This is a genomic window from Pseudomonas kitaguniensis, from assembly GCF_049199985.1.
Taxonomy (GTDB): Bacteria; Pseudomonadota; Gammaproteobacteria; order Pseudomonadales; family Pseudomonadaceae; genus Aquipseudomonas; species Aquipseudomonas kitaguniensis.
The window spans coordinates 1-111,203 of record NZ_JBLZPT010000019.1 but is presented as its reverse complement, the minus strand read 5'-3'; the positions used below and the strand labels follow the sequence as shown (position 1 = coordinate 111,203).

At 56.8% G+C, this 111,203-nt stretch carries 98 protein-coding genes and 8 pseudogenes; 52 read left to right on the top strand and 54 right to left on the bottom strand.

The window, feature by feature from the left end; all coding sequences use genetic code 11:
• Positions 1-54: 54 nt before the first annotated feature.
• The 6 genes and pseudogenes from ACOZK9_RS21035 to ACOZK9_RS21015 all read right to left on the bottom strand — a co-directional run.
• Positions 55-135: pseudogene (locus tag ACOZK9_RS21035) on the bottom strand (tetratricopeptide repeat protein); the annotation flags it as partial.
• Between the two features lie 235 nt (positions 136-370).
• A pseudogene (locus tag ACOZK9_RS27485) lies at positions 371-451 on the bottom strand (tetratricopeptide repeat protein); the annotation flags it as partial.
• Between the two features lie 76 nt (positions 452-527).
• The gene (locus ACOZK9_RS21030; RefSeq protein WP_152747951.1) at positions 528-1,082 is read right to left on the bottom strand and encodes a tetratricopeptide repeat protein; all 555 of its coding nucleotides are present in this window, start codon (positions 1,080-1,082) and stop codon (positions 528-530) included.
• A gap of 225 nt (positions 1,083-1,307) precedes the next feature.
• On the bottom strand, positions 1,308-2,591 hold the full coding sequence (gene hemL / locus ACOZK9_RS21025; RefSeq protein WP_058413845.1) for a glutamate-1-semialdehyde 2,1-aminomutase: 1,284 nt from the start codon (positions 2,589-2,591) through the stop codon (positions 1,308-1,310).
• A gap of 11 nt (positions 2,592-2,602) precedes the next feature.
• Complete coding sequence (gene thiE / locus ACOZK9_RS21020) at positions 2,603-3,232, bottom strand: thiamine phosphate synthase (protein WP_152750066.1); 630 nt, start codon at positions 3,230-3,232, stop codon at positions 2,603-2,605.
• Positions 3,233-3,250: 18 nt separating this feature from the next.
• Positions 3,251-4,048 carry a hydroxymethylpyrimidine/phosphomethylpyrimidine kinase gene (locus ACOZK9_RS21015; protein WP_058413847.1) on the bottom strand — a complete coding sequence of 266 codons (798 nt, stop codon included), beginning with the start codon at positions 4,046-4,048 and terminating at the stop codon, positions 3,251-3,253.
• A 285-nt stretch (positions 4,049-4,333) separates the two neighbouring features.
• On the opposite strand from ACOZK9_RS21015, the gene ACOZK9_RS21010 reads away from it, so the two are divergent.
• The 4 genes from ACOZK9_RS21010 to ACOZK9_RS20995 all read left to right on the top strand — a co-directional run bounded on the left by ACOZK9_RS21010 (position 4,334) and on the right by ACOZK9_RS20995 (position 10,826).
• Positions 4,334-6,733 carry a hybrid sensor histidine kinase/response regulator gene (locus ACOZK9_RS21010; protein ID WP_152750064.1) on the top strand — a complete coding sequence of 800 codons (2,400 nt, stop codon included), beginning with the start codon at positions 4,334-4,336 and terminating at the stop codon, positions 6,731-6,733.
• 65 nt (positions 6,734-6,798) lie between these two features.
• The gene (locus tag ACOZK9_RS21005; protein WP_421556475.1) at positions 6,799-8,448 is read left to right on the top strand and encodes an acyl-CoA dehydrogenase family protein; all 1,650 of its coding nucleotides are present in this window, start codon (positions 6,799-6,801) and stop codon (positions 8,446-8,448) included.
• Between the two features lie 198 nt (positions 8,449-8,646).
• Positions 8,647-10,119 (top strand): AMP nucleosidase, encoded by a 1,473-nt coding sequence (gene amn, locus ACOZK9_RS21000; protein WP_152747946.1) that lies wholly within the window; start codon positions 8,647-8,649, stop codon positions 10,117-10,119.
• Positions 10,120-10,190: 71 nt separating this feature from the next.
• Positions 10,191-10,826: a pseudouridine synthase gene (locus ACOZK9_RS20995; RefSeq protein ID WP_152750062.1), complete on the top strand. Its 636-nt coding sequence runs from the start codon at positions 10,191-10,193 to the stop codon at positions 10,824-10,826.
• Here ACOZK9_RS20995 and ACOZK9_RS20990 read toward each other — a convergent pair.
• Positions 10,821-11,030: a DUF2788 domain-containing protein gene (locus tag ACOZK9_RS20990; protein ID WP_421556476.1), complete on the bottom strand. Its 210-nt coding sequence runs from the start codon at positions 11,028-11,030 to the stop codon at positions 10,821-10,823. The two genes, ACOZK9_RS20995 and ACOZK9_RS20990, sit on opposite strands and share 6 nt — an antisense overlap.
• Before the next feature lie 146 nt (positions 11,031-11,176).
• A complete protein-coding gene (locus ACOZK9_RS20985; protein WP_003194418.1) occupies positions 11,177-11,656 on the bottom strand; it encodes an Lrp/AsnC family transcriptional regulator in 480 nt (159 codons plus the stop codon).
• A 431-nt stretch (positions 11,657-12,087) separates the two neighbouring features.
• Here ACOZK9_RS20985 and ACOZK9_RS20980 point away from each other — a divergent pair, with 431 nt between their 5' ends.
• Entirely contained in the window at positions 12,088-13,119 is a 1,032-nt protein-coding gene (locus ACOZK9_RS20980) for a DUF6515 family protein (protein WP_421556474.1), read from the top strand.
• Positions 13,120-13,255: 136 nt separating this feature from the next.
• Here the strand turns inward: ACOZK9_RS20980 and ACOZK9_RS20975 are convergent, their stop codons facing one another.
• Positions 13,256-14,128, bottom strand: a complete 873-nt coding sequence (locus ACOZK9_RS20975) for a cation diffusion facilitator family transporter (protein ID WP_058413853.1) — start codon at positions 14,126-14,128, stop codon at positions 13,256-13,258.
• Positions 14,129-14,137: 9 nt separating this feature from the next.
• Positions 14,138-14,557, bottom strand: coding sequence for a hypothetical protein (locus ACOZK9_RS20970; protein ID WP_058413854.1), 420 nt, complete (start codon positions 14,555-14,557; stop codon positions 14,138-14,140).
• Positions 14,558-14,837: 280 nt separating this feature from the next.
• Here ACOZK9_RS20970 and ACOZK9_RS20965 point away from each other — a divergent pair.
• Positions 14,838-15,218, top strand: a pseudogene (locus tag ACOZK9_RS20965) (DEAD/DEAH box helicase); the annotation flags it as partial.
• Positions 15,219-15,422: 204 nt separating this feature from the next.
• Here the strand turns inward: ACOZK9_RS20965 and ACOZK9_RS20960 are convergent.
• From ACOZK9_RS20960 to ACOZK9_RS20950, 3 genes are read right to left on the bottom strand one after another with little or no spacing between them, the layout of a single operon-like run.
• The gene (locus ACOZK9_RS20960; protein ID WP_421556473.1) at positions 15,423-17,552 is read right to left on the bottom strand and encodes an ATP-binding protein; all 2,130 of its coding nucleotides are present in this window, start codon (positions 17,550-17,552) and stop codon (positions 15,423-15,425) included.
• A gap of 2 nt (positions 17,553-17,554) precedes the next feature.
• Positions 17,555-17,998, bottom strand: a complete 444-nt coding sequence (locus tag ACOZK9_RS20955) for a hypothetical protein (protein WP_421556472.1) — start codon at positions 17,996-17,998, stop codon at positions 17,555-17,557.
• A 3-nt stretch (positions 17,999-18,001) separates the two neighbouring features.
• Entirely contained in the window at positions 18,002-18,916 is a 915-nt protein-coding gene (locus tag ACOZK9_RS20950) for a hypothetical protein (RefSeq protein ID WP_421556471.1), read from the bottom strand.
• Between the two features lie 426 nt (positions 18,917-19,342).
• On the opposite strand from ACOZK9_RS20950, the gene hrpB (ACOZK9_RS20945) reads away from it, so the two are divergent.
• The gene (gene hrpB / locus ACOZK9_RS20945; RefSeq protein ID WP_421556470.1) at positions 19,343-21,865 is read left to right on the top strand and encodes an ATP-dependent helicase HrpB; all 2,523 of its coding nucleotides are present in this window, start codon (positions 19,343-19,345) and stop codon (positions 21,863-21,865) included.
• Positions 21,866-21,981: 116 nt separating this feature from the next.
• Here hrpB (ACOZK9_RS20945) and ACOZK9_RS20940 read toward each other — a convergent pair whose 3' ends face one another.
• Positions 21,982-22,452 carry a helix-turn-helix domain-containing protein gene (locus tag ACOZK9_RS20940; protein ID WP_421556469.1) on the bottom strand — a complete coding sequence of 157 codons (471 nt, stop codon included), beginning with the start codon at positions 22,450-22,452 and terminating at the stop codon, positions 21,982-21,984.
• A gap of 306 nt (positions 22,453-22,758) precedes the next feature.
• On the opposite strand from ACOZK9_RS20940, the gene ACOZK9_RS20935 reads away from it, so the two are divergent.
• The 5 genes from ACOZK9_RS20935 (at position 22,759) to ACOZK9_RS20915 (ending at position 25,529) form a co-directional block, all read left to right on the top strand.
• Positions 22,759-23,307, top strand: coding sequence for a hypothetical protein (locus ACOZK9_RS20935; RefSeq protein WP_421556468.1), 549 nt, complete (start codon positions 22,759-22,761; stop codon positions 23,305-23,307).
• Positions 23,308-23,444: 137 nt separating this feature from the next.
• Complete coding sequence (locus ACOZK9_RS20930) at positions 23,445-23,909, top strand: hypothetical protein (protein ID WP_421556467.1); 465 nt, start codon at positions 23,445-23,447, stop codon at positions 23,907-23,909.
• A gap of 16 nt (positions 23,910-23,925) precedes the next feature.
• Positions 23,926-24,654, top strand: coding sequence for a metallophosphoesterase family protein (locus ACOZK9_RS20925; RefSeq protein WP_421556466.1), 729 nt, complete (start codon positions 23,926-23,928; stop codon positions 24,652-24,654).
• A 65-nt stretch (positions 24,655-24,719) separates the two neighbouring features.
• Complete coding sequence (locus ACOZK9_RS20920) at positions 24,720-25,124, top strand: DUF6957 family protein (protein ID WP_421556465.1); 405 nt, start codon at positions 24,720-24,722, stop codon at positions 25,122-25,124.
• Between the two features lie 48 nt (positions 25,125-25,172).
• Positions 25,173-25,529, top strand: coding sequence for a hypothetical protein (locus ACOZK9_RS20915; RefSeq protein WP_421556464.1), 357 nt, complete (start codon positions 25,173-25,175; stop codon positions 25,527-25,529).
• A 56-nt stretch (positions 25,530-25,585) separates the two neighbouring features.
• On the opposite strand, the gene ACOZK9_RS20910 is transcribed toward ACOZK9_RS20915, so the two are convergent.
• Positions 25,586-25,885 (bottom strand): hypothetical protein, encoded by a 300-nt coding sequence (locus tag ACOZK9_RS20910; protein ID WP_421556463.1) that lies wholly within the window; start codon positions 25,883-25,885, stop codon positions 25,586-25,588.
• Between the two features lie 195 nt (positions 25,886-26,080).
• Between ACOZK9_RS20910 and ACOZK9_RS20905 the strand changes: the two genes are divergently transcribed.
• The 4 genes from ACOZK9_RS20905 (at position 26,081) to ACOZK9_RS20890 (ending at position 30,246) form a co-directional block, all read left to right on the top strand.
• Positions 26,081-26,380: a hypothetical protein gene (locus ACOZK9_RS20905; RefSeq protein ID WP_421556462.1), complete on the top strand. Its 300-nt coding sequence runs from the start codon at positions 26,081-26,083 to the stop codon at positions 26,378-26,380.
• A gap of 372 nt (positions 26,381-26,752) precedes the next feature.
• Positions 26,753-27,895: a hypothetical protein gene (locus ACOZK9_RS20900; protein ID WP_421556461.1), complete on the top strand. Its 1,143-nt coding sequence runs from the start codon at positions 26,753-26,755 to the stop codon at positions 27,893-27,895.
• 440 nt (positions 27,896-28,335) lie between these two features.
• Positions 28,336-29,820: a hypothetical protein gene (locus ACOZK9_RS20895; RefSeq protein ID WP_421556460.1), complete on the top strand. Its 1,485-nt coding sequence runs from the start codon at positions 28,336-28,338 to the stop codon at positions 29,818-29,820.
• A gap of 186 nt (positions 29,821-30,006) precedes the next feature.
• Entirely contained in the window at positions 30,007-30,246 is a 240-nt protein-coding gene (locus ACOZK9_RS20890) for a DUF7660 family protein (protein ID WP_421556459.1), read from the top strand.
• A 191-nt stretch (positions 30,247-30,437) separates the two neighbouring features.
• On the opposite strand, the gene ACOZK9_RS20885 is transcribed toward ACOZK9_RS20890, so the two are convergent.
• On the bottom strand, positions 30,438-30,728 hold the full coding sequence (locus tag ACOZK9_RS20885; protein ID WP_421556458.1) for a hypothetical protein: 291 nt from the start codon (positions 30,726-30,728) through the stop codon (positions 30,438-30,440).
• 195 nt (positions 30,729-30,923) lie between these two features.
• Positions 30,924-31,826, bottom strand: coding sequence for a DUF6685 family protein (locus tag ACOZK9_RS20880; protein WP_421556457.1), 903 nt, complete (start codon positions 31,824-31,826; stop codon positions 30,924-30,926).
• Positions 31,827-32,895: 1,069 nt separating this feature from the next.
• On the opposite strand from ACOZK9_RS20880, the gene ACOZK9_RS20875 reads away from it, so the two are divergent.
• Positions 32,896-33,132 carry a hypothetical protein gene (locus tag ACOZK9_RS20875; protein ID WP_421556456.1) on the top strand — a complete coding sequence of 79 codons (237 nt, stop codon included), beginning with the start codon at positions 32,896-32,898 and terminating at the stop codon, positions 33,130-33,132.
• Positions 33,133-33,947: 815 nt separating this feature from the next.
• Here the strand turns inward: ACOZK9_RS20875 and ACOZK9_RS20870 are convergent.
• Positions 33,948-34,820 carry a hypothetical protein gene (locus tag ACOZK9_RS20870; RefSeq protein WP_421556455.1) on the bottom strand — a complete coding sequence of 291 codons (873 nt, stop codon included), beginning with the start codon at positions 34,818-34,820 and terminating at the stop codon, positions 33,948-33,950.
• A 640-nt stretch (positions 34,821-35,460) separates the two neighbouring features.
• On the opposite strand from ACOZK9_RS20870, the gene ACOZK9_RS20865 reads away from it, so the two are divergent.
• The 4 genes from ACOZK9_RS20865 (at position 35,461) to ACOZK9_RS20850 (ending at position 39,515) form a co-directional block, all read left to right on the top strand.
• On the top strand, positions 35,461-35,631 hold the full coding sequence (locus tag ACOZK9_RS20865) for a hypothetical protein (RefSeq protein WP_160309965.1): 171 nt from the start codon (positions 35,461-35,463) through the stop codon (positions 35,629-35,631).
• A 56-nt stretch (positions 35,632-35,687) separates the two neighbouring features.
• Entirely contained in the window at positions 35,688-37,961 is a 2,274-nt protein-coding gene (locus tag ACOZK9_RS20860) for a hypothetical protein (RefSeq protein ID WP_421556454.1), read from the top strand.
• A gap of 61 nt (positions 37,962-38,022) precedes the next feature.
• Positions 38,023-38,745 carry a DNA adenine methylase gene (locus tag ACOZK9_RS20855; RefSeq protein ID WP_421556453.1) on the top strand — a complete coding sequence of 241 codons (723 nt, stop codon included), beginning with the start codon at positions 38,023-38,025 and terminating at the stop codon, positions 38,743-38,745.
• Complete coding sequence (locus tag ACOZK9_RS20850; protein WP_221539743.1) at positions 38,745-39,515, top strand: 8-oxoguanine DNA glycosylase; 771 nt, start codon at positions 38,745-38,747, stop codon at positions 39,513-39,515. Before ACOZK9_RS20855 ends, ACOZK9_RS20850 begins: the two co-directional genes overlap by 1 nt.
• Here the strand turns inward: ACOZK9_RS20850 and ACOZK9_RS20845 are convergent.
• From ACOZK9_RS20845 to ACOZK9_RS20830, 4 genes are read right to left on the bottom strand one after another with little or no spacing between them, the layout of a single operon-like run.
• Positions 39,512-40,195, bottom strand: coding sequence for a nitroreductase family protein (locus ACOZK9_RS20845; RefSeq protein WP_421556452.1), 684 nt, complete (start codon positions 40,193-40,195; stop codon positions 39,512-39,514). The genes ACOZK9_RS20850 and ACOZK9_RS20845 overlap by 4 nt on opposite strands.
• The gene (locus tag ACOZK9_RS20840; RefSeq protein ID WP_421556451.1) at positions 40,173-40,778 is read right to left on the bottom strand and encodes a 7-cyano-7-deazaguanine synthase; all 606 of its coding nucleotides are present in this window, start codon (positions 40,776-40,778) and stop codon (positions 40,173-40,175) included. Before ACOZK9_RS20840 ends, ACOZK9_RS20845 begins: the two co-directional genes overlap by 23 nt.
• Positions 40,775-41,992: a PfkB family carbohydrate kinase gene (locus ACOZK9_RS20835; protein WP_421556450.1), complete on the bottom strand. Its 1,218-nt coding sequence runs from the start codon at positions 41,990-41,992 to the stop codon at positions 40,775-40,777. The genes ACOZK9_RS20840 and ACOZK9_RS20835 overlap by 4 nt, the downstream gene beginning before the upstream one ends.
• Positions 41,989-42,330: a hypothetical protein gene (locus ACOZK9_RS20830; protein ID WP_421556449.1), complete on the bottom strand. Its 342-nt coding sequence runs from the start codon at positions 42,328-42,330 to the stop codon at positions 41,989-41,991. The genes ACOZK9_RS20835 and ACOZK9_RS20830 overlap by 4 nt, the downstream gene beginning before the upstream one ends.
• A 227-nt stretch (positions 42,331-42,557) precedes the next feature.
• Between ACOZK9_RS20830 and ACOZK9_RS20825 the strand changes: the two genes are divergently transcribed.
• Positions 42,558-44,435 carry an ATP-dependent nuclease gene (locus ACOZK9_RS20825; protein ID WP_421556448.1) on the top strand — a complete coding sequence of 626 codons (1,878 nt, stop codon included), beginning with the start codon at positions 42,558-42,560 and terminating at the stop codon, positions 44,433-44,435.
• Between the two features lie 399 nt (positions 44,436-44,834).
• Here ACOZK9_RS20825 and ACOZK9_RS20820 read toward each other — a convergent pair whose 3' ends face one another.
• The 9 genes and pseudogenes from ACOZK9_RS20820 to ACOZK9_RS20780 all read right to left on the bottom strand — a co-directional run bounded on the left by ACOZK9_RS20820 (position 44,835) and on the right by ACOZK9_RS20780 (position 54,339).
• Positions 44,835-45,464, bottom strand: a complete 630-nt coding sequence (locus tag ACOZK9_RS20820; protein ID WP_421556447.1) for a hypothetical protein — start codon at positions 45,462-45,464, stop codon at positions 44,835-44,837.
• Between the two features lie 67 nt (positions 45,465-45,531).
• Positions 45,532-46,440: a hypothetical protein gene (locus ACOZK9_RS20815; protein ID WP_421556446.1), complete on the bottom strand. Its 909-nt coding sequence runs from the start codon at positions 46,438-46,440 to the stop codon at positions 45,532-45,534.
• Between the two features lie 84 nt (positions 46,441-46,524).
• Positions 46,525-46,761, bottom strand: a pseudogene (locus tag ACOZK9_RS20810) (AbrB/MazE/SpoVT family DNA-binding domain-containing protein).
• A 9-nt stretch (positions 46,762-46,770) separates the two neighbouring features.
• Positions 46,771-47,010: pseudogene (locus tag ACOZK9_RS20805) on the bottom strand (DUF7693 family protein).
• Positions 47,011-47,237: 227 nt separating this feature from the next.
• Positions 47,238-47,855 (bottom strand): 3'-5' exonuclease, encoded by a 618-nt coding sequence (locus ACOZK9_RS20800; RefSeq protein WP_421556445.1) that lies wholly within the window; start codon positions 47,853-47,855, stop codon positions 47,238-47,240.
• A gap of 66 nt (positions 47,856-47,921) precedes the next feature.
• Positions 47,922-49,391 (bottom strand): tyrosine-type recombinase/integrase, encoded by a 1,470-nt coding sequence (locus ACOZK9_RS20795; RefSeq protein ID WP_421556444.1) that lies wholly within the window; start codon positions 49,389-49,391, stop codon positions 47,922-47,924.
• The gene (locus ACOZK9_RS20790; protein WP_421556443.1) at positions 49,372-49,989 is read right to left on the bottom strand and encodes a hypothetical protein; all 618 of its coding nucleotides are present in this window, start codon (positions 49,987-49,989) and stop codon (positions 49,372-49,374) included. Before ACOZK9_RS20790 ends, ACOZK9_RS20795 begins: the two co-directional genes overlap by 20 nt.
• Positions 49,989-52,064, bottom strand: coding sequence for an integrase (locus tag ACOZK9_RS20785; RefSeq protein WP_421556442.1), 2,076 nt, complete (start codon positions 52,062-52,064; stop codon positions 49,989-49,991). The genes ACOZK9_RS20790 and ACOZK9_RS20785 overlap by 1 nt, the downstream gene beginning before the upstream one ends.
• Positions 52,048-54,339, bottom strand: a complete 2,292-nt coding sequence (locus ACOZK9_RS20780; RefSeq protein ID WP_421556441.1) for a hypothetical protein — start codon at positions 54,337-54,339, stop codon at positions 52,048-52,050. The genes ACOZK9_RS20785 and ACOZK9_RS20780 overlap by 17 nt, the downstream gene beginning before the upstream one ends.
• An 88-nt stretch (positions 54,340-54,427) precedes the next feature.
• On the opposite strand from ACOZK9_RS20780, the pseudogene hrpB (ACOZK9_RS20775) reads away from it, so the two are divergent.
• Positions 54,428-56,557: pseudogene (hrpB, locus tag ACOZK9_RS20775) on the top strand (ATP-dependent helicase HrpB); the annotation flags it as partial.
• A gap of 31 nt (positions 56,558-56,588) precedes the next feature.
• Here hrpB (ACOZK9_RS20775) and ACOZK9_RS20770 read toward each other — a convergent pair.
• Positions 56,589-57,677, bottom strand: a complete 1,089-nt coding sequence (locus ACOZK9_RS20770; RefSeq protein WP_122251553.1) for an endonuclease/exonuclease/phosphatase family protein — start codon at positions 57,675-57,677, stop codon at positions 56,589-56,591.
• 40 nt (positions 57,678-57,717) lie between these two features.
• Positions 57,718-58,377, bottom strand: coding sequence for a YciC family protein (locus tag ACOZK9_RS20765; RefSeq protein ID WP_152747939.1), 660 nt, complete (start codon positions 58,375-58,377; stop codon positions 57,718-57,720).
• Positions 58,378-58,557: 180 nt separating this feature from the next.
• On the opposite strand from ACOZK9_RS20765, the gene ACOZK9_RS20760 reads away from it, so the two are divergent.
• The 3 genes from ACOZK9_RS20760 (at position 58,558) to ACOZK9_RS20750 (ending at position 60,570) form a co-directional block, all read left to right on the top strand.
• Positions 58,558-59,310: a DUF2076 domain-containing protein gene (locus ACOZK9_RS20760; RefSeq protein WP_421556440.1), complete on the top strand. Its 753-nt coding sequence runs from the start codon at positions 58,558-58,560 to the stop codon at positions 59,308-59,310.
• Between the two features lie 129 nt (positions 59,311-59,439).
• Entirely contained in the window at positions 59,440-59,916 is a 477-nt protein-coding gene (locus ACOZK9_RS20755; RefSeq protein ID WP_058413860.1) for a LabA-like NYN domain-containing protein, read from the top strand.
• A 42-nt stretch (positions 59,917-59,958) separates the two neighbouring features.
• On the top strand, positions 59,959-60,570 hold the full coding sequence (locus ACOZK9_RS20750; protein ID WP_421556439.1) for a 3'-5' exonuclease: 612 nt from the start codon (positions 59,959-59,961) through the stop codon (positions 60,568-60,570).
• A 239-nt stretch (positions 60,571-60,809) separates the two neighbouring features.
• Here ACOZK9_RS20750 and ACOZK9_RS20745 read toward each other — a convergent pair whose 3' ends face one another.
• Both ACOZK9_RS20745 and ACOZK9_RS20740 read right to left on the bottom strand, forming a co-directional pair.
• On the bottom strand, positions 60,810-61,106 hold the full coding sequence (locus ACOZK9_RS20745) for a DUF3077 domain-containing protein (protein WP_122251555.1): 297 nt from the start codon (positions 61,104-61,106) through the stop codon (positions 60,810-60,812).
• A gap of 500 nt (positions 61,107-61,606) precedes the next feature.
• Positions 61,607-62,068 carry an Lrp/AsnC family transcriptional regulator gene (locus ACOZK9_RS20740; RefSeq protein WP_152746821.1) on the bottom strand — a complete coding sequence of 154 codons (462 nt, stop codon included), beginning with the start codon at positions 62,066-62,068 and terminating at the stop codon, positions 61,607-61,609.
• A gap of 160 nt (positions 62,069-62,228) precedes the next feature.
• Between ACOZK9_RS20740 and yedA the strand changes: the two genes are divergently transcribed.
• The 3 genes from yedA (at position 62,229) to ACOZK9_RS20725 (ending at position 65,228) form a co-directional block, all read left to right on the top strand.
• Positions 62,229-63,125: a drug/metabolite exporter YedA gene (yedA, locus tag ACOZK9_RS20735; protein WP_058413864.1), complete on the top strand. Its 897-nt coding sequence runs from the start codon at positions 62,229-62,231 to the stop codon at positions 63,123-63,125.
• Positions 63,126-63,173: 48 nt separating this feature from the next.
• Positions 63,174-64,508 carry an RNA helicase RhlE1 gene (locus ACOZK9_RS20730; protein WP_058413865.1) on the top strand — a complete coding sequence of 445 codons (1,335 nt, stop codon included), beginning with the start codon at positions 63,174-63,176 and terminating at the stop codon, positions 64,506-64,508.
• Between the two features lie 234 nt (positions 64,509-64,742).
• A complete protein-coding gene (locus ACOZK9_RS20725) occupies positions 64,743-65,228 on the top strand; it encodes a hypothetical protein (protein ID WP_058413866.1) in 486 nt (161 codons plus the stop codon).
• 198 nt (positions 65,229-65,426) lie between these two features.
• On the opposite strand, the gene ACOZK9_RS20720 is transcribed toward ACOZK9_RS20725, so the two are convergent.
• Both ACOZK9_RS20720 and ACOZK9_RS20715 read right to left on the bottom strand, forming a co-directional pair.
• A complete protein-coding gene (locus ACOZK9_RS20720) occupies positions 65,427-66,728 on the bottom strand; it encodes a TIGR03862 family flavoprotein (protein ID WP_421556438.1) in 1,302 nt (433 codons plus the stop codon).
• A gap of 170 nt (positions 66,729-66,898) precedes the next feature.
• Positions 66,899-67,819, bottom strand: coding sequence for a histone deacetylase family protein (locus ACOZK9_RS20715; RefSeq protein ID WP_421556437.1), 921 nt, complete (start codon positions 67,817-67,819; stop codon positions 66,899-66,901).
• 75 nt (positions 67,820-67,894) lie between these two features.
• Between ACOZK9_RS20715 and ACOZK9_RS20710 the strand changes: the two genes are divergently transcribed.
• From ACOZK9_RS20710 to ACOZK9_RS20700, 3 genes are read left to right on the top strand one after another with little or no spacing between them, the layout of a single operon-like run.
• Positions 67,895-68,464: a GNAT family N-acetyltransferase gene (locus tag ACOZK9_RS20710; RefSeq protein ID WP_058413868.1), complete on the top strand. Its 570-nt coding sequence runs from the start codon at positions 67,895-67,897 to the stop codon at positions 68,462-68,464.
• Between the two features lie 41 nt (positions 68,465-68,505).
• Positions 68,506-69,375 (top strand): acyl-CoA thioesterase II, encoded by an 870-nt coding sequence (tesB, locus tag ACOZK9_RS20705; protein WP_058413869.1) that lies wholly within the window; start codon positions 68,506-68,508, stop codon positions 69,373-69,375.
• The gene (locus tag ACOZK9_RS20700; RefSeq protein WP_421556436.1) at positions 69,372-69,965 is read left to right on the top strand and encodes an HAD family hydrolase; all 594 of its coding nucleotides are present in this window, start codon (positions 69,372-69,374) and stop codon (positions 69,963-69,965) included. The genes tesB and ACOZK9_RS20700 overlap by 4 nt, the downstream gene beginning before the upstream one ends.
• Positions 69,966-70,163: 198 nt before the next feature.
• On the opposite strand, the gene ACOZK9_RS20695 is transcribed toward ACOZK9_RS20700, so the two are convergent.
• The 3 genes from ACOZK9_RS20695 to ACOZK9_RS20685 form a co-directional block, all read right to left on the bottom strand.
• Positions 70,164-71,150, bottom strand: a complete 987-nt coding sequence (locus tag ACOZK9_RS20695; protein WP_421556435.1) for an alpha/beta hydrolase — start codon at positions 71,148-71,150, stop codon at positions 70,164-70,166.
• Positions 71,151-72,038: a KPN_02809 family neutral zinc metallopeptidase gene (gene ypfJ, locus ACOZK9_RS20690; RefSeq protein WP_421556434.1), complete on the bottom strand. Its 888-nt coding sequence runs from the start codon at positions 72,036-72,038 to the stop codon at positions 71,151-71,153.
• 86 nt (positions 72,039-72,124) lie between these two features.
• On the bottom strand, positions 72,125-72,541 hold the full coding sequence (locus ACOZK9_RS20685; RefSeq protein WP_152746815.1) for a membrane lipoprotein lipid attachment site-containing protein: 417 nt from the start codon (positions 72,539-72,541) through the stop codon (positions 72,125-72,127).
• Positions 72,542-72,726: 185 nt separating this feature from the next.
• Here ACOZK9_RS20685 and ACOZK9_RS20680 point away from each other — a divergent pair, with 185 nt between their 5' ends.
• Positions 72,727-73,605, top strand: coding sequence for a DMT family transporter (locus ACOZK9_RS20680; protein ID WP_421556433.1), 879 nt, complete (start codon positions 72,727-72,729; stop codon positions 73,603-73,605).
• Position 73,606: 1 nt separating this feature from the next.
• Here the strand turns inward: ACOZK9_RS20680 and ACOZK9_RS20675 are convergent, their stop codons facing one another.
• Positions 73,607-74,941, bottom strand: a complete 1,335-nt coding sequence (locus ACOZK9_RS20675; RefSeq protein WP_122251691.1) for an MFS transporter — start codon at positions 74,939-74,941, stop codon at positions 73,607-73,609.
• Positions 74,942-75,174: 233 nt separating this feature from the next.
• Between ACOZK9_RS20675 and quiC the strand changes: the two genes are divergently transcribed.
• Together quiC and ACOZK9_RS20665 are read left to right on the top strand one after the other, a co-directional pair.
• Entirely contained in the window at positions 75,175-77,076 is a 1,902-nt protein-coding gene (gene quiC, locus ACOZK9_RS20670) for a 3-dehydroshikimate dehydratase QuiC (RefSeq protein WP_421556432.1), read from the top strand.
• A gap of 77 nt (positions 77,077-77,153) precedes the next feature.
• Complete coding sequence (locus ACOZK9_RS20665) at positions 77,154-77,819, top strand: TetR/AcrR family transcriptional regulator (protein ID WP_058413877.1); 666 nt, start codon at positions 77,154-77,156, stop codon at positions 77,817-77,819.
• A gap of 36 nt (positions 77,820-77,855) precedes the next feature.
• On the opposite strand, the gene ACOZK9_RS20660 is transcribed toward ACOZK9_RS20665, so the two are convergent.
• Positions 77,856-78,704: a shikimate dehydrogenase gene (locus ACOZK9_RS20660; protein ID WP_152750713.1), complete on the bottom strand. Its 849-nt coding sequence runs from the start codon at positions 78,702-78,704 to the stop codon at positions 77,856-77,858.
• Positions 78,701-79,150 (bottom strand): type II 3-dehydroquinate dehydratase, encoded by a 450-nt coding sequence (gene aroQ, locus ACOZK9_RS20655; protein WP_058413879.1) that lies wholly within the window; start codon positions 79,148-79,150, stop codon positions 78,701-78,703. Before aroQ ends, ACOZK9_RS20660 begins: the two co-directional genes overlap by 4 nt.
• 283 nt (positions 79,151-79,433) lie before the next feature.
• On the opposite strand from aroQ, the gene ACOZK9_RS20650 reads away from it, so the two are divergent.
• Both ACOZK9_RS20650 and ACOZK9_RS20645 read left to right on the top strand, forming a co-directional pair.
• A complete protein-coding gene (locus ACOZK9_RS20650) occupies positions 79,434-79,862 on the top strand; it encodes a hypothetical protein (RefSeq protein WP_058413880.1) in 429 nt (142 codons plus the stop codon).
• Positions 79,859-80,299: a DUF2442 domain-containing protein gene (locus ACOZK9_RS20645; RefSeq protein WP_058413881.1), complete on the top strand. Its 441-nt coding sequence runs from the start codon at positions 79,859-79,861 to the stop codon at positions 80,297-80,299. Before ACOZK9_RS20650 ends, ACOZK9_RS20645 begins: the two co-directional genes overlap by 4 nt.
• A 6-nt stretch (positions 80,300-80,305) precedes the next feature.
• Here ACOZK9_RS20645 and trmA read toward each other — a convergent pair whose 3' ends face one another.
• Positions 80,306-81,385: a tRNA (uridine(54)-C5)-methyltransferase TrmA gene (trmA, locus tag ACOZK9_RS20640; RefSeq protein WP_152750710.1), complete on the bottom strand. Its 1,080-nt coding sequence runs from the start codon at positions 81,383-81,385 to the stop codon at positions 80,306-80,308.
• Positions 81,382-82,677, bottom strand: coding sequence for an NCS2 family permease (locus tag ACOZK9_RS20635; protein ID WP_058413883.1), 1,296 nt, complete (start codon positions 82,675-82,677; stop codon positions 81,382-81,384). Before ACOZK9_RS20635 ends, trmA begins: the two co-directional genes overlap by 4 nt.
• A gap of 210 nt (positions 82,678-82,887) precedes the next feature.
• Here ACOZK9_RS20635 and ACOZK9_RS20630 point away from each other — a divergent pair, with 210 nt between their 5' ends.
• The 4 genes from ACOZK9_RS20630 (at position 82,888) to ACOZK9_RS20615 (ending at position 87,118) form a co-directional block, all read left to right on the top strand.
• On the top strand, positions 82,888-83,331 hold the full coding sequence (locus tag ACOZK9_RS20630) for a DUF4879 domain-containing protein (RefSeq protein WP_058413889.1): 444 nt from the start codon (positions 82,888-82,890) through the stop codon (positions 83,329-83,331).
• A 96-nt stretch (positions 83,332-83,427) separates the two neighbouring features.
• Complete coding sequence (locus ACOZK9_RS20625; protein WP_152750708.1) at positions 83,428-83,952, top strand: (2Fe-2S)-binding protein; 525 nt, start codon at positions 83,428-83,430, stop codon at positions 83,950-83,952.
• On the top strand, positions 83,949-84,938 hold the full coding sequence (locus ACOZK9_RS20620) for an FAD binding domain-containing protein (protein ID WP_122251695.1): 990 nt from the start codon (positions 83,949-83,951) through the stop codon (positions 84,936-84,938). Before ACOZK9_RS20625 ends, ACOZK9_RS20620 begins: the two co-directional genes overlap by 4 nt.
• Positions 84,935-87,118: a xanthine dehydrogenase family protein molybdopterin-binding subunit gene (locus ACOZK9_RS20615; RefSeq protein ID WP_152750706.1), complete on the top strand. Its 2,184-nt coding sequence runs from the start codon at positions 84,935-84,937 to the stop codon at positions 87,116-87,118. The genes ACOZK9_RS20620 and ACOZK9_RS20615 overlap by 4 nt, the downstream gene beginning before the upstream one ends.
• Positions 87,119-87,324: 206 nt before the next feature.
• On the opposite strand, the gene ACOZK9_RS20610 is transcribed toward ACOZK9_RS20615, so the two are convergent.
• Positions 87,325-88,572, bottom strand: a complete 1,248-nt coding sequence (locus ACOZK9_RS20610; RefSeq protein WP_421556431.1) for an MFS transporter — start codon at positions 88,570-88,572, stop codon at positions 87,325-87,327.
• Between the two features lie 328 nt (positions 88,573-88,900).
• Between ACOZK9_RS20610 and ACOZK9_RS20605 the strand changes: the two genes are divergently transcribed.
• From ACOZK9_RS20605 to ACOZK9_RS20595, 3 genes are read left to right on the top strand one after another with little or no spacing between them, the layout of a single operon-like run.
• The gene (locus ACOZK9_RS20605) at positions 88,901-90,340 is read left to right on the top strand and encodes a cytochrome ubiquinol oxidase subunit I (protein WP_058415050.1); all 1,440 of its coding nucleotides are present in this window, start codon (positions 88,901-88,903) and stop codon (positions 90,338-90,340) included.
• A 1-nt stretch (position 90,341) separates the two neighbouring features.
• Positions 90,342-91,349 carry a cytochrome d ubiquinol oxidase subunit II gene (cydB, locus tag ACOZK9_RS20600; protein WP_058415051.1) on the top strand — a complete coding sequence of 336 codons (1,008 nt, stop codon included), beginning with the start codon at positions 90,342-90,344 and terminating at the stop codon, positions 91,347-91,349.
• A gap of 12 nt (positions 91,350-91,361) precedes the next feature.
• Positions 91,362-91,529: a DUF2474 domain-containing protein gene (locus ACOZK9_RS20595; RefSeq protein WP_082649093.1), complete on the top strand. Its 168-nt coding sequence runs from the start codon at positions 91,362-91,364 to the stop codon at positions 91,527-91,529.
• A 67-nt stretch (positions 91,530-91,596) separates the two neighbouring features.
• Here the strand turns inward: ACOZK9_RS20595 and ACOZK9_RS20590 are convergent, their stop codons facing one another.
• Together ACOZK9_RS20590 and ACOZK9_RS20585 are read right to left on the bottom strand one after the other, a co-directional pair.
• A complete protein-coding gene (locus ACOZK9_RS20590; RefSeq protein WP_421556430.1) occupies positions 91,597-92,721 on the bottom strand; it encodes a methyltransferase in 1,125 nt (374 codons plus the stop codon).
• 169 nt (positions 92,722-92,890) lie between these two features.
• On the bottom strand, positions 92,891-93,601 hold the full coding sequence (locus ACOZK9_RS20585) for a helix-turn-helix transcriptional regulator (protein ID WP_421556429.1): 711 nt from the start codon (positions 93,599-93,601) through the stop codon (positions 92,891-92,893).
• 426 nt (positions 93,602-94,027) lie between these two features.
• Between ACOZK9_RS20585 and ACOZK9_RS20580 the strand changes: the two genes are divergently transcribed.
• Positions 94,028-94,804, top strand: coding sequence for a ferredoxin--NADP reductase (locus ACOZK9_RS20580; RefSeq protein WP_152750700.1), 777 nt, complete (start codon positions 94,028-94,030; stop codon positions 94,802-94,804).
• 48 nt (positions 94,805-94,852) lie between these two features.
• Here ACOZK9_RS20580 and mscL read toward each other — a convergent pair whose 3' ends face one another.
• Positions 94,853-95,269: a large-conductance mechanosensitive channel protein MscL gene (mscL, locus tag ACOZK9_RS20575; RefSeq protein WP_058415055.1), complete on the bottom strand. Its 417-nt coding sequence runs from the start codon at positions 95,267-95,269 to the stop codon at positions 94,853-94,855.
• 287 nt (positions 95,270-95,556) lie between these two features.
• Between mscL and katB the strand changes: the two genes are divergently transcribed.
• Genes katB through radA form a run of 3 tightly spaced genes read left to right on the top strand, consistent with a single transcriptional unit; the run spans position 95,557 to position 99,098 of the window.
• Positions 95,557-97,098, top strand: a complete 1,542-nt coding sequence (gene katB / locus ACOZK9_RS20570; protein ID WP_058415056.1) for a catalase KatB — start codon at positions 95,557-95,559, stop codon at positions 97,096-97,098.
• Positions 97,099-97,155: 57 nt separating this feature from the next.
• Positions 97,156-97,695: an ankyrin repeat domain-containing protein gene (locus ACOZK9_RS20565; protein ID WP_421556428.1), complete on the top strand. Its 540-nt coding sequence runs from the start codon at positions 97,156-97,158 to the stop codon at positions 97,693-97,695.
• Positions 97,696-97,730: 35 nt separating this feature from the next.
• Positions 97,731-99,098 (top strand): DNA repair protein RadA, encoded by a 1,368-nt coding sequence (gene radA, locus ACOZK9_RS20560; protein ID WP_058415058.1) that lies wholly within the window; start codon positions 97,731-97,733, stop codon positions 99,096-99,098.
• A 133-nt stretch (positions 99,099-99,231) separates the two neighbouring features.
• On the opposite strand, the gene ACOZK9_RS20555 is transcribed toward radA, so the two are convergent.
• The gene (locus ACOZK9_RS20555; protein ID WP_058415059.1) at positions 99,232-99,600 is read right to left on the bottom strand and encodes a PilZ domain-containing protein; all 369 of its coding nucleotides are present in this window, start codon (positions 99,598-99,600) and stop codon (positions 99,232-99,234) included.
• 172 nt (positions 99,601-99,772) lie between these two features.
• Here ACOZK9_RS20555 and ACOZK9_RS20550 point away from each other — a divergent pair, with 172 nt between their 5' ends.
• The 3 genes from ACOZK9_RS20550 (at position 99,773) to yjiA (ending at position 103,177) form a co-directional block, all read left to right on the top strand.
• Positions 99,773-101,839 (top strand): carbon starvation CstA family protein, encoded by a 2,067-nt coding sequence (locus tag ACOZK9_RS20550; protein ID WP_421556427.1) that lies wholly within the window; start codon positions 99,773-99,775, stop codon positions 101,837-101,839.
• A gap of 15 nt (positions 101,840-101,854) precedes the next feature.
• Positions 101,855-102,052, top strand: coding sequence for a YbdD/YjiX family protein (locus tag ACOZK9_RS20545; RefSeq protein ID WP_058415061.1), 198 nt, complete (start codon positions 101,855-101,857; stop codon positions 102,050-102,052).
• A 165-nt stretch (positions 102,053-102,217) separates the two neighbouring features.
• On the top strand, positions 102,218-103,177 hold the full coding sequence (gene yjiA, locus ACOZK9_RS20540; RefSeq protein ID WP_152746804.1) for a GTPase: 960 nt from the start codon (positions 102,218-102,220) through the stop codon (positions 103,175-103,177).
• Positions 103,178-103,390: 213 nt separating this feature from the next.
• Here the strand turns inward: yjiA and glyA are convergent, their stop codons facing one another.
• Both glyA and ACOZK9_RS20530 read right to left on the bottom strand, forming a co-directional pair.
• Complete coding sequence (glyA, locus tag ACOZK9_RS20535) at positions 103,391-104,644, bottom strand: serine hydroxymethyltransferase (protein ID WP_058415063.1); 1,254 nt, start codon at positions 104,642-104,644, stop codon at positions 103,391-103,393.
• 229 nt (positions 104,645-104,873) lie between these two features.
• Entirely contained in the window at positions 104,874-108,725 is a 3,852-nt protein-coding gene (locus ACOZK9_RS20530) for a sensor domain-containing protein (protein ID WP_421556426.1), read from the bottom strand.
• Between the two features lie 285 nt (positions 108,726-109,010).
• Here ACOZK9_RS20530 and ettA point away from each other — a divergent pair, with 285 nt between their 5' ends.
• A complete protein-coding gene (gene ettA / locus ACOZK9_RS20525) occupies positions 109,011-110,675 on the top strand; it encodes an energy-dependent translational throttle protein EttA (RefSeq protein WP_058415065.1) in 1,665 nt (554 codons plus the stop codon).
• 162 nt (positions 110,676-110,837) lie between these two features.
• On the opposite strand, the pseudogene ACOZK9_RS20520 reads toward ettA, so the two are convergent.
• Both ACOZK9_RS20520 and ACOZK9_RS20515 read right to left on the bottom strand, forming a co-directional pair.
• Positions 110,838-110,918 (bottom strand): annotated as a pseudogene (locus ACOZK9_RS20520) (transcription elongation factor GreAB); the annotation flags it as partial.
• 105 nt (positions 110,919-111,023) lie between these two features.
• A pseudogene (locus ACOZK9_RS20515) lies at positions 111,024-111,104 on the bottom strand (transcription elongation factor GreAB); the annotation flags it as partial.
• Between the last annotated feature and the right edge of the window lie 99 nt (positions 111,105-111,203).

Below are 111,203 nucleotides of genomic sequence, written 5' to 3'. Positions count from 1 at the left end.
AGTCAAATGTGGGAGCGGGCTTGCTCGCGATAAGGCCTTAAAGCCACTAAAAATCTAAGGCAACGGCGAAAAGGGTGAACGCCCATCGGCACTCTGCAATTCCTGCAGGTAATTGCGGAAAATCTCCCACAGTAGACCGAGTTCCCATGCTGGAATGCAGTCAAATGTGGGAGCGGGCTTGCTCGCGATAAGGCCTTCAAAGCCACTAAAAATCCAAGGCAACGGCGAAAAGGGCGAACGCCCATCGGCACTCTGCAATTCCTGCAGGTAATTGCGGAAAATCTCCCACAGTAGACCGAGTTCCCATGCTGGAATGAGTCAAATGTGGGAGCGGGCTTGCTCGCGATAAGGCCTTAAAGCCACTAAAAATCTAAGGCAACGGCGAAAAGGGTGAACGCCCATCGGCACTCTGCAATTCCTGCAGGTAATTGCGGAAAATCTCCCACAGTAGACCGAGTTCCCATGCTGGAATGCAGTCAAATGTGGGAGCGGGCTTGCTCGCGATAAGGCCTTAAGCCACTAAAAATCTAAGGCAACGGCGAAAAGGGTGAACGCCCATCGGCACTCTGCAATTCCTGCAGGTAATTGCGGAAAATCTGCCCCAGCACCTGAGTCGCCACTTCCAGCTCATCGCGCTGCATGTGCTCGGCGACTTCGTCGGCGGTGTCCAGCGCGTCTTCGGCGCCGTTGACCGCGGCCATTTTCAGCACGATGTACGCCTGAACGTTATTGGCCGGCACGCCTTCGCCTTTGAAGAACATGTTGCCCAGCTGAAATTGCGCCTGTGCGTGGCCCTGCAACGAAGCCTGCTCGAAGTAGCTCAAGGCTTTGTTGAGGTCGCGGGCAGGGTTTTTGTCGTCGTGGTAGTACGCGCCCAACTCGTATTGCGCCTGCGCATCCCCGCCTTCGGCCTGCTTCTGGCACGCGCTCAGGGCTTCTGCCTGGCTGTCTGGCTGGGTATTGAGGGTGCAACGACCCATCGCTGGGATTAACAACGAGTTGCCGCCTGCTTGTGCATGTGCCAGCAGCGGCTGAAGGAGCAACAGGCAGCCCAGAACCAGGGTGCGGCCGGTGCGTTTCATGGGAATCGACTTACCTCTGACGGGGCGCGCGGACCCTCGGGGAGTCCAATAAGCGCGCATTATGAAATAAGCAGGCCCCTGCTTACAAAGTCTTTACTCGTTTTTCTGCTGCTTGGGCAAGTTATCTGCCGGATTGCAGGTGATTTCTCAAGAAATGCAGGAAATCACCGTCAGCAAAATAGCAAATTCTGACGTCGCCACGCGTAACGTCAGCTTACGTGCCGCTTATTTCAGTGCCGCGAAGGCGCGCTCGGCAGCATCCAGGGTCAGTTTCAGCTCTGCATCGCCATGCGCGATCGACGTGAAGCCGGCTTCGAAGGCGCTCGGTGCCAGGTAAACGCCGCCATCCAGCATCAAATGGAAGAAGCGTTTGAACAGGTCGGCATCGCTGCCCATCACGTCATCGAAGGTGACGATGGCGTCGGCGCCGCTGAAGTACAGGCCAAACATACCGCCAGCCTGGGTGGTGACAAACGGAATGCCGGCGGCATCGGCGCGTTGTTGCAGGCCATCGAGCAGGCGGGTGGTGTAGTCGCTCAGCTCGGCGTGGAAGCCCGGGCGGCTGATCAGGCGCAGGGTGGTCAGGCCAGCGGCCATGGCCAACGGGTTACCCGACAACGTGCCCGCCTGGTACACCGGGCCGAGCGGCGCGATGTGTTGCATGATGTCGCGCTTGCCGCCGAAGCAGCCTACCGGCATGCCGCCGCCGATGATCTTGCCGAAGGTGCTCAGGTCCGGCGTGACGCCGTAGTAAGCCTGGGCGCCGCCGAGGGCGACACGGAAACCGGTCATCACTTCGTCAAAAATCAGCACCACGCCGTGCTTGTCGCACTGCTCGCGCAGGCCTTCGAGGAAGCCCGGCGCCGGTGGCACGCAGTTCATGTTGCCGGCCACTGGCTCGACGATGATGCACGCGACTTCCTCGCCGACTTCGCTGAGCATCTGCTCAACCGCTGCGATGTCGTTGAACGGCAAGGTCAGCGTGTGTTTGGCGAACGCCGCAGGTACACCGGCCGAGCTTGGCACGCCTTGGGTCAGGGCGCCGGAGCCGGCTTTCACCAGCAGGCTGTCGGAGTGGCCGTGGTAGCAGCCTTCGAATTTGATGATGCTGTCGCGGCCGGTGAAACCACGCGCCAGGCGAATCGCGCTCATGGTGGCTTCGGTGCCGGAGCTGACCATGCGCACCATTTCCATCGACGGCACAATCGAGCACACCAGGTCGGCCATCTCGGTTTCCATGGCGGTCGGCGCGCCATAGGACAAACCGTGTTGCAGTTGCTGGCGCACCGCGTCCAGCACGTCCGGGTGGCTGTGGCCGAGGATCATCGGCCCCCAGGAACCCACGTAATCCACATAACGCTTGTCATCTTCGTCGGTGACGTAAGCGCCTTCGGCATGCTTGAAGAACAACGGCGTGCCGCCCACGCTTTTGAACGCGCGCACCGGGGAGTTAACACCGCCGGGGATATGTTTCTGGGCATCGGCAAACAAGGTTTCAGAACGGGACATGATCGGGCTCTCTAAACTGAATATTTAAGAAGGTCGTTGAAGGCGCGGGCGCGGCGCGTGACTTCCTGGGTGCTGTCGGCACCGAACAGGCCGTGCACCACCGCGAGCAGGTCGGCGCCGTGGGCCACTAGCGGCTCGGCGTTCTGCAGGGTGATGCCGCCGATCACGCAGATCGGCAACTGCACGCGCGCGCGGGCCTGGGCGAGCATTTCAACGGTGGCGGCGGGTGCGCCGGGCTTGGTAGTGGAATTGAAGAAGCGGCCGAAGGCGACGTAACTGGCGCCTTCTTTGGCGGCTTGCTCGGCGAGTTCGATCTGGCTGTGGCAGGTGGCGCCGATGATCGCTTTGGAGCCGAGCAACGCCCGCGCCGCGGTCAGCGGGCCGTCGGTCTGGCCCAGGTGTACGCCGACGCCCAGGCGCGCGGCCAATTCAGCGTCATCGTTGATGATCAGCTGGGTCTTGTAGCGTGAGCACAGTTCTCGCAGCTTCTCGGCTTCACGCAGGCGGCGCGCTTCGTCGCAGCTTTTGTCGCGGTACTGCAATAAGGTCACGCCGCCGTCCAACGCCGCTTCGACGTAAGCGAGGAATTTGCCGGCCAACAATTGGCTGTCGGTAATGGCGTAAAGGCCACGTAGTTTCATCGGGCAAGTCCCTTGGTATTACGAGCAGAAATCCAGCGGCAGCCGACGCGGCACGAACTGGCCCTGGCCGAGTTGCTCCGCGTCACGCAAGGTGCGCCACGTGTAGTTAAGCGCCGATTGCACCGCGCTGACCAGGCCTTCGCCCTGCGCGAGCCGGCCGGCCAGCGCGCTGGCGAGCGTACAGCCTGAACCGTGATAGCTGCCGGGCAGGCGCTGGCAGGTAAAGGTCTGGCGCGTGCCGTCGCGGCTATACAGACGGTTGTGCACTTCGTGCTCGTCGCCGTGGCCGCCGGTGATCAGCAGATGCTTGATAAACGGCAATAGTGTGTCGGCGCATTGGTCTGCCGTGCCTTCAGGCAGCTCGGCGAGGATGCGCGCTTCAGGCAGGTTCGGCGTGGCGATCAGCGACAACGGCAACAGCCGCTCGCGCATCGCGTAACCGACTTCGTCCTTGCCCAGGCTACCGCCGCCGCCAGCGCGCAGCACCGGGTCGCACACCACCGGCAGGTGCGGGTGCGCCTGCAGTAGCTCGACCACGGTGTCGACCATCGCCGTGGAACCGAGCATGCCGAGCTTGACCGCCGCCACTTCGGAGTCGCTGAGCACGGCATTGGCTTGCGCCAATACCCACTCGCGGTCGAGCACGCGAAAATCGCTGACATTAACCGTGTTTTGCACGGTCAAGGCGGTGACGGCCGGCGCCGCGTGGCAGCCTTGGGCCAGCAGGGCTTCAATATCTGCCTGCAAGCCGGCGCCGCCACTGGGATCATGGCCGGAGAGACAGAGGACAACGGGGCGAGAACTGTAGATATTCATGGTGCGCGAGCTTACCACCAAACGCATTTTGCGTGGCCGTGTGGCGAGGGTAGAATTTCGTCCAGGCCTGCGTGCGAGCATAGCCATTTGCTAGCACGTTAAGATCGCCCTAAAACCCCTGAAAGCCTTGTGCTAGAGCCTTTCAAAAAATCATTTCAATGGTGTCTAATGGCCTTTACGGGCTATGCTAAAGTGGAATTAAACAACTTACTGTATCGCCGGTATACGTCTACTCAAAAGGAAGAGGGGCTTTTGACATAACCGGGCAGGCCACGCTGGGGCTCTATGCGCTATCTAATGATTTTACTATTGTGCGGGCTGCCGATGCTCGCCAGCGCCGTCGAGTTCAACCCAGGCACGCGAAGCCTGCCGTTGGGCCGGGTTATGCAAGTGCTCGAAGACCCGACCGACGCCCTTACCATCGCTGACGTCAGCTCCCCCGCGTACGCCGCTCAATTCAAGCCCCACGACAAAGCCACCCTGAACGCCGGCTATTCGCGTTCGGTGTTCTGGCTCAAGGTCGACCTGCATTACACCGCCACTGACCCGCGCGCCCCGCGTACCTGGTTTCTGGAACTGGCTTACCCGCCGCTGAATCACTTGGACCTGTACCAGAACGACGGCACCGGCACCTACCGGCTGACCACCCGCACCGGCAGCGCCTTGCCGTTTTCCAGCCGCGATGTGCGCCAGAGCAATTACCTGTTCAAGCTCAACTTTGTGCCCGACCAGCGCCAGACCGTTTACCTTCGGCTGCAAAGCCAAGGCTCGATCCAGGCCCCGCTGACGCTGTGGGCCGGCACCGCGTACCTGGAAGAACAACCGCTGCGCCTGTATGTGCTGGGCGCCATTTATGGCGTGCTGCTGGGGATGCTGGTCTACAACCTGTTCATCTACCTCAGCGTGCGCGACACCAGCTACCTCTATTACATCCTGTATATCGCCTCGTTCGGCCTTTACCAGTTGTCGGTGAACGGCGTGGCCGTGGAGCATTTGTGGCCGAACAACCCGTGGTGGGCGAATGCGGCGGTACCGTTTTTGATCGGCTCGGCGGCGCTGTTCGGCAGCCTGTTCGCGCGCAGCTTTTTGCACACCGCGCAGCACAGCCGCTGGCTCAACCGAATATTGCTCGCGCTGGCGGCCTGTGGCGGGGTGGTGATGGTGTTGGCGCTGCTGACCAGCTACGCCGTGGCCTTGCGCCTGGCGACTGGTTTGGCGCTGGTGTTTACCGTGACCATATTTATTGCCGCGATCAAGGCCTGGTATTGCGGCCAGCGCATGGCGCGTTATTTCATCATCGCCTGGTCGGCGTTCCTGCTCGGCGGGCTGGTCAATACGATGATGGTGTTGGGCTATTTGCCGAACATGTTCCTCACCATGTACGCCAGTCAGATCGGCTCGGCGATTGAAGTGGCGCTGCTCTCGCTGGCCCTGGCGGATCGCATCAACGGTATGCGCGAGCAGCAAGCGCAGATCTTGTTGGACGCCAGCCAGAAGCTCGAAGTGCTCAACCTGCAATTGGCCCGCAGCAACCGGCTCAAGGATGAATTCCTTGCGACCTTGACCCACGAACTGCGCACCCCGATGAACGGCGTGATCGGCTCGTTGGAATTGATGCAAACCGTGCCGCTGGATGAAGACCTCGCGCAGTACCAGCAAACCGCCGCCGGTTCTGCGCGGGACATGATGCGCATGGTCAACGGCATTCTTACCCTGACCGAACTGCAAGCCGGCCGCCTGACGGCCCAGCCGCAAGTGTTCAGCCTGCGCGGCGCACTCGACACGTTGCGCCAGCAATTCAGCGCCAGCGCCCAGAGCAAGGGGCTGGAGTTCTCCATCGACGTGGCGGATGAGTTGCCGGACCGCGTGATCGGCGATGCTGGCAAACTGATCCAGTGCCTCGACTGCCTGTTGGACAACGCCTTCAAATTTACCCACGAAGGCGCCGTGCGCGTGCGCGTGGTCGGTGTTGGGCAACGTGATGGCGAGTTGCGCCTGAGCTTTATTGTGACCGACAGCGGCATCGGCTTCGCTTACCTCGACGAGGCCACGCTGTATCAACGCTTCTTTCAGGTCGACGGCTCGATGACCCGCGAATACGGCGGCTTGGGTATCGGCCTGGCGATTTGCAGGCAACTGATCGAGCTGTTGGGCGGGCGCCTGACCCATCACTCCGAGCCGCGCAAGGGCAGCCGTTTCCAGTTGGAAATGAACGTCAGCCCGGTGCAGCCCGAGCCAACAACGCCAGCAACGGAGCCGCGCCTGCAGCGTGCACCGCAAGCCTGCACGGTGCTGTTGGTCGACGATAACAGCGTCGGCCAACTGGTGGTGCGCGGCATGTTGCTCAAGCTCGGTTACAGGGTGAAAACCGTGGACGGCGGGCCGGCCGCGTTGACGGCCTTGCAGGAGCAACACGTCGACGCGGTTTTACTCGATGTGCCTGAAGGTGGTTTCTCGTTGTGTTGTCAGATTCGTGCGCTGCCTGGCGGCGGTGAGTTGCCGGTGATTGCCTTGAGTTCGTCGCTCAATTCCTCCGAGCGTGAGCGCTGTCATGGCATCGGCATCACCGACCACTTGGCCAAACCGGTGCGTTTCGAAGCGCTACAGGCCGTGATGGAGCGCCGCGTACTGTGCCTGCCAGAGGGTGAAAGCGCCGAGTATTCGGCGCGTCTGCCACTTTTTTAAGCGCGGTGACGGTGCTTAACTGGAATTGGGCCTCATTCGGCGTGGCCCTTTTCAGGAGGCCTGTCATGAACCTGCATCAGTTTGCTGAAACCCACGACGTCACCAATCAGCCGCCGTCGCTGGACGGCATCAACCTGTACCGCATCGACGTACCGCTGCAAGCGTGGGCGCGCCGCTTTGGCGCCGGCTGGGCCGAGGCGCGCATCGACGCGTATGGCGCGTTGGCGGGCGGGCCATTGATGGCGGCCGGGTTTCTGGCAAACCAGCACAAGCCGGTGTTCAACAGCCATGACCGGTATGGCCATCGCATCGACCTGGTGGAATTTCACCCGGCGTACCACGAGCTGATGCGCACTGCGGTCGAACACGGCTTGCCTTCGCTGCCGTGGGCGCATCCGCAGCCCGGCGCGCACGTGGCCCGTGCCGCCATGACCTACCTGCACAGCCAGGCCGAAGCCGGCACCGGCTGCCCGCTGACCATGACCTTTGCCTGTGTGCCGGCGCTGCGCCTGCAACCGGACCTGGCACAGACCTGGCTGCCGAAAATTCTCAACACCGAATACGACCCGCGCAACGTCGGCATCGCGCACAAGGCTGGCGCCACCATTGGCATGGCCATGACCGAGAAACAGGGCGGCACCGATGTGCGCGCCAACACCACCCGCGCCTATCCCGTGGGCGCGGGCGGCCCCGGCCAGGCGTATGAATTGGTGGGGCACAAATGGTTTTGCTCGGCGCCGATGTGCGATGCGTTTCTCACCCTGGCGCAGACCGACAAAGGCCTGACGTGTTTCCTGCTGCCCCGGCAGCGCCCGGATGACACGCGCAACCAGTTCTACATCCAGCGCCTGAAAAACAAACTCGGCAACTGCTCCAACGCCTCCAGCGAAGTCGAGTTTCGTGGCGCCCTGGCCTGGATGATCGGCGAGGAGGGGCGTGGCGTACCGACCATTATCGAAATGGTCGCCATGACCCGCTTCGACTGCATGGTCGGCTCCAGCGCCCTGATGCGCCAGGCACTGACCCAGGCCAGCCATCATTGCGCGCATCGCTCGGTCGGCGGGCGCGTCCTCAGTCAGCATCCGCTGATGCAAAACGTATTGGCCGACCTGGCGCTGGAAAGCGAGGCGGCGCTGGCCTTGAGCCTACGCATGGGCCGCGCGCTGGACCACCTGGAGAATGAGCAGGAAGCCAAATTCGCCCGGCTGGTCACGGCGGTGGGCAAGTATTGGATCTGCAAGCGCGCACCGGCGATGATCAATGAAGCTGCCGAGTGCATGGGCGGCGCGGGGTATGTCGAAGACAGCATCCTGCCGCGCCTTTACCGTGAGGCGCCGGTGAACTCCACGTGGGAAGGGTCCGGCAATGTGCAGTGCCTCGACGTGCTGCGGGCGTTGTCGAAAGAGCCGGGTGTGCTGGAGGCGTTATTTGTTGAACTGGGTGACGGGCATGGCGACAAGCCGTTGGCGCGGCACATCGAGCAACTCAAGTCGGCGTTTATGGACACTCAGGCTATCCAGTACCGCGCGCGGCAGTTGACCGAGGACATTGCCGTGGCGTTGCAGGCCAAGCTGTTGCTGGAGGCGGGTAACGCGGCGATCAGCGACGGGTTTATCGCCAGCCGCTTGGGCGACTCATCCGGTCGGGCCTACGGCACCTTGCCGCGCGGGGTGGACGTGGAGGCAATCGTCGCCCGCTCCACACCCACCGTCTGACCCCACGCGATCAAAATGTGCGAGGGGCTTGCTCCCGATAGCGGTGAATCAGTTGATACATGATTTGACTGACCCACCGCCATCGGGAGCAAGCCCCTCCCACAATGACCTTCTCACATTATTAAGTGCATTCCACTTCCGCTGTTTCAGTGAGGCCGCGATACAGGCAAGATAAAGGCCTGCACGTCAGAACACAGGATGCTTACCGTGACCGAAGCTTTTGTTGTCGTTCAAACCGCTGAAGAAGCCGTGGACCGGCTGGCGGCTCTGCATGAGCAGGCCACCGGCGCGCTCAATCAAGCCCTCAAGCAATACCTCAAGGACCGCGTCGAACCCGACGCCGCACAACGCGCACTGTTTCGCTACCCGGAACTGCGCCTGACCTACCACTGCCACGGCGAAGTCCCACAGACCACCCGCGCGTATGCCAAGGTTCAGTTGCCAGGCACCTACAGCGTCACCGTCACCCATCCTGCAGCGTTCCGTAAGTACCTGCTGGAGCAACTGGTGCCGTTGATGCACGACTTCACCGTGACGGTAGAAGTGGGCGTCAGCCAACAGAACATTCCATACCCGTATGTGGTGGAGCAGGGCGACGAACTCGCAGGCTCCGGCGTGACTGCTGCGACGCTGGCGCGGGTGTTCCCCAGCACAGACCTGTCGGCGGCCACCGATGGCATTGCCGATGGCCTGTATGACTGGGAAAACACCGACCCGCTGCCGCTCGCGCTGTTCGACGCCGCCCGTGTGGACTTTTCCCTGCGTCGCCTGGTGCACTACACCGGCAGCGACTGGCGGCATGTGCAGCCGTGGATTTTGCTGACCAACTACCACCGTTATGTTGACCAGTTCATCGTGCATGGCCTGGAGCAACTGCGCAGCGACCCGCGTTTTATTCGCATGGTGTTGCCGGGCAACGTGATCATCGACAAGAGCATGGACCACGGCGAAGCCTCGGCGATTGCCGCAGGCGTGGTGTGGCACCGTTATCAGATGCCGGCTTATCACCTGCAGGCCTCTGACGGCCACGGCGTGACCCTGGTGAACATTGGCGTCGGCCCGTCCAACGCGAAGAACATCACCGACCACTTGGCCGTGCTGCGCCCGCATTGCTGGCTGATGATTGGCCACTGCGGCGGCTTGCGCCAATCGCAAACCATTGGCGACTACGTATTGGCCCACGCCTACATGCGCCGCGACGGGATTCTCGACCGCGTGGTGCCGCCGAACATCCCGATACCCGCGCTGGCCGAAGTGCAGATGGCCTTGCAACAGGCGGCTGCCAACGTGACCGGCGAAAAAGGCGAGGAGCTGAAAAAACGCCTGCGCACCGGTACGGTATTGACCTACGACGACCGTAACTGGGAACTGCGTTGGGCGCAGGAACGGCCGTTGATCAACCTGTCCCGCGCGGTGGCGGTGGACATGGAAAGCGGCACCATCGCGGCGCAAGGCTACCGTTTGCGCGTGCCGTACGGCACCTTGTTGTGCGTGTCGGACAAACCGCTGCACAGCGAGATCAAGCTGCCGGGTTCGGCCAACGCGTTCTATGAGCGTGCGGTCAGCCAGCACTTGAAAATCGGCATCGAGGCGGTGGACCTGTTGCGCACCGAACTCAACTCGCTGCACTCGCGCAAACTGCGCAGCTTCGACGAACCGCCGTTCCGCTAAGCGGTTGGGATGGTCATTTAGCGGTCAGGCCACTAGCATTGTCGGTCCTGACCGTTAGATGTTCCTTTGCCATGTCCCGTCCCACCCGTCCCGATTCGCGCCGCCCTGGCGTGAAACCTGCGAATGCTGCACCGCGCCGTGTCGCCAAGGCGCCTCCGGCCGAGCCGAAATTGGTGCTGTTCAATAAACCGTTCGACGTGCTGACCCAGTTCAGCGACGAAGGCGGGCGCGCGACCCTCAAAGATTTTATCGACATGCCCGGTATCTACCCGGCAGGCCGCCTGGACCGCGACAGCGAAGGTTTGCTGCTGCTGACCAACGATGGCCAGTTGCAGGCGCGGATTGCCGACCCCAAGCACAAACTGGCGAAAACCTACTGGGTGCAAGTCGAAGGCGAACCCAGCGAAGCGCAGTTGCAACGCTTGCGTGACGGTGTAGAGCTGAATGACGGCATGACCTTGCCCGCCGAAGCGCGGCAGTTGGACGAGCCCGAACTGTGGCCACGCAACCCACCCGTGCGCTTTCGCAAAAGCGTGCCGACGCACTGGCTGGAACTGGTGATTCGTGAAGGGCGTAACCGCCAGGTACGGCGTATGACGGCGGCGGTGGGCTTGCCGACGTTGCGCTTGGTGCGCGTGCGAATTGGCGAGTGGTCTATCGATGGCCTGGACCAGGGCCAGTGGAAGGAAGTGCCGGCGCGGCTATAGGGCGCCGGACTCGATCAGGCCGATCACCACGCTCTTGATCACGAACGCCGCCACGCCCAGCCCCAGCACAAAAAACAGGATGAACGAGCCAAAGCGCCCGGCCCTGGATTTTTTTGCCAGGTCCCACACGATAAAGCCCATGAAGATGATCAGGATGGAGACCAGAATGGTCATCATCCATTCTTCAAACACGGCGGGATCGATGGCGTCCATGGGCTGTTTTTTTCCGACAGGGCAAGCGGCAAGTATAAAGCAGCGTCAAAGGCACACTATTGATCTGGATTGAAGTGCAATCCAAATGTGGGAGCTGGCTTGCCTGCTCCCACAAGGGATCGCCAGTGTGGTTGAGGTCAGGTGCGCAGGTGTGTCAACGGCAGTTCGGTGCTGTTGAGCACTTGGTTGAGCACAAAGCTCGACCTTACGCTGGTCACACCTTCAATCCGCGTCAAATGCCCCAGCAGCAATTTCTGGTAATGGTCCATGTCCGGCACCACCACTTTCAATTGATAGTCCGCGTCCATCCCAGTGACCAAACTGCATTCCAGCACTTGCGGCAGGGTGCGGATCGCCGCTTCGAAATTCTCGAAACGCTCAGGCGTATGACGGTCCATGCCGATCAGCACATAGGCTGTAAGGCTCAGGCCCAGCATCTTGCGGTCGAGCAGGGCGACCTGACGCGCAATATAACCGTCGTCTTCCAACTGCTTGACCCGGCGCGAGCAGGGCGAAGGCGACAAGCCGATGCGTTCGGCCAACTCCTGGTTGGAGATCCTCGCATCACGCTGCAATTCCGCCAAAATACTCAGGTCGTATCGGTCAAGCTTGCTCATTGGGTTGGCCTTTGTCGTAACTATTGCGGCGAATTATCCATGAAGGGTTAAAAATTGCGCAAGCACTGTTTATTAACGCAATCTTCGCAATCATCTGTCGGGCGCTCGCGGGTATCTTTATTAACAGAATCACCGCCTGGACAAACAGTCCACTGCAGCTCGCCCAATCAGGCCCGCTGCGGCCGCCGCCCAAGCAGGGTTGGCCGGCCTCCAGGCTGCACACTGTTCACAAGACGGCGTGAGGTGAGCCAACGTCAAAAGCGTTGAGCAAGGACGAAATTCTCAAGGGGTGGCCGACGGGTCGCCCCTTTTTCTTTGGCTTAAGAAAAACTTCTCGCGACTGATAACCTGTCAAAGAACCTGATCAGGCTTTTCCAGTCTCATATTCTGAGGCCGGACACGCTGGGCCCTAATCCGCAGTGAGGAATAGCATGAAGCGCATCTGGCGTTTGGCAGGTGTAGGTGTGCTGATGGTCGCCATCAGCACGCAAGTGATGGCCGACGACCCGCGCTCCGAAGGCGGTGGTCAGCATGAAAGAGGGCCGGAAGGCCCGCGGCAAGGTAACGAGCAGCCGCGCCCGCAAAATAACCAGCCGCGCCCGCAGAACAATCAAGCGCGCCCGGAAAACACTGCGCCGCGCCCGCAGAACGAGCATTTTGAGCGTGCCGAGCAACAGCAACACGGTGGCGGGCAGTGGCAAGTTCGCCCGCAAGTTGCCGAGCAGCCTCGGCCTGCGCCGCAACCGGCGAATAACCTACCGATACAGGGCCGCCCAGACACGGTTCGGCAAACTCAGGAACCGCGCCAGGGTTATTATCAAGACATCCCGCGCCGTAATGATGGCAACCCACATTGGCAGGCCGGTAATGGCCCCGGCCCGCACCCGAATGACAACCGTTGGCCAGGCCGCCCTGATGGGCATGGCAATGGTTGGGGCGCAGGCCCGCAATATCGCCCTGGCTACACCGTCGACCGCTTCCCCGACCGCCATTACCGCGTGCCCTACCGTGGCCAGGATTACTTCTTCTCGGGCGGTTACTGGTATCGCCCGCAAGGCCCGCGGTATGTGGTGGTAACGCCGCCGTACGGCATCCGCGTGCAATACCTGCCGGACTACGCCCGTGAAGTGTGGGTGGGCAGTTCGCTGTTCTTCCTCGCGGCCGGTTCCTACTACACCTACGAAAGCAGCTCGCAGCAGTACGTGGTGGTGCAGCCGCCGACGCAAGTGCCGGCGCCGCAACCCGCGCCGCAAGGCAACGGCTATAACGTGACGGCCTACCCTGCCAACGGCCAGTCACCGGCCCAAGTGCAGCAGGATGGCTATGATTGCTATCGCTGGGCGGTGCAGCAAAGCGGCTTCGATCCGCAGGCCGTGACCTATGCACCGGACCCAGCGGTGGTGCAAACCTACCGTCAGGCCCAGGGCAACTGCCTGACCAGTCGCGGGTACCAAGTGCAGTAAGCAGGGGCAAGCTTCAAGCTGCAAGCTGCAAGCTGCAAGCTGCAAGCTTCAAGCTTCAAGCTCACCGCGCACGGCTTGAGCTTGTGGCTTGTGGCTTGTAGCTTGCCGCTTGCCGCTTGCCGCTCAAAGGCTGCCGCTAATCGGCAGGGTCGGCGTGCACCAGCACTTCGGCGCGCGGGTAGGCTTGGTGAATCGCATCGGCGGCTTGGTCGCTGATGCCGTGGGCGACTGACAGCGTCAACTCCCCCGGCAGTTCCAGGTGCAACTGCACAAACCAATGGCTGCCGGAGATACGTGTGCGCAAATCATGCGCACCCAATACACCCGGCACCCCACGCGCCAACTCCAGCATATGCTGGCTGACATCCGGCGGCAGTTCCTCATCCATCAGCACCGCGAAGCTTTCGCGGGCGATCTGCACCGCGCTCCACAAGATGTAGGCGGCAATCCCCAAGCCGAACCACGCATCCACCTGATTGAAGCCAAAACCCGCCAACACCAACGCCACCAGAATGCTGCCGTTAAGCATCAAGTCCGAGCGGTAGTGCAGCGAGTCCGCGCGCACCGCGTTAGAGCCGGTTTCGCGGATCACCCGGTGTTGCAGCATCAGCAACGCAACCGTCAGCACCAGTGAAAACACGATCACGCCGATGCTCAGCCATGGCGCGCCCACCGGCTCCGGGTGCTGCAAGCGCTGATACGCCTGGAACGCGATCAGCACCGCACTGCCGCCGATAAACAGCGCCTGCGCCATGCCCGACAGCGATTCCGCCTTGCCATGCCCATACCGATGATCGTCATCGGCTGGGCGCAGCGCGTAATGCACCGCGAGCAAATTCAGCAGCGACGTTACGCCGTCGAGCAGTGAATCGGTCAAGCCTGCGAGCATGCTCACCGAGCCGCTGAGCCACCACGCGATAGCCTTGGTGATGATCAACGCACAGGCCACGCCGACCGACGCGCGGGTGGCCAGGCGTAAAAGCCTGGCGTGTTCGGGACTGGTGGTCATGGGCGGTCCTTAGGCAGCAGGTTGCAGGCCCAGGGAAGCAAGTTGTTGCACGCTGCCCTTGAACTGAATCATACGAGGGTCGTCCAGCGGCAGGGTGCGGCCGGTTTCCTTCTGGATGATGCTTTGCAGCTTGGCGTTATCGACCTTGCCGTCGGCGCCGATGGCTTCGTGGAGTTTTTCAGGGGCGACTTGGGCGGTTTTGCCCGGCTCGAAATAGATAGCGCCGGTGGCGAAGTCGACGCCGAACGCGATCAGCCCCGGGATCACATAGAACAGCAGGCCCACGGCATCGAGCACGGCAATCGCCGGGTCGATCTTGCCGTCGATTTGGCCACGGCGGTCCGGGTAGAAAATCGAACCGCAGGCCGTCAGTTGGCTCAGCAGGGTAACGGCGAGAACACCGCCGATGACACGGGAAGCGATACGCATGGAAGTTCTCCTGAAAGGGTGACTATAAGCTGCGAGTCTACAAGACGCCGATGTTCAAATGTGCAAGCAAACCTGTATGGGAGATGGGCTTGTGTGGGAGCGGGCTTGCTCGCGATAGCGGTGTATCAGCCAACACGTGTAGTGAATGACACGCCGCCATCGCGAGCAAGCCCACACACACAGTTGACGAGGTTCACAGTTCAAGCCTGTCGTGTTTTTGAGACCACCACCGGCGTCCGGCAGTTCGCCGTTATACTCGCGGCTCTGCTTTGGAGCCAGTATGAATTTGTTGCCCATCGATGATGTTTTACCCGCCCTGCGTGACGCCTTGGCGAATCGCCATGAAGCCGTGCTCGAAGCGCCGCCCGGCGCCGGTAAAACCACCCGCGTGCCGTTGGCATTGTTGAACGAGCCCTGGCTGGCCGGGCAAACCATCCTGATGCTCGAACCCCGGCGCCTCGCCGCGCGTGCCGCTGCCGAACGCCTGGCCAGTGAGCTGGGTGAAAAGGTTGGCGAAACCGTGGGCTATCGCATCCGCCTCGACAGCAAAGTCGGCCCCAACACGCGCATTGAAGTGGTCACTGAAGGCATCCTCACTCGCCGCCTGCAGGATGACCCGGCGCTGGAGGGCGTGGGCTTGCTGATTTTTGACGAGTTCCACGTTTTGCCATTTACACCAAAATAACCTCAAATCTTGTCAAAATTTGAGGCTTGTTCATCCCCTCTATCATCCAAATGCCTACCTAAGTCCCAGAGCCCGCTTCTCTTTTTTGTGAATCCGTCTCCAGAAATAGCAGCGCCTTCCATGGGGAGTGGAGAGACGCGATCAACAATTCGCACCTCCTACCAAGCCCGTGCCCCCACCTCAGATACCCAGACCACCGGTAACAGGTGAAATAGACTTATCTCCGAGCTGTATAAGCTTGAACTCGACGTTCGAAGTTGCCTCTTTGTAGGTCGCTTCGCTGTCATCAAAAGAGGCCGCTACGATGCTCTGCAGCCCCGTTTCCGATGAAAGCAATTGGAACAGCGCCCGCTGGCTTTTGGTGGCCATAGAATGCTGCCCTGGCTCGTCGAGCAGGAGTATCCCTAAGTGATTGCCGTTGACCGTTGGATGAGCGGACGTCTGATAGATGGATAGCAAATAGCTCCAGATGAGTCGCACAAAATCACTAGCGCTGGACTCCCGAGCGATATTGCCTTTCCCTTTGGGGCTGTCATCACTTCGGGCGACTGTCGAGGTAGTTGATGCTGCAGATGCAGGCGACTCCACACTCCTTTCATTGATCTCTCTGAGCTCAATCTTGGCCAAGTACGGTAGTAGATTCTCTTTATTGAATTCGATGTCCTCAATCGCCGCGCTGTGGTAATCGAAGGCACTGATATTGGCGCGAAACATCTTTTCGAACAGCCGATACTTGGCGAAGTCGGCGTCCGAGTAATGGGTGCGAGGCATCTGTGCCCGGCTTTTCTGGTTGTTGTGGAAACGGTTTGCTAGCTGTGCGAAGGCGTCCAGAGTCTGATCGGAGTACGCTTCGAATTTAGAAAGCTCTTCGAGTTCCATCTCAATCTGCAATTGCAGTCTGATGCCTGATTTAGATACGGAAGAGTTGGAGGTCAGATCTGACCGCAAAGCTCTCAGTGCAGACTTGTTGGCAGCAATGTTTTTAGCCAACTGATCTCTAAGTGCTTCCGCTTCCTTAATCGACTGATCGATACCGCCTCGCTCGCGCTCGAGCATTCTGAGTTGGGCGCTCAGATAGTCAATATTGGTGCCGATGTCCATGTGAGGTGTGCTCTCATGCAGATCCACAAGAGAGTGTCCGATGGCTTGATGGCATGCAGGGCAAGAGTTTTCTGCGGTGGACAAATTGAGCGAAGCGCCGAATTTTATGAGCTTCTGCGCGGCCTGGTTTTTAGTCAGTTCGTCTCGAGCTTGCTTAGTATTTAGCCTATTACTGGTAGTGTTCACACGCAGCAATGCAAGGTTGCCTAAGCATGTCTCGTAAGCGACTGTGAGGCGTTCGAGTTCGCCGGTGTGTTTTTCTATCGATTGTGTTAACTCCTGGGTTGGAGCTTCACCCTGTTGAGTCAACCTCAGGCCGATGATTTCATGTTCGCTGATCTTGCGTGCTCGATACTCCGATATGCTTTCAGTCACGCCTTCCGTAGTTTTGTAGAAGTCAACAAGTTCGGCCTTAAAGTCGGGAGTCGGGTTCTTTGAAATGTTGGAGAATTGCAAGCCTTGCTTTAGTGCTTCAGTAACAAGTGTGCGATAAGAAATTTGCCACTCTTCGTGAATTGACTTCGCTTCCTGATCTAGGACGTCACGCTTTGCATCAGTTTCAAAAACATCAGTGCCAACGAGGAAATCGACTATCTTAATCCGTGCATCCCTTATCCCGAAATAAGGTAGGTTGGCAATGTAATCAGTCCACCCACGTTTTTGCTCAACCATCATTGCAGCAAAAACGTATTGCAAATAAAGTTTTTCAGGTTTGCCATTGGTTTTTGGTACCAATGGCAGCGTCAAACCTAGAAACTTTTCAAAGTAGGTGTAGAAACCTTCTTCAATTTTTGCGCTGCCACCGTCGTGAAGAAACTTATAGAGTGTGGGAGCGGTCTCAATTTCGGTTAAGCCTGAGCATTCCTGTATTTGTATAAGTTTTGTACTGAGCCCTTCCTCTTTGACGCTTCTAGTGGCGGTAATTGTTTTGCCCTTGTTCTCAATTTCGATTGTTACTTTGGATGAGCGAATAGCGTGCTTAATGTTTTCATGTTCAAGGTGGTCTTTGAGAGCGTAAGTCAGGGCATTTTCATTCTGGGCGCCTAGTAACTCTTCCATGCCGATAGCATACATGATGGCATGTACAATTGTACTTTTGCCGGCAGAATTACGACCTCTGATAATGTTTAGGTTGCGATTAAAAATAGTGAAGAATCCAAACGGGCCACTGCTTGTTTGAATGTCAATCTTGATAGCCTTGATGTACATGATTATTCCCATCCCTTGGATACGGAATCTACCATGTCTTCCGTAATTTTTTTTCCGATTGAATTTAGGGCAGCTCTCTCCTCGCTGAGTACACTTTCGTCAGCAAGTATCAAGTTTACGTAGGCTTTTCCTTTGGGGCTAAGCTCAAAGCCGTTCGTTGTCGGTGTTATCAGGTGCTCTTTGAACGCGAGGTTTAAAGCAATCGCCATGGCTGGATCAAAACCCCAAATGGGGAGATGTAGTTGGCGTTGTTCGGCACCTATTACAAGACCTTTTATTCGCTCAGGAGTTTTCAGGGCCCAGTTTAAAAGGTGGATTTTAGGAAGGCTGCCTTTTGCACCACGGCACGATAGATGAAGAATAAGAAGTGCCTGCGAAATTTTGTATAGTGGGCGGAGTTCCGAAAGAACTGGGATAGGCCGCCTTGTGAATTTAAGCTGAGCCATAGTTTACTCATTGAAGTCCAGTTCACAGATCGCAAGCCAACGAGCAATGGTTCTTCGCACCACCTCGCTTGCTGTAGACTTGTCAATGTTGAGGTTGCGGTCGGTAACCAAGAAATCCATCAGTCTGTTTTTTACCAGTTCTGTTAGCTGCTCAGGTGTTGCATCTGACGTGAGTCCCCATTCTTGAACCTCCAACTCGAAGGCATTTACGATACGAGCGACGTTTACATAAGTCTGAGGAGATCGGTCGTATAATGACTGAAAGTAAGTATCATGATCTAGAAAGGATTTTGTCGTGAGTGCTACTAGGCTTTCCACCTGCCTGGCAGGTTTTCCAGGCATTCTTAAACTACATTTTCTGAACAGGTTTTCATCAAATGGCTCAAGGGATGTGTTCACTTTAGGCAATGATTCTGTAGGCGAGCCCAGACATGGGGGTAAGCCTGCTGATATTCTCAGTGTGTTAAATTCCTGCACGTAAAATTCATGATCGTGCAGTAGGATGGTGAAGTTTTTATCTAAGTGCGGTAGATCCCACGCCCTTACTTCTAATTGTTTGGTCTGAGCATAAGATAGCAGCTTGTTTCTGTTAATTTCAGGTGTAACGAAACACCAAGTTGAAATTTTGGTCTCACCGAGAATTTTCTGTAGTTCTACTGTGTTTTTCTTTAACTTGCCAAGGTCTTTATTGATTTTATCTCTCTGGTTTTCATATAGCTCATCCTGATGGTACTGCTTTTCAGGGCAGTAACATTGAAAGGCATAACCAGTGCGCTTCGTAAAGCCTTCGATGCCATAATCACCTGGGGACGCGGGAACTTGCTGATACCCATCTGCTCCATGCTTGAATTTGAACACGAGCTGACATTCTGCTTCCCAAGTTATCCCTGTATACTTACCGAGTGGTGTAGTAATCAATGCATGCCTGCCTTTATAAAACTCATCAGGAGGCGATGCGTATCGTTATCCTCCGAAGTATCCTGATACGAGAGCATCAGTCGCCTGCTTTCAGTCAGTAGTCTGGATCCAATTTGAAGTTAGCAAAAGGCCATTAGCAGGTCTAGCTGGAACTCGCATATTTTCCAAACTGATATTCTATGCCTGTGTTTATGTACAGCTTTTCGCGGGACGAAGTCATAACAATTGCCGTTTCGCGAATTTTTTGGCTTTGGGCGGATTGGCACCGCAGGTCAGGTAAGGGAGGGAGAGTTAGAGGTTTATCCACCCATCATGTCAGCACACCTACCTGATGCATTCACCGGCGAAAGTTATGATGATCACTGGCACCCCATGCTTCGCACTCACTGACCACCTTATACTGGCATCCTACAGTCCGGAGTAAGCATGAGTACGTTGCCAATCGAAGCCGCCTTGCCGGCCCTTCTCAACGCGTTGAGTGATCGAGATGAGGTGGTTCTTCAAGCGCCCCCTGGCGCGGGTAAAACTACCAAAGTGCCGCTTGCTCTTCTTGGCGAGTCATGGCTGGAAGGTCAGACCATTGTCATGCTTGAACCTCGACGACTCGCGGCACGAGCTGCTGCTGAGCGAATGGCGGCTGAGCTTGGTGAGCGGGTGGGCGAAACTGTGGGTTACCGTATTCGGCTTGAGAGCAAGGTAGGGCCGAAAACTCGTATTGAGGTCGTGACCGAAGGGATTCTTGCCCGCAGGCTGCAGCAGGATCCGTCACTTGAAGGCGTGGGCCTAGTCATCTTCGACGAATTCCATCTTCGTAATCTTGATGCAGATTTGGCCTTGGCGCTGACGCTTAATGGGCGAGAGATGCTACGAGACGATGTCTCTCTCAAAGTGTTGCTGATGTCCGCAACGCTCGAAGGTGAGCGGCTCTCTCGATTGCTCTACGATGCCCCCATTGTCACCAGTGAAGGCCGTATGTTCCCGGTCACGACGATCTGGGGAGCTCCGTATCAAGCGAGTGATTATCTTGATCAGCGTGTGGTTCAGACGTGCTTGGATGCCCTAGAAGACCAAGGTGGAAGTCTCTTGGTATTTCTACCTGGGCAGGCCGAAATACGACGAGTACATCAGTCTCTGAAAGATCGCTTGGGAGATCGAGAAGACGTACTGATTTGCCCTTTGCATGGAGAGCTCGAGCTAGGCGCGCAACGAGCTGCGATTGACCCGCCTCCTGCAGGGAAGCGAAAGGTTGTGCTGGCCACCAACATTGCTGAAACCAGCGTAACTATCGAAGGTGTCCGAGTAGTAATCGACTCGGGACTCGAGCGCGTACCTAGGTTCGATCCCCGTAGCGGCATGACCAGATTGGACACGCAACGGATATCGAAAGCGAGCGCGACTCAACGAGCGGGACGTGCGGGTCGTCTCGAGCCTGGTGTTTGTTATCGACTGTGGTCAGAGACCCAGCATGATCAACTTCCAGGCTACGGTACTCCTGAGGTACAGCAGGCCGACCTTGCTGGATTAGCTCTGCAACTGTTCAGATGGGGGGTAAAGCCCACTGATCTGAAATGGTTGGATGTTCCACCTGCGGCTGCCTATTCCCAAGCCTGCGACCTTCTAGTTCGATTGGGGGCTCTGGGTCATGATTGGAAGCTCAGGAAGCATGGGCAAGATATGGCGGAACTGCCTGCGCATCCGCGCATAGCCCACCTGCTTCTGCGAGGTCATGCTCTCGGCCTTGGACATCTTGCATGTGATATCGCCGCTTTGCTGGGGGAGCGTGATATCCAGCGTGGCGCCGGAGCGGATATCCACAGTCGCCTTGCAATCGTCTCTGGAGAGCAGCGTGCCGAGCGTTCCGAGCAAGGCGGTGCGCAACGTGCTAGAAAGCTTGCCAAGCAATACCGTTCTTATCTGCGCGGCCCCATTGCCGACCCGGTGGCTGATCCTGAGCACCCACGGTGGGTGGGAGCTCTATTAGCCCTGGCATACCCCGACCGTGTCGCTCAACAACGTCGCGCTGGTGGCGCTGAGTACCGTCTGGCCAATGGCCGTGCAGCCATGTTTACCGAAAGTGATGTGCTGATGAAGCATTCATGGTTGGTGATCGCTGATCTAGGTAGTCGCCAAGGCCAACGTGAAGAGCGTATTTATTTGGCGGCGGACTTCGATGAGGAGCTGTTCAACTCCGTTCTGAAAGAACAAGTCCGTCAGGTGGATGAGCTGGACTGGGATGAGCGCGAAGGAGTGCTTCGAGCGGAGCGGCAGTTGAAGGTCGGAGAGTTGATACTTTCCTCTGCGCCTCTGGCAAATCTTAGTGAAGAGGCTCGCGTCCAAGCGTTGATCAGTTACATCCGTCGCAAGGGAATTGAACTCTTACCTTGGACTCCAGAGTTACGCCAGTGGCAAGCGCGTGTAGCGCTTCTGCGGGATCTGGATTTGGAGAAGGGGAGCACAAGTGATTGGCCAGATCTTCGTGACCAGGTGCTTCTGGATTCTCTAGGGGAGTGGCTCGCCCCCTACATCGCGAAGGTAACTAGGCTAAGCCACTTTGGGCAGATCGACCTGCCATCAATTCTGCGCACCCTTTTGCCGTGGCCGTTGCCGCAGCAACTCGAGGCACAGGCACCTCAGACGATTGGTGTGCCTTCTGGATCTAACATTCGAATCGACTACAGCGAACGGCCTCCCATATTGGCTGTGAGACTCCAGGAGTTGTTTGGCCTTGCAGACACACCGCGAATTGCCAACGGGCGACAGGTACTCAAGCTCCATTTGTTATCGCCAGCGCGACGTCCTGTGCAAGTCACCCAGGACTTAGCAAACTTCTGGAAGTCGACGTATGACGAAGTTAAGAAAGACCTCAAAGGTAGATACCCCAAGCATTTTTGGCCTGATGACCCCTTGATTGCGGAAGCCACCGCTAGGGCTAAGCCGCGAGGTACCTAGATAGCCGATGGGTGCGCCGAGCCTGATGGCTCAAGCCTAGGTGGAGGTTGATTAATCGTGACAACCTCAGCATCACGGCCTCGCTCATGCAGCGTTCAATTTCTTGGGATAGATCATTACGTGGTCAGCTTCCACAAACGATTTACGGTCGACTGTGGAATTCCGAGTTTCTCCGATGCTTGCTTCCGGCTCATACCCTCTGTCTTGCATTCGAGCACAGCGTCGATCTTCGCTTTTGAGCTGCGCTTACCTGCGGGGTGGGTGATCAGTTGCCCATCTTGAAACTCCGCATGCATACCATCAGCGATACCCGGTTCCAGTCGTGTGAGCTCGCTATCCAAATCTGCAAGTAAAGCGGATTTTGACTGGCCATTTTGGAATTTGGTGGCAAGCCCGATCAACGCTATGGGAGTAGTGCCGAGTGCGAGCGTAAGGCTCTCGAGCATCTCAAGGGAAATGCCGGTCTTGCCGTGCTCAAGATTATGAATGTGCTTAGCATCGGCGACGTTGTGAAGGTCTTCCTGTGAAAGACCCTGAGAAACTCTGAGTAGGCGAAGGGCGGCTGCCAGAGGCTCTCGTAGCGACATTGACTAATCCCCAAAGACGAGGATATAGCCACATCGAGAAAAACCATTCCATGGACTATAGTGCGTATAATGGTTTATGCTCGTCATCCGTTGTCTTGTAGTTGCTCAACAGCAGTGAGACGGAGATTACGTGCCCGTCCAACCCGAATCGTGCTCGACAGCAACATATACGGTTTATTGCTATGTAGGTTGACTCAGGATCGAGCCAAGCACACGCCGATGATAGCGATGGCCCCGGTGCGCTGGGGGCCAAGCCGGTGTCATGGCTGACAACTGAACTGATAGTGGCTTGATTAAGGAATTCTTGTGCCTAGGTTTTTTTATTCAGATTGCGTGATTACTAACATTGCCAAAATCACCTCTGCTAAGACTGTGTACTCAGCAACGATTAACGATCGCCAAGCCAGTCGATTGGTGATGGACGAAAAAACCTATGAATTCCTAGCAGGTGTAGGTACGGGATCTACAAATCGCGTTTGGTTCCTGGCCGTAGGTTTGCGGAAAGCGTTGGTAATTGTTTGTATTGAAAACTCTGCCGGTGAGCGGCACTCAATGCGTAATACGCTATTTCAAAAAATCTATAGCTTAACTATCCGTCCACTCTGCTTTGGGTTTTTGGCCTGGTTCGCATCGTGGATTTTACTTTTTATCCCGCTGCTCATCATGCATAACGGAAACGTGCGCGAAGCAGGGCCTGCCATGGAGACACTATCTATCCAAGTAGGAGTCGCCGCAGCGGTAGCTTTTTGTGCGCTTTCACTCACGGTTTTCTTGAGACTAGGAAATTTTGATAGCTGGAGTCGAGGAGATTTACAGTGTTATACCTCAGCAAAGCAGCGTGCCTTTGGCTCCTGATTACCCGATGAAAAACGGCGTCTGCGAACGTATAACCTTTGGCGAAAGTTCATTGCGGATGCACGGCAAGTTTAAGCGCATCGAAGTGCATCTTAATAAGGTCTTGCGAATGCGCGTACGAAGAGCGAGTAACTAAAATGTTTATCTCTGACGAGTCCTGCTCGCTGGGCTTCCCCGGGCTATTTGGGAGTGGCCAAGCCGCATGGCGAATGGTCGAACGTGAATCGCTCGACCCCTGGTATCACGTCACCATTCGCTTAATTGCAGGTAAAGAGTCCCGCACTAAAAAGCTGATGCCAACCGATGCCTCCTCACTGTCCGACCTGCTTGCTCTGCAGAGTCCCACCTGGTTGGTTGGAGAGGTTCAGGTGGTAACGGCACCGAGCCTTAATGGGAGCCCGTCAGAGCGTATGGACAAGCTTGTGCGCCTGATCATCGGTTACGACATGAGAGGTGAGTGCGTCATGCTTCATCAAGTCGAGGGCGGAAAGATCTACAGTTCGTTTGATGGCCTGACTGATGCCGCATTGCTCAGAGACTCTCGGATAATCTATGAGGCGACTGATACCCAGTCACATGATCAGGAATGCGTGGGTCACTGAGGAAAAGGTCGTTCCGATGAAGCTTCAAATCTATTCAGATCTGCACCTCGAATTCGCTCGGTTCGAGCCCGCCCCGCGCGATGCGGACGTGGTCATTCTCGCCGGCGACATTGGTATCAAATCACGTGGAGTGAAATGGGCTAACGAAGTCTTCGACTGCCCGGTGATCTATGTCTGCGGAAATCATGAGTACTACGGCGGCCACATTGATAACACGCTTAGAAAAATGAAGGACGCGGCAGCGCCAAATGTCCACGTCCTTGAAAACGAAGTCTTGATCCTGAATCAAACTAGGTTTCTGGTCACTACAGCGTGGACAGATTACGCCTCGACTGGAGACGTTACTGCCGCGAAACGAGTCGCCTGGGATTGTATGAACGACTTCACCGTCATCAGAACAGATGAGAGATACCGGCGCCTCCGTCCCGATGACGTGATCGCTAAATCCAAAGCAGCATATGCCTGGCTCACACAGGAGCTGGACAAGCTGTTCGATGGCAAAACCGTCGTAGTTACGCACCATGCGCCGATGTTGGATCACGTCGGTGATGATCTTCCCGCGCACTTGATCGCTGCTTATGCCAATGACTGGCCGGAGCTCGTGGGCAAGTCCGATCTGTGGGTCTACGGGCACACCCACATAGCAGCCAGATTTACCCAAAGTGGGTGCCGCGTGGTCTCCAACCCAAGAGGTTATCCAGGGCAGAGCACTGGCTTTGATCCTGATTTGTTGATTGATCTTTGATTGCTTTGATAGGTCAGTGGCCACGCTCGCTTTACTGCCCGCGCTCAACGAGAAGGAGTTTTTCGATGGTGACTTTAGATGAAATCTCGCAACTTTTTTACGGCGGCGGGGAAGAGGTTGCTGGTTGGGAAGGCTCACAAGAAGACCTAATCTCTTTGGCAGCAAAGACGTTCCCCGGCAAAGCGTTCTGTGTAGTTAAACAGTGGATTTTTATCGACCTAACGGTTAATCCCGTTGAGAGAGAAAAGGTCATTGGGCTAGGTCTACTGCCCGCGACTTTGTTCGCGCATGAAGTCGTTTTTGATAGTCGAAATCGGTTTCAGCCCGGCATGTGGGTACGCAGCAATTTCGGAAAATCCTTCGCTGAAGGCTGCATGTTTGAAACCAAAGGTACGGTCTATCTCCTCCTCGGGCCAGGACTGAGGAAAGAGGCCAGCATTGGTACTGCTTTTTCGATGAAAGCAGGGTGAGCGAAGCTCGCAGACAATTTAGACAGAATCGTTTTGGAGCTTGGGTTGATGCCTGAAGTAACTGAGTTGGAGTTCCACAGTAAAGATTTAAGCGACTTTCAGATGAGTCGTTTGGTGCGAGCAAGCCTTCGAAAATACACGGTGCCAGTCACTGCTTTCATTAGCGACGCTCTCATCGCGGATGACACATGCCTGGGCGTTTCCTTCGACCACTCTGAGCGTGACGATACGCACCATAGGGCGGATGGTTCTATTCTACGGACAGGTAAAATTCAGGCAGCGAGGAAAGAAGGGCGGTTTTGGCTGCTCGAAACCCAAGACGGTAACTACGTCATTGTTAGCTTCAGGCGAGACCTCGGCAGAGCAAGCTTTCTCAAGCTACTCGATTCCGCCGACCGCCTTTGAAGCGATGGTGAGAAAATACCTTTTTACTAGAGGTACGGTTCGGCATAAACCTCGGTTCAGTAGCCGTACTCGTTCAGCAGTTTTTGCAAAAACTCACGCCGGCGTTGGACGATGCTCAAAATGAGAAAGTCGCGGTCGGTGTCTCTCGTCGACAAATGCCCAGCGTCTACAAGACCGTGGATGTAGCCCTCGGCTTTGCCCCTTGCTCCGAGCAACGTATCGATGGAAGTGCTTTTGTAGATGTCTTCAGCGATGAGCTGCCACCGCTGTTTCTGCCGGTGACCAAAAGGGTCGTCGGAAAATTTCGGTGCGTTGATCAAGGTATTGAAATCGGCACGTGCGTTTGGTGTGTTCAAAGCGAATTCTCACAACAGTTACGTCTCTGTCTAACCTACCATGCGTACGCCTAACCGCCTGCTGTTGGCTGGCTTTTGTAGGCGCTGGCGCGAAGGGACGATTTCAATGATGGTGCGCTCTAACGGTGGCTTAGAACATTGCGGAGCCTACAGGCAGTGCTATTCAGCGAGTACATTCTTAGCCTGGAGTTCGATATGGGATACCTCAGCCTAGAGGACATCTACGCCGATGACGTAGAAAAATATGGCCATATGCGGGTGGGAATGACCGACCTCTATGTAAAAGACAATCACGCCATTTATGGTGTGGTTACGCGTGGCGAATACCGCGAGCTGACCAGTAGGTTACTGCGTGACGAGGCGGTGCAAATAATCATCAGCGCTAGGCTTGCCGCGTTGCCTGAGGAGTTTGATCCGTGGACCAGGCGCATCGAACGTAATCGCGACTTACGGGCTAGGTATGGGGACAAATTCGATCCCTGGAAAGACGACTGACAGCTCCCTGCGTTCAGTTGCGAACGCAGCGCCTCATCATAACCGCGCCTAATCGACCTATCGACACTGTAAACAGTGGAAGCAAACGCTGGGCGCTTAGGCTTACTGGCGACTACGTCCGCGTTGCCAAATCGCACTGCACTTGATCACCCTTTTTATCTGTTCTGAACTGCCATTTGCATTGGACTTGAACAACGAGTTTGGTATCCATGAGCGGGGCGTAGCGATTCATTGCAGCGCATCGACACCGGCAGAGATCGGCCAATAGCAGCCGGTCAGCGATCAGGCTCTAAATATTTTTTTCGCCTATGAGGTAAGATCTGCGTCCCTACAGAAAACACGTAACCGTCGCGTCTTAGAGAGTTAATTTAAATGGATTTATTCAAGCTTGAAATTGAAGAGAGAAATTTACACCCAGATGTCAAAAATATAATCGATCAGGCCTGTTACGCACAGGCCAGAGATAATATAAATGAATGGTCTGCCGGTCTCAGTCAGCGCAGGAAAGAGTGGAAAAAATTTGTTAAAGAATTTCAGTTGTCATTCAACTCCAGCTTTTGGGAATTATATCTAAACAAAGCTTTCGCTGATCTTGGGTTCAAGGTTGACTACTCAAAGGAAAGCCCGGACTTTTGTTTAATTCATTCGTCGGGTAGAATTTTAAATATTGAGGCGGTCACCTCTAATCATAGATCTAATGGATCGATCGAATATCACAGTGCAAAAGGGCGAGCTGCTGAAAGTAAATTGGATGACGAACGATTCTATGATCTAAGTGCAATAAAGCTGGTGGGCAAAATAAGGGATAAGCGCGAATTATTCTTGGCAGGAAAAAAGAAGCATCCTTATTCGTCACTAGATCACGTCAAGGGCAATCCATTTGTGTTAGCGATAGCTCCTTTTGATACTCACCTGTCATTTTCTCAAAATAATATCGCAATTAATCGTGCTTTATACGGTGTCGACAGCAAAACAGGTAGTGGCAGACCGGTCATTCACCGAGCACTAAATGAAAATAGTAAGCCAGTCGAGTTCGGAATATTCACAAACGATAGCTACAAGGAAATTAGCGCGATAATTTTCTCAACCGTAGGAATGTTTAGCAAAGCTCTAATAGGCACGAATGTTGATGGCTTTGTGAAGTCCACAAGATACCGAGAAATGGGTGTCGTAGAGTTTATGGTAAAAGAGGGTTTGGACAGGATAGGTAAGCATCATTTTGAAATTGAATCCGGTCACGATATATTTTGTCATAGATACTTTAACGGCCATTTAGTCTGTGGTTCAGACGTTACGCTATGCAAGCCTTCGAATTACCGAGAAACTCATCTAGATGGTCTACACCTATACTACAATCCGTTTGCAGAGACACCATTACCTAAAGACTTATTTTTAGCAAAAGAGATAACTCAGAATGATTTCGACCCTTTAAGTATGTCAATGACATCAAAACATAATGATAAGTCATTGGTGTCTCGGCAATTTATTACTTCAATCGATACAAACACCGTCTGATTTAAACTGGCACAATTTTCTTCAGAGTTTTAGCCGCGAGGGAGAAGGTCATATCGATTAGCAAGACGTAGAAGGTGGATTAATAACTCAGTTCCCCTTGTGGCTTCCGGCTAAAAGCGGACAGTTTGCATAATCAATATTTCCCCTTTTTTCTTAAGCAAATGCCCCGATCTGTCGCGAATCAAGCGCGGTTGGCGACTGGGGGGCTACTGAAGCTATTGCTTACCAATGAAGTGCAACGTGCCCAATTCGGCCAGTCAACGATCCTTGCTGATCTCAGTGAGAAGGCAGGAGAAAATAGACAAGGTTATGAGCGCGGCTGTCATGCCAAAATGATGGCGTTGATATAGTATGTAGACATCCTACAACTTCTGATTAAAAATTTATTGGTTTAAATTAATGTACGAGCGTGTCTTCTTCGATCCACAAGGAAAGATAATATGTTGGCAAGTAGTAAGCAGTACACAAAAAATATTGAGCTTGCGCCAAGTGACTGGTTGTTCTGGAAGGATGAAGACTTTAATAATTGGAGGCGACAGCATGACTTCCCTAGGATTGTCGCATTCTTGTTTGATAGTTTACCTTATTTTTCCTTATGGCTTTCTGAACAGGTTGGATTGACTGAAGCAGATTTGTTGTTTCACGGCCCATCCAGATTCATAAAATCCTACGGAGCAAATGCAACGTATATCGAACACGACGTGGGAATCTCAATTTTTAAAGAATCCCCCGCCAATGAAGTTGTCAGATATGAGTTTTTTGGAAAAAACGATTCTGGAAAAACAGCTCGCTTTAAGATTTTGAGACAAGTTTTTTTTGTAAGTTATATTGATTGGGCCTATTCCAGGATGGAATGGGCTTTTCCTAACAAGCTAAAAGACATCAGGGGTATCGCTCTGTTCTTTACGCCTTCAGGAAGAACATCAAAATCCTCAGGCTATTTGAACAGCAATTCAAACATACAACTCAACATACCATTATTCATGCCAAGCTTTACCTCGGATTCATTAAAATCAATGCCTTTTGAAAAAGCTCCACCGAGGCTCGAACTGCTCAAGCTTGGTGGAGGGGGAGTAGAAATAGCAGACGGTCTAGTGGGAGAAAAGAATCTCGAATTTACAAACATTGACAACCTGACGCTTATCTCTCCAATCGTCACCAGCTTTCAAATCATCGCATTTTCCACATTGAGAAACTTCAAGGTTGTTGGTTCGATTCACGCGATAACGTTTCATCAATGTTCAGTTGAAATTACCGTAAAAAACGGCGGTTTATCTTCCTGTCAGTTTGAGTATGGCGATCACAAAATTGAGCTGAGCAACTCAAAGCTTGACAGGTCTTCGATAAGGTCGCGGCGACTTGATCTGAAGCTGTCTGCTACCGAGCTTTTAGATTGTCGCTTAGAATATTCTGATATATTCAATTCCTCACCCAATGAGAAGAAAAACTTCCACAAGTCTGCAAAAATGATTTTTTCACACTTAGGGTATCCTGATTTGGCTGGAAAGCATTTTTTTACAGAGAAGAAATCAGACCGAAAACACAGGTGGGAAACTTTCTCAAGTGCTAAGTCTGCCACAGGAGTAGGGGGCAGATTATATGCGCTGATTGGTTACTTATGGATGTCTCTACAAGAATTATATTGGGGGTATGGGGAGAGACCTTTCAATATAATACTATTTTCAATAGCTATTATTTCTATAACGTCTTCACTCTGTTATTTCAAGCAAGACTCTAGCACCTATAACGATGCGTTAAGGTCGATTACATTTTCCTTTCAGTCTTACACGAATGTCTCGATACTGGAAATAAATCAGGCCAGTGAAGCACTTAATATGATTGGGGCAGCCATGTCATTCTTTGGTTTGATATCAGTAGGCCTGCTGGTGGCTTCGTTGGCATCTAAGTCAAAAAACTATAACTAATGGAATATGCAGAAAGAGGACAGATTTAGTGGGCACTTTCCGCTCTTGGCCGACTCCCGCCTGTCGTGACAAACAGAAATCGGCCAAAAGCAGTCGCTCAGGTGAGACCGTTTTCGACCCGTAGCGGACGTTAGTCGCTCGATGGATAATCCGACGAGCTACTTATGACTTTGAGCGGAGAAACCCATGGAGCTTCATGAGCAATTGGATCAGGTCAAGGACGCCAATACCTTTCTGGCTTTTGCCCACGCCCTGGCGGAAGACAAATCGAATGGTGACTGGGAAAATGGGACGATAGAAGCCTTCCTGGACGGAGCTATTGCATGGGCCGAGGCCAGTAATTTTGGCGTCGATCAAGGGCTTCAAGCCTGCAATCCTTGGCGGCAATTCGCTAATTTTTTGTACTGCGGAAAAATCTACGAGTAAACATGTGAAGTGTTTATTCGCTTTAAGCGTTGCGTCTACCGGGTAGCGGAACGGGCTCGGCTCCACCTCACGATCGACCGATTCTGGTCGGTCACTGCCAATTGTCACTGGCTGCGTTGGGTCGTTTTCAGCCGGTCGCGACAGGCAGTAATCGGCCAAGAGGAGCCATTCGTGAGAATCCGCTCTCGACCCTAAGCGGGTATGTTCGAATCGATTCGCTGAATTTCCGCCTCGCTCATTACTCGCCAATCATTTGGCAAAATACCGTACTCGAACTCAGCGCTTTCCAGGGCCTCATCCAATCCAAGTATCAAGTGGTCGCCTTCAATCTGGAGTTTTCCGTAGTCCTCAAAACGTATTAGCAGATACACCGGGTCACCGTCTTTTACCTCCAGGCCGAAAAGCACGATAGCGGTAACGTCAGGCCGGAAATCACTGACTGTCCTTACATGCGCTAACAAATGGCTTGTGGGCTGATGCATGGCGTCGGCTGCATTTAATTGATGATGGGGTACGGCACTCTATATTACCGCTTCTGGCCGATTCTCACCTGTGATGGTGGGCAGAATCTGAGGCGTTGCCAACATGGTTAGATGCGTTGAAGTAAAAAGTCTCAGGACGGCTGTGATTTCCCGAACAGGACTCCCCTAAAATAGCTGGAGTCCCATACGGATCAGTCAGCGCGTGCTGATATCTTTCAGATAGCGGCCGAGATCTTGGAAAGCCGATGCGTTTAAAATCTCGGCGACTTTGGCTGACCTTCTCTCTGCTTTTGGTAGGAAAACCGCACATTGTTCAGTGTACGGACGCGGCAGATCCTTCCAGTAGTAGGTTGCCTTGAAGCTCTGCATGGTTCTGTGAAAGCCCATTTGATGCCTGTGATGAGACGACATCACGAAGATATCGAAATCTCGTGTGAGGCTCTCCAAAGCTACCTGATTAATGCCGTGAACTCGGTATCGACCGCTTAGAGGTACCTCAATTTTGAGGCGTTTTGCGATGTATTTAGATGCAGCAAAATGATGGGAGCCGCCGCTATTCATCAAGAAAACTCGCCCATCCCACGACCAGGTCTGAAAAAAATCATGATCCACACGACTTATGATTCGGATTTCATCCCAGGCCAAGTTTTCGGCTAGTTTCTCTGGGGTGATTTGATCAATCATCTCTTTCGAGTTTTTTTCCACCATCGCATCCATGCTTTTGAACAAGTGGAGCTCTGATTTGGAAGCCGAAAATCCATCTACATCTTGGATGTCGCATTCCCATCTCTCCACCTCTCGAGTCGTGCCGAGGTTGAGCAAGTCGTCACGACGTACCGACACGCCACCATAGTTTCGATTGGCGCCTGGACAATGCCCAAATCCGTTGAGGCTTCCCTTGCATGGGCGACTACGCTCGTAATAAAGATTGCCGAACTCATGCCACTTCACGACCTTATCGCTGGAAATGCCTTTGTCGTAATCAACCAATGGCTTGTTGAGCCCCGGCTCCTTGGTAATCAGTTTTACTAAGGAGGAAGGGTGTCCAAATTCTTCTTTGATCGCGTCTACGACAAATTGAGCTGCCGCTTTGAGCATATGGTTTTTCCTCTGTGATGGTGCTCCTTCACTAGAATGCATTTACTGACGTAGCAACGCGACTCAACCCGGTGTCAGAAACGACTATGTCGTAAGCGAAGCTAGAGATTCCAATGGCCAGTGGAAAATGCTCAGTGAATGGAGGGGCGTTTTTAATCTCGAAGCATCGGTGAATTGTGATGGGCACGACTTGCTTCGATCCTTCTTGCCCTCCCTTCTTCGGGTAAGGCCCGGCTCGACGTAACGCTCGGAAATGTCTGAGCTTACAATTATTAAGGTTATCGATGCCGGTTAGCCAGGCCTTGATGCCCAGGTGCTCCGGCCTAGAAGTTTTGGCCCAGGCAATTGGAGGCCTGCAGGGATTTGTGGTCTGGAAGCTAGAAAGATATGTGCGATGTCTTTAAGTGCTTTCGCTTGCCAACGGCAATGCTACGTAGGTCAGTCCAAAGGCCCCGACCGGCGCATTCGCAGACACTTCAACAGTAGCGCGTCAGCATTGGCTCGCCAGTATCCGCCATTGAAGGGGCTGTAATGAGTTTTCTAAAGACCCACTAAACGCAAGTATGACTTCCCCGAGCTGTGCTACGCAAAGTAGGGGGATTTAGTCTCAGGTTGAGGTCGTCTAGAACAGACTTTTTGAACGGACGAGCCCAAGTGTCGGCTTTCGATGAAAAAAACTAAAGTTTTTCAATGTGAACTAGAGGCCTGACTGTTTGCTGCTTAGACGAACCGGCCAACAGGATATACACAGATTATCCACAGGGGCATCGTAGGTAAGTGGCTTGATTCGTCGCGTGAAATCGCTCATCTTGTGTTTGCCGAGCGATTTACCCCTAGATATGGGGTTTGGCACCGTAACCCATTGGGGGAGGCAAAAGTCAGCGAGTGGTCACGCAAGGTCGCCAAACGTTTCGTGAACCACTCGCCCTCAAAGCCGTACGGTTAAACAACCTGACTTGAGTGCGCGCATTACATCGAATTGCGTACTGTCGCGTCAAATTAATGTGACGCGTGGTTCGAAGCGTTAGCGCTCGGTCAGACCATTAATCTCAAATCTAAAGGTATGACCATGAGCACGAACACTAAGCAAACTAGCCCCTCAATCGCCTCCTTGGCTTCTGCGGTTCTGCGCGACCCTAACGCCTCCAAGGAGGCTTTGGAGCTGGCCGGCTCTGCTCTCTCCCAAGCGTCTCCTGATAAGCAGACTGGTGAGCGGATGCAGGAGCTTGCTGGTCAGCTCCTGAGTGAGGACGGTCACAGTGAAGTGGTTTTGAGCCTGGCTGGCTCTGTTCTTTCTCAATCTTAAAATTGCGTTAGGCAAATCGCCCCGCCGTGTGCGGGGCGTTTTGTTTTTTCATTCCTGTAGAGCGGCCTTGTGTTCTGCATCGCCTCGCACCTCCGATCACCAGTCTCCCAAGAATTTCCTTAACAATGGACTCTACATTCCTGTCGTCTAGCCTGAGCTATCTTGGACGAAGCCTCATTAGGGGCTAAAGGTAATCGAGGAATACTGCCCCATCGTGCTCTGAACGGACGAATGAGACTTCATCTGGATACCCATCGACTCCAATCAGTTTGACCACCCCCTCCGCACGATCATGCATGCAAACCAAAGTGCATGTGGATATGTCCGGATCAACGACTGCCTCATGAAGGGTGTATCGTTCAATACGGTAGGATTCACCAACTCGTAGGCAGCGCCGATCGGTTTCTCTAACAGCCTCTCTCAGACTCGTTTTGCGGAGCGTGTTCGCTGTTCGACGAACATAACGATCCCCTTCGTAGATCACTTCGTATACAGGATGACCTAATGTGGTGCCCGCTCCTATCGGAGTGCTGACGTACTGAATGTTCGTCAGTGTGCCGGAAAGGATTCGACTACTCACGTGGGTATCATGTAGGTGGATGCCAGCAGGCATTCCACTGATTTGGCGGTGACTGCTGGGCCAAAGGTGTAGGCGCCACTCTTCATCTTCCGAGCGGCTCAATAACATGACGTAGAATCCGTGCGGATGCTTCAGGCAACGAGGCTTTGACTTAAGAATCCAAGCTCTTAACGCATCTTTTATGTTGTCCGTTGATGTGGTGCCAATACACTCTCGCTTAAGGAAGGACAGGTCATTAGGCATAAGGAGAGCGACCGCCCACTGCTTTCTCAGCTGCAGTTACGACGCTCGCGGGAATAGTGCCAAGCCCGAACATCGTTTGAAGTACTTCGGTTGGCGCAACGTTGGTGGGAACGTCAACATTGGAAGCTTCTGTGCGAATCAGTCCTAGCTCGTGGGCGTATGCTGCGTAGTCGCGGTGAGAACGATGATACCTGTAGGCGAAATCTTTCGGATCTTCACGCGTGACGATGAGTTCTTGAGACGAGCCTTCAATTCGGAACGTCGACAGGCGCTTACTCAAATACAGCTGTACGTTGAGCAACAGTGGATACTCATTCTTGGCGCGCACGATAGCTAGGATGGTTGCCAAAACCTCAGACTGGACGTACTCAACGCTCCACAGGTGGCTGTCGAACGTAGCGCTTTGCCGAAACCGCGCGTATTGCTCGCAAATGGCTGAGTCTCTAAAGTCCAGCAGGATGGCGTCGACGCGAATCGGTTGTCTGTGCTTTTTGGCTTGCTCAAGAAGTCTGGGAAGTGTTTGTGCACGAAAGTGTCGACCTGTTCGTACGCTGATTTGATAGTCAACCGAATCAGCGACAATCCTCTCAAGGTTTTGCGAAATATCTTGAGGCAGGACGACTGCCGCTTTCTGCACTTCGTTCGGATCGACAAAAAATGAGATGTAGAGCGTCGAGAGAATGGCGAATGCACCACTTGCAACGACCGAGTTTAAAAAGCTGTTGAAGGTCTGCAGCGACGGAGATTGCACTGGGCGATTGGCAATCCATAGAGTAACCAGAAAGCAAAGAAGTAAAAGGCCACCGCTGGCCAGCAGAAAGCTTCTGCGTTGATGAGCAGAGCTGAAAATCCCTGAGAGCGACACACTGGTTACCTTCTGACATCCGTTTCGATGGCGGATTTTGCTCGGCGTGATGGCTCAATGCAAGCATGCACCGCTTTTGCATCGATTTACGCTCATTTGAGCATCGAATTGCAGGCAAATCTCAAAGCTTCAGCTAACCTCATGCCGAAGCGATTTAGATCATCGAATCGCGAAAGAAGAAAGGGAAACTGATTTGGGAAGGATGCGTGAAGCGAACCGCAAAGCGTGTGACGTGTCACAAAGACCTATCGCTAAACGTAATTCCTTTGTGCCATACTCGTTCCATACAGCAATTCCGTCGTTGGATCTCACCCTTTAACTGCTGTCCTAAGCAGCGTTGAGATCCGAATCAACATGACGCATCATCAGAAGCTAAATGTTTCTGAGATCCATACCAAACGCCGTTAGGCACCTGCTTCAGCAGATCCTTGATCGGATGAACGTTAACGAAAACGTTGTGTCGAAGCAGTGAAGGACACCATTCGTCGGCAAGGTCTTGAGAAAGCTGACGACCGGGCAAGTGGATTAGTAAAATCCGCTCCCTTCGAGAGTCGTCGTAATTGGCACCTGCGTCACCCTCGTCAGTGACTACCGTAGCAAGACCGTTACCACTAGGAATGTGGGAAAAAGGGGACAGAGAATGAGCGTTGAGCTTTTGTACGATAAGGCCAGGAAACACATGGGCGCGACGGAAGAGGAGCGGCTACGTAAGGCGCGAGCCCGTACGTTCGTGATGACCAAAATTCTTGCCAAGCAGGCCAAAGCCCAAACCGTGACCGATGAGATGTTGGCTCGTACCTGCAGTCTCTGACTTTTTTCCGTCCTAAAAGCAGCCCTCGGTGGCTGCTTTTTTTTGCGCATAGAACAATGACCCCATACCTTGTCACGGAATTTCAGGCCGAAACACTAAGTGCCCTGATTCGCGAATGCTTTGGCTACGAATACCTGCAGATCTTCGATAAAGAGCAGGTTAAGTACCTCTACAACTATCTTTGCTCTCTCGGCGCCAAGTCTATTCTGCTGGAGCCTAGGTATACCGATCGAGACTTCCTCGAAGACTACTCACGCTACTACTTGAAGCGCTTCCGCAACGATGGTCAGGTCTGTGGGCGTCTACACTTTTTCAGATGTAAACTTGACCATAAGTCGCTTGATAGCATGATGATCGACAGCGCCCGACAAGATCTCAGCCGTGCCTGGTTGCAAGACAACTACCTGGGTTTTGTCGTGATCAAGCCACTCGAAAAGACTTTCATCGGGAAAACGTGTCTACGCATCGCGGGTGATCGAGGTACCGGGCCGGGTACCAAAAAGAAGATTGCCAAGCGGTACGACGTCAATCTATTTGGCATCAAGTTGCATGTGAATTCGATCGCTTTCCAAGAGCAGGACAAAGTTGTTTCCGCCTGCGCGACCACTGCGATCTGGGCCGCCTTGCACGCGCTTCCAGGTCGGAATGTAAAAAATGTACCATCGTGCAGTGAGATCACCACGGCTGCCCTGAATTTTGTGGACGGCTCTCACAACGGCTTTCCAAACAAGCACCTCACCCACAAACAGATTCAGCGATCACTCGACGTTCAGGGCCTTCGTTACCACTCAACAACAATCACGACGCAAACCCAAAAGTGGTTCCACAGCTATGCGTCTACGCATGTCGACAGTGACTTACCGATTATACTAGCCGGCGTTGTTTACGGGCCGGAAAACGCCACGGCTGCTGACAAGCAGATCCGGGAGGCTGATGCGTTGGAGGCGTTGGAGGAGATGGAAGGCCTCGATGAAGCCGCTCGTGAAGAGCTGAAAAACGAGATGAAAACCTCCACCGGTCAGCCGATGTGCTTGAAAGGTGGTCACGCTGTAACGCTGGTGGGATACGACTTCCGAGACGGAAAAGAGTGGCTTTACGTCCACGACGATCGGCTCGGCCCTTATGCTCGGGCGAAAATTGCGCCTGCTGAAGAGTTCATCAAGGCTCAAGCAGACATTGGATCTGTAGCGTCTGACGAGGTAAGGGAGTTACTCAGTGATCGTTGGGCCTTGGAGTTCAGTCAGTGGGACGAAAATAAACAGACCTGGCTGCCGCCGCACGAAATCTTGGTACCAGATCTCGGTATCGTCCCGGCTGACAAAAAGGCCCGTCTCGACTTCAAATATGCGCATGGCACTGCGGCAATCCTTCAAAACGAACTAGAACGTTGGATGGAGGGGATTTGCCAGAACTCCTCGCTCAAGCTAGAGAAGTGCTCTCACACGATAAAGCTCGCATCTATCTCGCAGATTCGGGACGAGATAACAGGTCGACCGATTGGCTATGCGGAAGGAGACAAGCTTGAGGCTGGCGACGAGTCACCTGTTGCTACCGCCGCAAACATCGAACGTTGGAACGCTCATAAGTTGAGCTTCCTCACTACGCCTATGGCTCGTCTGCAATGGACTATTGACCTCTATTGGGGTGAACGAAAGGTATTGAAGGTTTTGCTCGATGCCACTGATACGCCTTTAGGTGACGCGGTATCTGCCATCTATGAGCACGACTTGTTGTTCGCCGATCTATTTCTTAGATGGTTCAGGGATCAGAAGGCTAACGCTCAGTACGTCGATGTTGAGCACTTCTACAGCTCGTTCTTGAAGGTCTTGGCGAAGCAAGACCAGGACTACGCCAATTACCTCAATACCACCTACGGAAAGCTGCGCGCTCCCAAGCGTTTGGAGCAAAGTGAGATCACCGCTGAGGGTAAGGGTGCCAACCATACTGCGATTGAACGGTTCGACCCGTTGGCTATGGAGCGAACCTTGGTACAGCTATTTCCTGACGTCATCAAAAATCCGAAGACCAAGAACCTGATTTGGGCGATCGGAAAAGACGGCAGCTTGTTCGTCGCTGAGGACTTGAAAGATCCAAAACGGGGTCACCCAAGCATGACGGGCTTGCAAGCAGCCCGGATTGCCGGCGAGATGTGGTGGGAACCCTCTGATGGAGGATCCGGTGAGTGGGCCGTCAATCATTGTTCTGGGCGCTATAGCTTCGATTACGTGAACCCACAGAGTTTGCTGAACAACGCGATTACCAAAATCGCATCCTTCTTCCCTGATGACACCTTCGCTATCGAGCCTATTCCCCTGCGCCGCAACGGCTAATGGTTTGTCGAGCGGCTAGAGCACTTCAAGTGTTCGTGCCGCTCCCACGGTTCTCTGGTCGGTGGGCTCCATTGACATCATCGTCACTTTTGACGATGATGTGTGCATGAGATATCCAGGCGGGAAAGGCAAGTGCTACCAGCGCTTGATCAACTTGATGCCTCCGCATCAGACCTACATCGAGACTCACTTGGGGGCGGGCGCTGTCCTGCGCCACAAAAAGTCTGCCGCTCGAAACATCGGCGTGGACGTAGATCCCGCTGTTCACGAAGCTTGGGCTGATCACCAGGTTGAGAGCCTTGAGCTCATCCAAGGCGATGCTTTTAGCTACCTGAGCAGCTTTTCATTCGACGGTAGCGAACTGATCTACGCTGACCCTCCGTACGTGACGGAGACTCGCCGACGAGCCAAAATTTACCGTTTCGAGTATGACGTGGGCCAGCACGAGCAGCTGCTCTCAACACTTAATAGTGTCCCTTGCAAGGTGATGATTTCGGGTTACGACAGCGTCCTCTACAACGACACACTTCAAGGATGGAGAAAGGTGACGTTTATGGCGAAGACGCACACGGATGTCAGGGAAGAGTGCGTTTGGATGAACTACGCTGCCCCCAAAGAGCTTCACGACACTCGTTTCTTAGGTGACACGTTTCGTGAGCGGCAGACCATTGCCAGGCGCCAGTCCCGTCTACGAGATCGAGTTATGGCGATGGATCCGGTAGAGCGTAGTGACTTCCTCCACTGGATCACGCAGACCTATGGCTTTGTTCAGGAGGCCCGGTAATGCAGAACGGTGTTGTATTCGTAGACGCCAAGATCTACAGCCGCGATTTCCCTGACGCCATGAGCGAAGTGCTCCCTGGTGTTTCATGGGGCTTGATCGAAGCATTCCCGACTCCGGCGTACTGGGCCTATCAGGTGTGGGCGAACGAGCAAGAGCTCGAGCCGCTCAACTATAAGCTTGGCGCCACCTTGGCTGAAGAAGTCGGAGCGTGCCTGCTGGGTGGCCATGGTATCCCGGCGAACGTCGGACTCGCTGCCTTCGCTCACCTGAGAAACCTCGGGGCTTTTGACGCTGAGGTGCCCAGTGAGGAACAACTGCAAGAGTGGTTGAGCATCCCACTGAAAATCGGCAGCCGCTCAGTACGCTACCGTTTTGCCAAACAGAAGGCGCGTTACCTTCATTCGGCGCTTGCAGCTTTGGTCTTAGGGAATGTTCCTCTCCATTCTGGCCGGGCACTTCGGGACTGGCTGCTGGAGCTGCCGGGCATCGGCTACAAGACTGCTTCGTGGATTACTCGCAACTGGCTTGATGCAGATGATGTCGCCATCCTGGATATCCACATCCTGCGTGCAGGGGCGTTGGCTGGCTTCTTCTCCCCCGGCCTCACCGTGGAGCGCCACTACCTGAAGCTCGAAGCTGAGTTTCTTGCGCTGAGCAAAGCGATCGACGTTCGACCTTCCAAGCTTGACGCGCTGATGTGGTACCAGATGATGTCTGCGCCTACCGTCGTCCACGGACTGCTGAGCCAGGCTGGTTTGAAAGCCGCCTAGTGCTGGGGCTTTTGCCCGCCGACGAGTGCAAGACCAACCCCAGTGAGCACACCTGCAGGTGCGAGTCGGCCAGCCCAAGGTTCACCCGTAATCCCCAACGGGCAAAACGAGTAGTCCAAGGCATCAGCAATCACGGCCATGACCGCCAAGAGTGCTCCAGCGTCTCGCCAGATCAGGCTTTCACCGTGCTGGTATTTGGCACGGGTTTTACCAGGCTCAGCCACTAGGAGCAACCGCGTTGCCTGTTCTGTGGGCAGAGCGTCATGGCACTGTTCTTTCAATCCTGCAAAGGCCTCCACTGATCCTGATATCTCGACAAGACCGTGCCGGCGACTATCGTAGCGGAGCCAGTTCGAGGCGCCTGGAAGGTGAATTAGGATATGGATAGGGTGGATGGCGCCGGCAGATGGCGCCGGTCGTAACTCTAGGTCGAAGCCATAATCCGATTCGGCAATGGCCTGCGTTCGTGCACAGCGCCATAGCAACTGGCCCAGTTGGCCTTCACTCAAGGCATTGAACGTTCGCCTGGTGCGTCTATGGTCGAGTAGACTGAGGATACCTTTGTCGCAGACATCCTCAATTTCGGGCAGCGCATGGAATGTTCCATCAGGCCAAGTGAAGGGCTGATAGCAGCCAGGTTCAGCTCTTACCGTCGGGCTACCGAGCTTGATCCATTCCATGTTCGATCTCGTGCCAGACCTCGAAGTATTTGTTGCAGCCTCTGCAGTTGCCGCACGGCACGCTCGATTTGTGACAGCTGTGAGCCCAGGCCAGGATAGAGGAGGGCACGCCTGCAGTTTTTACCAACTCGGTGGTGCTTAAATCGATCGCAGGCGCCTCAACGGTCATCCTACCCTCCTGCATGACCATCAGTTGGTTGATGGCAGCGATGAACTCCGGAGTGCCATCGCGGTGGGAACCATCGGATTTCACGGTACCCAAGTAGAGCTTGTTTACGCCGAGGCTGATGGCTTTCATGGCCGCCAGGGTTACGAGCATCTGGTTCCGGTATGGCCACCAGTCACTGGCAGGTGCATGGGTATCAGCCTTGCCTCCGGCCATGTCACCGGAACCGACCGATCGGCAGTCGATGGAAATAACGTGGTGCTCAATCTGGAGCTGCTCGCAGATTGCCTTCGAGGCGCAGATCTCAGCCTGAGCGGCGAGTTGCCCATAGTTCAGCGTGATGCCAATTTCAGGGCGCAGCCACCAGGCCACCGCGAGTGAATCCATACCGCCTGATAAAAGAAGGGCGCGCTTCATAGTTCAGCTGCCTTCCATGCGGTTTGGTAAATCGCGGTGACGAAGTCCTTGGTCAGCGTGCAGCCGGAGCCGGCCATCATCTTCTTATCCTCTTCCGACTCATTCTCCACGTACATGATGACGGGCTTCTTGAGTGCGCGCGCGTAGCCTATCTCATAGATCGTTCCGGCGTCGAGGCCATCCCCGATCGCGAGCATTAGGTCGCAGTCGTGGATCGCATCGAGATCCTTCTGCACGACTTCATCCGCAGGCCCGTGGCCAACGTCATGTACAGGGGAGAATACTTTCAATCCCATTTCCAAAAGCCGGGCGCGGGCTTCCTCGATGAGCCAAAGCTGTGCCAGCGAGAAGAAGGGGCCAGCGAGGTAGACCAGGGGAGGTCGCCCTGTCCTGGATTTCTTTGGCAGGCTGGCGGCAGCAGGGTGATAGGTCTCCAGTTCCGTTTTGGAGGCAAAGCCCTTTGTCTCGCAGTAGTACGCCGTGGCACGTGAGGCCTGCATGGCGGCCTTGAGTGGCGTAAGTCCCTCTTCGAGCCAGAAGTGCGCGAAGCTGGCGACGAACACATCACCTGAACCGATCTTCCACACCTGCGACGTCACAAACGAGGGGATGTGGTGCGATTGGCCGTCATGGAACAGCAGGGCGCCGGCAGGGCCCATCTTTATGATGACGATCTCAGCATTCTGAGACTTCGATAGTGCCCGCGCCAAATCGGCCGCACTCAACTCGTCATTGCCATGCAGCGCTTCGGCTTCACTTCTGTTCAGGACAAGCGCAAGTCGCCCGGCCTTGGAGCCATTCTCATGAAAGGGGGCAGGGTGCCGGGAGCTCTGTGGGTCGTAAACAGCATTGCGGGCATCTACGACGCAGTCACCTTCGAGCAGTCCGAAGCGAACCACATTTTCGGCAGTGATTTGAAGGATCGTCGAAGAGGTCTCTGGTAGCGGCTGGATCGACGGCTTGGCAAGACCATGGGTATACCGGAAGTGCAGGCTCTGATCGATGGAATAGCTTGCAACAGAGAAACCTTCAAGCACTGCTCTCTGGCGTAGAATGGCCTCCGCCGTAAGATCAGTGTAGGTGTCTAACGCGACGTGCCCGCCAAGGCGCGCTATCGCTGTAGCTGCTCGCCCTCCAGAGCCAAAAAGCTCTTGCCAGGTGGGGCACATGCACTGCTCGTAATACACACCACCAATTAGTCTGATCAAAATCATTCCTCCTTGATCGGCGAGATTTTGATCGAGATCTGAGCGCCCGTTTTTGCCGTAACTATTGCGAAATAGTTCGTACCGCTTTGGAGGCAGGCGATCAGCCGAATAACCTTGGGAGATGCAATACCGCCGGCAATATGCCTGTTCCAAAATGCGCAGGCGACGACGTTGCCGTCGATTTCACCGAGGCCAATTCCAAGTGTATCCCCGACTTCGATCTCGCTCACGACCTCGGGCTTTGGGGAAGCAAGCTGGGTCTGCAGGTACAACGTATCGCAAGCGGTCTCTGTTGGAGCACCGGCTGTATAATCTCTAAAAAGCCTTCCGTCAGTACCTGACATTACGTTCCCCATCTTCCCTATGTGAACCAACGCAACAGCGGCCCTGCGTCAAGTCAGCCAGTTGACAGCGGTCGACTTGATGCTAGAGTGCCAGCACTCTACCCCTGTTGTATCCAATTTGCCAATAGGCCGCATTTGAGCGGCAGAGCACTATCCACAGGGTTCAAACCGGCCAGATACACTCTGGCTGTGCTCCGATTCGTGCTAACACAAGGTCGTGTGCGCTGATGTCGAAAGTCCTAGATTTTGAGATAAAAAACTACAAAGGGATTGTTAGCACACGAATTGAGCTGGCAGGAAGATTGGACAATCCTGTTGTGACGCTGATTGGACTGAATGAAAGTGGCAAAACCACAATATTAGAAGCCATCTCGCAATTTGTGAGCAGCGATCGCTCGGTTTCAAGGCTCTACTTCTTCAGTCCAGAAAACAAAGATCAGTTCACCTTCATCCCCGCCAGCAAAAAAGGCGCCTTTACCGGCACTGTATCGATCGCTGCGACCGTTGAGCTCGAAGCGCATGATCTGGAGTCGATCAAGGCCCTGGTGGGTGGTGCTGGATTGGAAGTAGATACCGAAGCATTAGCGAAGCCCTTCAAGATCGCAAAGGAGTTCAGCTTTGAGAACAGCGAGCCGAAATCTAGGATTGCTAGCATAGGGTTTGATTTCAGAGTAAGGCCGGGTAGCGAGAGCGAGTTTGAGGTTTACGCCCAGCCGGACGACGAAGACGAAAATCTGTGGAAGCGAACGGCAGATTTGATCGAGGCATCGATACCCAAGGTCGCGTATTTCCCGACGTTTTTGATCAATGTGCCTGAGCAAATTTCGCTCGCATCTGATGATTATGAGGGGTACGAGAAGAGGCATTATCGGGAGATTGTTGAGCGCATCATAAAGTTTGCTGGCTACGATGTTGGTCGGGATGTGATCAGACCTATCGAGGCGTATCGGGCCGCTAACGGTGCTGACTGGTATGAGAAGTTTCAGCGAAGCGCAACAAAAGGCCAGATTGATAATGTATTTCAACAGGTCTCTAACGCGCTTTCCGCTGAAGTGATTGGCGGTTGGCGGCGCGTTCTTTCACGCAATGCCACAGCAAAACGGGTCGACCTAAAGTGGACAGTCGGCGGGGTTGATAACCCCACTGCAGTCGTGTCGTTTGTCGTGAGTAACCGGGATACGACTTACAAGATCGCCGAGCGATCGATCGGCTTCAGATGGTTCTTCACATTCTTACTGCTCACGGGCTTCAAGCTCGAACGTGAAAACCAGCATAAAATTTACGTCTTTGATGAGCCTGCTGCAAACTTGCATTCCCGGGCTCAAGCAGAACTGCTGGGTTACTTCGAAAAGATGGCGGCCAGCGGCGATAAGATCATCTACTCAACCCACAGCCACCACATGGTGAACCCGAAGTGGCTGTCTGGGGCTTACATCATCGAGAACCGTCCGGCAGGTCAGGGTGATGATGAGGACTATGATCTCGACTTCACGCCTGCAGAAGTGAACGCGATCAAGTATAAGCAATACCTGAACTCCTTCCCTACCCGTACACACTATTTCCAGCCAGTGATTGACCGTCTGCAGTATGTCGTACCTGAAATCGTAGGGACTTCACCTTGCGTGATCTTGGAAGGTATCTCGGACTATTACGCGCTCAAAGCAGCAGCATTACGGACAGGAGGCAAGCTGGGGTTCAACTTGATTCCAGGTGTCGGCTCAAGCGCGTCAGGTAACCTGATCAGCTTGCTCATGGGGCGGGGCGAGAAGTTCATCGTTCTGCTCGACGACGATAAGGAAGGGCGAAAAGCCCGAGATCGCTATCGAGAAGAATGGATCCTGCCCGAGCAGGTGGTGATCACCCTATCAGATATCGATATCTCATTCGAAGGAATGGCACTGGAAAAACTCGTGGGGAAAGACAGCCTGGAGGTTGCTCAGAATAGCTTGGGCTTGAGTTCCCTACCAACCAAAGCTCAGTTCGGCCTGATCTTGGCTGAGTATCTTTATAGAGCCGATACGTCGGTAGAAATATTCTCGGCCCAAGGCTTGCAGAACCTTCACTCAGTTTTGGCAACTCTAGAGGCTCGCATTTCTGCACTGTAATGCGAGAGCATTAGCCGGGAGCTAAGCCAATTACCTCGCGGCACACAATGCCTGGCACAGGCGAAACTAGGCCAACGCTAGTACTGAGTCCGTAGGGGTATGTCAGCAGTCAGCGCAGCGGCAAGCCTTGTTTGCCGCCAAAGAAAAGACCAATACGGTTGGTTCGACGATAGTCAATTAACCCGGACTAACGGTGTAATTAAAGCTGGGCGAACGGGCAGTATGAGAGCTGACAAAATGCATAGCCGATATGTGGTCGCTTCTTTTCGCGAGGGCAGATGCAGTAGTTTAAAAATCAATACGTTGATTTTCGGGTATCACCTACTAACACAAGCACGCTCCTATCTTAAGCTCTATGCGTGGTATAGAGGGAGTGCACCTAGTACTCTCAGCCCTTTATTAGGTGCTATTTTTAGTGGCGAAGGTGACCCACTTGAAGAATTCAGATTCTTTATTTGTGTAGGTGATGCTGTGGGGGAGGTCGAGGTGCTTGCTGCCTTTGCCACTGATTCTTAGTATCACACTCCCAGTTTTCCAATTGAAGTTAATGTGGCGCAAATATCTATCACCAGCTTCGTTTGTTTCATCTATCTCGATATCGCAGGGATGCCTGCCAGACCATCTGTCCGTGGCACTCAAAAATAAATGGGCAACGTCAATGTAGGTCTCTACCATATCCTGCTCTGGAATAGAGAAATCATGCTCAATGTCGTTCCTTGCTTTGTTAAGCTTTTCAAGAACGGCTAGTGATGGAAGTCCGCAATTTTTCAAATAATTTGACAATGCGTGAAAGTTTTTCAAGTTTTTAAGTGATACTGCGCCAAAACCAAGACAGACATCTTCCATCCTCATGTGAAGCGCTCGCTTTGCATTTGATAAGGCGTTGATTAGGTACCTAGGACTGGTTCCGTCTGCAAGATCTTTCCTAGCGAAACTTAAATAATCTTCCGCAGACGGATCCTGTCGGCAATGGTACACAGTCCAGAAGAACGATACGTAGTCTAGGTTGATATTGTCAGGGTCGAACATATGCTCAGCTCATATTACGAAGGGTTGTTACTGCTGCCAGTATTCGTCTGTACCGTTGCGGCAAGCGCTACCTTAACGGGAGACTCAGGTCAGCAAGTAGATCTGGCAGCATCCTTTCCTCATCTACTGTTTCAATGAAGCTAGTCACCTGCGATAGGGTCTCGAATTTTTCGATCAGCTGAATAAGTTTGTCCGCGAATTCCTTGTGCTCGCTGCCTGCGTATGGCTTCTCAATAAGGATTGATGATTGATGCTCGGAATTGCAGTTGGCCAGTTGAACGAATCGTTGCACTCCTTGGATAGAGCAATACCTACCGTCGTAGTGCGCATATTGTTCAAAGCGATTACTGTCTTTCAACAAAAACGCTTCCAGCAAAGCTGAGTTTTGTATATTTCCGCCAGGAAGCAGAGTGTCCTGGAGCTTACGTCGAAGCATTTCAATGGCTTTTCGGATCTGCGGTTGCAAAATGTAAATGGTCGACTTTGTCTGGGGATGGAGAGTGGTTTTAGCAAAAAAATGAAGCGTAAACAATTTTATGTACGCATCGCAAATGGCATCTAGAGGCTTAGTTCTCTCTTCTAGCTGGAACCAGTTGCTGGGGTCAATTACTTCCAACTGCCTCTGGAGAGCGCCGGCAAAGCCCGGTTCACCTTTTTTTGCTTCAAGGCTGAGATCTTTAAGGTAATTCGGGTCATTCGTTTCGCAATAGTCGCCATAATGAAGAACAAGGGTTTGATAGCCATTGAGAAGCGTATTTAGGCGTTCATCATCCGCTTGCGCTCTCAGAGCCTCGACTATCGGGGTAGGGTCGAAATTCAGTGTGGTATTTTGGACATTCATAATCTGGATTCGGCAGATCAAATCTTCGACGAATCCGGTGCGAGGTTGAATGCGACCATCCGGTGAACGATGGAAAATCTCACCTAGCTTCAACGGAAATTGGCTGCCCACTAGGGCACTCGAATATTCAGACACTGGTTTACCTCTCGCATTCTTTGATCTAGGGCTCTCACTCATCCCTGAGTGTACTCAAACTGCCCGTGTCTTCCGAGGGCATTTTCACCAGTCAATAGCTCGTTGTCCGCTATCCGAGGCGTTACTGACTTCGTCAATTCGATCCCCGATTTGCGGCTTTTTTGACAGGACGAGGCAGCGTGTTTTTCCGACAAACTCCTCTATCAAATACAGTGAGTCGCCCACGTCAAGCTCGAGCTTCTAGAGCGCCTCATCAGGAATTCGAATCGCACCATCACCATCCCATTCTTCGATAATGATTTTCATAGGTGGCTTTCTCACGTGTGGTCTTTATTGCTTTGAGTCCGCAATGGTAACGTGCTTTTGCGTACAGACCCGGAGCGCAGCGAGCAAGCGCTTGAGCTGTTCACGCTCCCAGACACTCAACAGGTCGACAGGATCACTTCCGTCGCGCTGCCAGAGCTCAAGTGTCCTGACTCGACCGACAGGCGACCTGCAGTACTCGCATTAGTCCCGAGTGTCACAGTCGTTGAAGAGTTTGAGCTGCCAGCCATCAATCTCCACGGACATAAGGCCGTGGTAGATCTCATTCCATGAATGCATGGAGCTTCGCATCATGATGCGTTTCGCCAAGCGCGACATCTGTCAGCACCTGGCAGACCTCGAGGGCGGTGAGAGATGAGGTTGTGTTCAAATCATTCTGAGCTCGGGTCATCACCTGCCCATAGCTAAGCTGCGGTATGAAGTGGCGTCAACGGGGAGTTCGATCCTTCGGGCCGATGGGCCCGGCTCATCAATTAGCTAAGTATCTCCTTAACGATGGCTGCTACGTTCCTGGCATCGTCGATTCCTCGGTGATAGGTACCTTGCCACGCCAAGCCCAACGACTCTACCGTCTGCTTAAGTGACTTAGGTCGATCGTCATATAAGCCTGCATGCCATTTCCTGGCATTGAAATGTGGCAAGCCTTCGAGCAGGGAAGGGCAGGCAGCAAAGCCAGCATCGCGCTTAAGCTGCCTTGCATCATAGTCTCCCCATGAGGCCCAGGCAGCGTCTGGGTATTGCGCAAGAAACGCTCCTAGCTCCTGGCCAACCTCGACATAGGTTCGTGCGCTATCCACGTCCTCTTGACGAATTGACGTAAGTTTTTTACAGAAAACGGTCAGGATAGGATTGATCTGAGGCCGAACGAAGCGCTGGAATTCATCGACGATCTCAAACGTTTCCAAATCGATCACCACCAGGCCAACTTCGATCGTTTCCATCTGATCGGAGGCGACCAAGAGCGACCTTGAAGATTCGTTTACCCCAACGTCGTCACAGGTTGCCTCAAGGTCGACGCAATAGAGATAGCGGTATGGCGCGAGGAGGTTTTGGATTGCTTGGAGGTGAAGGAGCTTTGCTTCGATGCTCATGGCATGGGAAACCTTACTTGGAGTTTGTTCAGATTACACCGAACCCGCTAGCCGAAGCCCTGACTGCTACATCGGTTTTTTATGAAGCGCTGACCGCGCTCGGTCTGCGACAGCTAAATCTTGGCTAAAACTTGCATCGAGTTCCTTATCAAGAGCAACATATTCTTCCTTCGGTAAACCTTCCAAAAGGGCGTCTCTCAATTCCTTTCGCTTACGAAGGTAGACTTCCCTGATTTGGTGATGCTTAACCGATTTTATTGTTTCGTCGTAGCTCGCTAGGTCGCGGAATGCCCAGTCAATATAGTACTCAACAGAGCCTGGGTCGATTTGGCCGGTCTCCACTTGAATTTCCATAATAAAAGTTTTGACGTCCATCAGGCTTTTGCGAAATTCATCCTGATTGCGGATCTGATGATCGTTCATAAGATTCAGGATTTTTTTCGTAATGAACGCGTGACGAAACATGTGTAGGCAAACTTGGTGCGGAATTCCAGCTATTTTTCTTAGATGTCCAATTTCATTAGATAACGTTTGGCCAGTAAGCGCTTTGCCAGTTCGTTCGGAAATGAAAAGCATTCCATGATCAGTTCCCAGCTTATAACGTTGTTTTATAATGGATCTGCGAGCTTTTTCAATATGAGTTCTGATTTTACGGAGAATCATAAAGGGGACTGAAACTTCCCTTGATACGATTTCACCCCCGACTTTCAATGTGATCAAGGTTAGTTTGTAATCGGGGTCATTCAGCGCATTTAGAATGTCCTCTACGGAGACGTTCTGTATCTCGTCCCTCCTGGCTCCGGTAGCTTCAAATAAGTCAAGTAAGCAAGCACGGCGTTCGCGGATGAAAGCGCTAAATTTAGAATTGCGATTCGTAGTTGCTAGTTTTTCAATGTCAGCATTGCTTATGGGGTCTCTCTTGTGCTTCCTTCGTACGAAGGTAAAAGACCAGTGGCTTTTGTAGTTTCGCCAGATCAGTGAACCACCTCGACCTCTAGTGGCTACTCGTTCGTTTTTAATTCGAATTACCCCGCTTTCCGACACAAAATTAGGGTTTCCATAAAAGTGACCTACGAAATTAAGAAAATCTAGCCACACTCGTCCGGTAGCAAGTCCTGAACCACCGTTTTTTTTATCGCTTGATGGATTTCTCGAAGATTTTTCTCTGGCTATTTCTCTTACGTAATCGGCAAATACACTGTCGGTCAGATCTTTGGGTTCAATCGAATCTCGATAGCAGCGTTTGAGCAACTGACTGACCTTTGAACCATAATCACCAATACTACCACCCTTGTCGCCCCGCCTAGATAACCCTTCTTGGCCGCCGCGCCCAACCCGTTTCATCAATGATAAAATATAGAGGTTTCCTATCATACACGGTGTCTTGTCGGGCCATGCTATGTAGGTAATATTGCTAGCGTCTTGCTTATATAGACGATCAATCGAAAAGTGTCGGATGAGCTCGAAGCTCCCGAGAAGATGATAAATCTTTTCCGGGCTCACGCTCTTGCCAGGCTTATCGGTTACGGTACGCATTTAAATCTGTTACCTCTGAGCTAGGCGTAGGGAAGCGACGATTGAGTTGATCAAACGGATGGGAATTCATGTTCACAATAGCCCGGAGGCTATTTGATGCCGTTTCAACGCGATTTTCGCGGCTAGCGGCATCTGATCCATCGCTTATAATAATAAATTGATGTAAAGCCTCGCTGAGAGCGCTCAGAAGGATCATATTTGTTTGTCGTAAAATTTCCAGCTCGATCTCAAGTTCTTCTACCTTGAGTGTTAGGCCTGATTTACTTCTTTTGTTAGCCATTGCAGACTTTTTTTCGGAATACTCTAACGCTGCAATGGCTTTGCGACGTAAGTCATCTAGAGTCTTGTAGCCGCCAGAAATGCTATAGGCAGAGTGCGTTTTGAGTGAATTCAAGCTCATCGGGAAGGTGTTCATTTCCTGTCCCGACTCAGTCAATATAGTGCGCTGAAGCTTGGCCAGATTGGCTTGAGTTTTCAATGCTGTTCGAAGCTCCAGATCAGCAGCATGTTCTTTAGGGCGCTTGATAACATTGATGAGCATCTGCTGAATCGCATTAATTCCCGATGATATTTGAATGTCTTTAGTTAGTTTGCTCATCAGGCGCTCCTGGGCTTAGTCAGCTTGGCTATAATTTTGTAGCTCTCGCCATTCTCGTCAGTGAAAAATTCCGGCTCTACCTCAAGCCAGCCTTCTATCATCAAGTCGGTGATGTAATCTTCAATCGCATTGCTGTCAATCACCTCAACATCATCTGTCCCGTAGTGATCTTTTACCATCATCGCTAGATCTTCGTATTCAGAATAGTCGCCGGATTTGAGGCGCTCACCCAGATATTGTGCACCTGCGCTTCTTAAAATAGCGCCATCTATAGTTTCAGTAATATAGTGCCACAAATGGCTCGGATCTGTGTGGCCGAGCATCCACCGCAATGTGTCGAGATTGTTAAATTTACTGCAATAGAAAAACATCATCGCAAAAAAGCGGCGCAGTTGATGCTGTCGAATATATAGTCGTTGGTTTTCACTGTTCAGTGGAGTTTCAAAGTAATCGCAGAAAATATCAAGATTACTATTGAAGTTGCCTTTGGTGAGCTTGGCCGCTCCTCTGAGATGCGGAGTTGAGAAAAGCTTTTGATAGTTTTTTATGAACCCTATGCGTTTGAGGATCTTCTGCATGCGTATCAGATTTTTAATCATCTGTACGGCAATCGGGTCAATGGGGCGTGCTTCGATTAATCGCTTTCCTAAAGCGTATCGTGTGCTTTTTGCATTTAAGAAAATTAGCCAGGTCTCTGAAATGTCTAAGCAGGTGTGTGACATCAGGCCAGTTAGTTCACTCATGCGTCGAGCCATTAAAATACCAACCACGAGTTGAATGCCGCCTACGTAAACGCAGATCAATTCGTAGAGGCCACGGTTAGCTCTAAGGTCTGTGAAGTAATCATCTTTATTTCCTTTGTGAGGTGTCGAATAATCATGATCCTCATTAGGGATACCCAACGACAGCCTGGTTACTCCCTGTTCTACCAGTTCTGGGCCAACCAGTTGGCGTATTTTTTTGGAAGACAAACCCGCCGGTGATATTTTGAATCGTCGACACTCCAGCGCGATTCGACACATTGCATCAACAAGATTTTTACCGTGTTTAAAGTGGAGCTCCATAGCATCGCGAATGGATTTGAAGGCCACTTCTGATGGAAGGGTTTGAAAGCGTCCTAACTTCGACAACTTAGGCTTGAATTTCTCTGCTTCGATCAAGGCGCTAATTGATGGCGCGGGGTATCCCACCTCATGTAAACTTCCCAAGCTATATACCGCATGCTTATAGGAAGCGTAACCGCTTTCGCCCAGAAGAGCTTCATCGGATTTGCGTACTTGTGCTCGTGGATGCTCTCTTTCAAAGAGGCAAGAGTTTTCATTGTAAGTTAGGATTAGGTTGACTGGTTTTTGAGTTGTATTGCCCCAAATGCAGTGCTTATATATATCCCTTGAAAGCAACGCTGAGTTAGGTTGGCATCCGTGCCTTCCCTTGTAGTAGTACCCACGCAGGAACAGGCATGCTCTGATTTTCGGAATCAATTCTTCTTCAATACCTAAAGTGTCGTCATCCCTTTGCTCATCCGTTATATTCAGCATCTGAGGGTTGAGGCTGATGGTGTGCTCGACTTTTTCAGCACAGGTAGACTCTAACAATCCTAAGCAGAATTTCTTCAGCTCGTTCGTCCAATCGTGGATGGACTCGTGAGAGCTCGGGCTTTGGGATATTGTCTCTAACATCTCTATAAGGTTGCCGGACGTGAGTTCACCAAGTTTGAATTTGTAAATTTGATATCTGGCGCAATTAATCAATAGATAGTCGATCACACAGCAGGCTGTAGAAAAACGCTTGGCCTGCATCTCTTTAGATGTGGTTTCATTCGAGTGAGCGTCTCGAGTTGCACCAATAAGATAGTATTTGAAGCTCTCTAATAATATTGTATTTTTTTCATCAGTCAGCATACTTCCATCAGACAGCTTTACGCACCAATCGATGTGCAGTGGTAGTGTATAGCCAAAATTGTAATGCCACCGAGTGTCGTCAAAATTACTTTGCAGCCAACTTGCACTCCGATAGACCTCGCGCGGATCTTGCGTGAATTTCTTCAGGAACGCTAATTTAGGCGGCAGATTCATATATGAACTTCATCATAGATTTAGGGTTTGTTTTAGATTCGGCAAGAGTAAGGCTGTCCTGCAGGAGTTCATCGAACCCTTCTCGTATGTTGGCCGAGATCAGCGTGGTAATGTCAGACCAATATTTAGCTTTGGCGTTTACTTGGTCTGGCTTGGACGCAGAGCTGACTGCATCGCGCAACGAAACCAAGCTGGTCATCAAGGGAATGCTTATGGATATTAAAACTTTCTGCTTGTCTTTTTTGCTTCGGCGATTCTGTGATTTATCAGCATGGTTTTTTGGTGATTTCATGCCTTCAGGGATGTCTTTCAGTGCGTGGTGTGACAAGAATTCGTGTAGTTTTTCCATGGTTTCAAAGCCGCTAGCTTCTAGGAGATAAGGGCTATCCTTCATTGCCTCGATAATGATGCCTTTCTGGAATATTCTTATCCAGCGCGTTTGGAAGAAATCCAGGATAACTTGTGGCAAATACGAGCTAAGGAGATCGACTCGATACGTTTTATGGCCGAGGCTTCGAGCGAGCTTTGTTACACTGTTGTGAGTTAAATAGTTCTCAACAGCTACCGATGGCCGATAGTTGGTGGTCGAGACCCGGTTAACAAGCCGCCGCAACTCAGTATTTCCGAGGGAGCTGTGTCTTGCGAACTCAGCCACAATCGCATCCATCGTTTCTTTCTCCGTATATCCACCCCATCGTTTCATCCCGGGACGATTGGGTCGATTGATGTACTGGTTGCAATGAAGGAATAGGTATCGCCAATCGTCGATATCTGCTTCCCTGAGCTCTTTACGGAGCGGCTCGGTCAACTGAATCAGCATTCTGACCACTACTGCATCACGCGCAGCTAAATCGATCTTTTGTTCGCTTGACTTTCCTCCCTTGCGATCTTTGTATCCAATGAGCTGGTAACCGGTATTGGTTTTTAAGAAGCCGAAGGGATTACCGTTTTTATCATATAGCTCAAAATCTTTAAAAAAGCTTTCAGTTATTTCAGGATGCGAGCGGACGAGCATGAGCTGAAAAGCGATGAAGTCATAACCCTTAGGCAGGCCAAGCTCATTAGATATCTCGGCTTTTTGCATGGTACCGAAGCGTTTTGGATAGTCGTCCCGGAAGAATGGCAAACCATGCTCCTCAAACGATGCGCAAATGTTTTCTACGCCAATATCAGCGATCGATTTGGCGCTTGGATGCCTATCCTTGATAACAAATCCGGTTTTCGCCAATCGAATGCGACGGAGCTGCCTCTTTCGTATTTTCAAGCAGCGACTTCTCGCCCATTTGAATACGAGGTTGTTGTCTAGTTTTATCTTCTTGAAAAGTATTTCAATCGCTTCTGAGTCTGTCAGCTCGAGTGGGATTTCAGTGATAAGGTTATTTTTGACTTCTCGACCTTCGTCATTCTCGATCACTTTAGTGCGAGAGCCACATTTTTGAATAATAGGGACTTTGTTGAGTGCGCCACTAAATGGTTTTGGCCAAACGCCTGAGTCTAAAAAACTCTCGGTGATCGAGTTTATGAATTTTGAATAGACTTTTGATTTCGATTCGTTCTCTATGCCTGCATTGGAAGTCCTAATCCAACTATGGTTCAGATAGTTGTTGAACAGGTTGTTAATGCGAATCAGGCAGCTAAACGTCTCTGGCGAGTACTCAACCGCATTCGCAGCTACATAGTCGAGGAAATGATTCAGTTCCGCGTTTTCATTGCGCAGCTTTTTTTCGTGGATTTGATGATAGTGCTTAAAAAAATTCTCGGCGAATTCACTGCCATGCGAATGCCAAATCTGTGGCAGAGCAAGAATAATACTCGCACCTTTAGGGTCAGTAATAGTCCACCCATTCCAATATCTCGCAGCATGATGGTCTAGCTGGAGCTTCTGTTCTTCCCATACCGCTGCGCATTCGTTGAAGAAAGCTGGACTCTGTTCATAGGTGGCGCAGAGAGGCACGTGCTTCTGGATCTCATCCAAGAGCTTCATGAAGTTGGTTGCGTAGCGGCGGCGGGTTAGGTGAGCTCCGCCGATGAGGCAGTGACCGCTGAACGAACCGATGAACCCAATACACACGCGGCGGAAGCTTTTGTCGGACATGCCGAGGTACGTCACCGTCGTATCCGTCATGTGACAGTAAGCCTCAAAAAGCTTCATCAGGTACGGGAAGCTGCCCGCGGTGATGGCGGTGCTGCATTGCTCCATCAAGGCGCGTACATCCTGCGGCAGTACCCGGTACGGATAGTAGTCCAGAGAGGACGTATTTTTGATGATTGTCAAAAGATTCTGCTCCGATTCATGCGGGTGTAACGCTCTATTACGGGCTTTTTCTCACTTTTGACAACGTGGTGCAAGTGGCATAATCGGCGAGCGCAGCCTCGACGCCGACCTGGCGCTGGCCCTCAGCCTCAACGGTCGCGACTTGTTTCGCGATGAACAGCCGCTGAAAATCCTGCTGATGTCGGCCACCCTTGAAGGCGAACGTCTCGCCGCGTTGCTCGGCAATGCGCCGATCCTGCGCAGCGAAGGGCGCATGTTCCCGGTGCAGATGCGCTGGGGGCGGCCGTTCCAGGCCGGTGAATTTATCGAGCCGCGCGTGGTGCAAACCGTCCTCGAAGCGCTGCATGACGAGACCGGCAGCGTGTTGGTGTTTCTGCCGGGGCAGGCCGAAATTCGCCGGGTTAATCAACAATTGGCCGAGGCCCTCGGTGATCGCAGTGACGTGGTGTTGTGCCCGCTGCACGGCGAACTCGACCTGAATGCCCAGCGCGCCGCCATCGACCCGGCGCCCGCCGGCAAACGTAAAGTGGTGCTGGCCACCAACATCGCCGAGACCAGCCTGACCATCAACGGCGTGCGCGTGGTGATTGACGCCGGGCTGGCGCGGGTGCCGCGGTTTGACCCTGGCAGCGGCATGACCCGCCTCGACACGCAGCGTATTTCCCGCGCCAGTGCCACCCAGCGCGCCGGTCGGGCAGGGCGCCTGGAACCGGGCGTGTGTTATCGGCTGTGGTCCGAAGACCAACACGAAGGCTTGGCCGCCTATGGCAGCGCGGAAATTCTCGCCGCCGACCTCGCAGGCCTGGCCTTGCAACTGGCGCGCTGGGGCGTCACGCCTGGGCTACTGGTGTGGATGGACGTGCCGCCGACCGCCGCGTATGCGCAGGCGCAGGATTTGCTGGTGCGCCTCGGTGCTTTAAATGAACACACCTTGACCGCGCATGGCCAAAAAATGGCCGAGCTGCCGGCGCATCCGCGTATCGCGCATTTGCTGCTGCGTGGTCAGGATTTGGGGCTGGCGGCCACTGCCTGTGATGTCGCCGCGCTGTTGGGTGAGCGCGATATTTTGCGCGGCGGCGGCGCCGATTTGCACAGCCGGTTGGCGCTGCTGTCCGGCGAAGAACGGGCGCGCGGCGCGCAAGGTGGGGTGCAGCGGGCCAAGCAATTGGCGCGGCAATACCGCGGCTATTTAAGGGGCAAGGCGACGCAACCGGTGGCCGACCCCGACCACCCGCGCTGGCTCGGCGCGCTGCTGGCGCTGGCCTACCCCGACCGTATGGCCCAGCAACGGCGCCCCGGTGGCGCCGAATATCGCCTGGCCAACGGCCGCGCCGCGCTGTTCGCCGAGGCCGACAGCCTGATGAAACAAGCCTGGCTGGTGATTGCCGACCTCGGCAGTCGGCAGGGCCAGCGCGAAGAACGCATCTACCTCGCGGCGGACTTTGACCCGGCGCTGTTCGACAGCGTGCTCGCCGAGCAAGTGCGCAACGTCGACCAGTTGGACTGGGATGAGCGCGAGGGCGTACTGCGCGCCGAGCGCCAGCGCAAAGTCGGCGAACTGGTACTCAGCCGCGAGCCACTGACCGGCCTCGACGAAGCCGCGCGCAGCCAGGCGTTGGTCAACCTGGTGCGCCGCAAAGGCCTGGAACTGCTGCCCTGGACGCCCGAATTGCGTCAATGGCAAGCCCGCGTGATGCTGCTGCGCCAGCTTGATGCCGGTAAAACCAGCGAATGGCCCGACATCAGCGACAGCGCCTTGCTCGCCAGCCTCGAACACTGGCTGATGCCCTACTTGGGCAAAGTCTCGCGCCTCAGCCATTTTGGCAACCTGGACATCTCCAGTTTCCTGCACAACCTATTGCCCTGGCCGCTGCCTCAGCGCCTCGACGAACTGGCGCCGCAGCACGTGAAAGTACCGTCGGGCTCCTCGGTGCGTTTGGATTACAGCGAGCAGCCGCCGATTCTGGCGGTGCGCCTGCAGGAATTGTTCGGCCTGGCCGACACCCCGCGCATTGCCGGCGGCCGCCAAGTGGTCAAGTTGCACCTGTTGTCACCCGCGCGGCGGCCGGTGCAGGTGACGCAAGACCTGGCGAACTTCTGGCGCAGCACGTATGCCGAGGTGAAGAAGGATTTGAAGGGGCGCTATCCGAAGCATTACTGGCCGGATGACCCGCTGGTGGCGGAAGCAACGGCGCGGGCTAAACCGAGAGGTACATGATCGTTGCCACGCTGATCTGGCGATCTGGTGCTTACTGCGCAGCAGGCAGCAGGAACCGTGCAATCACTGGCAAATGGTTGGAGATACGCAACGTGTCCGCCTGCCGCACCTTGGCCTCTACCCGCTTGATACGCGGGCTGTGGAACAGGTAATCCAGCGTGCGGTCCGGGCCGTCCAGGCTCGGGTCGTTGGGGAAGTGCGTCAGCCACTGCTGCCGGTCGATACCGCTGGACTCGTTGTTGCTCGGGATCAGCGGGTATTTATCCCAGAGCAGGTGCAGTTCGCTGTCCGGCGAATACGCACTGCGCTTGTCGGCGTCCAGGCGCAGGAATTGCCCGAGGGGCAGCAGGTTGAAGTCCCCGCCGATCAGCCAGGGCGTGCCACGGCCTTCGAATTTATCGAGCAATTTCACCGTGGTTTTAACCTGTTCCAGTACCGCTGAGCGCCCAGGCGCACCGCCATCCAGGCGTGTGTTGAGCACCGCCAGTTGGCCGCCGTCGCTTAACGGCAGGTAGGTCAACAGCAAAGCGGGTTTGGGTTGGAACTGGCGGCTGATGAAGTCGGTCGAGGCGACGGGCAGTTGCAGGCGTTCGGCATGTTCGATCTGGTAGCGGCTCAGCGTCGCCAGTTTGCGCCCCACACTGCCGAAGATGTGCAGGTCGGGTACCAAATCGGCTTTCCAGTCGTAGGTTTGGGCGCTGCACGGGTAAAGGTCCGCGAGGCGTTCTTGCAACAGGGCAAGCTGGTCTTGGTAGTGCGAGCGTTTGGCGTTGTCGTCGAGTTCCTGCAGCAGCAGGATGTCGGGTTGTTCGTCGCGGACTACCCGCGCCACTTCATCCAGGCTGGCGGCCATGTCTTCGACGGTGGGCCGCTCGTCCGGGCCTTTACCGTCGCTAGTGTCGTACCAGAACACGTAGTTTTTGCCGGCCAGGTATTGCACGTTCCAGGTCATGACCTTGAGCGCCTGCCCCGGCAGCAATGTCGGCGCACGCGGCGCGACGCAGCTCACGGGCAAGGTTTGCTGGTCGGCCGGGCGCCAGGTCAGGCTATAGATCACAACCATCAGCAGGGCCGCGATAATCAGCAGGCTCAACAGGGTGATGCGCAATAAACGGGTCATCGGCTCGGCTTATAGCGTGTCAGAGGTGGCAGCGAGCATATCACCGCGCGTCGGCGTCGCCACCGATCAACATGAATAAACGGAACAGGACTACGCTGGTGAACAACTGCAGGAAGCTGTGGGCGCTGTCGATCACCACGCTCAGCAGCGGCGACGGGTCGGGATACGCCGCCACACTCGCGCCTTTAAGCAGCCACAGCGGCGTCATCACACACAGCAGGCACACCAGGATTCGCCAGAAATGCCCACGGGTCAGGCGAAAACTCTCCTTCATCGCTTCCAGCGCCGGCAGGCCGCGCAGCACCAGCAGGTACTCGGCAAACGCCAGCACCACCATCAACCACAGGCCTGGCAGAAAATACAGCGACAAACCGAGCAGAATCAGCAGCGTACTGACCGCCGTGAGCAGGGCGAAGCGTGGCCACAGGGTCAGGGCCATGGCCCATACAGCCTGTGTACGCGGCGACTCGCCACGGGTGCGCGCGTCCAGAAACACGATCAGCGCGCCGGTGTACAGCGGGTACACCAACAGGCCCACCATCACGCTGTAGCCGGGGAATGCATCCGGGCCCAGCGTGTGTTCGAGTAGCTGTTGCAGCAGGGCTTCGAGAATCACCAGCGGCAAACACAACTGCACGATGGCGCCCAGGTTGTGCCGGGTAAAACGAAAGGAGTCGCGCAATACGTCTAACGGATTCATCAGGGTCATCACAGGCTTGAAAGCAAGGGCCACACTTTAACCGATCAGGCCTTGGCGTTAGCAAACGTAAACCTTGCGTAAAGACCATTGAAACAAATAGTAACAGCCCCATAACTAGCGCGTAGCCCGCTTGACCACAGGCGGGGCAATGATTTCTACCGGCAATCTAACGAGGTCGCCATGAACAGCGAAGAGCAAACCCTGATCGATGGACTGTTTTCACGGTTGCAACAAGCCGAAACGGACTCAGCCCCGCGCGACGCCCAGGCCGAAGCGCGGATCAAGGAACACATGACTCGCCAACCCGCCGCCGGGTACTACATGACCCAGTCGATCCTGGTGCAGGAACACGCGATCAAAAGCCTCGACGCGCAGAACAAGCAGCAGGCGCAGCAGATCCAGCAATTGCAGGACGAGTTGCAGCAGGCCCGCGCTCAGTCGGCGCAACCGGCGCAGAGCAGCGGCGGCTTCCTGTCGAGCATCTTTGGCGGTGGTTCGCGTGACAGCCAACCGGCACCGAGCGCGCAGGCCCCGGCAGGTGGCGGCTGGCGTGAACCGGCGCGGCCGTCTTTCGGCCAGCCTGCGCCTCAGCAACAGAATTACGCTGCGCCGCCGCAGAATTACCAGCAACCAGCCGCAGCGCCGGTCGGCAGCGGTTTCCTCGGTGGCGCCCTGAAAACCGCTGCCGGCGTGGCGGGCGGCGTGATGTTGGCCGAAGGCATCAGCAGCCTGTTCCATCACAACCAGCAGCCGCAGATCGTTGAAGAAATCATCGAACAGCCGGCACCCGCCAGCGACCAAGGCAACTGGGGCAATGACGACCAGAAATTTGCCGGCAACGACAACTGGGGCAGCAACAACACCGACAGTTTCGCGGATAACGATTATGCCGACGACGCCTCGTCCTTCGGCGATGACGATTCGTTCGTCTGACACACGCAACGGCCGGGGCGCTTTGTCGCCCCAGGCTGATTTTTCTCGGAAACTGCCCCATGGCTGGCATACTGGCGCCTTTGCGGACCTTCGCGTTCGGGGTCCAAACGGCAGCCATGGGGAAGTGCGGTGAAGAAAATTGCGGTGTTCGCCGATGTACAAAACCTCTACTACACCGTGCGCCAGGCCTATGGCTGCCACTTCAACTACGCCGCCCTGTGGGCTGACATCAGCGCGCGCGGGCAAATCGTCGAGGCGTACGCGTACGCCATCGACCGTGGCGACAGCAAGCAACAGCAGTTCCAGCAGATCCTGCGCAACCTGGGTTTTACGGTAAAACTCAAACCCTACATCCAGCGCGCCGACGGCTCGGCCAAGGGCGACTGGGACGTGGGCATCACCCTCGACATCATGGACGCCGCCGACCACGTCGACGAAGTGGTGCTGGCCTCCGGCGACGGCGATTTTGACATGCTGCTCGAACGCATCATCCAAAAGCACGGCGTTGAAGCCATTGCCTATGGCGTGCCGGGGCTGACGGCCAACTCATTGATTCGCGCCGCCAGCCGCTACGTACCGATCGAAGGCGCGCTGTTGCTTAAATGAGCCCTGCGGCTTAATAAATTGTCAGACGGAGTTGGAACAGGTTTGGAACGTATAGCGGTCATCGACTTTGAAACCACCGGCATCACGCCGAGCAGCCACTGCCGGGCCACGGAAATTGCCGTGGTCATTCTTGAGCGCGGCCAAATAGTGGACCGCTACCAGAGCTTGATGAACGCGGGCGTGCGCGTGCCGGGTTTTATCGAACAACTCACCGGCATCAGCAACGCCATGTTGCGCAGCGCGCCACCGGCTGAGCGTGTGATGAACGAGGTGAATGAGTTTGTCGGCGTGACGCCGCTGCTGGCGCACAACGCCGCGTTCGACCAGAAGTTTTGGGATTACGAACTGGGCCTGATCCGCCGCACCCGCCTGCAAAAATTCGCCTGTTCGCTGCTGCTGGCGCGCCGGTTGATGCCGTCGGCGCCGAACCACAAGCTTGGCACCCTGAACACCTTCGCCCGTTTGCCGCACACCGGCAAGGCTCACCGGGCGATGGCGGATGCCGAGATGGCCGCCAACCTCACGGCACACCTGGCCCAGCAACTGCGCGGCACGCACGGCTTGCGTGAACTGTCGCACGACCTGCTGTGCACGTTGCAGAAAGTGCCGGCGGCGAAGATCAATGAGCACCTGAAAAAGCACCGCGGGTTCTGAGCAACGGCACTGATCGTTCCCATGCAACATGGGAACGATCTTCAGAACACTGAAGATTCAAATGTGGAGATCAAAAAGTAGAGATTCAAATGTGGAGATTAAAATGTGGGAGGGGCGGTGCGACGATTCGACTTGCTCCCGATGGCGGTGTGCCAGTCAGCTCATCTTTATCTGACCCACCGCCATCGGGAGCAAGTCGAATCGTCGCACCGCCCCTCCCGCAGTTATTTATGCGGCGCCTATCGAGGCTGCACACACTCCAACGCCCGATCTACAACTTCCTTCGCCATCCCCACCAAATGCATCACCGCACGCTGCTGCGGGTTCACTGCATCACCCAACACATTTGTCGTCTCCACCGCGCAATGCAGCAAATCGGCCGCATGGGCGAGGGCATCTTCGAAGCTCAGGTTGTCATTCAGCACAAAGTTGGGCGCATCCGGGGCGGAGGCTTTGAGGTAGTAGTCGATGGCTCGACGATTGAGCAGGGCGTCTTGGCTGAGGACCGTGGGTGGATCGGGGGTAACTTTGACCATGGTGGAATTCCTTTTGTTACGGAAGGAGCTGCATCCATTCGCTTGCACGCGAAATAGGGTGGCAGCGGTACGCGGGTGTGCAAGACCGGGAAAAAAGGTAAACCCAGCAGATCCGAAGATCTCCCGCGCACCGCCGCCATTACAGATCAACACCAAGCATTGATACACCCGTGTTAATGCGTTCAGACGTTTGTACGGATTTTATTCGGTCGGACTTGCACGTCCGGTCACCGAAAACTCGATGACTGGGCGAGACTAGCGACCTAATCCGGCGGAAACAAGGCCGTGGAATTCTCTAGGAAATTTCCCGCAAATGAAAGGGATCGGTCTTGCTGGCCATTGAAACATCAGGCATTGGGGAGGGTTCTTAAGATTTCCCGAAACAGTCAGTAGGTTGAGTCTGATTCCTGTGTAGGACGCTGCCACTGACGCCCTCGGGAGCACGTCGAATCGTCGCACTGCCCCTCGCACATTTTGAATCTGCGCCCGCCAGCGGTAGATCAGCCCCCATTTTTGCCATTGCCCTCCAACTGCCCCAGCGGCACTCGCCGCTCTATCGCGCTGGATAAAATAATCGAGGTCTTGCTGAACCCGAACTTTGCGATCCGGTTGATCAGGTTCTCCAATTCCGGCATCGAGCCCACCGCCGCTTGCATGATCACGCAGGGGTCGCCGGTGACGCGGTGGCATTCGGTCAGCTCGGGAATTTCGGCCAGTGCGTCGTAAACCTTCTGGCTGCCGTGGTTGGTCAGGCGCACTTCAATGACGCACTGGATCGGTAACCCGACTTTGGACAGGTCGACCTTGGCCTGATAGCCGGTGATCACGCCGCTGGCCTCAAGCTTGGCCACGCGTTCGGCGACGGCGGGCGCGGAGAGGTTAACCGTGCGCGCGAGTTGCGCGAAGGACGCGCGGCCGTCTTCGAGCAGGGCGCTGAGGAGCATGCGGTCATATTTGTCCATGATAAGGCGCCTGGAATACGTGGCTTTCGAAAGTACGGTTTATAGCGCTCATAACCATGCTTTGAAAAGTGTATGGGCGGTTTAAACAGGTTTTGTAACTTATGTTTAACGGCCCGCCTTTCTAAAATAAGCCTCCCTTATTCTGCCGCAGAGCTACCCAATGCCAGGCCCACGTCGTTTTCCCTTACCGTTGATCGCTGCCTTTTTTGCGTTGTATGTGATCTGGGGGTCTACCTACCTGGTGATTCGGATCGGCGTGGAGTACTGGCCGCCGCTGATGTTGGGCGGGATTCGTTTTCTGCTGGCGGGTGTGGCGATGTATGGCTTTTTACGCTGGCGCGGTGCGCCGGCGCCGACCTGGGCGCAATGGAAGGCGGCTGCCAAAATCGGCATTTTGCTACTGACCTTCGGTAATGGCGCGGTGACGGTGGCCGAACACACGGGGGTTGCCTCCGGCGTGGCCGCGCTGGCGGTGGCGACGGTGCCGTTGTTCACGTTGTTGTGCGGCTATTTCTGGGGGGCACGTAACACCCGCCTGGAGTGGGCCGGGGTGGTGCTGGGGATTATCGGCATTGGCATGCTCAACCTGGGCTCCAACCTGCAATCGAGCCCGACCGGTGCGCTGTTGTTGCTGTTTGCTGCCGCTTCCTGGGCGTTCGGCTCGGTGTGGAGCAAACACTTGCCGCTGCCTGCGGGGGCTATGGCCAGTGCGGCGGAAATGATCATCGCCGGTGCCATGCTCTTGCTGGGCAGTGCGCTGACCGGTGAGCGCCTGCACGCCATGCCGCCGCTTGAGGGCTGGCTGGCCCTGGCCTACTTGGCCGTGTTCGGCTCGGTCATCGCGTTTAACGCGTATATGTATTTGCTCAAGCACGTACGCCCGGCGGCCGCGACCAGCTACGCCTACGTGAACCCGGCCGTCGCGGTGTTGTTGGGCATTGTGTTTGTCGGCGAAACCATCGGTATGGAAGAAGCCCTGGCGATGCTGGTGATCATCAGCGCGGTGCTGTTGATCAGCCTGCCTCAGTGGCGCAAGCCGAAGCCGGAAATAAGGTAAACTGCGGCGCATTACGGCTTTGCGCTGAATTTTTCCTACGGTAAACACATGACTTTCGCCACCCTTGGCCTGATCGAACCCTTGCTGCGCGCCCTTGAGACGCTTGGCTACCAGACCCCGACGCCGGTGCAGGCGCAAGCGATTCCGGCGGTGCTGGCCGGTCGCGACCTGATGGCTGCGGCCCAAACCGGCACCGGCAAGACCGCTGGTTTCGCCCTGCCGCTCCTGCAATTGCTGACAATGGAAGGGCCGAAAGTCGCCGCCAACTCGGCACGCGCGCTGATCCTGTGCCCGACCCGCGAGCTGGCCGAGCAGGTTCACCAAAGCGTTGCCGAGTATGCACAACACCTGCCGCTGACCACGTATGCGGTGTACGGCGGCGTGAGCATCAACCCGCAGATGATGAAGCTGCGCAAAGGCGTCGACATTTTGGTCGCTACGCCTGGCCGCCTGATCGACCTGTTTCGCCAGAACGCGCTGAAGCTTAATCAGCTGCAAACCCTGGTGCTGGATGAAGCCGACCGCATGCTCGACCTGGGTTTCTCCGAGGAGCTGGCGAACATCTACCGCATGCTGCCGAAAAAGCGCCAGACCTTGCTGTTCTCCGCGACGTTCTCCGATGAAATTCGCCAGCTCGCCGGGCAGATGCTCAACGACCCGCTGACGGTCGAAGTCAGCCCGCGTAACGTGGCCGCCAACACCGTCAAGCAGTGGGTGGTGCCGGTCGACAAGAAGCGCAAGGCCGAGCTGTTTGTGCACCTGATGCGCAAAGGCCGCTGGAAGCAGGTGCTGGTGTTCGCCAAAACCCGCAACGGCGTGGATGCGTTAGTGGATAAGTTGCAAGGTCTGGGCATCAATGCCGATGGCATCCACGGTGACAAGCCACAAGCGACCCGCCAACGCGCGCTGGACCGTTTCAAGTCCAGCGATGTGCAGATTCTGGTGGCCACCGACGTGGCGGCGCGCGGGTTGGACATCGAAGACCTGCCGCTGGTGGTCAACTTTGACCTGCCGATCGTGGCCGAGGATTACATCCACCGTATCGGCCGTACGGGCCGGGCGGGCAACACCGGTGAGGCGATTTCGCTGGTGTGCGCCGATGAGGTGAACATGCTGTCGGCCATCGAGATGCTCACGCGTCAGACCTTGACCCGGCACATGGAGCAGGATTTCGAACCGGAGCACCGCGTGCCAGACACCGATGCCAGCGGGCAAGTGGTGAAGAAGCCGAAAAAACCGAAGAAACCTAAAACTTCGGGCGGCGGCGGTAAGCGCAACTTGGGCAAGTGGGTGGACAGCGGGGAAGCGTCGCCGGTGGAACCTTCGATTAAACCTGTGCGTAAAGTGCCTGTTTTTAATACGGGGCCGCGTAAGAAGAAGTAGGCTTTTGTTGATCAATTAAGCGTGGATGAACGAGTAAGCGGTGCAAGGCCGCTTACTCGTCGCGTATAAAGCGCCGCGACGATAGTTTAATAGTTATATAAGTTTATTGATGTCTGCGCGTGTAGACATTTTTAGTCATTATGCAGCCTGACCCTATCGGGAACTTAGAGCGTTCGCTTGCCACTGATGTCGTAGACTGGAAAATTAACGATGTACGTGCAGTGAGGGTTTTTTATGGTGGCTATTCCTGTTGCGGTTGTGCTTGCCGGGTTTGCTATATGGGGGAAGGTTGAATCTGATAGCGCCCTTACAAAGCAGAACGCTGCGAAGACGTGGAAGACGTTCGAAGCTCGTTTGGACCATGCCTTCAATAAGTATAAGAGGCATGAGGGGAAGGGGGAGTTTGCGCAAGCGATCAATGCGCTAAAAGATTATATTGCCTTGAACAGGCAGCGTGGGTCGGTGTCGCCTCAGGACGAGAAGATGTTAGGCAGGATGCTTGATGATTTGACGTTTAAAGGCCAGGCAAAAGGGCTGGCCCTTAGCCGTGAGTTTAAATCCACCGAGGAACGCTTGAGCGACGATCCTTATGCGCGCGCTGATGCTCACTACGAATACATAGAAAAGTTGAAGGTTGCTCTACCTGAAGACGACACTTTCTTACGCAAGGAAGTGGAACATTATGGCCGGTTAAATCCTCAGATTTCCTTATACGATTGATCTCTGGCGCAACGAGCGTTATGGCGCACGCTGAACGGCCACTGAGCTAATGGGTGACCCAAGCGTTTTCCTGTCTCGGTGCGTTGGCTACAGGCGCCGGCATAGGTGTTATTGCCTGATCCAGGTATTTCCTGTATTCGCGGAAAACGGGATAAAAAGCATCCCGATGCCAAATGCGCTTTCACTCCAGCGAACAGCTCACCGGCTTTTTTCTGCGTTTTCAAGTTTGGCGGCAGTCACCGCTCTATTCCTTCCCGCCTCAATGGCTGGCTTGGTCAAGGACAGCCACTCCAGCACGCCGCGCCCAGCCGCCCGGCCGCTGGCAAAACACCCGGTCAGCAAATACCCGCCGGTCGGCGCTTCCCAATCCAGCATTTCCCCCGCACAAAACACCCCCGGCAATGCTTTGAGCATCAAGCGCTCATCCAGCGCCTCGAACGGCACACCACCCGCCGTGCTGATCGCTTCGTCCATCGGCCGGGTTTTCACCAGGTTCAGCGGCAACGCCTTGATGCTCAGCGCCAACTGCGCCGGATCATTGAAGTGTTGCGCAGGCGCCAACTCACGCAACAGCGCGGCTTTCACCCCATCCAGGCCCAGTTGGCTGTGCAAATGTTTGCTCATCGAGCGCGAACCACGCGGTTTGGCCAACGCGGCCTGCACCTTGTCCAGTGGTTTGCTCGGCAACAGGTCGATGTGCACGGTGGCGGAGCCGTGCCGATTGATCGCTTGCCGAATTGGCGCCGACAGCGCGTAGATCAAACTGCCCTCGATACCGCTGGCCGTGACCACGCATTCCCCGAGCCGAGGTGTGTCATCCGCCAACCCGATGGCGACGTTTTTCAACGGCGCGCCCGCGAATTTGCTGACCATCAATTCGCTCCAGGCTGACACCTCAAAGCCGCAGTTACTCGGTTGCAGTGGCGCACACGGCACGCCTCTTCCCTCCAGCAATCTGAGCCAGGCACCGTCGGAACCCAAGCGCGACCAACTGCCGCCGCCCAAGGCCAGCAACACTGCGTCGCTGTGAACAGTTTTATCGCCATCCGGGCTGTGGATAAGTAAATCGCCATCGGCATTCCAGCCCAGCCAGCGATGCCGGGTGTGGATAACCACGCCGTGGTCGCGCAGGCGCTTGAGCCACGCGCGCAGTAGCGGGGCGGCTTTCATGTCGGTAGGGAAGACTCGGCCCGAGGTGCCGACAAAAGTTTGAATGCCCAGCGCGTGAATCCATTCGCACAAGGCTTCGGCACCAAATGCGCGCAACAACGGCGCCACGTGCGGCGCGCGTTCGGCATAGCGCGACACAAACGCCGGGTAAGCCTCGGAGTGGGTGATGTTCATACCGCCCACACCGGCCAGCAGGAACTTGCGCCCCACCGACGGCATGCCGTCATACAGGTCGACCCGCACGCCCGCTTGGCTCAAGACTTCAGCGGCCATCAGCCCGGCAGGGCCGCCGCCGATGATGGCAACGTGTGTGGAGGCGGTTTGAGGCATGGGCAGGGCTACGTTCGCTGAATAGGCCGAGCATTCTACCCGAGGACAGCCTGGCTGCCTGATCAAAAAACGTACACTTTCCTGTAGGCCATACGGCTGTTCGCTCTCAGCGCCTTACGCTCAAGTTATCCACAGGCCGTTCCACAGGCATTGTGGGTAAGCTTCACAGTTCAATGACAACCTGATGACGCCCATACTCGCTGCGCGCTGTGGTGCAGGATGCCGTGGCGGCGGGCCAGGGCAGGGCGGTCTTTGCTGTAGCCGCCACCGATCACGCCCATCACCGGGATGTCGCGCCCCAGGCAATGGCGCATCACGCTTTCATCACGTGCGGCCACGCCGGCGTCTGTCAGCTTGAGGTAACCGAGGGCGTCATCCTTGTGCACGTCTACACCGGCGTCGTACAGCACCAGGTCGGGCTGGTAGAGCGGCAACAGGTAGTTGAGCGCGTCGTCCACCACCTTGAGGTAATCGGCATCGCCCATGCCCATGGGCAGCGGGATGTCCCAATCACTTTGCGCCTTGCGCGCGGGGAAGTTCTTTTCGCAGTGCAGCGACACGGTGATTGCATCCGGCGTGTCGTGGAGGATGCGCGCGGTGCCATCGCCCTGGTGCACGTCGCAGTCGAAGATCAGCACGCGGTTGACCCGGCCGCTGGCCAGCAGGTACTGGCTGATCACCGCCAAGTCATTAAAGATGCAAAAGCCTGCCGGGTAATCGTAATGCGCGTGGTGCGTGCCGCCCGCCAAGTGGCAGGCCAAGCCGTGCTGCAGCGCTTGTTCCGCCGCCAGTATCGAGCCGCCGACCGCGCGCACGGTGCGCCGCGCCAACGCTTCGCTCCAGGGCAGGCCGAGGCGCCGTTGGTCTTCGCGGCTCAACTGGCCGCTCATGTAGCGTTCGATATACCCAGGGTCATGCGCGAGGGCCAGAATCTCTGGCGGGCACAGCGCCGGGCGCAGCAATTGGCTGTCGTGCGTCATGCCGCTGTCCACCAAGTGGTCGCGCAACAGGCGAAACTTGTCCATGGGGAAGCGGTGTTCCGCCGGGAACTCGGGGCTGTAGTCATCGTGGTAGATCAATGGCAAAGGCATGGGATTTTCTGACGGGAACCTGCGAAGGATCTTACCAGCGCTGTACACTCACGCACATCGCAAGGGAGGGGACCCATGGAGCCGATACTGGAATTGGAAAGCGCACGCCTGGTGCTGCGCCAATGGCGCGACAGCGACCTGCCGGAATTTGCGCGTATGTGCGCCGACTCGCAGGTGATGCGCTATTTCCCGGCCACGTTGGGCCACCTGGAAAGCGCCGCGTTGATTGGCCGGATTCGCGGCCACTTCGCCGAGTATGGCTTTGGTTTTTGGGCCTTGCAGCGCAAGGACACCGGCGAGTTTATCGGCCTGACCGGGTTGCAGAATGTCAGCTTTGAAGCCGACTTTGTGCCAGCAGTAGAGATTGGCTGGCGCTTGGCCCGCGAGCATTGGGGCTTGGGTTACGCCAGTGAAGCGGCCTGGACCGCGCTGCGCTGTGGGTTTGACCGGTTGCAGCTGGATGAAATCCTCGCCTTCACCACCGAAACCAATTTGCCATCACAAAAAGTCATGCAAGCCATCGGTATGCATTACGCTCCCCAGGCAGACTTTGAACACCCCAAAGTCGCAGCCGATAACCCGCTGCGCCACCATGTTTTGTACCGCATCACCCGCGCCCAATGGTTGGACACGCTGCATGGATAAGCAGCCCGGAATGCCTTATCGATTGTTGTAGGAGTTGCTCAATGAGCCAAGTATTGGAAGACCTAGTGGACTTGCTGACCCTGGAGCCGATCGAGGAAAACCTCTTTCGTGGCCGCAGCCAAGACCTGGGTTTTCGCCAACTGTTCGGTGGCCAGGTGCTGGGCCAGTCGTTGTCGGCCGCCAGCCAAACCGTCGATGAAGCGCGGCACGTGCATTCCTTGCACGGCTATTTTTTGCGCCCGGGCGATGCCGCGTTGCCGGTGGTGTATTCGGTGGACCGGGTGCGCGATGGCGGCAGTTTCAGCACGCGCCGGGTCACGGCGATTCAGAAGGGCAACCCGATTTTTACCTGCAGCGCGTCGTTTCAATATGACGAGGAAGGCTTTGAGCACCAGACCACCATGCCGGTGGTGGTCGGCCCGGAGAACCTGCCGTCGGAACTTGAGCTGACCAAACAGCGCGCGCACCTGATCCCCGAGCACATGCGCGACAAGTTGCTGTGCCCCAAGCCGATCGAAGTGCGCCCGGTCACCGAAAAAGACCCGTTCAACCCGCAGCCGTCCGACCCGGTCAAATACGTGTGGTTTCGGGCCGACGGCGCGCTGGCCGACTCGCCCGCGCTGCATAAATACCTGCTGGCCTATGCCTCGGACTTCGGCCTGCTGACCACCTCGTTGCTGCCGCATGGCAAAACTGTGTGGCAAAAAGACATGCAAGTCGCCAGCCTCGACCACGCGCTGTGGTTTCACGCCGACTTGCGCGCCGATGACTGGTTGCTCTACGCGATGGACAGCCCGTGGGCGGGTAATTCGCGCGGTTTCTCACGCGGCAGCGTGTACAACCGCGCCGGGCAGTTGGTGGCGTCGGTGACGCAGGAAGGCTTGATCCGCCATCGCAAGGATTGGTCATGAGCCTGTCGCACGTTAAGCACTGGGTGTTCGACATGGACGGCACGCTCACGGTGGCTGTGCATGACTTTGCCGCGATTCGCGTGGCCCTCGACATCCCGCCCGAAGACGACATTCTCACGCATTTGGCGGCACTACCGGCGGATGTCGCGGCGGCCAAACATGCCTGGCTGCTTGAGCATGAGCGCGAGTTGGCGCTGGGTTCGGTGGCGGCTGAAGGTGCGGTGGCGCTGGTGCGCGAACTGGCCGGGCGTGGCTATCGCCTGGGCATTTTGACGCGCAATGCGCGCGAGTTGGCGCACGTCACGCTGGAGGCGATTGGTTTGGCGGACTGCTTTGCGGTTGACGATGTGCTGGGGCGTGAGGACGCGCCGCCCAAGCCTGACCCCGGTGGTTTGCTGAAACTGGCGGCGGCTTGGGCGGTTTCGCCCACGCACATGGTGATGGTCGGGGATTACCGCTTTGACCTGGATTGCGGGCGGGCGGCGGGGGCAAAGACGGTGCTGGTGAATCTGCCGGAAAACCCGTGGCCGGAGCTTGCAGATTGGCATGCTGAAGACTGTGCGGACTTGCACCGGATGATCCAGCTCTAGCTCTAGCTCTAGCTCTAGCTCTAGCTCTGGCTCTGGCTCTGGCTCTGGCTCTGGCTTTAGACACTGGAGATCAACTGTGGGAGGGGGCTTGCTCCCGATGGCGGTGTTTCAGTCAGAACATGTGTAGCTGACCCACCGCCATCGGGAGCAAGCCCCCTCCCACAGTTTGATTCCCACAGTTTGATACGGTTTTTTCAGTTATTTCCCGAACAGTACGTTCTCGCCTTCAGGCGAAGTGAATATCCCGTCGCCGTTATGCCCAACCCCCGGCACTTCCACCAGCGTGTGGCTCAGCTGCGGATGACGCGCTTTCAGGTAGTCAAAATAATTGTGCCCGCGAATCAGCCGATACGCGCCCTGGGTCTCGGCTTCGCAGCTCTTATCCAGCGCCGGGTGATTCGGGTCGGTGTCTTGCTGGCCGAGCAGGTAGGTGACGTTGCGCGACACGTAGGTTTGCTCAAGCCGCGTTGCGCTCTGGCCGTCGGCGTAGGCCGGCAGGTGTTGCATGCCGTACTTCCAGTCGTTGAAGCCAGGGCAACTGGCGGCGTCGAACTTCACCGGGCGCTGCGCGCTGAAGTAGGCGTAGGTCGATGGGTTCGCCACCACGTAACGCAGGCTGATGCCTTCGGTTTTCAACAGTGGGTGGTCGTGGCCGGTGAGGGCGAAACGCTGCACCACTTGGCCGCCGCCGGAGTGGCCGGCTACCACGATTTCTTTCAGTGCCGGGAACAGCGAGCGGTTGCCCAAGTGTTTGATGATGTGGTCGAGCGCGCCATAGGAGCTGACCTGGCCTGGGCCGGTCGACGGCTCGCCGGCCATCCAGTCATTGCCCTTCCAGCGCAGCACCTGGTCGCCCAAGTGGTTGCGCTTCACGTCTGAGGCGTTCAGAAACTGCGGCGCGATCACCAGTGTCGTGGCGCCAAGCCCGGCATGCTCGGCGGCAGATTCACCGCTGTGCAAGTAGGTCTGCGCGTTGCGCAGGCGACCGTGCACGATGATCAGCGCGCGGGTAACGTTGGGCAGCGGCTGGCGCCAGTCCTGGCTCAGGCCCACGCTGAGGTCGCCAGCCTCCAGGTGCAAACGATCAGGGCTGACGTCTTTGACGCCGTGTTCTTTCTCGGCTGCCCAAGTGAAAGGCGCGCAGGTGATCAACACGCCCAACAGCAAACCCAATCGTTTTTTCATTTAGAGGCTCTTGGCGGCAAAGGTATCGCATTGAGTGATCTGGCCTTGGGCGAAGCCGGTTTTGAACCAGCGAACCCGCTGCGCCGAAGTGCCGTGGGTAAACGAGTCCGGCACCACGCGCCCTTGACCCTGTTGCTGCAAACGGTCATCGCCGATGGCGTTGGCCGCGTTCAATGCTTCTTCGATGTCGCCGGGTTCCAGCCAGTTAAGGCGCTTTTGCGCACGGTTGGCCCACACGCCGGCAAAACAGTCCGCTTGCAGCTCCTGGCGTACCAACAGGCCGCCGTCGCCCTGCATCGGCCGGCCTTGTTGGCGCGCGGCCTGGATCTTCGACGATATGCCGAGCAACGTTTGCACGTGATGCCCGACTTCGTGGGCGATCACATAGGCCTGCGCGAAATCGCCGGCGGCCTGGAAACGTTGCGACATTTCCCGGAAGAAATCCAAGTCCAGGTACACCTGTTGGTCGGCCGGGCAATAAAACGGGCCGCTGGCCGAGGTCGCGCCACCGCAGGCGGAATTGACCCGGCCACGGAACAGAATCAGTTTGGGGTTCTGGTAGGTCAGGCCGTTTTCCTTGAACACCTGGCCCCACGTGTCTTCGGTATCACCGAGTACGGCGCGCACAAAGTCGGCCTGCTCATCGTTGGCCGGCGGGGCCTGGCGCGATTGGGTGCTGGCGGTGGATGCCTGTTCCATCTGGCCGGTCAACTGGCCGAGGATCTGCATCGGGTCCTGGCCGGTCAGCCAGCCGATACCCACAATCAGCACAATCGCCGTGAGGCTCAGGCCCTTGCCGCCGCCAAAACGCATGCCGCCACCACCACTGCCGCTGTCATCGCGGGCATCTACCACGTTGTCGCTGCGTCGGCCTTTTTTCCATAGCATGAAGCAATCCTCTCGTTAAACCTTGGGAACAGTGTGGTGGGTGCGCAGGCATGGCGCCCGTTGAATGCGGTGTGAGCAACGCCTGCTCAGTCGCGGCAGTAGCCCTCGCCGGTATCGACAATCAGGCAGTCCTTTTTATCCGCCAGCCATTTCAAACCTGTCGCTTCACCGTCGCCGGCGCTCAGTTGTTGCGGGCCGTCCGGGCGGGTAAAGGTGATGCCATCTTCGTTGGCTTCACCTTTGAAGGTGCCCGAGTCGTCGGCGTCGACCCCGTATTGCATGGTCAGGAGGTAGTGGCCACGGCCAATGCTGTCGTCTTTGGCGATGGTCAGGTACAGGCCTTCGACGCCCACCCACTTGCCCACCCATTTATCCGTCGGTGGGGTGTGCGGCACCAGGGTCGCCTGCACCGACGCGGGGGCGGGTTTGGGGGCTTCTTTCGTCTCCTGATTACACGCGGCGAGCAGGGCGACGGCAGAAAGAATAAACAGTGTTTTTTTCATAGCGGCAGGGCCTTGGTTAAAAAGTACGCAACGCGCGAGCAAACCTGCAGCGTTGGACTCGAATCCGGTGATTTAGTGCGCTGTTCGCACGGTGTTTGGTCATGCTCTTGGGGCAGACGCAGGCCCGGCTGCTAGAGTAACGGGTTGAGTGCCCCAGCGTTCAGCGCGCCATGCAAGAGAACCCAATGACTGTCAGTACACCGCTCTCCGGCGTCAACCACCCCTTTAAAGGTATTTTGCTGATTGTGGTGGCGACGTTTCTGTTTTCCAGCCACGACGCCTTGTCCAAGTACCTGGCGGGGTTTTACCCGATTGTGATGGTGGTGTGGGCGCGCTACCTGGTGCACACAGTGTTGATGGCGGGCATCTTCCTGCCGCAATCGGGCCTGCGTGTGCTGCGCAGCAAGCGGCCGGGCATGCAGTTGGTGCGAGCGTTGTGCCTGCTGGCCACCAGCCTGTTTTTTACCACGGCGCTGCATTACATCCCGTTGGCTGAAGCTACGGCAGTGAACTTCCTGGCGCCGATTCTGGTGACCGCGTTGTCGGTGCCTTTGCTCGGCGAGCATGTCACGCGTGGCCAATGGCTGGCGGTGATCTGCGGGTTTATCGGCGTGCTGGTGATCATCCACCCCGGCGGCGAGCTGTTCACGCCTGCGGTGTTGCTGCCGCTGTGTTCGGCGATGTTCTTCTGCTTTTACCAACTGCTCACGCGCATCCTGAGCAAATACGACACCCCCACCACCAGCAACTTTTTCGCCGGCCTGTGCAATACCGTGGTGATGAGCGCGATGGTGCCGTTCTTCTGGCAAATCCCGACGCTGTGGCATGGCGTGTTGATGCTGGCGCTGGGCACCTGCGGGATGACCGCGCACTTGATGCTGACCCAGGCGTTCCGCTTCGCGGCGCCGGCCTTGCTGGCGCCGTTTGGCTATTGCCAGATCGTGTTTGCGGGGTTGTTGGGCTGGCTGGTGTTCAGCCATACCCCCGACATGACCACGGTGGTCGGCATCGGGGTTATCTGCCTGAGCGGGTTAGCCGCTGCCTGGCAGCAGCGGCGGCGCTGAATCACACGTCTACGCTGGGAATTTTGCGCGGCGCCATGAAGTACATCCACGTCAGCGCAATGAAGTACATCGCCGGTATCAGCGTGAACAGCACGGTGTAGTTATTATTGGTGACGGTGAGGATATGGCCGACGATCTGGGTCATGAACATGCCGCCGATGGCTGCGCACATGCCGCCGAAACCAAACACCGTGCTCATCATGTGCTTGGGCGTGTAGTCCATCACCAGGCTCCAGATGTTGGCGGTCCAGGCCTGATGCGCGCCGATGGCCAGCGAAATCGCGAACACCGCAACCCACAGTTGGCTGGAACCTGCGGCCATGATCACGCCGACGATGCAGCAGGCAAACAGCAGCATCGACAGCAGCCGCGCCTTGATCGAGTTCATCCCGCGGCCAATCAGGAACGACGACAGAATGCCGCCGCCCACGCTGCCGAAGTCGGCGGTCAGGTAAATGATGATCAGCGGGATGCCCATTTGGGTCACATTGATGCCGAGGTTGTATTGCTGGTTCAAAAACGGCGGCAGCCAATACAGGTAAAACCAGAACACCGGGGCGGTCAGCGAGTAGGCGATGGCGAATGCCCAGGTGCCGCGCATGCGCAGGATACGGCTGAAGGGCACGCTCGGTTGCGGCGGCTCGACTTCCTGTTGCACGTAGGCAAGCTCCGACTGTTTAACGCTCGGATGGTCTTCGGGGTTGTAGTACTTCAAGCCCCACAACAGCAGCCAGATACCGCCGAGTGCCGACATGCACAGGAACGCCGCCTGCCAGCCCCACACGTGAAGAATCAACGGCAACAGCATCGGCGTCATCATCGCGCCGACATTCGTACCGGCGTTGAAAATACCGGTGGCCACCGCGCGTTCACCGGCCGGGAACCACAGCCGCGTGGTCTTGACGCACGCCGGGTAGTTCGCGGCTTCGGTCAGCCCGAGGATAAACCGGCACACCATAAAACCTACGGCAGAGGTGGCCAGGCCGTGGGCGCCCGTGGCCAGGCTCCACAGCAGCACGGCGCAGAAGAACACGCGTTTTACGCCGACGCGGTCGATCAGGCGGCCCTGCAGCACGAAGCCGATGGCGTAGCCGACCTGAAACCAAAAGTTGATGTTGGCGTAGTCCATCGCCGTCCAGCTCATCTCCTTGGCCAAAATCGGTTGCATCACGCCCAGCGCGGCACGGTCGATGTAGTTCAGGGTGGTGGCGAAGAACACCAGGGCCAGCATGCCCCAGCGCGTTTTACCCACGGCCAGGGCGCCGCGAATCTTGTCGCCGATGCCGGCGTGCGGGTTGCCTGGGCGCGCGGCCAGGACGGAATTTTGCAGAGGCATGAGGTCGTACCCGTTTTTTGAAATTTTTATGGTGTGTTCTGGGTCTTTTTTTCTATGAGGGTTGCGTCGTTGATGGTGCGCAGTGGCTAAAAAATCGTCAATTCGCCGATTGCCATTTTGTTCGATAATCGCCCAAAAAACTAACCGGTTCGTACATTTCAATTGCTGTGTACAGTTTAGCGGCGAATAATTTGCCGTAAATAAGACGAGCCTCAAATGCCGGGAGTCGCCCCATGCAACGCTCCATTGCCACCGTTTCCTTGAGTGGAACCTTGCCGGAAAAACTCGAAGCCATCGCGGCTGCAGGGTTTGATGGCGTGGAAATTTTTGAAAATGACCTGCTGTATTACGACGGCAGCCCGCGCGAAGTCAGGCAAATGTGTGCCGACCTCGGCATTGCTATCACCTTGTTCCAACCCTTTCGCGACTTTGAAGGCTGCCGCCGTGACCGCCTGGCGCGCAACCTGGAGCGTGCCGAGCGTAAATTCGATTTGATGCAAGAGCTGGGCACCGACCTGGTGTTGGTGTGCAGCAACGCGTCGGCCGATTGCGTGGGCGACGAGCGCATTTTGCTCGACGACCTTGGCCTGTTGGCCGAGCACGCCGGCCGCCGTGGCCTGCGCATTGGGTATGAAGCACTGGCCTGGGGCAAGCATGTGAACACCTGGCAGCAGGTGTGGAACCTGGTGCGTCAGGTTGATCACCCAAGCCTCGGTGTGCTGCTCGACAGTTTTCACACGCTGTCGTTGAAAGGCGACCCGAGCGCCATCGCCGACATCCCTGGCGACAAAATCTTCTTTGTGCAAATGGCCGACGCGCCGATCCTGGCCATGGATGTGCTGGAGTGGAGCCGGCATTTCCGCTGCTTCCCGGGCCAGGGCGAATTTGACTTGGCGGGCTTTCTGGCGCCGATCATCAAGAGTGGTTACACCGGACCGTTGTCGCTGGAAATTTTCAACGATGGTTTCCGTGCCGCGCCGACGCGGGCGAATGCGGCGGATGGCTTGCGCTCGTTGCTGTACCTGGAAGAGAAAACCCGCCAACGCCTGGCGCAGGAACAGCCTGCCGCGCCGGTCGAGATACTGTTTGATACCCCGGCCGCCAGCGAATATGACGGCATCGAATTCCTCGAATTTGCCGTGGACGAAAACCTCGGCGCCAAGCTCACCCAATGGCTGGAGCGCATGGGGTTCGTCAAGGCCGGGCAGCACCGCTCCAAAAGCGTGAGCTTGTTGCGCCAGGGCGACATCAATTTGATCCTCAATAGCGAACCCTATTCTTTCGCGCATAACTTTTTTGAAGCGCATGGGCCGTCGTTGTGCGCCACGGCGATTCGGGTCAAAGACAGTGCCAAGGCGCTGGAGCGGGCGGTGGCCTTTAAAGGCCAGCCTTATCGCGGTTTGGTCGGGCCTAATGAACTTGAACTGGCGGCGGTGCGCGCGCCGGATGGCAGCCTGATTTACCTGGTGGATCAGAGCGAAGGCGGGCTGTACGACACCGACTTCAAGCTGCAAACCGCAACGGCTTCGAGCGGTGGCCTGCTGCGCATCGACCATATGGCGATGGCCCTGCCGGCCGACAGCCTCGACAGTTGGGTGCTGTTTTATAAAAGCCTGCTGGATTTTGAAGCCGATGACGAAGTGGTGCTGCCCGACCCTTACGGTTTGGTGAAAAGCCGCGCGCTGCGTAGCCGCTGCAGCTCGATTCGGCTGCCGTTGAATATTTCCGAAAACCGCAACACGGCAATTTCCCACGCGCTGTCGAGCTATCGCGGCTCGGGCGTGCATCACATTGCGTTCGACTGCGCGGATATTTTCGCCGAGGTCAGCCGGGCCAAAGAGGCCGGCGTGCCGTTGCTGGACATTCCACTCAACTACTACGACGACCTGGCGGCGCGGTTTGATTTCGACGACGAGTTCCTCAGCGAACTGGCGTACTACAACGTGTTGTACGACCGTGACGCTCAGGGCGGTGAGTTGTTTCACGTCTACACCGAGCCCTTCGAGGGGCGGTTTTTCTTCGAGATCATCCAGCGCAAGAACGGCTATGCCGGCTACGGCGCGGCCAACGTGGCGGTGCGCTTGGCGGCGATGGCCAAATCGCGCAGCGGCGCGGTGCGCCAGGCGCGGCTATAACGGCGGGGCGGGTGCTTCCTTCGGCGAGCGCCGCGCCGCATAATCACCGCCTGCATAACACAGGCTGTGAGCGCCCCATGACTTCGAGTCCCGAACTCCCCGCGGTGTCAGACGCACCGCGTAAGGGTCGTAAGAACAACCCCGGAAAGACCCGCGAAAACATCCTTCAGGAAGCCATCGTCGAGTTTGTTCAGCAGGGCCTGTCCGGCGCTCGCGTGGATGCAATCGCCGAGCGCATCCACACCTCCAAACGCATGATCTATTACTACTTCGGCAGCAAGGAGCAGTTGTACGTCGAGGTGCTGGAGAAGCTCTACGGCGACATTCGCAACACCGAAACGCGCATGAACCTCACCGAGCTTGAGCCACGCGAAGCGATCCGCCGCCTGGTCGAATTCACCTTTGATCACCACGACCAGAACGTGGATTTCGTGCGCATCGTGAGCATCGAAAATATCCACAATGCGGAATACGTGAAGCGTTCGGATTCGATCAAGGCGATGAACAGCAACATCCTTGAATCGTTGGGCGTTACCCTGCGACGCGGCGCCGAGATGGGGCTGTTTCGTGAAGGGCTGGAGCCGTTGGACGTGCACCTGCTGATCAACTCGTTCAGCTTTTACCGGGTGTCCAACCGCCATACGTTCAGTGAGATTTTTCAGATCGAATTGTCGGACGAGGCGATTAAACAGCGGCATCGAGAGATGATTTGCGAGTCGGTGATGCGTTACCTGCAGGCCTGAATGCATTCAATGTGTGAGGGGGAACGCCCCCTCCACTCAGGCAGTCATGCTCTGGAAGTGCGCCAGCATGCGCTGCGCATCGGGCGCCTCGCCACTGAACAACTCGAACGCCTTCACCGCTTGAAACACCGCCATGTTGCCGCCGTCCAGTGTGCGGCAACCCAACGCGCGGGCATCGCGCAGCAGCTCGGTTTCCAGCGGGAAGTAGACGATCTCCGCGACCCATAATTCAGCCCGCAACAAGGCCGCTGGCACCGGCGTGCCGGGCAATTTTGCCATGCCCATCGGCGTGGTGTTCACCAGGCCATCCGCCTCGGCCATGGCGTTCTCCAAGTGGCTGCCGACTTGGGCGCGACCGCCGCCGAAGCGTTGCGCAAGGTTATCCACAAGGTCGCGGGCGCGGGCCACGTCCACGTCGAAGATGCTCAAGTGCTGCACACCCTCGGCCAGCAGCGCATGGGCCACCGCCGCGCCCGCACCGCCGGCGCCCATCTGGACCACGCGTTGACGTGCGACATCACTCAAGTTGCGCCGAAAGCCTTCAGCGAATCCCAGGCAGTCGGTGTTGTGGCCGATACGTTTGCCGTGTTTGAACACCACGGTATTCACCGCGCCAATGCCACGCGCCTCGTCGGACAATTCATCGAGTAACGGCAGAATCGCCTGTTTGCACGGGTAGGTAATGTTCAGCCCGGTGAACTGCATCAGCTCGGCGGCGTCCAGCAGGTCGGGCAGGGCAGTGATGTTCAGTTGCAGCGGTTCCAGATCGATCAGGCGATACAGGTAGCGCAGCCCTTGCGCATCGCCTTCCTGCTCATGCAGAGCGGGTGTGCGGGAGGCCTGGATACCCGCGCCGATCAGCCCGGCGAGAATGCGCGGCTTCATTGGCCTGATCCTTTCAACGTGTGGCTGAAGTGTTCCAGCGCCAAATGGTAGCCATGGCTGCCAAAGCCTGCGAGCACCGCCTTGGCGATGGGCGACACAAACGAGTGATGCCGAAACGCCTCACGTGCGTGCACGTTGGAAAGGTGCACTTCAATCACCGGCACTTCACTGGCCACCAACGCATCACGAATCGCCACCGACGTGTGCGTCCAGGCCGCCGGGTTGATCACGATGCCGGCGCAACGCGCGCGTGCGCCGTGTATCCAGTCGAGTAACTCGCCTTCGTGGTTGGTCTGGCGAAATTCTATTTTGAGTCCGAGTTTTTCCGCGCTGCGGCCACACAGCGCGGCGACATCGGCCAGGGTTTCATGGCCGTAGGTGGCGGGCTCGCGAGTGCCGAGCAGGTTGAGGTTGGGGCCGTTAAGCACCAGCACGATGGGCTGCATCAGGGTGTCTCCAGACTTATTGTTCGTTGTGCAAATAAAATGTACCAGATGGTTAATTGGGTCAATCAGTCGCTCAAGATTGATGCTGCATGTGTTCGATTATCGAACGTTTAATCAATCACAGGCGTTTCTCGCAGCGTCGGCATGAGTGGTTACAAGACCAGATTCGCCGTCGCGCCCTGCGTGACTACCCTGTGAACCAGTGCTCGGATAAAGGCGCCGGTTGTCGGGTGATACATGAAAATTGTTACCTGACCGAAAATAACCTAACGGATGGGTTAAGATGAAAGTAGGTGCTTACAAAGGATGTGTGATTTCGGTATTTCTCAGGGATGAGCATTGCCCGCCCCACGTACATGTCAGGGGCAAGGAATGGGATGCGCGCTTTGGTTTCAGTTTTCTGGATGGGCGAGTGCAGTTGTGGGACGTAGACCCTGAACGCAGGCGACCGCCGACAGCGGTGCTCGAGGGCGTACGCAAGGCGCTGCTGCAGCCGCACTACTTGGCGCGTGCCCGCAGGATCTGGTGGGAGAAGCTGCAAACGGTTTGCCTGGAGAATCACTCCTGGGATTGGGAAAACGCAGAGGTTTTGCCTGGGCTGATCATTCAGCGCGGTGTTTATGTGATCGCGCGGGCCCGCCACGATGTGGTGGGGCAGAAAACAATTTTGAATCTGGTCAGGGCGCCGGGTTCTGTGGAGATCGACTTATGAAACAGATCGTAAAGGCCAACGTTTTACCCGATGTACCGCTCACCGAGGCCGACGTCGACAAGGCAATCGACCGTGGGCGCAAATTGAAGCGTTTGTACGCCAACGCCAGCAATGTGCGTCATGAAGACAACTGCATCTCCATTGGCTTCAGCGACGGCAGCCGCATCATGCTGCCGGTGGCGGGGTTGCCGGAGTTCGAAGGCTTTTCCCAAGAGGATTTTCAGCAGTTGGAGGTGGGTTTTGGCGGCAAGGCGCTGTGCTGTGAAGCGCGCGATCTGGATGTTTCGATTACCGGGCTGATCGCCACGAGCCAGCCCTTGATGGAATTGGCCGCAAGCCTGGTCGCATCGCGCAATGGGCGTAAAAGCAGCGCGGCCAAAACCGCTGCCGCCCGCGCCAATGGCAAGAAGGGCGGGCGGCCACGCAAGGAAACGTAAGAACGCCTATCGGCGGGTTAACAGCACGCCCGATTCCATGTGGTGCGTCCACGGGAACTGGTCAAACATCGCGCATTGGGTAATGCGGTGCGTGTCATGCAGTTGCGCAATGTTCGCCGCCAGCGTTTCCGGGTTGCAGGAGATGTACAGGATAGTGTCGAAGCGCCGGGTCAGCTCGCAGGTGTCCGGGTCCATGCCGGCACGTGGCGGGTCGACGAACACGCTGCCGAATTCATAGCTTTTCAGGTCGATGCCGTGCAGGCGACGGAACGGGCGTACTTCGTTGAGCGCTTCGGTGAGTTCCTCGGCGGAGAGGCGCACCAGGGTCACGTTACCCACCGCGTTTTCATCCAGGTTACTCAAGGCCGCATTCACCGACGTCTTGCTGATTTCGGTGGCCAGCACTTTGCGCACACGCGTGGCCAACGGCAGGGTGAAGTTGCCGTTGCCGCAGTACAGCTCAAGCAAATCATCCGTGCGATCGCCCAAGGCTGCGTACGCCCAGTTGAGCATCTTCTGGTTCACCGTGCCGTTGGGCTGGGTAAACGCGCCTTCGGGTTGGCGATAGCTGAACGTGCGGCCGCCGACCTCGAGTTTTTCCACCACGTAATCATGGCCGATTACATCGCGTTTGCCCTTGGAACGGCCGATGATGCTCACGTTCAACTGCGCGGCCAGGGCGTTCGCAGCGTTGTGCCAATGCTCGTCCAGCGGGCGGTGATAACACAGGGTGATCATCGCGTCGCCGGCCAGGGTGGTCAGGAACTCCACTTGGAACAGCTTGTGGCTCAGGGCGGCGCTGGCTTGCCAGGCGGCCTTGAGTTGCGGCATCAACTGGTTGATACGCGCGCTGGCGATGGGGAATTCTTCGATCAGGATGGGCGTGCGCTTGTCGTCCTGGGAAAACATCGCGTAGTGGCGCTCACCGCCTTCGCGCCACAGGCGAAACTCCGCGCGCAGGCGGAAGTTCTGCAGCGGCGAATCGAAAACCTCTGGCTCTGGCGCGTCGAACGGTGCCAGCAGGTCACGCAAGCGCGTGACCTTGTCTTGCAGTTGAGCGGTGTAGCGTGCGGCGTCAAAAGTCATGCGTTGAACCAGCCCAGCTTGATCACAAACAGAATCGACAGGATCACCAGTGCCGGGTTCAGCTCACGGTAGCGGCCCGAAAGCAGCTTGATGGCGGTCCAGGCGATGAAACCGAAGGCGATGCCGTTGGCGATGGAGTAAGTGAAGGGCATCGCCAGGGCAGTGATCACCACCGGCGCTGCCACAGTAATGTCATCCCAGTCGATTTCCGCCAGGCCCTGGGTCATCAGCACGGCCACAAACAGCAGCGCCGGCGCGGTAGCGAAAGGCGGAACGCTGGCAGCCAATGGCGAGAAGAACAGCGCCAGCAAAAACAGAATCGCGACCACGATGGCGGTTAAACCGGTACGGCCACCGGCGCTCACGCCCGCAGCGGATTCGATGTAACTGGTGGTGGTCGACGTGCCCAGCAGCGAACCGGCCATGGCGGCGGTGCTGTCGGCGATCAGCGCGCGGCCCATTTTCGGCATGTGGCCGTCTTTGCCCATCAGGCCGGCACGCTTGGCGACGCCGATCAGGGTGCCGGAGTTGTCGAACAGGTCAACGAACAGGAAGGCAAAAATCACGCTGACCAGGCCGATGTCCAGTGCGCCTTTGATGTCCAACTGCAGGAAGGTCGGCGCCAGCGAAGGTGGCATCGAAGTCACGCCGCCGAACGGGGTGAACCCCAGGGCGATGGACACGATGGTCACTGCCAGAATACCGATCAGCACTGCGCCGCGTACCGCCAGGGCTTCCAGCGCCACGATCAGCACGAAGCCCAAGGTGGCGAGAATCGGTGCGGGTTGTTTCAGGTCGCCCATGCCCACCATGGTGGCCGGGTTGCTGACCACGATACCGGCGTTGTGCAGGGCGATCAGCGCCAGGAACAGGCCGATACCGGCGGCAATCGCCGAGCGCAGGGGCAGGGGGATGCTGTTGATGATCCACTCACGGATGCGGAAGATCGACAGCAGGAAGAACAGCACCGCCGAAATAAACACCGCGCCCAGCGCCACTTGCCACGTGTGGCCCATGTGCAGCACCACGGTGTAGGTGAAGAAGGCGTTGAGGCCCATGCCCGGCGCCAGCGCGATCGGGTAGTTGGCGATCAGGCCCATCACGGTCGAACCGATGGCGGCGGCCAGGCAGGTCGCGACAAACACCGCGCCCTTGTCCATGCCGGTTTCGCCGAGAATGCTCGGGTTCACGAACAGAATGTAGGCCATGGCCAAAAAGGTCGTGATGCCCGCCAGTATCTCGGTGCGCACGTTGGTGTTGTGTGCCTTTAATTGAAACAGCTTTTCCAGCATGCCGGCTCCCTGTGACGCTATTTTGCGTCGTTATTTGTTGACCTCTAAGTCAAAGCACAAATTGCGCCAAGCGCCTGTGGTTTCAGAGAGGATCGGAAAAAGCGGCGCATCATACCAGCAGCCGAAGGCCAATGGCGCATAGGCTTGGTTTTGTGGGTATACGGCCTTGAGGCATACTGCAGCGACGTTTACTACGGGGTCGTTCACAGCATGAAAAAAGCCAGCGCTGGCAGTCTAGCTCTGTTCGCCCTGATCGGCCTGGGGCCGGTGGCACCGACGTGGGGCGCGACTGCACCGGCGTTGAGCGAGGTGCGCGTGTTCAAGGTCGAATCGGCGCGTTGCACCGAAACCATCCCCGAGCGGGCGACCAGCACCCAAATGTGCACACACCGTGGGCCTACCAGGGTTTCGGTGATGGAGGTTGGGCTGGGCAACAACCCGATGGGCCGCTTCGACGGCGCGGAGTTGAACGGGCAACGCACGCCGATATGCCAGGTCGGCACCATCAGCCAGGCATGCAATGGCGCCGGCACGGTGATGGGCTACATCTATGTGTTTGACCTGGATGTCGAAGCCCAAGGCTGGTTCCAATACAGCAACTCCTCGATCAACGGCCCGCAACACACCTTGAAAACCCTGCTCAATATCCGCTGATCAATTCTCTTGAACGCTCAAACCCACGGGAAGTCGTACCCCTGAGACGGCGACTTCCCTGAACGCCGCGGATGTACACCAACCCGTGAGGTGTTTATGAGCGCAACCCCTAATGGCGCGGCGGCCAAACCGTTCGTCAGCCACTCCATACGCCTGACCCTGAATGGCCAGGAACGCCAACTGGATGTGTTGCCCTGGACCACATTGCTCGACTTGTTACGCGAGCAACTGGACTTGGTCGGCAGCAAAAAAGGCTGCGACCATGGCCAATGCGGTGCCTGCACCGTGTTGCGCGACGGCAAACGCGTGAACGCCTGCCTGACCCTCGCCGTGATGTGCGACGGCGCCGAGTTGACCACCGTTGAAGGCCTGGCCAACGGCGACGAGTTGCACCCGATGCAGCAAGCGTTTATCAAACACGACGCCTTCCAGTGTGGCTACTGCACCCCCGGCCAAATTTGCTCCGCCGTTGGCCTGGCCAATGAAGGCCGTGCCCACGACACCGCGCAAATCCAGGAACTGATGAGCGGCAACCTGTGCCGTTGCGGTGCCTACAGCAACATCCGGGATGCCATTGAAGATGCCTTGCCCGCCTGCCGCACGCAGGGAGGCCAGCGATGAACCCTTTCCAGTACAGCAAACCCGCCGATGTGCACGAGGCCGTGCATTTGAGCAGTGCGGTGTCACGGTTTATTGCGGGCGGCACCAACCTGCTGGACCTGATGAAAGAGAACATCAGCCGCCCCGAACACTTGATCGACATCACCGGCTTGCCGCTGCAAGGGGTTGAGCCCACCGCAGAAGGCGGCGTGATGATCGGCGCCCTGGTGAGCAATGCTGATCTGGCCTGGCACCCGCTGATCGAGGCGCGTTACCCGTTGCTGTCGCAAGCGATCCTGGCGGGTGCGTCGCCACAACTGCGCAATATGGCCAGCACCGGCGGCAATTTGTTGCAGCGCACGCGTTGCTACTACTTCTATGACGCCACCGTGCCCTGCAACAAGCGCGAACCCGGCACGGGTTGCCCGGCGCGCACCGGCTTGAACCGCATCCATGCGATTCTTGGCGCCAGCGTGCAGTGCGTGGCCACGCACCCTTCAGACATGTGCGTCGCCCTGGCAGCACTACAAGCGCGGGTGCACGTGGAGGGCCGTGGTGGCCCGCGCGTTATCGAGTTTGCGGACTTCCATCGCCTGCCCGGTGATGCGCCGCAGCGCGACAACCAATTGGCCGACGACGAGCTGATCACCGCCATCGAACTGCCCGCCGACCAGTTGGCCAGTCACAGCCACTACTTGAAAATTCGCGACCGTGCTTCGTATGCGTTCGCCTTGGTTTCGGTTGCCGCCGCGCTGCAATTGGACGGTGACACTATCGTCGACGCCCGCCTGGCCCTCGGCGGTGTGGCGCATAAACCGTGGCGCGACCGTGCGGTAGAAGCCGCGCTGATCGGCCAGACCGTCAGCCGCGAAACCTTCAGCGCCGCCGCCGACGCCCTGCTGCAAGACGCCGAACCGCTCGAACACAACGCTTTCAAAGTCAAGCTGGCGCGCCGCGCAATTATTCGCGCCCTCAGCGACGCCGCTGTCGCAGGAGAACGCTCATGAGCGCTATCGGTAAACCTCTGGACCGCGTTGACGGTCTGCTCAAGGTCACAGGCCAGGCGCGCTATGCCGGTGAGTTTCCAGACAAAGACTTGCTGCATGGCAGCGTGGTCTCCAGCACCATCGCCAAAGGCCGCGTGCTGCGCATCGACGCCTCCAAAGCGTTAGCGCTGCCGGGCGTGGTGATGGTGCTCGATCACCTCAACCGGCCCAACATTGCCAGCTACGATGACGCGTTCGCCGACGCCGATGCCGCCGACGGCTCGCCGTTTCGGCCGCTGTATAACGACCGTGTGCTCTACAGCGGCCAGCCGCTGGCACTGGTAATCGCCGATAACCTGGAACTGGCGCGGCACGCAGGTTCCTTGGTCGAGATCGAGTACGCAAGCGAAGCCTTTGAAACCGACTTGGTGGCCCTGCAGGCGCAGGCGTACCCCTCGCCGCAAACGCCGCCTGAGCCGCGCGGCAACTTCCAGGCCGAATGGGCCGCTGCCGCCGTCAGCCTGGATGCGCACTACAGCACGCCCATCGAACACCACAACCCGATGGAACCGCACGCCAGCACTGTGCTGTATCAAGCGGATGGCACCCTGCATATCCACGACAAAACCCAAGGCCCGCAGAACTGCCAGGCCTATGTGCAAAAAGTCTTCGGGCTGGATAAAAGCCAGGTACGCATTTTTGCAGCGTTCGTCGGCGGTGCTTTCGGTTCGGGCCTGCGCCCGCAATACCAACTGCCGCTGGCCGTGATGGCATCGCTTGCGCTCAAGCGTTCGGTGCGCGTCACCCTGACCCGCCAACAGATGTTCACCTTCGGTTACCGCCCACGCACATTGCAGCGTTTGCAGATGGGCGCCGCCGCCAACGGTCGCCTGCTGGCGTTGGGGCACACCGCAATCGGCCAAACCTCGCGTTTCGAAGACTTCAGCGAGCACGTGGTGGAGTGGAGCGGCATGCTCTACCACTGCGACAACGTGCAGTTAACCTACAAGTTGGTGCCGCTGGATGTGTTCACCCCGCTGGACATGCGCGCACCGGGCGCCGCGTTGGGCGTGATCGGCCTGGAATGCGCCATGGATGAGTTGGCCTGCGCCTTGGGCATGGACCCGGTGCAACTGCGCCTGATCAACTACGCCGAGCGCAACCAGGCCGAAGACAAACCCTGGTCGAGCAAAGCCTTGCGCGAGTGTTACAGCGAAGGTGCCGAGCGTTTCGGCTGGGGCCAGCGCAACCCGGAACCGCGCAGCATGCGTGACGGCAACCAGTTGATCGGCTGGGGCATGGCCGGCGGCGTGTGGGAAGCCATGCAAATGAAGGCCAGCGCCAAGGCGCGTATCGATGCGCAAGGCAAACTGACCGTCAGCAGCGCCACCACCGACATCGGCACCGGCACCTACACGGTAATGACGCAGATTGCGGCGCAGGCGAGTGGCGTGGCGATGGCCGACATCAGCTTCTTGCTCGGCGACTCGTCACTGCCAACCGCGCCGTTGCAGGGCGGCTCGTTTACCGTGTCGTCGGTCGGCACGGCCGTGCAGCAAGCATGCGAAGCCTTGAACGCGAAATTGCTGAGCATCGCCCGAAAGACTTACCCGGTATTCAAAGAGGCAGAATCGGTACGTTTTGAAGACGGCAAACTGCACACCGGCGACGTCAGTGTGTCACTCGCGCAATTGGTCAAGGACGGCGGTGAGGACGCTCTGCAAGTGCAGGTCGACAGTGAGCCCGACAAGAAACGTGAGGGTTACGCCACGGCCACGCACTCGGCGGTGTTTGTTGAAGTGCGCGTGGATGAAGACCTCGGCACCATCAAGGTCAGCCGGGTGGTCAGCGCAATTGCGGCCGGGCGCGTAGTCAATCCGAAAATGGCGCGTAGCCAGATTCTCGGCGGCGTGGTCTGGGGGATCGGCATGGCGCTGCATGAAGAGACCCAGATTGACCATCAACTGGGGCGCTACATGAACCATAGCCTGGCGGAGTACCACATCCCGGTGAATGCCGACATCGGCGAGATTGACGTGATTTTTGTTGAAGAGCACGACGAAATCGTCAATGCGCTGGGATCCAAAGGTGTGGGTGAAATAGGCATCGTCGGGGTCGCGGCAGCGGTGGCGAATGCGATTTACCACGCCACCGGCAAGCGCGTGCGCGACTTTCCGATCACCCTGGATAAGGTGTTGTAGGGCACTTCTTCCAAATCCTGGAGATGCAACAGGTGGGAGGGGGCTTGCTCCCGATAGCGGAGTTTCAGTCGACGCATAAGCTATCTGGTCGATCGCCATCGCGAGCAAGCCCGCTCCCACAGTTTGAGCGTATTCCACACATGCACTTGGTCGAACTGTGGGAGGGGGCTTGCTACCTCCCACATTGGCCTTGTTGCCAGATTGGCTCAGGCGCCGGGCTTAATCGGTTCTTCCACCGGGACGTGCATGCGGTCGCGGTTGGCCAGGGTCGGGAAGAGTTTTATCCACACGCCGGTCACCACCAGCGTGCCGATGCCGCCCATGACCACGGCGGGCACGGTGCCGAACCAGTGGGCGGTGATGCCTGACTCGAATTCGCCCAATTGGTTGGATGCGCCGATAAACAGGCCGTTGACTGCACTCACCCGGCCGCGCATTTCATCCGGGGTTTCCAGTTGCACAAACGAGGCGCGGATCACCATGCTGATCATGTCTGCGGCGCCCAATACCACCAGTACGGCCATCGAAAACCAGAACGAGGTGGACAGGCCAAACGCGATGGTCGCCACGCCGAACACACCCACGGCGGTAAACATCACCCGGCCGACGTTGCGGTCGACCGAGAAGCGCGCCAGCCACAGCGACATCAACAACGCGCCCACCGCCGGTGCCGAGCGCAGCAGGCCCAGGCCCCACGGGCCGGTCAGCAAAATATCTTTGGCGAACACCGGCAACAAGGCGGTGGCGCCGCCGAGCAATACGGCAAACAGGTCGAGGGAAATCGCGCCGAGGATGTCCTGGCGGCTGCGAATAAAGCGAATCCCGGCCAGCAACGAATCCATCGTGGCTTTGGCTTTGTTCAGCGGGCTCTGGCGCGCGGGCAGGTTTAGCATCAGCACGCAGGCGATCAAGTACAGCACCACGGTCGGGCCATACACCCACACGCTGCCAAACGCGTACAGCAAACCGCCGAGCGCTGGCGCGACGATCGTCGCCAGTTGTTGCGCCGATTGCGAGGCGGCCACCGCGCGCGGAAACAGCGCGGCGGGCACGATACTCGGCAGCAACGCCTGGGTGGTGGGCATTTCAAAAGAGCGCGAGGCGCCGAGCAGGAAGGCGAGAATAAAGATCATCTCGCGGGTCACGTTGCCGGTCAGCCCGCCGATGGCCAGCGACAAGGCAATCAGCGCCTGCACGGTCTGGCAGATCGCGGCGACTCTGCGCCGCTCATAGCGATCAGCCACGTGGCCGGTGTGCAGCATGAACAGCACGCGCGGTATGAATTCCACCAGGCCCACCAAACCCAGGTCCAGCACGTTGCCGGTCAGTTGGTAGAGGTTCCAGCCAATGGCCACGGTGAGCATCTGAAAGCCGCTGGCGGTAAAAATACGTGCCAGCCAGAACGCGATGAAAGGGCGGTGGTGACGCAACAGCAACACAGGTTCACTAGGCATCAGGCAGTCAGATCTAAATCGGAAGGAGTAGCGAGATTAGCACCAAGCTGTAACAAATAGTTGCAAGGGTTTAATGCCCGCCAGGCTGAGGCAAGCTGTCACGCGGCAAAAGACCACGCCGTCCTGCAGCCAAAATGGGACTACTCTTTGAACAATGCTTGATCCAGATCAAAACCGGCCGCGGGATTGGTCTGGCGGCCGCAAGGCCAGAATCCCCGCGTGATGGCTAATAAAAGAAACGAATTGAAATTCGCCACACTCCATATCCGTGGGGGCAGTGGGTGCAGGCTCTCGCCGGCAGCCGGTATTACCTGACAGAGGAAGACTTATGTTCGGTTTGGAGGCGCTAGATCTCGCCCGAATTCAATTTGCGTTCACCATCTCGTTCCACATCCTGTTCCCGGCGATCACCATCGGCCTGGCCAGTTACCTCGCGGTGCTGGAAGGTTTGTGGCTCAAGACCCACAACGATACCTACCGTGACCTCTACCATTTCTGGTCGAAAATCTTTGCCGTCAACTTCGGCATGGGTGTGGTCTCAGGCCTGGTCATGGCCTACCAGTTCGGCACCAACTGGAGCCGCTTCTCGGACTTCGCCGGTGCCGTGACCGGGCCGTTGCTGACGTACGAAGTGCTGACGGCCTTCTTCCTTGAGGCAGGGTTCCTCGGGGTCATGCTGTTCGGCTGGAACAAGGTCGGGCGCAAGCTGCACTTCTTTTCCACAGTCATGGTGGCCGTCGGCACATTGATCTCGACCTTCTGGATTCTCGCCTCCAATAGCTGGATGCAGACCCCGCAGGGCTTTGAAATCATTGATGGCCGGGTGATTCCTACCGACTGGCTGGCGGTGATCTTCAACCCATCGTTCCCCTACCGCTTGATGCACATGGCCACTGCGGCGTTTGTGGCGACGGCGTTCTTCGTCGGTTCGTCGGCGGCCTGGCACTTGTTGCGCGGCAAAGACAGCCCGGCGATTCGCACCATGCTGTCGATGGCGATGTGGATGGCCCTGATCGTCGCGCCTATCCAGGCGGTGATCGGTGACTTCCATGGCCTGAACACCCTTGAACACCAGCCGGCGAAAATCGCCGCGATTGAGGGCCATTGGGAGAATATCGGCGATGAGCCGACGCCGCTGATCCTGTTCGGCTGGCCCGACATGAAAGCCGAAAAAACCAAATATGCCGTGGAGATTCCGTACCTCGGCAGCCTGATCCTGACCCACTCGCTGGACAAACAGGTGCCGGCGCTCAAGGACTTCCCGCCTGAAGACCGCCCCAACTCGACCATCGTGTTCTGGTCGTTCCGGGTCATGGTCGGCTTGGGCTTCCTGATGATTTTCACCGGTCTGTTCAGCCTGTGGCTGCGCCGGGGCGGCAAAATGTACACCTCAAGACCGTTCCTCTACCTGGCGTTGTGGATGGGGCCATCCGGCTTGATCGCGATTCTCGCCGGTTGGTTCACCACCGAAATCGGCCGTCAACCGTGGGTGGTCTACGGGCTGATGCGCACGGCGGATGCCTCGTCGGGGCATAGCCTGGTGCAGATGACGATCACCCTGGTGCTGTTCGTGGTGGTGTACTTCGCACTGTTCGGCGCCGGTTTGGGCTACATGATGCGCTTGGTCCGCAAAGGTCCTGTGACCCACGAAAGCACCGAGCCGACCCACGGTGGCCCAGGTCAGAAACGCACCCCGGCGCGGCCATTGTCGGCTGCCGATGATGGCAGCGATGACGGCCACGACCACCTCCAGCACAAGGGGCATTGAGATGGGTATTGATCTTCCGCTGATCTGGGCCGTGATCATCATCTTCGGCATCATGATGTACGTGGTAATGGACGGCTTCGACTTGGGTATCGGCATCCTGTTTCCGTTTATTCCGGGCAAAGTCGACCGTGACGTGATGATGAACACCGTTGCGCCGGTCTGGGACGGTAACGAAACCTGGCTGGTACTCGGCGGCGCGGCGTTGTTCGGCGCGTTCCCGTTGGCCTATTCGGTGGTGCTGTCGGCGCTTTACCTGCCGCTGATTCTGATGCTGATCGGGCTGATCTTTCGCGGCGTGGCCTTCGAGTTCCGCTTCAAGGCCAAGGACGATAAACGTCACCTGTGGGACAAGGCGTTTATCGGTGGCTCAATTGCCGCGACGTTCTTCCAGGGCGTAGCGCTCGGTGCGTTTATCGACGGTATCCCGGTGGTCAATCGTCAGTTCGCCGGTGGCTCGCTCGACTGGGCCACGCCGTTCACGATGTTCTGTGGCGTTGCCTTGGTGGTTGCGTATGCCTTGCTCGGTTGCACCTGGCTGATCATGAAGACCGAAGGCAAGTTGCAAGAGCAGATGCACAATTTGGCGCGGCCGTTGGCCTTTGTGGTGTTGGCGGTGATCGCCATCGTCAGCCTGTGGACGCCGCTCGCGCACCCCGAAATCGCCTCGCGCTGGTTCACCTTGCCGAACTTGTTTTGGTTCCTGCCGGTGCCGATTCTGGTGCTGGTGACCATGTACGGCTTGATCCGCGCGGTGGCGCGCCATGCACACTACACGCCGTTCCTGCTGACGCTGGTGCTGATCTTTCTCGGCTACAGCGGCCTTGGGATCAGCTTGTGGCCGAACATCATTCCACCGTCAGTCTCGATTTGGGAAGCCGCCGCGCCGCCGCAGAGCCAAGGCTTCATGCTGGTGGGCACGCTGTTTATCATCCCGTTTATCCTGGGTTACACCTTCTGGAGCTACTACGTGTTCCGCGGCAAGGTCACCCACGAAGACGGTTATCACTAGGAGGCGCGTACCATGGCCAGCAAACCTACATTGCACGAGATCGAACAGGCCGAGAAACAGCCGCTGTGGCGGCGCTTGGGGTGGTTGGCGATGATCTGGACCGGCAGCGTGCTGGCCCTGTTTATCGTCGCCAGCCTGATGCGCATGTTCATGAACGCGGCCGGCTTGACCACGCACTGACATCCCAATCCGGGCTTCGCGGCCCGGCTTTTCAGCCCTGCCTCTCGAAAGATTGGCAGGGCTTTTTTTATTTGCGCGCTTTGAGAATCACGAATTTTGGCGTGGCGGCGACTTGCTCGACGCCACGGAACAGCCGCGCCAGCTTGCTGTGATAACCCAAGTGACGGTTGCCGACGATGTAGAGCGCGCCACCGACCACCAGCGCCTCGCGTGCCTGTTGGAACATGCGCCAGGCCAGAAAGTCGCCGACCACTTGCTGCTGATGAAACGGCGGGTTGCACAGCACCACGTCCAGCGATTCTGGCGCCTGGCCAGCCAGGCCATCGTCGGCGCGCACTGACACATCGCGTGCGCCGAGGGCTGCCTGCCAGTTTTGCAGCGCAGACTGCACCGCCATGTACGACTCATCCACCAGCGTGTACTGCGCGTCGGGGTTTTGCAGGGCACTGGCAATCGCCAATACGCCATTGCCGCAGCCCAGGTCTGCCACGCGGGCGCTGCCCAGGTTTGTCGGCAAATGTGGAAGGAAGGCGCGCGTGCCGATGTCCAGCCCTTCGCGGCAGAACACGTTCGCGTGGTTCAGCAACGTAATGGCCGGTGTGTCGAGGGTGTAACGGCTCGGGTAGGGCGAAACTGCAACGGGGCGAGCCTCCACCGTGGCGATCAGCAGCCGGGCTTTTTTGACCGCCAGTGACGCGTGCATCGGGCCGATGTAGCGTTCCAGTAACTCGCCTGCCGCCCGTGGCAAATGCTTGACCATCGCCCCGGCAACCACGTGTGCGCCCGGCGCCAACTGCCCCTGCAGGCGGATCAGTTGTTCTTCGAGCAAGGCCAGGGTTTTCGGCACGCGAATCAGCACCCAATCAAACGGCCCCGCCGGCACGTGGCTGCCAGGCACAAACGGCACCGCATCAAACGCCTTGCCATTGCGCACCAGGTTCGTTTCAAAGCCTTGGGCTGCCAGAAACGAGTCGCCGCTGGACGTAACCTGCAACTGCCCTTGAAGGCTGGCCGCCAGGGCGCCAAAGCTGTCATTAAGCACCAATACGCGGGTTGCAGCGCCTGGCTGCTGCTCGGCCAGGTGGCTGAGCAGGTACTCGTCGGCAGCATCAAAGGCTTGCAGCGGGTCATTGTGTTGCGCGGGCTGACGGATCAGGTCGAGCTGGGCGAAGGGGCTGTCAAGCAGGGGCATGGCGGGGGAGGCTCTGGGTCATCGATGGGTGTTGGCGGGCGTGGGCAGCCGGCGCAACCGACTGAGTGAACGGCGAGGCGGCTCCTGCTAGGGGCTGCGTCAACACTCAGAATGGGCTGCAAATGTTACTTTTTTTTCGGAGGGATTACATGCGATGTTTCCAGGCCTGTTAAAACAGCCCTGCTTTGGAGGCACACAGCACGGCGGCGATCTTGTTGCTCACCCCAAGCTTCTTCAGGCAGCTGCTGATATGAAAACCCACGGTGCGCTCTGACAGGCACAGGATCGTGGCGATGTCACAGGCCGTCTTGCCCATGGCTGACCACCTGAGAATTTCTGTTTCTCGCGGGGTCAATTTGCACGGCGCACTGATGTTCGGTGCGTAGGCATATTTTTGTGCCATCACTGCATGCATTGCGTGGCACAGCCACATCACCTGGCCGGCTTTCTCGTACAGCTCTTCAGGGCTGACTTCGCCAGTACGGCGACCCAGCGTCAGCATGCTGAACATTCCCTGGAAGTCATGCACTGCTTGAGTCCAGCCTAAATGCAGACCAAATGATTGGGCCAACGACCATAAATTTGGCGTGCTGCTGAAGGCTTTCTCATCCCACACAATAGGCATTACGCTGCGCTTGCAGTGAGCGACGATAGGATCAATTTCAAAAAAGTGCGCTTGCTTATAAAGCGTGTTCCACTCATTTGGATAGTTGTTTAAGTTGATCGGTTTTGTTGGATTAGTCGGTTGCTGGGGGCTCATCGTAAATGAGCAATATTCAAAGCCTAGCTGGTAGGTGTGGTTAATGACCATCTCATAAATAGTGGTGATCTTGTCCTCACCCTCAAGTTTGGGAATTTTCGTGTTGCGCCAGTTGATCATCCGATGCCCTCCATGCATTTGGGTGTGTTGGCCCCTCATGGAGCCTACGGTTCACGGAAGTGAGTGTAGGATATGTACTACATCTTCGTGGGAAAAATGTCTGCGCTCATCCGTATTGAAGGTTCTTGAGCGTCGGCAGCAATCGGGGTTTTTAAAAAAACCAAGATGAACGTGGAAGAACCTCTGTTATTTCAAAGGTGTCCAGCCGCTGATGTCTGGATTTGCTGCACTCATTAATCGTGTGCAGGAAGATAGGGCATAACTAAATGATTAGTTCAATTTGCCAGTGAGTACGAGGGCTACTGTCTTAAAAAACTAACACTTTCACGCTTGTCAGCGCACGCACGGTCAATGCCAGTACAAACCAGCGGTGTTTCCCGGCACGACTTTGAGGGACACTGGGGCACCTGTTGAACGGAGCCCGCCATGACGGCCAGCGCTGAAAAATTTACCCGCCAGACCCTGCTCGACGTGCAGTCACTCACCCCCAGCCTGTTTACCCTGCGTACCACACGCGACCCGGGCTTTCGGTTTACCGCTGGCCAGTTCGTGCGCCTTGGGGTGACCAAGGCGGATGGCAGCACGGTATGGCGTGCCTATTCGATTGTGTCTTCGCCGTTTGACGAGCATCTCGACTTCTTCTCTATCGTGGTGCCGGGTGGCGAATTCACCAGTGAGTTAAGCCGCCTGCAGGTGGGCGACACCTTGATGGTGGAGCGCCAGGCCACGGGATTCCTGACCTTGAATCGCTTTATAGACGGGCGTGACTTGTGGTTGCTGGGCACGGGCACTGGCGTGGCGCCGTTCCTGTCGATGCTGCAGGACTTCGAGGTCTGGGAAAAATTCGAGCGCATCATCCTGGTCTACAGCGCGCGCGAATCCAGGGAGCTGGCGTACCAGTCGCTGATCGCGACGCTGGGTGAGCGTGAATACCTGGCCGAGTACGCGCACAAGCTCATCTATATTCCCATCGTCACCCGTGAGGTTCAGCCGGGCGCGCTGAACGGGCGCATTACCACGTTGATCGAGAACGGCGAGCTGGAGCGCGCCGCCGGCGTAGAACTGACCCCGCAACATTCGCGCGTGCTGATTTGCGGCAACCCGCAGATGGTCGATGACACCCGCCAACTGCTCAAGCTTCGCGACATGCAATTGAGCCTCAGCCGGCGCCCTGGCCAAGTGGCGGTGGAAAACTACTGGTAATAAAAAAGGCGCCTGTCACCAGGCGCCTTTTTTCCAAGCCAGTGCTGATTAAAGCGGCTTGTCGTTCTGTGCCTTGAGCAGATCACGGATCTCGCTCAGCAGCACCTCTTGCTTCGTCGGCGTCGGCGGCAAAGTGGGGGCCACGGCCTCTTCGCGCTTCAGGCGGTTGATGGCCTTCACACCCATGAAGATCGCGAACGCGACGATCAAAAAGTCGACCACGCTCTGGATGAACTTGCCATAGGCCAGCACCACTGCTGGCACATCGCCTTGAGCGGCTTTGAGCGTCACCGCCAAATCACCAAAGTCCACACCGCCGATCAACAGACCGAGTGGTGGCATCACTACGTCGCCTACGAACGAGGAAACAATTTTGCCGAAGGCAGCGCCGATGATGATACCGACGGCCATATCGACCACATTACCTTTGACCGCGAAGGCCTTGAATTCACTGATCACGCCCATAGGTTATTCCTTGTTACAGATGAGTAGAGTGAATGGCAGTGTAAGTCAGTCGCAGAGGGCTTGCCCGACACAACCGTTTACACTGTTGATTTTTATCGACACATCAAATCGTAAATAGTTTGCAAAGTGCCAGTAATCGCGCGCGAAATACTCGCTATTTCGGTGGCGGGCCACATTATTTTCTTTATCGAGCAGGTACAGGTTTTCTATTTATCTTCTGGCGTTCAGGTCATTAGCCTCTGACAAGCACAACTGAATGTGTACTAAAAAAACCAGAGGAAACCATGATGAAGAGTCCAATGAGCCGCGGGCCGGTTTCAGCGCGATATGCGCTGGCACTGGTGAGCGTAAGCCTGCTTTCTCTCTCCGTACACGCCGCAAACCTGACCCGCGATAACGGCGCCGCCGTTGGCGATAACCAGAACTCGCAAACCGCCGGAGCCACTGGCCCGGTGCTGCTGCAAGACGTGCAGTTGATTCAGAAGTTGCAACGCTTTGACCGTGAACGCATCCCCGAGCGTGTGGTACACGCCCGAGGCACCGGCGCCCACGGTACATTCACCGTGACCGACAACCTCAGCGACCTGACCAAGGCCAAGGTATTCGCCGCCGGTGAAGCCACGCCGGTATTCGTGCGTTTCTCTGCTGTGGTGCACGGCAACCATTCGCCGGAAACCCTGCGTGACCCGCGCGGCTTCGCCACCAAGTTCTATACCGCGGACGGTAACTGGGACCTGGTCGGCAACAACTTCCCGACGTTCTTTATTCGCGATGCAATCAAATTCCCGGACATGGTTCACGCCTTCAAGCCGGACCCACGCACCAACCTCGACGACGACTCGCGCCGCTTTGACTTCTTCTCGCATGTGCCAGAGTCCACCCGCACACTCACCGAGCTGTATTCCGACTCGGGCACCCCGGCCAGCTACCGCGAGATGGACGGCAACGGCGTGCACGCCTACAAGCTGATCAACGCCAAAGGCGAAGTGCACTACGTCAAGTTTCACTGGAAAAGCCTGCAAGGCATCAAGAACCTTGATCCCAAGCAAGTCACCGAAGTGCAGGGCCGTGATTACAGCCATATGACCAATGACTTGGTCACGCATATCAACAAGGGCGACTTCCCCAAGTGGGACCTTTACGTGCAGGTGCTCAAGCCTGAAGACCTGGCCAAGTTTGATTTCGACCCGCTGGACGCCACCAAGATCTGGCCAAATGTGCCTGAGCGCAAAGTCGGGCAAATGGTGCTGAACCGCAACCCGGGCAACGTCTTCCAGGAAACCGAGCAAGTCGCCATGGCCCCGGCCAACCTGGTGCCGGGCATCGAACCGTCTGAGGATCGCCTGCTGCAAGGCCGTGTGTTCTCCTACGCCGACACCCAAATGTATCGCCTGGGCGCGAATGCCCTGCAACTGCCGATCAACGCCCCACGCGTCACCGTTAACAACGGTAACCAGGACGGCACGCTGAACAGCGGCAAAACCACCAGCGGCGTGAACTACCAGCCAAGCCGCCTGGAGCCTCGCGAAGAGCCAAAAGACGCGCGTTACAGCCAACTGGCGCTGTCGGGCAGCACCCAGCAAGCGAAGATCCAGCGCGAGCAGAACTTCAAGCAGGCCGGTGACCTGTACCGCTCCTACAACAAGAAAGAGCGTGAAGACTTGATCGAAAACTTCGGCGGCTCGCTGGCCACCACCGATGACGAGAGCAAGCACATCATTCTGTCATTCCTCTACAAGGCCGACCCGGAATACGGCACCGGCGTGACCAAGGTCGCCAAGGGTGACCTGGCCCGCGTGAAGGCGTTGGCGGACAAGCTGACTGACTGACGTTGGTGACAGTCGACGCCCTGCTTTCGGGCGTCGACCTCTTGAGGAGAAAAGCCCATGCGTATTTCAATTGGTTTACTGCTGGCAATGCTCGCTTTTGTCGCCCATGCCGAGTCCCCCGACCCGGCGGTGCTCAAAGCGCAGCTACAGGACTACTATTTCGATGCCGCGCGCCGTGGCGATGTCGACATGCTCAACACCTTTATCGACTCTGGCTACAGCCTCAACACCCAGGACGATAAGGGTTACACCGCGCTGATTCTCGCCGCCTATCATGGCCAGGGCCCGTTCGTGGAGCGCCTGCTCAACGCCGGTGCCGATGCCTGCGTGCAGGACAAACGCGGCAATACCGCGCTGATGGGCGCTATTTTCAAAGGCGAGCTGAAAATCGCTCAACGCCTGCTGTCGACCGACTGCAACCCCGACCAACGCAACAGCGCCGGGCAGACCGCAGCGATGTACGCCGGGCTGTTCAAGCGCGTCGAATTGCTCGATGAGCTAAAGGCCAAAGGCGCCGACCTCAACGCTGAAGACCCTATCGGCAACAGTGCTTCACGATTGGCCAGTGGTGAAATCCGGACCCCGGCGCCGCGCTGAGCTATCATCGCGGTTTTTCGGTTGGAGGTTCTTGAATGGCAAAGGCCAAGCGCATGTACGGCTGCACCGAGTGCGGCGCGACCTTTCCCAAGTGGGCTGGCCAGTGCACCGAGTGCGGCGCGTGGAACACCCTGACTGAAACCATGATCGAAAGCGGCGGCGCTGCAGCCCCCACCGGCCGCGCCGGCTGGACCGGGCAACAGGCGCAGATCAAGACCCTGGCCGAAGTCAGCGTCGAAGAGATTCCGCGTTTCTCCACGGCTTCCGGGGAACTCGACCGCGTACTCGGCGGCGGCCTGGTGGACGGCTCAGTGGTGCTGATCGGCGGCGACCCCGGCATCGGTAAATCGACCATTCTGCTGCAAACCCTGTGCAGCATCGCCAGCCGCATGCCGGCGCTGTACGTCACCGGCGAAGAATCCCAACAACAAGTGGCCATGCGCGCGCGTCGCCTGGGCTTGCCCCAGGACCAATTGCGGGTGATGACCGAAACCTGCATCGAAAGCATCATCGCCACGGCCCGCATCGAAAAGCCCAAGGTGATGGTGATCGACTCGATCCAGACGATTTTCACCGAGCAACTGCAATCGGCGCCGGGCGGCGTGTCTCAGGTGCGCGAAAGCGCGGCGCTGCTGGTGCGGTATGCCAAGCAGAGCGGCACGGCGATCTTTTTGGTCGGCCACGTCACCAAAGAAGGCGCGCTGGCGGGGCCACGGGTGCTTGAGCATATGGTCGACACCGTGTTGTATTTTGAAGGCGAGTCCGATGGTCGGTTACGCCTGCTGCGTGCGGTGAAAAACCGCTTTGGCGCCGTGAACGAATTGGGCGTGTTTGCCATGACCGATCGCGGCCTGAAAGAAGTCTCTAACCCGTCGGCGATTTTTCTCACGCGTGCGCAGGAAGAAGTCCCTGGCAGTGTGGTGATGGCAACGTGGGAAGGCACCCGCCCGATGCTGGTGGAAGTTCAGGCGCTGGTCGATGACAGCCACTTGGCCAACCCGCGCCGGGTCACGCTTGGCCTGGATCAAAACCGTTTGGCGATGTTGCTCGCGGTGTTGCACCGTCACGGCGGCATACCGACCCACGACCAGGACGTGTTCCTCAACGTGGTCGGCGGGGTCAAGGTATTGGAAACCGCGTCCGACCTGGCCTTAATGGCGGCGGTGATGTCCAGCCTGCGCAACAAACCACTGCCGCATGACCTGCTGGTGTTTGGTGAAGTGGGCCTGTCGGGCGAAGTGCGCCCGGTGCCCAGCGGCCAGGAGCGCCTGAAGGAAGCCGCCAAGCACGGCTTCAAGCGCGCGATCGTGCCCAAAGGCAATGCGCCGAAGGAAATGCCGCCGGGGCTGCAGGTGATCGGCGTCACGCGCCTGGAACAAGCCCTGGATGCGTTGTTCGAATAACCCGCCAAACAGACTACCAAGCCCGACTTGTGGGAGGGGGCTTGCTCCCGATAGCGGCCTGTCAGCGACACATAAGTGCCTGACACACTGCTATCGGGCGCAGGCCCCCTCGCACATTTGACAGGTGTTGCCGTTAGATTTCCAACAACGCCGCCAGCTCCCGGTGCAGCTCATCCTCATCACCCAGGTTCAACTCGATCAGCCTGCGCAAGTGGCTGATCGAGTCCAGGTCAATGTGCTCGCACACAAAACCCAACTGCCCGTGATCATCGTGAGTCAGGCGCACCTGCATCTGCACGTCGGTTTCAGCGTCAAGGTGAATATCCACATCGAAAGCGGCGTCGGCGCTGCCCAGCCAAGGCTGCGGCCGTTGCACCAACAAACCTTTCAGCGACAAATCGACTAACTGCACCGACCATTCCTGGCCGTTTTGGCGCAGTTCGGTTTTGGCGTCAAAGGCGATCCGGCGAAAGCGGCGACGATCAGACGGTTGCTCGTTCATGGTGAAACCCTCGGTGAATGAGGCAATTGTAGCCCTGCGCCATTATTGAGTCGGGTTTTCTGCTTTTTGGCCCCTTGAAGGCTCTAGACCAATGTAGGGGGCTGGTCTTTAAAGCAAGTAGCGCTAAACTCGGGATGGCTGTCCTTCTGTCCACCCTGGCTGGAATATAAAAATGAAAAATAATAATAGCCTGCTACGCCACTTACCCTGGCTGCTGCTGGCAATCGTAGGAGCAGGCGCCCTTGGCGTAGTGGCCTTGCGCCGCGGCGAGGCGATCAACGCCTTGTGGATCGTGGTCGCTGCCGTGGCCATCTACTTGGTTGCATACCGTTACTACAGTTTGTTCATCGCGACCCACGTGATGCAACTGAACCCGCTACGGGCCACCCCCGCAGTGGTCAACAACGACGGTCTGGACTATGTGCCGACCAACAAACACATTCTTTTCGGTCACCACTTTGCGGCGATTGCCGGTGCAGGCCCGTTGGTCGGCCCGGTGCTGGCGGCGCAAATGGGCTACCTGCCCGGCACGCTGTGGCTGATTGCCGGGGTGGTGCTGGCAGGCGCGGTGCAAGACTTCATGGTCTTGTTCATGTCCACGCGGCGCAACGGCCGTTCGCTGGGCGACATGGTTCGCGAAGAGATGGGCCGTATTCCCGGCACTATTGCGCTGTTTGGCTGCTTCCTGATCATGATCATCATCCTCGCGGTGCTGGCGCTGATCGTGGTCAAGGCCTTGGCCGAGAGCCCGTGGGGCATCTTTACGGTGATGGCGACCATCCCGATCGCGATGTTCATGGGCGTGTACATGCGCTACATCCGCCCCGGCCGCATTGGCGAAATCTCGATTATCGGCGTGCTGTTGCTGCTCGGCTCGATCTGGCTGGGCGGGCAAATCGCGGCTGACCCGGTGTGGGCCAAGGCCTTCTCGTTTACCGGCATTCAGATCACCTGGATGCTGATCGGCTACGGTTTCGTCGCAGCGGTACTGCCGATTTGGCTGATCCTGGCGCCGCGTGACTACCTGTCTACCTTCCTCAAAATCGGCACCATCGTCGCGCTGGCGATTGGCATTCTGGTCACCATGCCCGAGCTGAAAATGCCGGCGCTGACGCAGTTCACCGACGGCACCGGCCCGGTGTGGAAGGGCGGCCTGTTCCCGTTCCTGTTCATTACCATTGCCTGTGGCGCGGTCTCGGGTTTCCACGCGCTGATCTCTTCGGGCACCACGCCCAAGCTGCTGGATAACGAAGTCAACTCGCGTTACATCGGTTACGGCGCGATGCTGATGGAATCGTTCGTCGCGATCATGGCCATGGTTGCCGCCTCGGTGATCGAGCCAGGCGTTTACTTCGCCATGAACAGCCCGGCTGCCGTAGTGGGCGCAGACGTGGTGACGGTTGCGCAAACGGTCAGCAGTTGGGGCTTTGCGATCACACCGGAAGCGCTGCAAGCCGTCGCGCATGACATTGGTGAAACCACCATCCTGGCGCGTGCCGGGGGGGCGCCGACGCTGGCGGTGGGTATCGCGCAAATTCTGCACAGTGTGTTGCCGGGTGAAAACACCATGGCATTCTGGTACCACTTTGCGATTTTGTTTGAAGCACTGTTCATCTTGACCGCGGTTGACGCCGGCACCCGAGCCGGTCGTTTCATGCTGCAAGACCTGCTCGGTTCGTTCGTGCCGTCGCTCAAGCGTACCGAGTCGTGGGCCGCCAACCTGATTGCCACGGCGGGCTGTGTGGCGATGTGGGGTTACTTGCTGTACCAAGGCGTGATCGACCCATTGGGTGGCATCAACACCTTGTGGCCGCTGTTCGGTATCTCTAACCAGATGCTGGCCGGTATCGCGCTGATGCTCGCCACCGTTGTGCTGATCAAAATGAAACGCCAGCGCTACATTTGGGTGACCATGTTGCCCGCTGTATGGCTGCTGATTTGCACCACCACCGCAGGCTTCATCAAGCTGTTCGACGCCAACCCGGCGATCGGCTTTCTGTCGCTGGCCAAAAAGTACAGTGATGCCCTGGCCAACGGCCAGATCCTCGCCCCGGCGAAGAACATCGACCAGATGCAGCACGTGATCTGGAACGCCTACACCAACGCAACGCTTACCGCGCTGTTCCTGTTCGTGGTGTTCAGCATCCTGTTCTATGCGCTCAAGGTTGGCATTGCCGCCTGGGGCAACAAAGAACGCACGGATAAAGAAGCCCCGTTCCAGGCCATACCGGACGCGTAAGCGAGGAGTGCAAGCATGTTCAATGACATCAGTCGCCTCGGTAAATACCTCGGTCAGGCCGCGCGCCTGATGGTCGGCATGCCCGACTACGACACCTACGTCGAGCATATGCAAACCAAACACCCGGGCAAACCGATGATGGACTACAAGGCGTTCTTCCGGGAACGCCAAGAAGCCCGTTACGGCGGCAAGGGTGGGCCAAAGTGTTGCTAGCCCGATAAGTTGGGCGTGTAGTGCCCCATGTGGGAGCGGGCTTGCTCGCGATTGCGGCGTGTCAGTTGATGCATACTGAGACTGATACACCGCCTTCGCGAGCAAGCCCGCTCCCACATTTGTTTTGCGTTCCTTCAGTTATTTCATCTAAAAAGGAGAATCTCTTTGTCCTCTCCCATCCCCGTCACCATTCTCAGCGGCTTCCTCGGCGCGGGTAAAACCACCTTGTTGCGCCACCTGCTCAAGGCCGAACACGGCTTGAAAATCGCCGTGATCGAAAACGAATTCAGTGACGCCGGTATCGACACCCAACTGTTGGGTGCCGAGCCGGTGCAAGTCATGACCCTGTCCAATGGCTGCGTGTGCTGCACCATCCACACCGACCTGACCAAAGCGCTGTACCTGCTGCTGGAACGCCTGGACAGCGGCGAGATCGCCTTCGATCGCCTGGTGATCGAATGCACCGGCCTTGCCGACCCGGCGCCGGTGGCCCAGACGTTTTTCATCGATGAAGAACTGCGCGAGCGCTACATCCTCGACGGCATTATCACGTTGGTCGACGCGGCCCACGCCGACCAGCACCTGGCCCAGACCATCGCGCAGGCGCAAATCGGTTTCGCCGACCGCTTGCTGGTGAGCAAACGCGACCTGGTCGACACGGCGACCTTTGACGCCCTCAGCCAGCGCCTGACCCGCATCAACCGGCGTGCGCCGATTCGTGTGGTCGACCACGGCGCCATCGACCTGGCCGAGTTGCTGGACGTGCGCGGCTTCAACCTCAACGCCGGCATGAGCCTGCGCCCGGTGGTTGCTGCGCCGTCTGTAGACCGTATTTCGAGCCTGGTGCTGCGCACCGACCAGCCGCTGGATATTGACCGCCTCAGCGCGTTCATGAACGACCTGCTGGAAGACCACGGCAAGCAGTTGCTGCGCTACAAAGGCGTGCTCAATATTGCCGGCGAAGACCGGCGCATGGTGTTCCAGGGCGTGCTCAAGCTCTACGGGTTCGATTGGGACACCGAATGGGCCGAAGGCTGCGCGCGCGAAAGTGTGATTGTGTTTATTGCCGACGAGTTGCCGGAAGACAAGATCCGCGAAGGTTTTGCCAAGGTCTATCAACCCTGACCTGACCTGACCTGACCTGAAATGCAGCCAAAAACTGTGGGAGGGGGCTTGCTCCCGATTGCGCTATGTCAGTGACATATCAGTGCCTGACACCGCGCAATCGGGAGCAAGCCCCCTCCCACAATTTGATTGCATTTCAGATTGAGCAGGCAGCGTTTTCAGGCATAAAAAAGCCCGGCTCATAAGCCGGGCTTTTTATTCAAGCAACTGCAATCAAGCGCCGTATACCGGCAGCTTCTTGCAGATGGCCTTGACCTTCTCACGTACCGCGTCAATCACGGCTTCGTTGGAAAGATCCGCCAGGATGTCGCAGATCCAGCCGGCCAGTTCCTTGCACTCTGCTTCCTTGAAGCCACGTGTGGTCACTGCCGGGGTGCCGAAGCGCAGGCCGGAAGTCACGAACGGCGAACGTGGGTCGTTCGGCACGGAGTTCTTGTTCACGGTGATGAAAGCTTTGCCCAACGCGGCGTCAGCATCTTTACCGGAAATGTCCTGCTTGATCAGCGACAGCAGGAACAGGTGGTTTTCAGTACCGCCGGAAACCACGTCGTAGCCGCGTTCGATGAACACGCCGGCCATGGCCTTGGCGTTTTTCACCACTTGTTGCTGGTAAGTCTTGAACTCAGGCTGCAGCGCTTCCTTGAAGCAGATCGCTTTGGCGGCGATCACGTGCTCCAGCGGGCCACCCTGGGCGCCCGGGAATACCGCGGAGTTGAGCTTCTTCTCGATCTCGGCGTTGGCGCGCGCCAGGATCAGGCCGCCACGTGGGCCGCGCAGGGTTTTGTGCGTCGTGGTGGTCACCACGTCAGCGTAAGGCACCGGGTTCGGGTACACGCCAGCGGCGACCAGACCGGCTACGTGAGCCATGTCGACGAACAGGTACGCGCCCACTTTGTCGGCGATTTCGCGGAAACGCGGGAAGTCCAGAATCTGCGAGTAGGCAGAGAAACCGGCCACGATCATTTTTGGCTTGTGCTCAACCGCCAGGCGCTCGACTTCGTCGTAGTCGATCAGGCCGTTGGCGTCGATGCCGTATTGAACCGCGTTGTACAGCTTGCCCGAAGAGGAAACGCTGGCGCCGTGGGTCAGGTGACCGCCGTGCGCCAGGCTCATGCCCAAAATGGTGTCGCCGCCTTGCAGCAGGGCCAGGTAAACCGCGCTGTTGGCTTGCGAGCCGGCGTGCGGCTGCACGTTGGCGTAATCGGCGCCGAACAGTTCCTTGGCACGGTCGATGGCCAGTTGCTCAACCACGTCGACGTACTCGCAACCACCGTAGTAGCGCTTGCCTGGGTAGCCTTCGGCGTACTTGTTGGTCAGCACCGAACCTTGAGCCTCCATGACCGCAGGGCTGGTGTAGTTTTCCGAAGCGATCAGCTCAATGTGCTCTTCCTGGCGCACGGCTTCTTGCTCCATGGCGGCAAAGAGATCGGCGTCGTACTTGGCAATAGTCAAATCACGGCTGAACATGGCGGTCCTCAAGGATCGGGGGCAGAAAAGGAGGGCATTCTAACCCAACGGGTTTTAGATGGCATATGAAAGGACATCATGTCGCGGACAAGCGGGATTCATCTGCGGATAGGCGGTGTTTGGGTGGGCCTCATCGCGAGCAAGCCCGCTCCCACATTTGAAAGCATTCACAGATCAAAATGTGGGAGCGGGCTTGCTCGCGATGAGGCCATCAGCCACCCACAAAACCTCAGTCAAGCAAGAACAGCGCATCATTGCTGAACTGCGCTTCGAACCGGTTCGCCGGCATCGGCCGCCCGAACAGATAACCCTGCACTTCGTCGCAGCCATGCTCACGCAGGAAATCCAACTGCTCATGCGTCTCGACGCCCTCGGCGATGACCGCGAGGTTGAGGCTGTGGGCCATGGCGATAATCGCGCGGGCGATTTGCGCGTCCTGCTCGCCGGACGGCAGGCCGTCGACGAACGTGCGGTCTATCTTCAACACGTCGATAGGGAACTGCTTGAGGTAGTTGAGCGACGAGTAACCCGTACCAAAGTCATCCACCGCGATGCTCAGGCCGAGGTTTTTCAAGCTGGCGAGGATCTGCATCGCCTCGTTGACCTCACGCATCAGGATACTTTCGGTCAGCTCCAGCTCCAGGCACGCCGGTGGCAGGCCCGTGTCACGCAGAATGCTGGCGATGCGTTCACCCAGTTGGCCGTCCGAGAACTGCCGCGCCGAGATGTTCACGGAGACTTTCGGCACCCGCACCTTGTTCTGGTGCCAGGTTTTAAGCTGGCGACACGCTTCGCCGAGCACCCAGTCGCCCACGTCTACCACCAGGCCCAATTCCTCCAGCACCGGAATAAAATCACCCGGCGGCACCAGCCCGCGACGCGGGTGGCGCCAGCGCAGCAAGGCTTCGGCGCCGGTCAAGCGTTTGCCGTCACCACTGAATTGCGGCTGGTAATACAGCACGAATTCGTCCTGTTCCAGCGCGTGGCGCAGGTCGCTTTCGAGCTCCAGGCGCTCAAGGGCGCTGGCGTTCATGTCGGCCTGGTAGAACTGGAAATTATTTTTGCCGCGTTCTTTAGCGTGATACATCGCGGTGTCGGCGTTCTTCATCAACTGGCTCAGCTCGTTGCCGTCTTGCGGGCTGAGGGCGATGCCGATACTGGCGGTCACGAAGAACTCGCGGCCTTCCAGCACAAACGGCTTCACCAGGCTGGCGAGGATCTGCTCGGCCACATTGATCGCGCGGTTCAACGCCATTTCGCGGCTGACGCGCGGTTGCAGGAGCAAGGTGAACTCGTCGCCGCCCATGCGCGCCACGGTGTCGTCTTCGGCCACGCAGCCCAGCAGGCGCGTGGCCATCTCTTTGAGCATGCGGTCGCCCGCGGCGTGGCCCAGCGAATCGTTGATCGGCTTGAAGCGGTCGAGGTCGAGGAACATCAGCACCACCCACGACTTCTGCCGCTCCGCCGACTGCAACGCGGTGTGCAGGCGGTCCTGAAACAGCGTGCGGTTGGGCAGGTGGGTCAGGGCGTCGTAATACGCCAGGCGGTGGATGCGCTGTTCGCTGGCCTTGCGCTCGCTGATGTCGCTGAAAAAACACACATAGCTGGCCAAGTCGCCTTCATCGTCGAACACCGCGGTAATGCCGACCCAGGCCGGGTAATGCTCGCCATTCAGGCGTTTCAGCCAGACCTCGCCTTCCCACGTGCTGTGCTGGTGCAGTTGTTTGAGCACATAGCGCAGGTGGGCTTCCTGCTGTTCGTCGACGGTCAGCATGTTCGGCAACTGGTCGAGCACATCCGCCACGGCATAACCGCTGACGCGACTGAACGCCTCGTTGGCCTGCACGATATAGCCCGCTGGGTCGGTGATCAGGATCGCCGACGTTGAGTGTTCGAACACCGTGGCGGCCATGCGCAGGTCTTTCTCGGCGCGCCGTTGCTGGCTGATGTCGCGGCCCACGCCAAGAATGCCTTCAAACGCGCCATGTTCGTCCCAGACCAATACCAGGCGCAGCTCAATCGGTACTTTGCGGCCATCGGCGCGCAGGCAGTCGAACACGAACAGCCGGCTCTGCAATTGATCGCGCAGCGTGTTCAGCGCCTCGACGTCGCCGAGCGCGCGGCTGACTTGCTCGACCAGGCTATAAATGCCGGTGAGTTGCTGCGGGTTGGCAATAATCGACTGCCAGCCGTTTTTCAGCACCCATTCCACGTCATAGCCCAGCACGGCGCTGACCGACGGGCTGATGTAGTTGAGCGCCAGCTGGCTGTCGGTGGAGCAAATCACGTCGCTGATGCTTTCGGCCAGCATGCGGTAGCGCTGCTCGCTGTCGCGCAGCGATTCGCTGGCTTCAATCTGGTCGGTAATGTCTTTGGCCACGCCGATGATTCGGGTGACTTGCGCGCTCTTGTCACGGGCCAGGGCCTGCTCGCGAATATCAAAGCGCCGCCATTGGTTATTGCGGTGGCGAAAGCGCAACTGGCACTGCAACTGGTTCGCGTAGCCGGTTTCACGTTGCTGCTGGCGCAGCTCGTGGTAATGCTCGGCGTCTTCGGGGTGCAGCAGGATTTCCCAGAAGTAGTCGCCCATTTGCTGCAGCGCTACTTTGTCATAGCCCAGGGTGTGGCCGAGGTGATGGTTGCTGAAAATAATGCGCTGGCTGATCACGTCCTGCACGTACAGATGGTCGGGCACGGTGCGCACCACGTCGGACCAAAAGCTTTCGCGCTCCACCAGTGACAGCTCGATCAGCTTGCGGCTGGTGATGTCGCTGATGCTGAGGATCACCGCCTTGAAGTCGTCTTGCTGCTCCGGCAGGCGCATCACCAGCCACAGGTATTGTTCGTTGCCTGCGGCGTCGTTGAGCTGGATTTCCAGTTCCAACTGCTTTTGCTGGGTCAGCACCGCCTCAAGCACGGAGTGGCCAATGGCCGTGGCATTGCCCGAGCGCTCATCAATCAGGCGTTCCCACGCCTCCTCGCAAGAGCCGACGCCCAACAGGCGCACGGCGACTTGGTTGACTTCGGTAATGCGCAACTCCTTGAGCAATTGCTGTCGCTGCTCAGCGTTGTTGTGCAGCCAGGCCTGCAATTGCTCGCGGGTGTGCAGTTTTGTCTTGTCGAAAAAGCCTTTCAGCCCCGACAGGTCCAGCACGCACAGGGCCACGCCGGTGCCTTCGAAAATATCTTGATAACGCCTGCGGCCTTCATGCACCTGGCGCTGGCGGCGGCGCATGTTCAGCAGCACCACCAACGGGATCAGCGAGAAGGCCAGGCCCAACAAGCATTTGCCGATAAACGCCGGCAGTAACTGCTCCAGCACGGCGTTGCGGTCGAACAGCCCGCGCAATTGCCAGTCGCTTCTGCTCAGCGGCGTTACCAGCACGCTTTTATTCAGTTCATCCGGGGTCAGCGCGGTGGGCCACTGCGCCGGCATGCCGGTGTCACGGCTGACCACGTGATGGTTCAGGCGGTTCTCGATGGCCCACATCGGGCGCGCGCCTTGGGCGTCCTGGCCGTTGAGGTTGGTCAGGTAATTGGGGGCCAGGCGCAGTGCCCAGTACATTTTTGAGCCGCCGCTGGGCTGGTGCAGCAGCAAATAGATGAGCGTGCCGTCGGCGTTGTTGCTCAGGTAATACGGTTGCGCCTGGCTGCGCTGCACCAGTTCTGTCAGCAACGCGCTGTCCTGGCTGTCTTTGGCGCTGTCGCTGATCAGCGCACCGCTGGCGCTGAGCAACGCCACGCTGCGCAGTTCCGGCAACGAGCGTTGCAAGGTGCGCATCAAGGCCTGATGCTGTTCGTCGTTGCGCGGCGGCTCGACGATCGGCAGCAAATTCATCGCGATTTTTGCGCTCAGCGCCATGTTCAGGCTGATCTGTTCAGCCAGGTCGGCGCTGTAGTCGATGGTGTATTGCTGCTGGTTCTTCTGGTTTTGCTGCAACTGGTCGAGCAGTTGCCAGAACAATAACGCGAGCAACATCAGCACAAGCGTCGCCAACGCGCCTTTAAAGGTGCCGTGCAGGGGCGCTCCCGGCGCTAAGTGAGCAGCGCGCAGGGGCGTAGGCGACGTGACTTTGGACAAACTGTGATCCTGCGGTTTGGCTGAGCTGGCGCGCGACGTGCACTATAAGCCGGACGCCCGAAGGGCGGCTAGCATGCCTTGAGTTGTGGCAAAGTGCCAGTCCCGCCTGGCTGGACTGACCAAGCGCATTCAGGTAGCTTTGAAGGTTACGCGAGGGCGTTCCAGCCCCAGACATTCAGGCTTCTTCCGCACGCAGGCATTGATCACCATCAACGGCCCGCGCGGCGCATGGCCTGGCACGGGCTTCGCCCGCTTAATTCATCTGTCACTGACGCTAGGTTCACCATGGCTCAATACGTATTCACCATGCATCGGCTGGGAAAAGTTGTTCCGCCGAAGCGGGAAATCCTGAAAAATATTTCGTTGTCCTTCTTCCCCGGCGCCAAAATTGGCGTGCTCGGCCTCAACGGTTCGGGTAAGTCCACGCTGCTGAAAATCATGGCCGGCGTCGACACCGAGTTCGAAGGCGAAGCCCGCCCGATGCCGGAACTGAACATCGGTTACCTGCCGCAAGAGCCTATTCTCGATCCGACCAAGACCGTGCGTGAAGTAGTCGAAGAAGCGGTCAGTGTGATCAAGAACGCCCAGGCCCGCCTGGACGAGGTTTACGCCGCTTACGCTGAAGAAGATGCCGACTTCGACAAGCTGGCTGCCGAACAGGCCAAGCTCGAAGCCATCCTGCAAGCGGGCGACGGTCACAACCTTGAGCGCCAACTCGAAGTCGCCGCCGATGCGCTGCGCCTGCCGGCGTGGGATGCCAAGATCGAATTCCTCTCCGGTGGTGAAAAACGCCGTGTGGCCCTGTGCCGCCTGCTGCTGTCGGCGCCCGACATGCTGTTGCTCGACGAACCGACCAACCACTTGGACGCCGATTCCGTCGCCTGGCTGGAGCACTTCCTGCACGATTTTCCGGGCACCGTGGTTGCGATCACGCACGACCGCTACTTCCTCGACAACGTAGCGGGCTGGATTCTGGAACTCGACCGTGGCGCCGGTATCCCTTACGAGGGCAACTACTCCGGCTGGCTCGAAGCCAAGTCCGACCGTCTGGCCGCCGAATCCAAGCAGCAATCTGCTCACGAAAAAGCCATGAAGGAAGAACTGGAGTGGGTGCGCAAAGGCGCCAAGGCCCGCCAGTCGAAATCCAAGGCACGTCTGCAACGCTTTGAAGAAATGCAGTCGCAGGAATTCCAGAAACGCAGCGAAACCAATGAAATCTACATCCCGGCCGGTCCGCGCCTGGGTGACAAGGTGATTGAGTTCAAAAACGTTTCCAAAGGCTATGGCGACCGCGTGCTGATCGACAACCTGTCGTTCAGCATGCCAAAAGGCGCGATCGTCGGCGTTATTGGTGGTAACGGTGCGGGTAAATCCACGCTGTTCCGCATGCTGATGGGCAAGGAAACACCGGATTCGGGCAGCATCGAAGTCGGCGACACCGTGCAGCTTGCCTGCGTGGACCAGAGCCGCGAAGACCTCGACGGCAGCAAAACCGTGTTCCAGCAGATTTCCGACGGCTCCGACCAGATCCGCATCGGCAACTATGAAATCCCCTCGCGCACCTACGTGGGCCGTTTCAACTTCAAGGGCGGCGACCAGCAGAAGTTCGTCAAAGACCTCTCCGGCGGTGAGCGCGGTCGCTTGCACCTGGCGCTGACCTTGAAAGAGGGCGGCAACGTGTTGCTGCTCGACGAACCTTCCAACGACCTCGACGTTGAAACCCTGCGTTCGCTGGAAGAAGCCCTGTTGGACTTCCCGGGCGCCGCCATTGTGATCTCTCACGATCGGTGGTTCCTTGACCGCGTCGCGACCCACATCCTGGCGTACGAAGACGACTCCCAAGCGGTGTTCTTCGAAGGCAACTACACCGAGTATGAAGCCGACCGTAAAAAGCGTTTGGGCGATGCAGCTGCCCAGCCGCACCGTGTACGGCACAAAAAACTGGCCTGATCCGGGTCAGTGGTTTGAAAAAACGGAGCCTTCGGGCTCCGTTTTTTTTGCGCATATTTCAGCCAGACCTGTGGGAGCGGGCTTGCTCGCGATGGTATCAACCCGGTGCACCTGATGGTCCGAGGTGCCTGCATCGCGAGCAAGCCCGCACACAGTTGGTCGTTAAGCTTCGGGCTCTACACGCAGCACTTCGATCAACTGGTCGCCGACGGGCCGTTTCCACAGCACCTCGTCGCCAATCTTCAGCGAGACCTGTGGGAGCGGGCTTGCTCGCGATGGTATCAACCCGGTGTACCTGATGGTCCGAGGTGCCTGCATCGCGAGCAAGCCCGCTCCCACAGTTGGTCGCTAAGCTTCGGGTTCTACACGCAGCACTTCGATCAACTGGTCGCCGACGGGCCGTTTCCACAGCACCTCGTCGCCAATCTTCAGCCAGACCTGTGGGGGGGGGGGGGGGGGGGGGTGGTTTTCACAACTGGGGCGGGCGGGGAGATGGAGTGTGTTGTTGTGGGGGGGGGGCGGATGAGT

Coding starts and splice junctions, on each gene's coding strand:
- ACOZK9_RS20720 (WP_421556438.1), bottom strand. CDS start 66,728: ATGCCTCAAACCGCCTCCACACACGTTGCCATCATCGGCGGCGGCCCT.
- ACOZK9_RS20995 (WP_152750062.1), top strand. CDS start 10,191: ATGTCCCGTCCCACCCGTCCCGATTCGCGCCGCCCTGGCGTGAAACCT.
- ACOZK9_RS20710 (WP_058413868.1), top strand. CDS start 67,895: ATGGAGCCGATACTGGAATTGGAAAGCGCACGCCTGGTGCTGCGCCAA.
- ACOZK9_RS20685 (WP_152746815.1), bottom strand. CDS start 72,541: ATGAAAAAAACACTGTTTATTCTTTCTGCCGTCGCCCTGCTCGCCGCG.
- ACOZK9_RS20650 (WP_058413880.1), top strand. CDS start 79,434: ATGAAAGTAGGTGCTTACAAAGGATGTGTGATTTCGGTATTTCTCAGG.
- ACOZK9_RS20725 (WP_058413866.1), top strand. CDS start 64,743: ATGGTGGCTATTCCTGTTGCGGTTGTGCTTGCCGGGTTTGCTATATGG.
- ACOZK9_RS20985 (WP_003194418.1), bottom strand. CDS start 11,656: ATGAGCAAGCTTGACCGATACGACCTGAGTATTTTGGCGGAATTGCAG.
- ACOZK9_RS20740 (WP_152746821.1), bottom strand. CDS start 62,068: ATGGACAAATATGACCGCATGCTCCTCAGCGCCCTGCTCGAAGACGGC.
- ACOZK9_RS20825 (WP_421556448.1), top strand. CDS start 42,558: ATGTCGAAAGTCCTAGATTTTGAGATAAAAAACTACAAAGGGATTGTT.
- ACOZK9_RS20550 (WP_421556427.1), top strand. CDS start 99,773: ATGAAAAATAATAATAGCCTGCTACGCCACTTACCCTGGCTGCTGCTG.
- ACOZK9_RS20665 (WP_058413877.1), top strand. CDS start 77,154: ATGACTTCGAGTCCCGAACTCCCCGCGGTGTCAGACGCACCGCGTAAG.
- ACOZK9_RS20635 (WP_058413883.1), bottom strand. CDS start 82,677: ATGCTGGAAAAGCTGTTTCAATTAAAGGCACACAACACCAACGTGCGC.
- ACOZK9_RS20765 (WP_152747939.1), bottom strand. CDS start 58,377: ATGAATCCGTTAGACGTATTGCGCGACTCCTTTCGTTTTACCCGGCAC.
- ACOZK9_RS20745 (WP_122251555.1), bottom strand. CDS start 61,106: ATGGTCAAAGTTACCCCCGATCCACCCACGGTCCTCAGCCAAGACGCC.
- katB (WP_058415056.1), top strand. CDS start 95,557: ATGAAGAGTCCAATGAGCCGCGGGCCGGTTTCAGCGCGATATGCGCTG.
- quiC (WP_421556432.1), top strand. CDS start 75,175: ATGCAACGCTCCATTGCCACCGTTTCCTTGAGTGGAACCTTGCCGGAA.
- ACOZK9_RS20895 (WP_421556460.1), top strand. CDS start 28,336: ATGTTGGCAAGTAGTAAGCAGTACACAAAAAATATTGAGCTTGCGCCA.
- ACOZK9_RS20875 (WP_421556456.1), top strand. CDS start 32,896: ATGAGCACGAACACTAAGCAAACTAGCCCCTCAATCGCCTCCTTGGCT.
- ACOZK9_RS20880 (WP_421556457.1), bottom strand. CDS start 31,826: ATGCTCAAAGCGGCAGCTCAATTTGTCGTAGACGCGATCAAAGAAGAA.
- ACOZK9_RS20595 (WP_082649093.1), top strand. CDS start 91,362: ATGGCCAGCAAACCTACATTGCACGAGATCGAACAGGCCGAGAAACAG.
- ACOZK9_RS20800 (WP_421556445.1), bottom strand. CDS start 47,855: ATGAGCATCGAAGCAAAGCTCCTTCACCTCCAAGCAATCCAAAACCTC.
- ACOZK9_RS20890 (WP_421556459.1), top strand. CDS start 30,007: ATGGAGCTTCATGAGCAATTGGATCAGGTCAAGGACGCCAATACCTTT.
- trmA (WP_152750710.1), bottom strand. CDS start 81,385: ATGACTTTTGACGCCGCACGCTACACCGCTCAACTGCAAGACAAGGTC.
- ACOZK9_RS20925 (WP_421556466.1), top strand. CDS start 23,926: ATGAAGCTTCAAATCTATTCAGATCTGCACCTCGAATTCGCTCGGTTC.
- hemL (WP_058413845.1), bottom strand. CDS start 2,591: ATGTCCCGTTCTGAAACCTTGTTTGCCGATGCCCAGAAACATATCCCC.
- ACOZK9_RS20660 (WP_152750713.1), bottom strand. CDS start 78,704: ATGAAGCCGCGCATTCTCGCCGGGCTGATCGGCGCGGGTATCCAGGCC.
- ACOZK9_RS20930 (WP_421556467.1), top strand. CDS start 23,445: ATGTTTATCTCTGACGAGTCCTGCTCGCTGGGCTTCCCCGGGCTATTT.
- ACOZK9_RS20845 (WP_421556452.1), bottom strand. CDS start 40,195: ATGGAATGGATCAAGCTCGGTAGCCCGACGGTAAGAGCTGAACCTGGC.
- ACOZK9_RS20860 (WP_421556454.1), top strand. CDS start 35,688: ATGACCCCATACCTTGTCACGGAATTTCAGGCCGAAACACTAAGTGCC.
- amn (WP_152747946.1), top strand. CDS start 8,647: ATGCTTACCGTGACCGAAGCTTTTGTTGTCGTTCAAACCGCTGAAGAA.
- ACOZK9_RS20905 (WP_421556462.1), top strand. CDS start 26,081: ATGGGATACCTCAGCCTAGAGGACATCTACGCCGATGACGTAGAAAAA.
- ACOZK9_RS20545 (WP_058415061.1), top strand. CDS start 101,855: ATGTTCAATGACATCAGTCGCCTCGGTAAATACCTCGGTCAGGCCGCG.
- ACOZK9_RS20675 (WP_122251691.1), bottom strand. CDS start 74,941: ATGCCTCTGCAAAATTCCGTCCTGGCCGCGCGCCCAGGCAACCCGCAC.
- ACOZK9_RS20680 (WP_421556433.1), top strand. CDS start 72,727: ATGACTGTCAGTACACCGCTCTCCGGCGTCAACCACCCCTTTAAAGGT.
- ACOZK9_RS20615 (WP_152750706.1), top strand. CDS start 84,935: ATGAGCGCTATCGGTAAACCTCTGGACCGCGTTGACGGTCTGCTCAAG.
- ACOZK9_RS20565 (WP_421556428.1), top strand. CDS start 97,156: ATGCGTATTTCAATTGGTTTACTGCTGGCAATGCTCGCTTTTGTCGCC.
- ACOZK9_RS20830 (WP_421556449.1), bottom strand. CDS start 42,330: ATGTCAGGTACTGACGGAAGGCTTTTTAGAGATTATACAGCCGGTGCT.
- ACOZK9_RS20620 (WP_122251695.1), top strand. CDS start 83,949: ATGAACCCTTTCCAGTACAGCAAACCCGCCGATGTGCACGAGGCCGTG.
- mscL (WP_058415055.1), bottom strand. CDS start 95,269: ATGGGCGTGATCAGTGAATTCAAGGCCTTCGCGGTCAAAGGTAATGTG.
- ACOZK9_RS20580 (WP_152750700.1), top strand. CDS start 94,028: ATGACGGCCAGCGCTGAAAAATTTACCCGCCAGACCCTGCTCGACGTG.
- ACOZK9_RS20785 (WP_421556442.1), bottom strand. CDS start 52,064: ATGAATCTGCCGCCTAAATTAGCGTTCCTGAAGAAATTCACGCAAGAT.
- ACOZK9_RS20555 (WP_058415059.1), bottom strand. CDS start 99,600: ATGAACGAGCAACCGTCTGATCGTCGCCGCTTTCGCCGGATCGCCTTT.
- ACOZK9_RS20980 (WP_421556474.1), top strand. CDS start 12,088: ATGAAGCGCATCTGGCGTTTGGCAGGTGTAGGTGTGCTGATGGTCGCC.
- ACOZK9_RS20790 (WP_421556443.1), bottom strand. CDS start 49,989: ATGAGCAAACTAACTAAAGACATTCAAATATCATCGGGAATTAATGCG.
- ACOZK9_RS20645 (WP_058413881.1), top strand. CDS start 79,859: ATGAAACAGATCGTAAAGGCCAACGTTTTACCCGATGTACCGCTCACC.
- ypfJ (WP_421556434.1), bottom strand. CDS start 72,038: ATGCTATGGAAAAAAGGCCGACGCAGCGACAACGTGGTAGATGCCCGC.
- ACOZK9_RS20900 (WP_421556461.1), top strand. CDS start 26,753: ATGGATTTATTCAAGCTTGAAATTGAAGAGAGAAATTTACACCCAGAT.
- ACOZK9_RS20585 (WP_421556429.1), bottom strand. CDS start 93,601: ATGATCAACTGGCGCAACACGAAAATTCCCAAACTTGAGGGTGAGGAC.
- yedA (WP_058413864.1), top strand. CDS start 62,229: ATGCCAGGCCCACGTCGTTTTCCCTTACCGTTGATCGCTGCCTTTTTT.
- hrpB (WP_421556470.1), top strand. CDS start 19,343: ATGAGTACGTTGCCAATCGAAGCCGCCTTGCCGGCCCTTCTCAACGCG.
- ACOZK9_RS20795 (WP_421556444.1), bottom strand. CDS start 49,391: ATGCGTACCGTAACCGATAAGCCTGGCAAGAGCGTGAGCCCGGAAAAG.
- ACOZK9_RS20625 (WP_152750708.1), top strand. CDS start 83,428: ATGAGCGCAACCCCTAATGGCGCGGCGGCCAAACCGTTCGTCAGCCAC.
- ACOZK9_RS21005 (WP_421556475.1), top strand. CDS start 6,799: ATGAACCTGCATCAGTTTGCTGAAACCCACGACGTCACCAATCAGCCG.
- aroQ (WP_058413879.1), bottom strand. CDS start 79,150: ATGCAGCCCATCGTGCTGGTGCTTAACGGCCCCAACCTCAACCTGCTC.
- cydB (WP_058415051.1), top strand. CDS start 90,342: ATGGGTATTGATCTTCCGCTGATCTGGGCCGTGATCATCATCTTCGGC.
- ACOZK9_RS20850 (WP_221539743.1), top strand. CDS start 38,745: ATGCAGAACGGTGTTGTATTCGTAGACGCCAAGATCTACAGCCGCGAT.
- ACOZK9_RS20630 (WP_058413889.1), top strand. CDS start 82,888: ATGAAAAAAGCCAGCGCTGGCAGTCTAGCTCTGTTCGCCCTGATCGGC.
- ACOZK9_RS21010 (WP_152750064.1), top strand. CDS start 4,334: ATGCGCTATCTAATGATTTTACTATTGTGCGGGCTGCCGATGCTCGCC.
- ACOZK9_RS20715 (WP_421556437.1), bottom strand. CDS start 67,819: ATGCCTTTGCCATTGATCTACCACGATGACTACAGCCCCGAGTTCCCG.
- ACOZK9_RS21015 (WP_058413847.1), bottom strand. CDS start 4,048: ATGAATATCTACAGTTCTCGCCCCGTTGTCCTCTGTCTCTCCGGCCAT.
- ACOZK9_RS20695 (WP_421556435.1), bottom strand. CDS start 71,150: ATGAAAAAACGATTGGGTTTGCTGTTGGGCGTGTTGATCACCTGCGCG.
- ACOZK9_RS20770 (WP_122251553.1), bottom strand. CDS start 57,677: ATGACCCGTTTATTGCGCATCACCCTGTTGAGCCTGCTGATTATCGCG.
- ACOZK9_RS20610 (WP_421556431.1), bottom strand. CDS start 88,572: ATGCCTAGTGAACCTGTGTTGCTGTTGCGTCACCACCGCCCTTTCATC.
- ACOZK9_RS20885 (WP_421556458.1), bottom strand. CDS start 30,728: ATGCATCAGCCCACAAGCCATTTGTTAGCGCATGTAAGGACAGTCAGT.
- glyA (WP_058415063.1), bottom strand. CDS start 104,644: ATGTTCAGCCGTGATTTGACTATTGCCAAGTACGACGCCGATCTCTTT.
- ACOZK9_RS20820 (WP_421556447.1), bottom strand. CDS start 45,464: ATGTTCGACCCTGACAATATCAACCTAGACTACGTATCGTTCTTCTGG.
- ACOZK9_RS20915 (WP_421556464.1), top strand. CDS start 25,173: ATGCCTGAAGTAACTGAGTTGGAGTTCCACAGTAAAGATTTAAGCGAC.
- thiE (WP_152750066.1), bottom strand. CDS start 3,232: ATGAAACTACGTGGCCTTTACGCCATTACCGACAGCCAATTGTTGGCC.
- ACOZK9_RS20760 (WP_421556440.1), top strand. CDS start 58,558: ATGAACAGCGAAGAGCAAACCCTGATCGATGGACTGTTTTCACGGTTG.
- ACOZK9_RS20605 (WP_058415050.1), top strand. CDS start 88,901: ATGTTCGGTTTGGAGGCGCTAGATCTCGCCCGAATTCAATTTGCGTTC.
- ACOZK9_RS20975 (WP_058413853.1), bottom strand. CDS start 14,128: ATGACCACCAGTCCCGAACACGCCAGGCTTTTACGCCTGGCCACCCGC.
- ACOZK9_RS20865 (WP_160309965.1), top strand. CDS start 35,461: ATGAGCGTTGAGCTTTTGTACGATAAGGCCAGGAAACACATGGGCGCG.
- tesB (WP_058413869.1), top strand. CDS start 68,506: ATGAGCCAAGTATTGGAAGACCTAGTGGACTTGCTGACCCTGGAGCCG.
- radA (WP_058415058.1), top strand. CDS start 97,731: ATGGCAAAGGCCAAGCGCATGTACGGCTGCACCGAGTGCGGCGCGACC.
- ACOZK9_RS20730 (WP_058413865.1), top strand. CDS start 63,174: ATGACTTTCGCCACCCTTGGCCTGATCGAACCCTTGCTGCGCGCCCTT.
- ettA (WP_058415065.1), top strand. CDS start 109,011: ATGGCTCAATACGTATTCACCATGCATCGGCTGGGAAAAGTTGTTCCG.
- ACOZK9_RS20590 (WP_421556430.1), bottom strand. CDS start 92,721: ATGCCCCTGCTTGACAGCCCCTTCGCCCAGCTCGACCTGATCCGTCAG.
- ACOZK9_RS20960 (WP_421556473.1), bottom strand. CDS start 17,552: ATGTACATCAAGGCTATCAAGATTGACATTCAAACAAGCAGTGGCCCG.
- ACOZK9_RS20970 (WP_058413854.1), bottom strand. CDS start 14,557: ATGCGTATCGCTTCCCGTGTCATCGGCGGTGTTCTCGCCGTTACCCTG.
- ACOZK9_RS20955 (WP_421556472.1), bottom strand. CDS start 17,998: ATGGCTCAGCTTAAATTCACAAGGCGGCCTATCCCAGTTCTTTCGGAA.
- ACOZK9_RS21030 (WP_152747951.1), bottom strand. CDS start 1,082: ATGAAACGCACCGGCCGCACCCTGGTTCTGGGCTGCCTGTTGCTCCTT.
- ACOZK9_RS20700 (WP_421556436.1), top strand. CDS start 69,372: ATGAGCCTGTCGCACGTTAAGCACTGGGTGTTCGACATGGACGGCACG.
- ACOZK9_RS20835 (WP_421556450.1), bottom strand. CDS start 41,992: ATGATTTTGATCAGACTAATTGGTGGTGTGTATTACGAGCAGTGCATG.
- ACOZK9_RS20840 (WP_421556451.1), bottom strand. CDS start 40,778: ATGAAGCGCGCCCTTCTTTTATCAGGCGGTATGGATTCACTCGCGGTG.
- ACOZK9_RS20940 (WP_421556469.1), bottom strand. CDS start 22,452: ATGTCGCTACGAGAGCCTCTGGCAGCCGCCCTTCGCCTACTCAGAGTT.
- ACOZK9_RS20920 (WP_421556465.1), top strand. CDS start 24,720: ATGGTGACTTTAGATGAAATCTCGCAACTTTTTTACGGCGGCGGGGAA.